Origin of the sequence: Arthrobacter sp. (genome assembly GCF_048266065.1) — a bacterium.
GTDB lineage: Bacteria > Actinomycetota > Actinomycetes > Actinomycetales > Micrococcaceae > Arthrobacter_H.
In genome coordinates this window covers 54,721-168,929 of the sequence record NZ_JBLXAH010000007.1, presented here as the reverse complement: position 1 = coordinate 168,929, position 114,209 = coordinate 54,721, and the positions used below count along the sequence as shown (strand labels likewise).

Annotated in this window: 104 protein-coding genes, 1 tRNA gene and 4 pseudogenes (1 of these 109 running past the window's edge); 50 read left to right on the top strand and 59 right to left on the bottom strand. The window is 64.9% G+C overall.

The features are described 5' to 3' along the window. Positions 1-44, bottom strand: partial view of a helix-turn-helix domain-containing protein gene (locus ACN0TP_RS13095; protein WP_417219646.1) — the 5' end (the start) only. The gene continues 382 nt to the left of window position 1, outside the view; only the first 44 of its 426 coding nucleotides appear in the window; the start codon lies at positions 42-44; its stop codon lies beyond the left edge, outside the window. 107 nt (positions 45-151) lie between these two features. On the opposite strand from ACN0TP_RS13095, the gene ACN0TP_RS13090 reads away from it, so the two are divergent. Continuing rightward, positions 152-239, top strand: a tRNA-Ser gene (locus tag ACN0TP_RS13090). Between the two features lie 660 nt (positions 240-899). On the opposite strand, the gene ACN0TP_RS13085 is transcribed toward ACN0TP_RS13090, so the two are convergent. From ACN0TP_RS13085 to istA, 14 genes and pseudogenes are all read right to left on the bottom strand, one after another. After that, positions 900-1,610, bottom strand: coding sequence for a response regulator (locus ACN0TP_RS13085; RefSeq protein ID WP_417219645.1), 711 nt, complete (start codon positions 1,608-1,610; stop codon positions 900-902). After that, on the bottom strand, positions 1,607-4,129 hold the full coding sequence (locus ACN0TP_RS13080) for an ATP-binding protein (RefSeq protein ID WP_417219644.1): 2,523 nt from the start codon (positions 4,127-4,129) through the stop codon (positions 1,607-1,609). The genes ACN0TP_RS13085 and ACN0TP_RS13080 overlap by 4 nt, the downstream gene beginning before the upstream one ends. A 2-nt stretch (positions 4,130-4,131) precedes the next feature. After that, positions 4,132-4,746, bottom strand: coding sequence for a K(+)-transporting ATPase subunit C (gene kdpC, locus ACN0TP_RS13075; protein WP_417219643.1), 615 nt, complete (start codon positions 4,744-4,746; stop codon positions 4,132-4,134). Between the two features lie 14 nt (positions 4,747-4,760). After that, on the bottom strand, positions 4,761-6,908 hold the full coding sequence (kdpB, locus tag ACN0TP_RS13070; protein WP_417219642.1) for a potassium-transporting ATPase subunit KdpB: 2,148 nt from the start codon (positions 6,906-6,908) through the stop codon (positions 4,761-4,763). After that, positions 6,905-8,578: a potassium-transporting ATPase subunit KdpA gene (kdpA, locus tag ACN0TP_RS13065; RefSeq protein WP_417219641.1), complete on the bottom strand. Its 1,674-nt coding sequence runs from the start codon at positions 8,576-8,578 to the stop codon at positions 6,905-6,907. Before kdpA (ACN0TP_RS13065) ends, kdpB (ACN0TP_RS13070) begins: the two co-directional genes overlap by 4 nt. Continuing rightward, positions 8,578-8,667, bottom strand: a complete 90-nt coding sequence (kdpF, locus tag ACN0TP_RS13060) for a K(+)-transporting ATPase subunit F (protein WP_417219640.1) — start codon at positions 8,665-8,667, stop codon at positions 8,578-8,580. Before kdpF ends, kdpA (ACN0TP_RS13065) begins: the two co-directional genes overlap by 1 nt. A 332-nt stretch (positions 8,668-8,999) precedes the next feature. Then, positions 9,000-9,614 carry a potassium-transporting ATPase subunit KdpC gene (gene kdpC / locus ACN0TP_RS13055; protein WP_417219639.1) on the bottom strand — a complete coding sequence of 205 codons (615 nt, stop codon included), beginning with the start codon at positions 9,612-9,614 and terminating at the stop codon, positions 9,000-9,002. 22 nt (positions 9,615-9,636) lie between these two features. After that, entirely contained in the window at positions 9,637-11,787 is a 2,151-nt protein-coding gene (kdpB, locus tag ACN0TP_RS13050; RefSeq protein ID WP_417219638.1) for a potassium-transporting ATPase subunit KdpB, read from the bottom strand. A 3-nt stretch (positions 11,788-11,790) separates the two neighbouring features. After that, positions 11,791-13,464, bottom strand: a complete 1,674-nt coding sequence (gene kdpA / locus ACN0TP_RS13045) for a potassium-transporting ATPase subunit KdpA (RefSeq protein ID WP_417219637.1) — start codon at positions 13,462-13,464, stop codon at positions 11,791-11,793. An 872-nt stretch (positions 13,465-14,336) separates the two neighbouring features. Next, a complete protein-coding gene (locus tag ACN0TP_RS13040) occupies positions 14,337-14,900 on the bottom strand; it encodes a potassium channel family protein (protein ID WP_417219635.1) in 564 nt (187 codons plus the stop codon). A gap of 28 nt (positions 14,901-14,928) precedes the next feature. Next, positions 14,929-15,156 (bottom strand): annotated as a pseudogene (locus ACN0TP_RS13035) (TrkH family potassium uptake protein); the annotation flags it as partial. 858 nt (positions 15,157-16,014) lie between these two features. After that, positions 16,015-16,131 (bottom strand): ATP-binding protein, encoded by a 117-nt coding sequence (locus ACN0TP_RS13030; RefSeq protein WP_417219717.1) that lies wholly within the window; start codon positions 16,129-16,131, stop codon positions 16,015-16,017. Then, positions 16,127-16,621 (bottom strand): ATP-binding protein, encoded by a 495-nt coding sequence (locus ACN0TP_RS13025; protein WP_417219634.1) that lies wholly within the window; start codon positions 16,619-16,621, stop codon positions 16,127-16,129. The genes ACN0TP_RS13030 and ACN0TP_RS13025 overlap by 5 nt, the downstream gene beginning before the upstream one ends. Further along, positions 16,618-18,076, bottom strand: a pseudogene (gene istA, locus ACN0TP_RS13020) (IS21 family transposase). The gene ACN0TP_RS13025 and the pseudogene istA overlap by 4 nt, the downstream one beginning before the upstream one ends. Before the next feature lie 257 nt (positions 18,077-18,333). Between istA and ACN0TP_RS13015 the strand changes: the two are divergent. The 5 genes and pseudogenes from ACN0TP_RS13015 to ACN0TP_RS12995 form a co-directional block, all read left to right on the top strand. Then, positions 18,334-18,468 (top strand): annotated as a pseudogene (locus ACN0TP_RS13015) (transposase); the annotation flags it as partial. Positions 18,469-18,480: 12 nt separating this feature from the next. Next, the gene (locus tag ACN0TP_RS13010) at positions 18,481-18,771 is read left to right on the top strand and encodes a hypothetical protein (protein WP_417219633.1); all 291 of its coding nucleotides are present in this window, start codon (positions 18,481-18,483) and stop codon (positions 18,769-18,771) included. Between the two features lie 524 nt (positions 18,772-19,295). Further along, positions 19,296-21,797, top strand: coding sequence for an N-6 DNA methylase (locus tag ACN0TP_RS13005; protein ID WP_417219632.1), 2,502 nt, complete (start codon positions 19,296-19,298; stop codon positions 21,795-21,797). A 789-nt stretch (positions 21,798-22,586) separates the two neighbouring features. Then, positions 22,587-24,053 carry an integrase core domain-containing protein gene (locus ACN0TP_RS13000; protein WP_417219630.1) on the top strand — a complete coding sequence of 489 codons (1,467 nt, stop codon included), beginning with the start codon at positions 22,587-22,589 and terminating at the stop codon, positions 24,051-24,053. Positions 24,054-24,214: 161 nt separating this feature from the next. Beyond that, a complete protein-coding gene (locus tag ACN0TP_RS12995; protein ID WP_417219716.1) occupies positions 24,215-24,775 on the top strand; it encodes a maleylpyruvate isomerase family mycothiol-dependent enzyme in 561 nt (186 codons plus the stop codon). Between the two features lie 403 nt (positions 24,776-25,178). Here ACN0TP_RS12995 and ACN0TP_RS12990 read toward each other — a convergent pair whose 3' ends face one another. From ACN0TP_RS12990 to ACN0TP_RS12980, 3 genes are all read right to left on the bottom strand, one after another. Next, on the bottom strand, positions 25,179-25,859 hold the full coding sequence (locus ACN0TP_RS12990) for a hypothetical protein (protein WP_417219629.1): 681 nt from the start codon (positions 25,857-25,859) through the stop codon (positions 25,179-25,181). Between the two features lie 47 nt (positions 25,860-25,906). Further along, positions 25,907-27,874, bottom strand: a complete 1,968-nt coding sequence (locus tag ACN0TP_RS12985; RefSeq protein WP_417219627.1) for an ATP-binding protein — start codon at positions 27,872-27,874, stop codon at positions 25,907-25,909. A gap of 582 nt (positions 27,875-28,456) precedes the next feature. Then, on the bottom strand, positions 28,457-31,105 hold the full coding sequence (locus ACN0TP_RS12980; RefSeq protein ID WP_417219625.1) for a DEAD/DEAH box helicase family protein: 2,649 nt from the start codon (positions 31,103-31,105) through the stop codon (positions 28,457-28,459). Positions 31,106-31,617: 512 nt separating this feature from the next. Between ACN0TP_RS12980 and ACN0TP_RS12975 the strand changes: the two genes are divergently transcribed. The 4 genes from ACN0TP_RS12975 (at position 31,618) to ACN0TP_RS12960 (ending at position 34,365) form a co-directional block, all read left to right on the top strand. After that, positions 31,618-32,217: a hypothetical protein gene (locus tag ACN0TP_RS12975; RefSeq protein WP_417219623.1), complete on the top strand. Its 600-nt coding sequence runs from the start codon at positions 31,618-31,620 to the stop codon at positions 32,215-32,217. 277 nt (positions 32,218-32,494) lie between these two features. Continuing rightward, positions 32,495-32,725 (top strand): DUF2188 domain-containing protein, encoded by a 231-nt coding sequence (locus ACN0TP_RS12970; RefSeq protein ID WP_417219621.1) that lies wholly within the window; start codon positions 32,495-32,497, stop codon positions 32,723-32,725. 14 nt (positions 32,726-32,739) lie between these two features. Then, positions 32,740-33,606 carry a hypothetical protein gene (locus ACN0TP_RS12965; RefSeq protein WP_417219620.1) on the top strand — a complete coding sequence of 289 codons (867 nt, stop codon included), beginning with the start codon at positions 32,740-32,742 and terminating at the stop codon, positions 33,604-33,606. 120 nt (positions 33,607-33,726) lie between these two features. Further along, positions 33,727-34,365 carry a helicase associated domain-containing protein gene (locus tag ACN0TP_RS12960; protein WP_417219618.1) on the top strand — a complete coding sequence of 213 codons (639 nt, stop codon included), beginning with the start codon at positions 33,727-33,729 and terminating at the stop codon, positions 34,363-34,365. A 107-nt stretch (positions 34,366-34,472) separates the two neighbouring features. Here the strand turns inward: ACN0TP_RS12960 and ACN0TP_RS12955 are convergent, their stop codons facing one another. Further along, a complete protein-coding gene (locus ACN0TP_RS12955; RefSeq protein WP_417219616.1) occupies positions 34,473-35,498 on the bottom strand; it encodes a hypothetical protein in 1,026 nt (341 codons plus the stop codon). 54 nt (positions 35,499-35,552) lie between these two features. Here ACN0TP_RS12955 and ACN0TP_RS12950 point away from each other — a divergent pair, with 54 nt between their 5' ends. The 11 genes from ACN0TP_RS12950 (at position 35,553) to ACN0TP_RS12900 (ending at position 43,492) form a co-directional block, all read left to right on the top strand. Further along, a complete protein-coding gene (locus ACN0TP_RS12950) occupies positions 35,553-36,056 on the top strand; it encodes a hypothetical protein (RefSeq protein WP_417219614.1) in 504 nt (167 codons plus the stop codon). Between the two features lie 58 nt (positions 36,057-36,114). Continuing rightward, complete coding sequence (locus ACN0TP_RS12945; protein ID WP_417219613.1) at positions 36,115-36,762, top strand: hypothetical protein; 648 nt, start codon at positions 36,115-36,117, stop codon at positions 36,760-36,762. Positions 36,763-37,312: 550 nt separating this feature from the next. Next, positions 37,313-37,879: a hypothetical protein gene (locus ACN0TP_RS12940; protein ID WP_417219612.1), complete on the top strand. Its 567-nt coding sequence runs from the start codon at positions 37,313-37,315 to the stop codon at positions 37,877-37,879. A 106-nt stretch (positions 37,880-37,985) separates the two neighbouring features. Further along, a complete protein-coding gene (locus ACN0TP_RS12935; protein ID WP_417219610.1) occupies positions 37,986-38,768 on the top strand; it encodes a hypothetical protein in 783 nt (260 codons plus the stop codon). A gap of 123 nt (positions 38,769-38,891) precedes the next feature. Beyond that, the gene (locus ACN0TP_RS12930) at positions 38,892-40,928 is read left to right on the top strand and encodes a hypothetical protein (RefSeq protein ID WP_417219609.1); all 2,037 of its coding nucleotides are present in this window, start codon (positions 38,892-38,894) and stop codon (positions 40,926-40,928) included. A gap of 101 nt (positions 40,929-41,029) precedes the next feature. Next, a complete protein-coding gene (locus ACN0TP_RS12925; protein WP_417219607.1) occupies positions 41,030-41,257 on the top strand; it encodes a hypothetical protein in 228 nt (75 codons plus the stop codon). A gap of 40 nt (positions 41,258-41,297) precedes the next feature. Next, positions 41,298-41,810: an HNH endonuclease gene (locus tag ACN0TP_RS12920; protein WP_417219606.1), complete on the top strand. Its 513-nt coding sequence runs from the start codon at positions 41,298-41,300 to the stop codon at positions 41,808-41,810. Between the two features lie 301 nt (positions 41,811-42,111). After that, positions 42,112-42,348 carry a hypothetical protein gene (locus tag ACN0TP_RS12915; protein WP_417219605.1) on the top strand — a complete coding sequence of 79 codons (237 nt, stop codon included), beginning with the start codon at positions 42,112-42,114 and terminating at the stop codon, positions 42,346-42,348. Positions 42,349-42,452: 104 nt separating this feature from the next. Next, positions 42,453-42,851, top strand: a complete 399-nt coding sequence (locus ACN0TP_RS12910) for a hypothetical protein (protein ID WP_417219604.1) — start codon at positions 42,453-42,455, stop codon at positions 42,849-42,851. Continuing rightward, positions 42,848-43,117, top strand: coding sequence for a hypothetical protein (locus ACN0TP_RS12905; protein ID WP_417219602.1), 270 nt, complete (start codon positions 42,848-42,850; stop codon positions 43,115-43,117). The genes ACN0TP_RS12910 and ACN0TP_RS12905 overlap by 4 nt, the downstream gene beginning before the upstream one ends. Positions 43,118-43,177: 60 nt before the next feature. Further along, positions 43,178-43,492, top strand: coding sequence for a hypothetical protein (locus ACN0TP_RS12900; protein WP_417219600.1), 315 nt, complete (start codon positions 43,178-43,180; stop codon positions 43,490-43,492). Positions 43,493-43,513: 21 nt separating this feature from the next. Here ACN0TP_RS12900 and ACN0TP_RS12895 read toward each other — a convergent pair whose 3' ends face one another. Then, on the bottom strand, positions 43,514-43,810 hold the full coding sequence (locus tag ACN0TP_RS12895; protein ID WP_417219598.1) for a hypothetical protein: 297 nt from the start codon (positions 43,808-43,810) through the stop codon (positions 43,514-43,516). Between the two features lie 118 nt (positions 43,811-43,928). Here ACN0TP_RS12895 and ACN0TP_RS12890 point away from each other — a divergent pair, with 118 nt between their 5' ends. Further along, complete coding sequence (locus ACN0TP_RS12890; RefSeq protein ID WP_417219596.1) at positions 43,929-44,090, top strand: antitoxin VbhA family protein; 162 nt, start codon at positions 43,929-43,931, stop codon at positions 44,088-44,090. A gap of 151 nt (positions 44,091-44,241) precedes the next feature. Continuing rightward, entirely contained in the window at positions 44,242-44,469 is a 228-nt protein-coding gene (locus ACN0TP_RS12885; protein ID WP_417219595.1) for a hypothetical protein, read from the top strand. 20 nt (positions 44,470-44,489) lie between these two features. Here the strand turns inward: ACN0TP_RS12885 and ACN0TP_RS12880 are convergent, their stop codons facing one another. Further along, positions 44,490-44,621: an HNH endonuclease gene (locus ACN0TP_RS12880; RefSeq protein ID WP_417219594.1), complete on the bottom strand. Its 132-nt coding sequence runs from the start codon at positions 44,619-44,621 to the stop codon at positions 44,490-44,492. Between the two features lie 62 nt (positions 44,622-44,683). On the opposite strand from ACN0TP_RS12880, the gene ACN0TP_RS12875 reads away from it, so the two are divergent. Both ACN0TP_RS12875 and ACN0TP_RS12870 read left to right on the top strand, forming a co-directional pair. Then, positions 44,684-45,295: a hypothetical protein gene (locus tag ACN0TP_RS12875; RefSeq protein WP_417219592.1), complete on the top strand. Its 612-nt coding sequence runs from the start codon at positions 44,684-44,686 to the stop codon at positions 45,293-45,295. Positions 45,296-45,351: 56 nt separating this feature from the next. Further along, positions 45,352-45,927 (top strand): RES family NAD+ phosphorylase, encoded by a 576-nt coding sequence (locus ACN0TP_RS12870; RefSeq protein ID WP_417219591.1) that lies wholly within the window; start codon positions 45,352-45,354, stop codon positions 45,925-45,927. A 65-nt stretch (positions 45,928-45,992) separates the two neighbouring features. Here ACN0TP_RS12870 and ACN0TP_RS12865 read toward each other — a convergent pair whose 3' ends face one another. From ACN0TP_RS12865 to ACN0TP_RS12810, 12 genes are all read right to left on the bottom strand, one after another. Next, positions 45,993-46,400 (bottom strand): hypothetical protein, encoded by a 408-nt coding sequence (locus tag ACN0TP_RS12865; protein ID WP_417219590.1) that lies wholly within the window; start codon positions 46,398-46,400, stop codon positions 45,993-45,995. Between the two features lie 9 nt (positions 46,401-46,409). Next, positions 46,410-47,333 (bottom strand): hypothetical protein, encoded by a 924-nt coding sequence (locus tag ACN0TP_RS12860; RefSeq protein WP_417219588.1) that lies wholly within the window; start codon positions 47,331-47,333, stop codon positions 46,410-46,412. 424 nt (positions 47,334-47,757) lie between these two features. Continuing rightward, positions 47,758-48,801 (bottom strand): SHOCT domain-containing protein, encoded by a 1,044-nt coding sequence (locus ACN0TP_RS12855; protein ID WP_417219586.1) that lies wholly within the window; start codon positions 48,799-48,801, stop codon positions 47,758-47,760. Between the two features lie 375 nt (positions 48,802-49,176). After that, positions 49,177-50,025 (bottom strand): hypothetical protein, encoded by an 849-nt coding sequence (locus ACN0TP_RS12850; protein ID WP_417219584.1) that lies wholly within the window; start codon positions 50,023-50,025, stop codon positions 49,177-49,179. Positions 50,026-50,224: 199 nt separating this feature from the next. After that, on the bottom strand, positions 50,225-51,058 hold the full coding sequence (locus ACN0TP_RS12845; protein WP_417219582.1) for a hypothetical protein: 834 nt from the start codon (positions 51,056-51,058) through the stop codon (positions 50,225-50,227). 90 nt (positions 51,059-51,148) lie between these two features. After that, a complete protein-coding gene (locus ACN0TP_RS12840) occupies positions 51,149-51,958 on the bottom strand; it encodes a hypothetical protein (protein ID WP_417219581.1) in 810 nt (269 codons plus the stop codon). Between the two features lie 378 nt (positions 51,959-52,336). Continuing rightward, positions 52,337-53,248 (bottom strand): hypothetical protein, encoded by a 912-nt coding sequence (locus ACN0TP_RS12835; RefSeq protein WP_417219580.1) that lies wholly within the window; start codon positions 53,246-53,248, stop codon positions 52,337-52,339. A gap of 57 nt (positions 53,249-53,305) precedes the next feature. Continuing rightward, positions 53,306-53,746, bottom strand: coding sequence for a hypothetical protein (locus ACN0TP_RS12830; protein ID WP_417219578.1), 441 nt, complete (start codon positions 53,744-53,746; stop codon positions 53,306-53,308). 957 nt (positions 53,747-54,703) lie between these two features. Continuing rightward, on the bottom strand, positions 54,704-56,617 hold the full coding sequence (locus ACN0TP_RS12825; protein ID WP_417219576.1) for a hypothetical protein: 1,914 nt from the start codon (positions 56,615-56,617) through the stop codon (positions 54,704-54,706). Further along, entirely contained in the window at positions 56,617-57,039 is a 423-nt protein-coding gene (gene mobC / locus ACN0TP_RS12820; protein ID WP_417219575.1) for a plasmid mobilization relaxosome protein MobC, read from the bottom strand. The genes ACN0TP_RS12825 and mobC overlap by 1 nt, the downstream gene beginning before the upstream one ends. Positions 57,040-57,499: 460 nt before the next feature. Then, entirely contained in the window at positions 57,500-57,829 is a 330-nt protein-coding gene (locus tag ACN0TP_RS12815; protein ID WP_417219574.1) for a hypothetical protein, read from the bottom strand. Positions 57,830-58,432: 603 nt separating this feature from the next. Continuing rightward, positions 58,433-58,660 carry a helix-turn-helix transcriptional regulator gene (locus ACN0TP_RS12810; RefSeq protein ID WP_417219573.1) on the bottom strand — a complete coding sequence of 76 codons (228 nt, stop codon included), beginning with the start codon at positions 58,658-58,660 and terminating at the stop codon, positions 58,433-58,435. A 197-nt stretch (positions 58,661-58,857) separates the two neighbouring features. Here ACN0TP_RS12810 and ACN0TP_RS12805 point away from each other — a divergent pair, with 197 nt between their 5' ends. Together ACN0TP_RS12805 and ACN0TP_RS12800 are read left to right on the top strand one after the other, a co-directional pair. After that, positions 58,858-59,994, top strand: a complete 1,137-nt coding sequence (locus tag ACN0TP_RS12805) for a tyrosine-type recombinase/integrase (protein WP_417219572.1) — start codon at positions 58,858-58,860, stop codon at positions 59,992-59,994. A 62-nt stretch (positions 59,995-60,056) separates the two neighbouring features. Beyond that, positions 60,057-61,322, top strand: coding sequence for a hypothetical protein (locus tag ACN0TP_RS12800; protein ID WP_417219571.1), 1,266 nt, complete (start codon positions 60,057-60,059; stop codon positions 61,320-61,322). A 381-nt stretch (positions 61,323-61,703) separates the two neighbouring features. Here the strand turns inward: ACN0TP_RS12800 and ACN0TP_RS12795 are convergent, their stop codons facing one another. After that, complete coding sequence (locus tag ACN0TP_RS12795; RefSeq protein WP_417219569.1) at positions 61,704-61,907, bottom strand: hypothetical protein; 204 nt, start codon at positions 61,905-61,907, stop codon at positions 61,704-61,706. A gap of 53 nt (positions 61,908-61,960) precedes the next feature. Between ACN0TP_RS12795 and ACN0TP_RS12790 the strand changes: the two genes are divergently transcribed. Both ACN0TP_RS12790 and ACN0TP_RS12785 read left to right on the top strand, forming a co-directional pair. Beyond that, positions 61,961-62,320 carry a TA system antitoxin ParD family protein gene (locus ACN0TP_RS12790; protein WP_417219568.1) on the top strand — a complete coding sequence of 120 codons (360 nt, stop codon included), beginning with the start codon at positions 61,961-61,963 and terminating at the stop codon, positions 62,318-62,320. Further along, positions 62,320-62,886 (top strand): zeta toxin family protein, encoded by a 567-nt coding sequence (locus tag ACN0TP_RS12785; protein ID WP_417219567.1) that lies wholly within the window; start codon positions 62,320-62,322, stop codon positions 62,884-62,886. Before ACN0TP_RS12790 ends, ACN0TP_RS12785 begins: the two co-directional genes overlap by 1 nt. Before the next feature lie 33 nt (positions 62,887-62,919). Here ACN0TP_RS12785 and ACN0TP_RS12780 read toward each other — a convergent pair whose 3' ends face one another. Then, a complete protein-coding gene (locus ACN0TP_RS12780; RefSeq protein ID WP_417219566.1) occupies positions 62,920-63,327 on the bottom strand; it encodes a hypothetical protein in 408 nt (135 codons plus the stop codon). A 964-nt stretch (positions 63,328-64,291) separates the two neighbouring features. Between ACN0TP_RS12780 and ACN0TP_RS12775 the strand changes: the two genes are divergently transcribed. After that, the gene (locus ACN0TP_RS12775; RefSeq protein ID WP_417219565.1) at positions 64,292-64,573 is read left to right on the top strand and encodes a hypothetical protein; all 282 of its coding nucleotides are present in this window, start codon (positions 64,292-64,294) and stop codon (positions 64,571-64,573) included. A gap of 77 nt (positions 64,574-64,650) precedes the next feature. On the opposite strand, the gene ACN0TP_RS12770 is transcribed toward ACN0TP_RS12775, so the two are convergent. Both ACN0TP_RS12770 and ACN0TP_RS12765 read right to left on the bottom strand, forming a co-directional pair. Next, on the bottom strand, positions 64,651-64,986 hold the full coding sequence (locus ACN0TP_RS12770; protein WP_417219564.1) for a cupin domain-containing protein: 336 nt from the start codon (positions 64,984-64,986) through the stop codon (positions 64,651-64,653). A gap of 57 nt (positions 64,987-65,043) precedes the next feature. Continuing rightward, on the bottom strand, positions 65,044-65,823 hold the full coding sequence (locus ACN0TP_RS12765) for a phosphatase PAP2 family protein (protein WP_417219563.1): 780 nt from the start codon (positions 65,821-65,823) through the stop codon (positions 65,044-65,046). A gap of 17 nt (positions 65,824-65,840) precedes the next feature. Between ACN0TP_RS12765 and rlmH the strand changes: the two genes are divergently transcribed. The 5 genes and pseudogenes from rlmH (at position 65,841) to ACN0TP_RS12740 (ending at position 75,177) form a co-directional block, all read left to right on the top strand. Beyond that, a complete protein-coding gene (gene rlmH / locus ACN0TP_RS12760; RefSeq protein WP_417219562.1) occupies positions 65,841-66,299 on the top strand; it encodes a 23S rRNA (pseudouridine(1915)-N(3))-methyltransferase RlmH in 459 nt (152 codons plus the stop codon). Between the two features lie 53 nt (positions 66,300-66,352). Continuing rightward, positions 66,353-71,266 carry an ATP-dependent helicase gene (locus ACN0TP_RS12755; protein WP_417219561.1) on the top strand — a complete coding sequence of 1,638 codons (4,914 nt, stop codon included), beginning with the start codon at positions 66,353-66,355 and terminating at the stop codon, positions 71,264-71,266. A gap of 72 nt (positions 71,267-71,338) precedes the next feature. After that, entirely contained in the window at positions 71,339-72,265 is a 927-nt protein-coding gene (locus ACN0TP_RS12750; RefSeq protein ID WP_417219560.1) for a DNA-formamidopyrimidine glycosylase family protein, read from the top strand. A 30-nt stretch (positions 72,266-72,295) separates the two neighbouring features. Continuing rightward, a pseudogene (locus tag ACN0TP_RS12745) lies at positions 72,296-73,386 on the top strand (pseudouridine synthase). Between the two features lie 150 nt (positions 73,387-73,536). Next, entirely contained in the window at positions 73,537-75,177 is a 1,641-nt protein-coding gene (locus ACN0TP_RS12740; protein ID WP_417219559.1) for a hypothetical protein, read from the top strand. Between the two features lie 6 nt (positions 75,178-75,183). On the opposite strand, the gene ACN0TP_RS12735 is transcribed toward ACN0TP_RS12740, so the two are convergent. Genes ACN0TP_RS12735 through ACN0TP_RS12725 form a run of 3 tightly spaced genes read right to left on the bottom strand, consistent with a single transcriptional unit; the run spans position 75,184 to position 77,535 of the window. After that, positions 75,184-75,489, bottom strand: coding sequence for a hypothetical protein (locus ACN0TP_RS12735; protein ID WP_417219558.1), 306 nt, complete (start codon positions 75,487-75,489; stop codon positions 75,184-75,186). A 57-nt stretch (positions 75,490-75,546) separates the two neighbouring features. Beyond that, the gene (locus ACN0TP_RS12730; protein WP_417219557.1) at positions 75,547-76,746 is read right to left on the bottom strand and encodes an acyl-CoA dehydrogenase family protein; all 1,200 of its coding nucleotides are present in this window, start codon (positions 76,744-76,746) and stop codon (positions 75,547-75,549) included. Positions 76,747-76,755: 9 nt separating this feature from the next. After that, a complete protein-coding gene (locus ACN0TP_RS12725; protein WP_417219556.1) occupies positions 76,756-77,535 on the bottom strand; it encodes a 3-hydroxyacyl-CoA dehydrogenase in 780 nt (259 codons plus the stop codon). A gap of 112 nt (positions 77,536-77,647) precedes the next feature. Here ACN0TP_RS12725 and ACN0TP_RS12720 point away from each other — a divergent pair, with 112 nt between their 5' ends. Beyond that, entirely contained in the window at positions 77,648-78,400 is a 753-nt protein-coding gene (locus tag ACN0TP_RS12720; RefSeq protein ID WP_417219555.1) for a glutamine amidotransferase, read from the top strand. On the opposite strand, the gene ACN0TP_RS12715 is transcribed toward ACN0TP_RS12720, so the two are convergent. Then, positions 78,397-79,026 (bottom strand): YdeI/OmpD-associated family protein, encoded by a 630-nt coding sequence (locus ACN0TP_RS12715; protein WP_417219554.1) that lies wholly within the window; start codon positions 79,024-79,026, stop codon positions 78,397-78,399. The two genes, ACN0TP_RS12720 and ACN0TP_RS12715, sit on opposite strands and share 4 nt — an antisense overlap. A 69-nt stretch (positions 79,027-79,095) precedes the next feature. Between ACN0TP_RS12715 and ACN0TP_RS12710 the strand changes: the two genes are divergently transcribed. Together ACN0TP_RS12710 and ACN0TP_RS12705 are read left to right on the top strand one after the other, a co-directional pair. Then, complete coding sequence (locus tag ACN0TP_RS12710) at positions 79,096-79,284, top strand: CopG family transcriptional regulator (protein ID WP_417219553.1); 189 nt, start codon at positions 79,096-79,098, stop codon at positions 79,282-79,284. Beyond that, a complete protein-coding gene (locus ACN0TP_RS12705) occupies positions 79,284-80,000 on the top strand; it encodes a VOC family protein (protein ID WP_417219552.1) in 717 nt (238 codons plus the stop codon). The genes ACN0TP_RS12710 and ACN0TP_RS12705 overlap by 1 nt, the downstream gene beginning before the upstream one ends. Positions 80,001-80,091: 91 nt before the next feature. Here the strand turns inward: ACN0TP_RS12705 and ACN0TP_RS12700 are convergent, their stop codons facing one another. The 4 genes from ACN0TP_RS12700 to ACN0TP_RS12685 are packed head-to-tail and all read right to left on the bottom strand — an operon-like array spanning position 80,092 to position 84,256. Then, positions 80,092-80,787 (bottom strand): GntR family transcriptional regulator, encoded by a 696-nt coding sequence (locus ACN0TP_RS12700; RefSeq protein WP_417219551.1) that lies wholly within the window; start codon positions 80,785-80,787, stop codon positions 80,092-80,094. A 9-nt stretch (positions 80,788-80,796) separates the two neighbouring features. After that, positions 80,797-81,531 (bottom strand): SDR family NAD(P)-dependent oxidoreductase, encoded by a 735-nt coding sequence (locus ACN0TP_RS12695; RefSeq protein ID WP_417219550.1) that lies wholly within the window; start codon positions 81,529-81,531, stop codon positions 80,797-80,799. Beyond that, entirely contained in the window at positions 81,528-82,493 is a 966-nt protein-coding gene (locus tag ACN0TP_RS12690) for an NAD(P)-dependent oxidoreductase (protein ID WP_417219549.1), read from the bottom strand. Before ACN0TP_RS12690 ends, ACN0TP_RS12695 begins: the two co-directional genes overlap by 4 nt. Then, complete coding sequence (locus ACN0TP_RS12685) at positions 82,490-84,256, bottom strand: dihydroxy-acid dehydratase (RefSeq protein WP_417219548.1); 1,767 nt, start codon at positions 84,254-84,256, stop codon at positions 82,490-82,492. Before ACN0TP_RS12685 ends, ACN0TP_RS12690 begins: the two co-directional genes overlap by 4 nt. 107 nt (positions 84,257-84,363) lie before the next feature. Between ACN0TP_RS12685 and ACN0TP_RS12680 the strand changes: the two genes are divergently transcribed. Both ACN0TP_RS12680 and ACN0TP_RS12675 read left to right on the top strand, forming a co-directional pair. After that, a complete protein-coding gene (locus ACN0TP_RS12680; protein ID WP_417219547.1) occupies positions 84,364-85,695 on the top strand; it encodes an MFS transporter in 1,332 nt (443 codons plus the stop codon). A 129-nt stretch (positions 85,696-85,824) separates the two neighbouring features. After that, entirely contained in the window at positions 85,825-86,940 is a 1,116-nt protein-coding gene (locus ACN0TP_RS12675; RefSeq protein ID WP_417219546.1) for an NADH:flavin oxidoreductase/NADH oxidase, read from the top strand. Positions 86,941-86,995: 55 nt separating this feature from the next. Here the strand turns inward: ACN0TP_RS12675 and ACN0TP_RS12670 are convergent, their stop codons facing one another. Beyond that, the gene (locus tag ACN0TP_RS12670) at positions 86,996-88,537 is read right to left on the bottom strand and encodes an MDR family MFS transporter (protein WP_417219544.1); all 1,542 of its coding nucleotides are present in this window, start codon (positions 88,535-88,537) and stop codon (positions 86,996-86,998) included. 170 nt (positions 88,538-88,707) lie between these two features. Between ACN0TP_RS12670 and ACN0TP_RS12665 the strand changes: the two genes are divergently transcribed. Both ACN0TP_RS12665 and ACN0TP_RS12660 read left to right on the top strand, forming a co-directional pair. Then, on the top strand, positions 88,708-89,247 hold the full coding sequence (locus ACN0TP_RS12665) for an NUDIX hydrolase family protein (RefSeq protein WP_417219542.1): 540 nt from the start codon (positions 88,708-88,710) through the stop codon (positions 89,245-89,247). Between the two features lie 9 nt (positions 89,248-89,256). Next, entirely contained in the window at positions 89,257-90,168 is a 912-nt protein-coding gene (locus ACN0TP_RS12660; protein ID WP_417219540.1) for a DUF6707 family protein, read from the top strand. Between the two features lie 6 nt (positions 90,169-90,174). Here the strand turns inward: ACN0TP_RS12660 and ACN0TP_RS12655 are convergent, their stop codons facing one another. After that, the gene (locus ACN0TP_RS12655; RefSeq protein ID WP_417219538.1) at positions 90,175-91,242 is read right to left on the bottom strand and encodes an FUSC family protein; all 1,068 of its coding nucleotides are present in this window, start codon (positions 91,240-91,242) and stop codon (positions 90,175-90,177) included. A gap of 147 nt (positions 91,243-91,389) precedes the next feature. On the opposite strand from ACN0TP_RS12655, the gene tgt reads away from it, so the two are divergent. After that, positions 91,390-92,718 carry a tRNA guanosine(34) transglycosylase Tgt gene (gene tgt, locus ACN0TP_RS12650; RefSeq protein WP_417219536.1) on the top strand — a complete coding sequence of 443 codons (1,329 nt, stop codon included), beginning with the start codon at positions 91,390-91,392 and terminating at the stop codon, positions 92,716-92,718. Here the strand turns inward: tgt and ACN0TP_RS12645 are convergent. The 3 genes from ACN0TP_RS12645 to ACN0TP_RS12635 are packed head-to-tail and all read right to left on the bottom strand — an operon-like array spanning position 92,715 to position 95,830. Further along, positions 92,715-94,391 carry a DUF6297 family protein gene (locus tag ACN0TP_RS12645; protein WP_417219534.1) on the bottom strand — a complete coding sequence of 559 codons (1,677 nt, stop codon included), beginning with the start codon at positions 94,389-94,391 and terminating at the stop codon, positions 92,715-92,717. The genes tgt and ACN0TP_RS12645 overlap by 4 nt on opposite strands. Beyond that, positions 94,388-95,077, bottom strand: a complete 690-nt coding sequence (locus ACN0TP_RS12640) for an ABC transporter ATP-binding protein (protein WP_417219532.1) — start codon at positions 95,075-95,077, stop codon at positions 94,388-94,390. The genes ACN0TP_RS12645 and ACN0TP_RS12640 overlap by 4 nt, the downstream gene beginning before the upstream one ends. Positions 95,078-95,101: 24 nt before the next feature. Next, positions 95,102-95,830 carry a queuosine precursor transporter gene (locus ACN0TP_RS12635; protein WP_417219530.1) on the bottom strand — a complete coding sequence of 243 codons (729 nt, stop codon included), beginning with the start codon at positions 95,828-95,830 and terminating at the stop codon, positions 95,102-95,104. A gap of 233 nt (positions 95,831-96,063) precedes the next feature. On the opposite strand from ACN0TP_RS12635, the gene ACN0TP_RS12630 reads away from it, so the two are divergent. From ACN0TP_RS12630 to ACN0TP_RS12620, 3 genes are all read left to right on the top strand, one after another. After that, positions 96,064-96,729 (top strand): TetR family transcriptional regulator, encoded by a 666-nt coding sequence (locus tag ACN0TP_RS12630; protein WP_417219528.1) that lies wholly within the window; start codon positions 96,064-96,066, stop codon positions 96,727-96,729. Next, on the top strand, positions 96,726-97,553 hold the full coding sequence (gene thiD / locus ACN0TP_RS12625; protein WP_417219526.1) for a bifunctional hydroxymethylpyrimidine kinase/phosphomethylpyrimidine kinase: 828 nt from the start codon (positions 96,726-96,728) through the stop codon (positions 97,551-97,553). The genes ACN0TP_RS12630 and thiD overlap by 4 nt, the downstream gene beginning before the upstream one ends. Before the next feature lie 435 nt (positions 97,554-97,988). Next, positions 97,989-101,348, top strand: coding sequence for a S8 family serine peptidase (locus tag ACN0TP_RS12620; protein ID WP_417219524.1), 3,360 nt, complete (start codon positions 97,989-97,991; stop codon positions 101,346-101,348). Between the two features lie 86 nt (positions 101,349-101,434). Here ACN0TP_RS12620 and ACN0TP_RS12615 read toward each other — a convergent pair whose 3' ends face one another. From ACN0TP_RS12615 to mmsB, 3 genes are read right to left on the bottom strand one after another with little or no spacing between them, the layout of a single operon-like run. Then, entirely contained in the window at positions 101,435-102,247 is an 813-nt protein-coding gene (locus ACN0TP_RS12615) for an enoyl-CoA hydratase/isomerase family protein (RefSeq protein WP_417219522.1), read from the bottom strand. After that, positions 102,244-103,830 (bottom strand): aldehyde dehydrogenase family protein, encoded by a 1,587-nt coding sequence (locus ACN0TP_RS12610; protein ID WP_417219520.1) that lies wholly within the window; start codon positions 103,828-103,830, stop codon positions 102,244-102,246. Before ACN0TP_RS12610 ends, ACN0TP_RS12615 begins: the two co-directional genes overlap by 4 nt. Then, a complete protein-coding gene (gene mmsB, locus ACN0TP_RS12605) occupies positions 103,827-104,762 on the bottom strand; it encodes a 3-hydroxyisobutyrate dehydrogenase (RefSeq protein ID WP_417219518.1) in 936 nt (311 codons plus the stop codon). Before mmsB ends, ACN0TP_RS12610 begins: the two co-directional genes overlap by 4 nt. 143 nt (positions 104,763-104,905) lie before the next feature. Between mmsB and ACN0TP_RS12600 the strand changes: the two genes are divergently transcribed. Then, the gene (locus ACN0TP_RS12600; protein ID WP_417219516.1) at positions 104,906-105,805 is read left to right on the top strand and encodes a LysR family transcriptional regulator; all 900 of its coding nucleotides are present in this window, start codon (positions 104,906-104,908) and stop codon (positions 105,803-105,805) included. A gap of 448 nt (positions 105,806-106,253) precedes the next feature. Here the strand turns inward: ACN0TP_RS12600 and ACN0TP_RS12595 are convergent, their stop codons facing one another. The 3 genes from ACN0TP_RS12595 to ACN0TP_RS12585 all read right to left on the bottom strand — a co-directional run bounded on the left by ACN0TP_RS12595 (position 106,254) and on the right by ACN0TP_RS12585 (position 108,747). Next, positions 106,254-106,427, bottom strand: a complete 174-nt coding sequence (locus ACN0TP_RS12595; protein ID WP_417219514.1) for a DUF4956 domain-containing protein — start codon at positions 106,425-106,427, stop codon at positions 106,254-106,256. An 87-nt stretch (positions 106,428-106,514) separates the two neighbouring features. Then, entirely contained in the window at positions 106,515-107,903 is a 1,389-nt protein-coding gene (locus tag ACN0TP_RS12590) for an MFS transporter (protein ID WP_417219512.1), read from the bottom strand. Positions 107,904-108,297: 394 nt separating this feature from the next. Further along, positions 108,298-108,747, bottom strand: a complete 450-nt coding sequence (locus ACN0TP_RS12585) for an Lrp/AsnC family transcriptional regulator (protein WP_417219510.1) — start codon at positions 108,745-108,747, stop codon at positions 108,298-108,300. Between the two features lie 110 nt (positions 108,748-108,857). Here ACN0TP_RS12585 and ACN0TP_RS12580 point away from each other — a divergent pair, with 110 nt between their 5' ends. Together ACN0TP_RS12580 and ACN0TP_RS12575 are read left to right on the top strand one after the other, a co-directional pair. Then, the gene (locus ACN0TP_RS12580; RefSeq protein ID WP_417219508.1) at positions 108,858-109,499 is read left to right on the top strand and encodes a LysE family translocator; all 642 of its coding nucleotides are present in this window, start codon (positions 108,858-108,860) and stop codon (positions 109,497-109,499) included. 41 nt (positions 109,500-109,540) lie between these two features. Then, positions 109,541-109,900 carry a hypothetical protein gene (locus ACN0TP_RS12575; RefSeq protein WP_417219506.1) on the top strand — a complete coding sequence of 120 codons (360 nt, stop codon included), beginning with the start codon at positions 109,541-109,543 and terminating at the stop codon, positions 109,898-109,900. On the opposite strand, the gene ACN0TP_RS12570 is transcribed toward ACN0TP_RS12575, so the two are convergent. Both ACN0TP_RS12570 and ACN0TP_RS12565 read right to left on the bottom strand, forming a co-directional pair. Continuing rightward, the gene (locus ACN0TP_RS12570) at positions 109,897-110,562 is read right to left on the bottom strand and encodes a VC0807 family protein (RefSeq protein WP_417219504.1); all 666 of its coding nucleotides are present in this window, start codon (positions 110,560-110,562) and stop codon (positions 109,897-109,899) included. The genes ACN0TP_RS12575 and ACN0TP_RS12570 overlap by 4 nt on opposite strands. Then, on the bottom strand, positions 110,559-111,665 hold the full coding sequence (locus ACN0TP_RS12565) for a thermonuclease family protein (protein WP_417219503.1): 1,107 nt from the start codon (positions 111,663-111,665) through the stop codon (positions 110,559-110,561). Before ACN0TP_RS12565 ends, ACN0TP_RS12570 begins: the two co-directional genes overlap by 4 nt. 382 nt (positions 111,666-112,047) lie before the next feature. Here ACN0TP_RS12565 and ACN0TP_RS12560 point away from each other — a divergent pair, with 382 nt between their 5' ends. After that, complete coding sequence (locus ACN0TP_RS12560; protein WP_417219714.1) at positions 112,048-113,469, top strand: amino acid permease; 1,422 nt, start codon at positions 112,048-112,050, stop codon at positions 113,467-113,469. Here the strand turns inward: ACN0TP_RS12560 and ACN0TP_RS12555 are convergent. Further along, on the bottom strand, positions 113,444-114,073 hold the full coding sequence (locus ACN0TP_RS12555) for a TetR/AcrR family transcriptional regulator (RefSeq protein WP_417219501.1): 630 nt from the start codon (positions 114,071-114,073) through the stop codon (positions 113,444-113,446). The genes ACN0TP_RS12560 and ACN0TP_RS12555 overlap by 26 nt on opposite strands. Positions 114,074-114,209: the final 136 nt, after the last annotated feature.

Below are 114,209 nucleotides of genomic sequence, written 5' to 3'. Positions count from 1 at the left end.
GTGGGGCGTCCGGTGCGGAGGGTGGCGTCGCGTTGCAGGTCCATGCTTCACCGTAGGCCCGCACTCCCCCGGCCTGTCACCCCATTCTGCTGCAGGCAGAGCGGGTCCGTTTTGGGTCGACCCGGCGTCGTCCGCTACAGTAGTGCAGTCTGGTGACGTGTCCGAGCGGCCGAAGGTGCAACACTCGAAATGTTGTTTGGTGAAAGCCAACGTGGGTTCAAATCCCACCGTCACCGCCAGTGAAAACCCCCGGGAAACCGGGGGTTTTCTTCGTTCCGTGGAACTTCGTGGTGCATCTATGGTGCAGATTTCGGCGGTGCCCGGTCTATGTTCAAGTGCGCATTGTCGGGGTAGCCCTTCCTCGACGCTCCTCCTTCCGGCACCGCCAGGCGGGGAACTTTCGACCCCCAGACCGTAATAGCCCACGCCGAAGCAACAAAAACGAGGCCGGAGGTGCTCTACGCGTAGGAGGTACCGGCGGTGGCAGCTGCCCGTCCGAGCAGCCCCGCTTGCACGGTTGAACTGAACGGTTCGAATGCCGAGGTAGCCGCAAAACGAAGCTCCGACTCCCATAGAAAACACTGGGAATTCCAATACGTCTTCTTCGTTTTCAAGCCTCTCTGGTGACGCAGCGGTCACTGCACTCCAAAGAACGACTGCAAGGACCTGACCTCGACCGGCGTCGATCCGGTGACCTTTCAAGTAAGAGTTCCGCCATATCAGGCGTTTATGCAGGCTGCCATGATCTTCGGCTGTTGCTAGTCAGAGTTCTCATTGTCCTCCAAGGATTTCTGATGGATATCACTGAATCTGCGGGATAGATGCGGGACTTTTGTACACAGTGCTCTTGATCGTCAGGCGGTTTTCGTCCGCTCGCTTGCCGCAGTTCAGAAATTCCATCAATCCATGTTCCTGAGGTTGTCCTGGTCCGTCAGCAGACGGTAGCCCATGCCTGCTTCGGTGATCAGATACCGCGGCGTGCCCGGGTTCGGTTCGAGTTTCTTGCGCAATTGAGCGACGTACAGGCGCAGGTAGCCGGTATCGGTGATGTGCTCGGACCCCCATATCTCGGTGAGAAGAGTCTGCCGGGTGACGAGTTTGCCGGGGTTGCGGATGAGGACTTCGAGTACCTGCCACTCGGTGGGGGTAAGCCGGACTCGCTGCGTCTGGCCCCGGCCGCTCTTCACGACGTTCCGGGACGACAAGTCGATGGTGACATCACCGAGTGTCACAGTCGGGTCCGATTCGTGTTGGGGTACTCGGCGGGTGAGAGCGCGGATGCGGGCGAGGAGTTCCTCGATGGAGAAAGGTTTGGTCACGTAGTCGTCGGCCCCAGCGTCGAGCGCTTCGACTTTGTCGGCCGCACCGGTACGACCGGAGACGACGAGGATCGGGGCGGTGGACCATCCGCGGATGCCCGCGATGACTTCGATGCCGTCGAGTTGGGGCATTCCAAGGTCGAGCATGTAGATATCGGGGTGACGGTCGATGGCGAGAGCGATGGCCTCCGCACCGTTGATGGCGGTGATGATCTCATAGCCTTTCGCAGTCAACGTGATTCGGAGTGCGCGCAGGATTTGCGGGTCATCGTCGGCGATGAGAATCTTCATGAGGGCGTTCCTTCCGCGGTCGGTTCCGCAGGTTGCTGCCGCGTTTCGGGTGTGGGGAGTGTGACGACCATGGTCAGCCCGCCGCCGGGGGTGTCTTCGGGGGTGAGGGTGCCACCCATCCCTTCCACGAAGCCTTTGGAGAGGGCCAGGCCGAGGCCAAGGCCCGTGGTGTTGTCGGTGTCGCCGACACGTTGGAAGGGGACGAACACGTCATCTCGACGCTCGGCGGGGATGCCGGGGCCGCGGTCGATGATTCGGATTTCCACCTGTCCGGCGAAAGCGCTGGTGGCGATGCGGACGTAGCCGCCTGGTGGGGTGTAGCGGGTGGCGTTGACGAGCAGGTTGACGAGCACTCGTTGCAGCAGTGCGGAATCGGCCATGACCGGCGGGATAGTGGGGTCGAGATCAAGTTGCACCTGGTCGGGTCCAAGGTCGAGTTCGTCGAGTGCGGGCACGATAGTGTCCGCGGGATCGACGGGGCTGACCGAGACGGCCAGGACACCGGCCTGGAGACGGCTGACATCCAGAAGGTCGGTGATCAGAGTGGCGAGAGTGGTCAGGCTTTCATCGGCGGTGGCAAGGAGTTCGTCGCGGTCGTTGTCGTTGAGCATGCTGCGGGTGGCTCGGAGGCCGCTGACGGCGGCAGTGGCGGCGGACAGTGGACGCCGCAGGTCGTGGCTCAGCGCTGAGAGCAGGGCGGTTCGAACCCGATCGTTGGCCGCGAGCGGACCGACTTCGCTGGCGGTCTCGGCGAGGTCGCTGTGTTCGAGTGCGGCGTCGAGTTGCGCGACGAGGACGGCCAGGAGCCGTTGTTCGGAGGCTTCCAAGTCGTTGCCGTGCAGTTCCAGGATCGCACGGTCGCCGATGGTCACAGTCGTGTGTCGGTCGTCGGGCAGAGGTTCCCCTGCCGTGGCGAGGACAGTTTCCCCTTTCCGGAGTCGGACGCCGGAGAGACCGAATGCTTCTCGGGCACGATCGATCAGCGCTTGAATGGCTCCTTGGCCGCGCAGAACGCTGCCGGCGACGGTGGCGAGAAGTTCCGACTCCGCTGCGGCGCGTCGTGCGGCCCTGGTCAGCCGTGCGGCCCGGTCGACGACGAGGCTCACCAAGATCGCGATGATGATGTAGAGCGCGAGCGCGACCAGATGGGTTGGCTTGGTCACGGTGACTGTGTACAGCGGTGCGATGAAAAAGAAGTCGAGTGTGAGCCCGGACATCACAGCAGCAAATAGTGCCGGCCAGATGCCCCCCACGAGCGCGACGACGACGACTAGCAGTTGATAGCTCAGGACATCGCTGGTGATGGAGTCCTCGGTACGAAAGGCAGACAGCAGCCAGGTCAGGAGCGGGCCACCGATGAGAGCGAGGGCGAATCCGGTGATGCGGCGCTTCCACGTCAAGGCTCCGCCGATCTTGGGGAGGGAGAGTTTCCCGCCGGCGGCGTCGTGATTGACGATGTGCACGTCGATGTTGCCGGCTTCGCGCACGACGGTCGCGCCGATGCCGGGCCCGGTGAGGGCGGCGGCGAGTCGGCTGCGGCGGCTGACGCCGATGACGAGCTGTGTGGCGTTGACGGATTTGGCGAACTCGACAAGCGCGATGGGGATATCGTCACCGACGACCTGGTGATACGTGCCGCCGAGCTTTTCCACGAGGGCGCGCTGCCGGGCCAGCGATTCCGGGTCGGCGACGCGCAGCCCGTCTTGACTGGTGACGTGCACGGCGAGCAGGTCCCCACCCGCGGATCGCGCAGCGATCCGCGCTCCACGACGCAGTAGGGTCTCGCCTTCCGGACCGCCGGTGAGAGTCACCACCACCCGTTCCCGGGCTTCCCACTTGCTGTCGATGCCGTGTTCGGCGCGATAGGTCTTGAGCGCCTGGTCGACCTCATCGGCCAGCCACAGCAGGGCGAGTTCGCGCAGCGCGGTCAGGTTGCCGAGTCGGAAGTAGTTCGACAGTGCCGCGTCGATCCGCTCCGCCGGGTAGACGAGTCCGCCGGAGAGCCGGTCTTGTAGCGCCTGGGGCGCCAGGTCGACAACTTCGATCTGATAGGCCGCGCGAAGGAAATCGTCCGGTACCGTCTCGCGTTGCGGCACACCGGTGATCTGCTCCACCACATCGTTCAGAGACTCGATGTGCTGAATGTTGACCGTGGAGATCACGTCGATGCCCGCGTCCAGGAGCACCTGGACGTCTTGCCAGCGTTTGTCGTGCTCAGAGCCGGGAGCGTTGGTGTGGGCGAGTTCATCGACGAGGGCGACCTCGGGCGTGCGAGCCAGGGTGGCGTCCAGGTCCATCTCGGTCAGTTGCACGTCCCGGTGCTGGAGAGCGCGACGCGGGAGGACTTCTAGTCCTTCGGTCATCGCCGATGTCGCCGCGCGGCCGTGGGTCTCCACGACAGCGACCACCACGTCCTTGCCTTCGGCGAGGAGTCGTTTGCCTTCCTCCAGCATGGTGTAGGTCTTCCCCACACCGGGCGCAGCGCCTAGCAGCACCCGAAGCCGCCCCCGTGCAGTCATGTTCAGCCCTCCCACTCATCCAATGCCAGATTAAGCTCTAACACGTTCACCCTCGGCTCCCCGACAAAACCGAGGTCGCGACCCTGGGTGTGTGCGGCGACCAGTTCACGCACCGTCGTGGCGGGCAGGTCGCGAGCCTGCGCGATGCGTGTGACCTGGATAGCGGCGTATTCCGGACTGATGTGCGGATCCAGCCCGGAGCCCGAGGCGGTCACCGCGTCGACGGGAACCTCGGCCTCGGGGACACCGTTGAATTCGGCGACCTGTGTCCTGCGCGCAGCGATCGCGGCGATCAGATCCGGGTTTTCGGGGCCGAGGTTGGAGCCGGAGGATGCGCCGGCGTCGTAGCCGTCGCCGGCGGCGGAGGGGCGGAGTTGGAAATACTCCGGCAGCGGGTTCCCATTTGCATCGGTGAACGCCTGGCCGATCAGTGCCGAGCCCACGACTCGGCCGCGCGCGTCGGTCAGCTGGGAACCGTTCGCCTGCCAGGGGAACACCAACTGGCCGATACCGGTGATCGCCAGCGGGTACAACACACCAAGGACCACCGTGAGGATGACCATGATGCGAACGGCCGTCCACACCGACCTACCCGCACTGCGACGAGAGACCTTCATTTCGGGGAGTCCTTTCAGTAACCAGGGATCAGCGCGACGATGAGATCGATGGCCTTGATCCCCACAACGGGTACGAGGATCCCGCCGAGCCCGTAGAAGAGCAGGTTCCGGTTCAATGCTTGGGCGAGGTTGGTCAGACGGTAGGGGACGCCGATGAGGGCGAGCGGGATCAGGATGGCGATCACGACAACACTGAAGATGACGGTCGACAAGATGGCCGAGGCGGGCGAGTGCAGCCCCAGGATGTTCAGCGCCCCCAAGCCTGGGAAGACGCCGACGAACAGGGCGGGGAACAGCGCGACGTATCTGACGAGATCGTTGGCGATGTTGAACGTCGTCAAAGCGCCGCGGGTGGCCATCTGTCGCCGACCGACCTCGATGATCTCCACAAGCTTGGTCGGGTCGTCATCGAGGACGATCATGTTCGCCGCCTCCTTCGCCGCCGCGGTGCCCGTGTTCATCGCGACCCCGACATCGGCTTGTGCGAGCGCGGGGGCGTCGTTGGTGCCGTCGCCGCTCATCGCCACGAAATGCCCGGCCGCCTGTTCCCGTTTGATCAGGTCCAGCTTGTCCTTCGGCGTGGCGTCTCCCAGAAAATCGTCTACCCCTACCTCTTTCGCGATTGCCGCCGCAGTCAATGGATTATCGCCGGTGACCATGACGGTTCTGATCCCCAGCAGCCGCAACTGATTCACGCGGGCCGGCACAGTGTCTTTGACCACATCCTTCAAGTGGATCACCCCGAGAACCCGGCCCGGCCCGTTCCCCGGCTTACTGGCCACAACCAGTGGGGTGCCGCCGGATCGGGCGATCGCTGCGGTCACAGACCTGAGCTCGTCCACGACGGGACGCGACTGTTGGGTGCCCGTGTGCTTGAGCCAGCCGAGGATCGCGGACTCCGCGCCCTTGCGAACACTGGTGCCGTCTTCGTCCAGGTCACGCCCGGACATCCGCGTCAAAGCGCTGAAAGGCACGCTGCGGCCTGCGCGGCTCGCGTCCGTGTCGAGGACGATGCCGTGGCGACGGGTCAGCTCGATCGTGGACGTGCCCTCGGGTGTCGGATCGCTGAGTGAGGACAGTGCGGCAGCACGGAGCAACTCGTCCTCGCTGGTCCCGGCGACCGGCACGAACCGGGTTGCGCGGCGGTCGCCTTGGGTGATCGTTCCGGTCTTGTCCAGCAGCACTGTGGTGATATCTCCCGCCGTTTCCAGAGCGTGCCCTGAATCCAGGAGCACGTTGCGTTGCAGCAGCCGGTACATTCCTGCGATCCCGGTCACCGACAGCAACGCGGCGATCTCGGTGGGTACCAGGCAGGCCACCAACGCGACCAGCACCGGAACCGACACCGGGCCGGCGACCGGGGAAGCAATGGTATTGACCGTGAGTGCGATGAGTACGAACGAGATTGAGAACGACGCGAGCAGTGCGCTTAACGCCAGCTCGTTGGGGGCCTTCTGCCGGCGGGCTCCTTCGGCGAGGTCGATCATCCGATCCACGACCGTGTCACCGATCGGCGCCGTGACACGAACCACGATCCGATCCGAAAGGACCCTGGTGCCACCGGTCACCGCGGAGCGGTCACCGCCGGATTCGCGGATCACCGGGGCCGACTCACCGGTGATGGCCGACTCATCCACTGAGGCGATACCCCAGACCACTTCACCGTCGGCGGGGACCACACTCCCGACCGTCAGCACCACGATATCCCCGGGTTGCAGCTCGGCCGAATTCACATCTCGAACGTCGGCACGGTGCGCACCGGGGTCGTTCGTGTCGTCGTAGCGGCGCACACGATGCGCGGTGGTGCTCTCCCGCATCAACCGAAGGGACGTGGTGTGGCTTCGACCGCGCCCTTCCGCCAGCGCTTCGGCGATATTCGCGGCGAGGAGTGTCAGCCAAAGCCAGACGGCGATCGCCCAACTGAAACCCGGGGGCAGCACAGTGCCGCCGGAGACAGCCGGGCCGCCGATGAAGGGTTCCGCGAACGCGACCACCGTGGTGAGAGCGGCACCACACCACACAACGAACAGCACCGGGTTCCGCCGCTGCACTCGGGGGTCGAGTTTGCGGATCGCGCCGCGAAGCGGCAACCCGAAGGTCCGCAAGAACGATTGGAGCCGCCGTTGACCGGCCCCCCGCTTGAACCGCCGTATGAGCGTCATCCCAACCCTTCCGCCAGTGGGCCAAGTGTCAGGATGGGGAAGAAGGTGGGGACCGAGACGAAGATGATGACCCCGACCAGCAGGCCCACGAACTGCGGACGGTGAAGCGGCAGTTCGGCAGCCTGGGATGCCGTCCGGTCCTGGGAGGCAAATGAGCCGGCCAATGCCAGCACCAGAGCGATCGGCACAAAACGGCCAAGCAGGATGATGATGCCCAGCGTCGTGTTCAGCCAGGGGGTGTTCGCGTTGAACCCGGCGAATGCGGAACCGTTGTTGATCGCGGCCGAGACGAATGCGTACATCATCTCAGAGAGCCCGTGCGATCCAGGGTTGCCCATGGCCGTGCCGACGATCTCATCGTGCACTGCGGGGATGGCGAGGCTAACCGCCATGCCGACTAAGGCAAGGGTGGGCATCACGAGAATGAACAGGCTGGTCAGCTTGAGTTCGCGTACACCGATCCGTTTGCCGAGAAACACAGGTGCGCGGCCCAGGAGCAGGCCGGTGAGGAACACGGCGATGACGGCCATCACGAGGATCGTATACAGTCCCGCGCCGACCCCTCCGGGAGAGACTTCTCCGAGGAGCATGTTCAGGATGGCGATCATCCCGCCCAAGGCGGTGTAGGAGCCATGCATCGAGTTCGCGGCGCCACCGGAGGTTCCGGTGGTCGCCGACGCGAACAGCGTCGATCCCACGACCCCGAATCGTTGCTCCTTTCCCTCCATCGCACCACCGGCCAGCTGGGGAGCTGTCCCATTACCGGAGAGTTCGAAGATCGTCAGGAGTGTGAACACGGCCACGAAGAACACGGCCATCGTCGCGAGAATCGTGTAACCGATCCGGTGGTCGCCGACCATGCGGCCGAATGTGCGCGGCAACGCGAAGGGGATGACCAGAAGCAGGAAGATCTGGACCAGGTTCGTCCACGGCGCAGGGTTCTCGAAGGGGTGCGCGGAGTTCGCGTTGAAGAATCCGCCGCCATTGGTTCCCAGCATCTTGATCGCCTCCTGAGAGGCGACGGGACCGCCAGGGATCGACTGCGTGCCACCGGTGACGGTGGTCACCTCGGTGAACCCGTTGAAGTTCTGGACCACACCGTCGGCGAGCAGGATGACCGCCGCCAGCACTGACAGTGGCAGGAGTATCCGCAAGGTGCCGCGCACCAGATCGACCCAGAAGTTGCCGAGGGTGCCAGTACGCCGTGACGCGAAACCTCGCACCAGCGCGATTGCGACGGCCAATCCCACGGCCGCCGAGACGAAGTTCTGTACCGACAGCCCGGCCATTTGCACGAGGTAACCGACCGTGTGTTCCGGGGAGTATGACTGCCAGTTCGTGTTTCCCACGAACGACGCCGCCGTATTGAACGCCAAGTCCTCCGGCACCGGCGGCAGCCCCAGCGAGTACGGCAGCAGGTGCTGAGTGCGTTGCAGAAGATAGAGACCCACCAACCCCACAGCAGAGAACGTCAGGACCGCGCGCAGGTACGCCTGCCAGGATTGCTCGCTTTTCGAGTCCACCCCCACCAAACGGAACAACCACCGCTCGATCGTCCAATCCTTCGCCGAGGTAAACACCCAAGCCATGTAATCGCCCAGCGGGCGATACAACACACCCAGCAGGACTGCCATCGTCGCCCCAGTCGCGACCGCCAGAAGCCACCCCATCAGAACCGCTCAGGATGAACCAAAGCAACCACGAGATACCCGACAGCTGCGACAGCGAGCACCACCGCGGCACACTCCACGACAATCATGGCCGTGCCAGCGCCCCATAGAGCCCAGCAACCGCAACAAACAGTGCAACGCCACCAAGCACGTAAACCACATCCAGCATCGGCAACTCCTATCCCGTTGAACGCCCCCCTGCGGGGACTGCCCTGCCGATCCAACACCATCACCAGGTGTGCAATCCATGCTCCTAACAGAATCCATACGGAAACCAGCCGAACCCTCGCACTATCCAAACGGTGCCCGTGCCCGGCCCATCCCCCACGACCATGCATTCGCCGGAGACGGGCGGGGGCGATCCGGTATTTGCCGTGCAACGACCCTTCCGAAGAAAAGGAAGTCCCCGCCCGGCGTCTGCTCAGCGTTCCAGCTCGTCTAACGCCAGGTTGAGTTCCAGCACGTTCACGCGCGGTTCTCCGAGGTAGCCGAGCTCGTGACCTTGGGTGTGCGAAGCGAGTAGGTCGCGTACCGTCTCGATGGGCAGATTGCGGGCTGCTGCGACGCGTGCCACCTGGATCGTGGCGTACTCCGGGCTGATGTGCGGGTCCAAGCCGGACGAGGAGGCGGTTACCGCATCCGGCGGAACCTGATCCGCTGGCACGTCGTTGAACTCGGCGACTTGTGCTCGGCGGTCTTCGATTGCGGCGATCAAGTCCGGGTTCTCCGGACCGTAGTTGGAGCCGGAGGATGCGCCAGCGTCATATACATCACCGGCGGCTGAGGGCCGGGGTTGGAAATACTCCGGCAGCGGGACTCCGTCATCGTCGGCGAAGGACTGCCCGATGAGTGCCGATCCCACTACTTGGCTACCCCCGTCACGGATGATGGACCCGTTTGCTTGCGCCGGGAATGCGAGCTGGGCGATGCCGGTGATGGTGATGGTGTAGACGATGCCGAGGAGCACGGTGAAGAGGGCCATGGCCCGTACCGCGACCCAGGTGGTGCGTCCGGTGGAGCGTGTGGATGTGTTCATTGTCTTTTTCTTTCTATACCGGTCAGAATCCGGGGATGAGGCGCACGAGAAGGTCGATGAGCCAGATTCCGATGAACGGGGCGATGATGCCGCCCAGGCCGTAGGCGGCGAGATTGCGGCCGAGGGTCTTCGACGCGTTCATCGGCCGATACTTCACACCGCGCAGTGCGAGCGGGATGAGGATGACGATGATGATGGCGTTAAAGATGATCGCTGACAGCACCGCAGAAGCCGGTGAGTGCAGCCCCATGATGTTCAGCACCCCGAGGCCGGGGAACACTCCCATGAACATCGCCGGGATGATCGCGAAGTACTTGGCGATGTCGTTGGCGATGGAGAAGGTGGTCAGTGCCCCGCGGGTGATCAGCAGTTGCTTGCCGATGCGGACGATATCAATAAGTTTGGTCGGGTCGGAGTCGAGGTCGACCATGTTGCCGGCTTCTTTAGCCGCCGAGGTGCCGGTGTTCATCGCCACCCCGACGTCGGCTTGCGCCAAGGCGGGGGCGTCGTTGGTGCCGTCACCGGTCATGGCGACGAGGTTGCCGCCGTCTTGTTCCCGTCGGATGAGGGCGAGCTTGTCCTCCGGTGTGGCTTCGGCGAGATAGTCGTCCACACCGGCCTCGGCGGCGATCGCCTTCGCCGTCAGCGGGTTGTCTCCCGTGATCATGACGGTGCGGATGCCCATCGCACGCATCTGCGCGAACCGTTCGCGCAGTCCCTCCTTGACGACGTCCTTCAAGTGCACGACGCCCAGGACTCTCCCTTCGGTGCCTAACGATTTGACCGCGACGACCAGCGGGGTGCCGCCAGACTGGGCGACCTGATCGGTGTACTCCTCCAGCTCCGCGACCAGACTGCTCGGCAGCCGAGTGCCGTCTTGCTCCAACCATCCGATGACGGCAGAACCGGCCCCTTTGCGGATCTGGATGCCGTCGGGCTGATCCAGCCCAGACATGCGGGTTTGTGCAGTGAACGGTACGGTCTCGCCCGGCGCGACCTCACCGACCTCGACTCCTTGCGCCCGGGCAAGGTCGACGATGGAGGTGCCCTCCGGTGTCGGGTCGGCGAGCGAGGAAAGCGCTGCCGTACGGATCAGTTCCTGCTCCTGCACATCGGACAGACGCAGGAACTCGCTCGCCCGGCGGTTGCCGTAGGTGATCGTGCCGGTCTTATCCAGCAGCAACGTCGTCACATCCCCGGCGGCCTCGACCGCTCGGCCCGACATCGCCAGCACGTTGCGCTGCACAAGGCGGTCCATCCCGGCGATGCCGATCGCTGACAGCAGGGCGCCGATCGTCGTGGGGATCAGGCACACCAGAAGTGCAACGAGCACCGGGATGCTCACCGGCTCAGCAGCATGGGACGCGATCGGGTTCAGAGTGAGCGCGACGACGACGAAAATGATCGACAGCGAGGCGAGAAGGATGGACAGGGCCACTTCGTTGGGCGTCTTCTGCCTCTGGGCGCCCTCGACTAGCGCGATCATCCGGTCCACGAACGTTTCGCCGGGCTTGGAGGTGATCCGTACAATGATCCGATCCGATAGCACCCGGGTGCCGCCGGTGACCGCAGAGCGGTCGCCACCGGACTCACGGATGACGGGTGCTGACTCGCCGGTGATCGCGGACTCGTCCACTGAGGCGATCCCGCACACAATGTCTCCATCACCCGGGATCAGCTCACCGGCGGCCACCACCACTGTGTCGCCGAGTTGCAGATCGGCCGAGGACACGTCCGACAGGTCCGTGCGCTCCGCGGCGGCGTCGGCGGCCGGGTCGTAGCCGGCGGTGCGATGGGCGGTGGTGCTGGTGCGGGTCTTTCGGAGTGTCTCGGCCTGCGCTTTTCCGCGGCCCTCCGCGACCGCCTCGGACAAGTTGGCGAACAGCACGGTGAGCCACAGCCAGGTCGCGATCGCCCAGGTAAACGAGGGCGGCACTGCCGTGCCCCCGGACTGGGTGGGACCGCCAAGGAACGGTTGGGCGATCGCCAGCACGGTGGTCAGTGCGGCGCCGACCCAGACGAGGAACATGACCGGGTTGCGCCACTGCTGACGTGGGTCGAGTTTGCGGAACGCGCCCGGAAGTGCCGCGCGCAGTTGCGTCCAGGAGAACGCGCTACGCGGGGTCGCGCTGCCCGTTGAGCCCACGCGGTCGGGTGAGGTGAGTGTGGACATGGTTTACAACAACCCTTCCGCCAGGGGACCCAGCGTGAGAACGGGAAAGAAGGTCAAGGCCGTGACCATGACAGTCACGGTGGTGAGCAAGCCGACGAACAGCGGCCGGTGAGTGGGCAGTGTGCCGGCCGTGGACGGCACCTTGTCTTGTGCGGCGAGGGAGCCGGCCAGCGCCAGGACGAACACGATCGGGACGAAACGGCCCAACAGAATCGCCAGCCCCAACGTGGTGTTCAACCACGGGGTATCCGCCGTCAGGCCGGCGAAGCCCGACCCGTTATTGTTGGCCGCGGATGTGAACGCGTACAACACCTCGGACAAGCCGTGCGGGCCAGGATTCAGGATCGACGTGTTCTCCACCTCCTCGCGCACACCAGGGATTGCGAAGCTCAACGCGACACCGGTGAGGACGAGGATGGGCATCACCAGGATGTAGAGACTGGCGAGCTTGATCTCGCGTGGGCCGATCTTCTTGCCCAGATACTCCGGAGTACGCCCGATCAGCAGACCGGCGATGAACACCGCAATCACGGCGATCACCAGGATGCCGTACAAGCCCGACCCGACACCGCCGGGAGCCACCTCGCCGAGCATCATGTTCAGCATCGGGATCATCCCACCCAGCGCCGTATACGAATCGTGCATCGAGTTCACTGCACCGGTGGACGTGCCGGTGCTCGTCGTGGCGAACAGGGTGGAGCCGATGATCCCGAACCGCTGCTCCTTGCCCTCCAACGCGCCGCCGGCAAGCTGCGGTGCGGTGCCCAGCCCGGCAGATTCCAACGCGGTGAGGATCGAGAAGGATGCCACAAATAGCACGCCCATGACGGCGAGGATCGCGTAGCCCTGACGCTTGTCACCGACGATCCGCCCGAATGTGCGCGGCAGCGAGAACGGAATCATCAGCATCAACAGGATCTCTACGATGTTCGTCCACGGGGCAGGGTTCTCAAACGGGTGCGAAGAGTTCGCGTTGAAGAACCCGCCACCGTTTGTGCCCAGCAACTTGATGACCTCCTGCGAGGCGGTCGGACCTCCCGGAATCGACTGCGAACCACCGGTAAGCGTGGTGACCTCGGTGAACCCGTTGAAGTTCTGAATGACGCCACCGGCCAACAACACGATCGCACCGATCACCGCGACCGGCAGCAGGATACGCAGCGTGCCACGGACCAAGTCGACCCAAAAATTCCCGATCGTCCCAGAGCGCCGGTACGCGAAGCCACGTACCAGCGCGATCGCCACCGCGATGCCGACCGCAGCAGAAACAAAGTTCTGCACCGCCAGCCCAGCGAATTGGACTGTGTACCCGAGAGTGGTCTCCGGAGCATACGACTGCCAGTTCGTGTTGCCGACGAACGACGCCGCCGTGTTGAACGACAGTGGCTCGCTCGGCGCGGGCAGACCGAGTGAGTATGGCAACCACTGCTGGAGTCGTTGCAGCCCATAGACCAGCAACAATCCGACCGCGGAGAACGCCAGCACGCCACGTAGATATGCCTGCCAGGTCTGCTCCGTCTTCGGGTCCACACCGATCACCCGGTACAAGCCGAGCTCGACCTTCCAGTCCTTACGCGAGGTGTACACCCACGCCATGTAGTCGCCAAGCGGCCGATACAGCACCGCGAGGATCAGTGCAACGGTTCCCAACGTGAGAATCGCGAACAGCCAAACCATCAGAATCGCTCCGGCTTCACCAAAGCGAACACAAGATACACGATCGCAGCGACCCCCAAAACGGCGGCGATCAGCTGGAAGACGATCACAGCTTCTCCACCGCCTTACCCAGGAGGCCGATCAGGATGAATAGGCCGATTACACCGGCGATGTACACGATGTCTAGCACGAGTGAGCTCCGTTCCTCAGACGGCCACCAGGCGGCGGCCGTACGCCGTGATGGGGCGCAATCACCAATCCAACACCTGACGAACCGCCACAACGAGCGGTCTAACGGAATACATACATGGTTCGGATGAACCCTCGCGATCTCCATACGGCCAGGGCCCGACGGAGTACACCAAAAGGGCTCCGGAGCGCGATTGAATGCCGCGGTCAGGATGCCAAGTCGCCGTCGGCATGGACGCAGTGCAAGGCGCCTAGCGTGTGGACCAGTTGGGCGGCTCGACGCCGCCGAGGGCGATGAGCTGTTCCGCCGACAGATATCCGCCTTTGGGCTACCGCCACAGTGCAGGTTTTCGACTGAGGCGGCTTCGGGGGCTCCGCTGGTCGGATATGGAGAACATTCCCCGCGTCTCACTCCATACCGCCAAGGAGGTCCGCGGCTTGAAAGCCTGGTTAGAAGTCCTCCTCCACTACGATTCCTGCCACCCGTCCCAGTGGAGCATCGAACAACACGGGAACGGAAATCCCCTCCTGGTACTCGGGAGGGGTCCTACCCCTCGTCGGCTCCCTGAGCACTGCGGCCGCTTCATCCTGATGATGCTCTGATACCGGATGATTCCACTAGTCCGCTTGCTGTTCTCCGCCATTTACGCATGGACGATGATCTCGTCCTCGGCATAGAGCACCGTCTGGGCTGTCGTATGTTCCTAGCAAGTGTCCGGATGCCGCACAGCCACCATCGTGACAGCGAACTTGTCTCGAAGGCCCAAGTCTCCTAGTGGCCGGTCCTGTGCCACTTCAAGTGGCCGGGTGCGGACCATGACGAAATCAGCCTCTTTTTCGAGGTAGTCCAGCATTCCTCCCCGCACCAGGTTGGCGGTCCGCCTCCCCATGTCGTGTTCGGGTCGTATGACGTGCTCGATGCCGAGTTGGCCCAGGATCTCCCCATGTGGTTCGCTGATGGCCTTGGCCCAGATTTTCGGGTGGTCGTACTTGAGCAGGCGCGAGGCCGTGAGGATGCTTGCCTCTCTGTTGCTTCCGACACCGACCACCACCACGTCGAACTCATCTACCCCCAATTTCCTGAGCGTTTCCACGCGGGTCGCATCGGCCTTGACCACGTGGGTCAGCAGGCCGTTGTAGGACTGGACGGTGTCCTCGTCGAGGTCGATGCCCGGGACCTCGGTCCGCTGGGCTTCCAGTTCGAGTGCCAGGGCCCCACCGAACCGTCCGAGGCCAATGACGGCGATGCTGCGGGCATCCTTGGGCAAGGGCGCAATGTGTCCGGTTCTCGGTGACCTAGCCAATGAGGGGACTTTCCTTGGGGTATTCATACAGGGGTGCGCGGTTGCGAAGCGCCAGGGCGGATGCCAGGGTCACGGGTCCGAGGCGTCCGATGAACATCAGGGCCATGGTCGAGCCGACCAGCAGAGCGATTGCCAGCAAGACGACGGTGATCGCCTGGCGGTGCACCGCGCGGGAGAGCCGTTTGTCGAACACATTAATCGCGGCCCCGCCGCGGATCTGGCCACGAGCATCAGGGCCGGCGTGTTCAGCCTGTGCCGGCGGACGGGGTTCTTGCGATGCGTGGCCTGGTGGAGCCATTTGGTCAGCGTTGCTACATAGGCAAGCGCGGGCGACAGGGCGCGTGGCAGCCGCCGTTTCCAGCGAAGCCTGAAAATGCATGGATTCAACTTAGCAGCCCCAAGCGGGCGGCTCGGTGTTGCCAGCATGCGTGGGAAGCAGGTGTTGGCACCGCCTGGGCAAGGCAGGTGTTTCCACAGGCGCCTGCTGTCTTCGCCGTTGCGGCCGCCCATGAGATCGGCCATCGGCAAGCAAGCTGCAAGCCACCGTTAGCTTGCTCGGAGCACTGTGACCAAAGATCCGGGATGCCTGAGACCAGACCGGCTCTGCATACCCCAGAGGAAGGCGGGCACAAGCAGGGCCCCAGCCAGGGAGAAAAACTGGGGAACTTGCTGTGCACACTGTGTTGGAACGATGCACCGGCACAAGCAAGTGAAGTGTAGTCCGCTCAACTACAGGAATCGCTTAGCCCGCTAAATAAACTATGCCACGCATATTTCCCGATGCGCGCCCTAAGCGACGACTGACCAGCAGCGATATCGGATCCGGCAAAATTCGTGGCTGTTGTTCACCTGTTTCCGGTCTCCGTGGAGAACGGCATTATACAGGACCTGTGCCCCCTTGCCCTTCCCAGCTGTAGTTCCCATGGTCGTTGTGATCGCGGCTGATGGGAGTTGCGCCGCCGATTCCAAATGGTGTCGATGGTAATTGTCGTAGTGCAGACATTAGGCGCACGCCTCAGACCGTTCGGCGTCGCTGCTGTAGAGCCGGGAGTAGGCCCAGTCCGCAGCACAGGAGCGGCTAAAGCGCGATATTTGTCGTCAGGATCAGGCTCTGCTTTTCGTAGGCGTCCGATATGACCTGGAACAACAGCCGCGCCCCTTCGGTATTGATGGGCAGGTATCCCAGCTCGTCAATTACGAGGACGCGATTGCGGGCCAGGGCGGCCAGTTCGCGGTCCAGGCGTTGCTCGTCCTTGGGCCCGGCGCAACTGCATCACCAGCGCCGAGGTCGTGAAGAACTTCGCGCCGATGCCCTGCCGGCAGGCCGCGGCGGCCAGCGCGATGGCCAGATGGGTTTTGCCGGTACCCACGTCCCCATAGAGGACGAGGTCCTGGGCCTGGTCGATGAAATCCAGCGAGACCAGGGCCTCGCGACCGTAGTCCGTTGGGAACCTCGCCGCCGACCAGTCATAGCCTTCCAACGATTTCAGTGCCGGGAGCCGGGCTGCGCGTAGGAGGCGATGCCGGCGTGATTGCTGCCGCGAGGCGTGCTCGGCTTGCAGCAGCCCGTGGAGGTATTCACGCTGTTTCGGGGTGCCCTTGGCGGCCCACTCCTCAAGGACTGTTCCGGTCAGGGACGCGGCCCGCCCGGCGTCGATGATGTCCTGGACCTCGACGCCGCTCATGCCGGTTCCCCCGTCGTGGCCATGAGGTTGTCATAGACTCCCAGGTCCACCCCGGCCCCTTCGGGTTCGGTGTCGTGGGCGATCCTGCGGGCGAGCATCCCCAACGCGGCGGGCTCCGGGGTTCCGTCGTGGCGGATCAGGGTCTCGGCGGCCTGGATGGCCGAGTCGAACCCGGCAGGACCGGACGCGGCCTCCACCGCGTTCAGCAACCGGCGCCTATCTGCCGTCCCTGCCCGGTCCAGCCAGTCCCGCACCGGGTCCGGGACCACCTCGCGCAGCGGTGAATGCGACCATGCCCCGGGCTTGCGCACCAGCAGCGGCAGCAACGATGCCGGCTCGAACACCGTGGCGGACTGCTTCCCGAAGACCCGCTCGAACGACACGAGGGGTTCGGCGTGCTCGTCGAGGATCTGCACGACGTCGTGGCGCAACCCGACCGTAAGGTTCCGGGAGTGGTACGCCGGGCCGGCGGCGTAGGCGTTGCCCTCGATGAGGACGTTCCCGGTCTTGTCGGCCTTGCGCGACTCGTAGCGCACCGGGTCGAACCCGATCCCGGGCAGGGCCATGCACGCGGCGACATCCCCGGCGAACAGTTCCCCGATCGTGAGGTGCTTGCGCCAGTGCGTCGCGGTGGCCAGGTTCTGGCAGCGGGCGAGCAGGACCTCGTTCAGCCCGGCCAGGGTCGCGGCTCCGGGTTCGGGGACCATCAGGTTCCGGCGCAGGAACCCGACCGCGTTCTCCACGTTGCCCTTCTCGTTGCCCGAGTTCGGATTGCAGTATCGCGCCTGGGTCCGGTAGTGGAGCTTGAAGGCGTTGAAGAGCTTGGACTCCACGATCTTCCGCCCTGTGCGCCTGCCCACGCCGGTGGCGTTGTCGAACACCAGCTCCCTGGGAGCCGCGCCGATGGTCTCGAAGATTGTCCGCAGCCCGTGGCAGACGCATTCGGCCGTCTCGCCGCGGTAGGCCTGCACGAAGCGCATGTTCGAGAACGGGAACGTGATCACCAGTACGTGCAGGAGTTGCCGGATCCCGGCGATGATGGCTTCGGCCTGGCCGAAGTCGACCTGGGCGGTTCCCGCCGGCCAGACCAGTTCCGCGTGCCCCTCCCCGGCCGGGCGGTTGCGGGCATTGAACCGCTTCACGTAGCGCTGGACCGGCGAGTAGGAGCCGGTGAAGCCGTGCTCGTCGACGAGGCGGTCGAAGACGCGTTTGGCGGTATGGCGCTGTTTGCGTCGGCGCTGGTTGTCCTCGGTCAGCCAGGTGTCGATGATCTCCGCGAAACCGGTCATCACCGAGCCACCGGGCCTGGTCGCCGGTGCCTGCGGCGTTGGCGAGTAGTCCTCCAGATCGGCGTATTTGGCCACCGAGTCCTTAGCTGATGTCCAGGGTTCGGGCGATCTGTCGGGCGGGGACTCCGTCGGCGTCAAGGCGCCTGATATCTTCTTGCATGGACATGGGTACCGTCATCTTCTTTCCAGCCCTTCCGGCGCCATAGCTAGTGGAATGGCGGCGCCAGAAGGAACCTATCTGGGGGTGGCGGGCCCATGTCCTTCAACACTCCGGACAAGGGCACCCGGGCCACTGAGTGCGGACATCTTCCGCGATGCCGACCCGCGACTTCGCGCGGCATGGCGTGGCCGGATTCTTTTCGCTCTTTTGGCAGGAAACCTGCCACTAACTAGGCAGGATTTCCCTGCTGAGCTGGCCTATGAATAGTCGATCACACACAGCCGATCCCTGCGTCCTCGGGAAAAACGAGCCGCCACCGGCTCTCCAAGGGCGGTGACCGACAGGCGAACGCCTCGCTCTACCGCATCGTTCTGGTGCGCATGTCCAGGGACCGAAGAACAAGGGAATACGTGATCAAGCGCACCGCCGAGGGCAAAAGCAAGAAAGAGTTGATCCGCTGCCTCAAACGCTATGTTGCCCGAGAAATCTACCGGGTTCTACGAAACCCTCGACAGACTCCGCCTACCAACGACCTGCAGCCGCTGCGCATCGCATTGGGACTCACGATGACCACCGCCGCGATGGAGCTCGGCGTCTGGCCCACAACAATCCAACGAATCGAACGCGGACAAATGCGTGACCACGACGCGATCGAACGCTACCGGGACTGGATCGAACACAAAACCCTGATCGACGCTTGACAACAATAGGAGCATCATGAGGCACTGCGCGTGCCCTGACCGGAGCGCACCCACGACCCTGTACACCAAACAGTCGAACGGGAAGGCGCCGACCGAGACCCCGCACGCACGGACCGGCACTCTCCAACGCCTTATAGGCTGCGGGGTTTCTTGACAGATAGCCGTGCAGTGCCACCACGACAACCATTGCATTCGTCCCCTGCAGCGTTGTCAAGAATCTGCAGAGACGCGTCGGACACGGATACAATTTGTCGCGCTGGGGGGCTAAATTCAGACGGGACGGACGTTTTTATGGGAAAACGTCGGCCATTGGGGGCAAGCTTCGCATCGCAGCGAGTAGGCAATCTTCGGTCGCTCCATCGACGTTGGCTCCCGCGCGCCTACTTCCGCATGATTCGCCCAACCCGATCGCGGCGCTGACCTCAATAGTCTCCCGGCCTGGATAGACTCGGTGTGCGTTCGTTAGGCGGATGCTGTCCCGGCTCATTCTGAGCCGTTGAGTTGCAATTTGGAAGTGGGGAACAGTGGCGAGTATCACCGAAACCGAAACCGTAGTCAAGAGGATTTTGCCCTACCTTGAACGACGTGGCTACGGCATCGGCGACTTGACGTTTGAGCTGGCCACCACCGATCAGCCTACGAAAAAGTTCATTGATATAGCTGTGAATGCTGGTCACAAGAAGCCGCAGTTCCTCGTGGAGGCCAAGCGAAAATCACATCGCCTGGTGCAGGCTGATCGAACCCAGGCGATCAAGTATGGCAAAAGCGTTGGCGTGCCCTTTGTCGTCGTGACCAATGGTGTCGACCTCGAACTCTGGAACACCTCCACATCCGAGCAAATCCAGTTGGTTTCAGCCAAGGGCGGCCAAATGATGGTGCCTCACCGTTCGAAGCTGGCGAAAACGATGAAACGCTTTCGCGACATTCCGAGTACTTCAAACCTGAACGAGCAGGACGAGTCTCTTCCCTTCCGTCCCGGGTTGCCCCTGAAGCAACTCAATGCGTTGTTCGCCAGATGCCACAGCAAGATTCGGACGCTCGAGAAGGATGAGGACAACGCCTTTTCAGATTTCTCAAAGTTGCTCTTCCTTCGGCTCCTCGAGGAAAAATCGGACGCTGCACTCGGTGATGTGACTGAAACTTTCAAGCTCCCATATAGCACCCGCTTCCATGAACTCGCCGCAATGCCTCCGGCAAATAACGACCAGGTACGTTCCCTCGTCGACACTGCCATTGATAACTGCCGGCAACAATACGGCGAGGTCATCACGAGCGGTTTGCATATCAAGCAGCCTGCAACCTACAAGTACCTGGTCACCGAATTGTCGAAGGTGTCGTTTACCGACAGCGGACTGGACACCAAGGGAGCTGCTTTCGAATACTTCGTGCGCGCCACACTGAAGGGGAAGAAACTCGGCCAATACTTCACCCCCCGCCAGCTAGTAGAACTCATGCTGGAAATGGTGGGACGGAGGCTGATTGTCGGAAGCACCATGTCCGGGGAGCCATTGAAAGTCATTGATCCGGCTTGCGGCACCGGTGGGTTCCTCGTGTTCTTGATGAAAGATGCCCTCGCCCAAATTGATGCAGGCGTAGCAGAACGCGACTACTCAGTGGACTCCGGCAAAAAAGCCAAGAAGCTCATCAAAGAAGAGACGTTCTACGGCATCGACGCTAACGCCGGTGTCGCTTCCAGTGCCAAGATGAACATGATCATTTCTGGCGACGGGCATACGAACATTGGACACGCGAATAGCCTGTCCAAAGATGCTCCATTTTGGTCCCTCGACTCGCCCGAATACGACCTCGTGATCAGCAATCCGCCTTTTGGCACGAGTGAATCTGATCTGCCCGCGGACGACCTCGCAGATTTTCCCGTCAAGACTTCAAAGGGGCAGTTACTGTTCCTTCAGAAAATGGTCCGCTCGGCAAAGGTAGGGGGTTACGTCTGCACGGTAATCGACGATGGCGCATTGAATACAGAGTCGGCAGCCCCCGTCCGCGAATGGCTCTTGCGGAACGTGAAGATGAAGGGCATAGTCAGTCTGCCCTCCGTTACCTTCAAGCCGAACAAGATCACCGTGAAGTCCAGTGTTCTGTTCATGGAGCGCATCGACCCGAAGGCCAGCGACCACGAAGAAGATGAATACCAGATACCTTTCGTCCAGCTACAGACTCTAGGGTTTGCCCCGTCTGGCGAAGCTCTACGAGGCTTCAACTTTGAAGACCTCAAGAAGGATTTTCGCTCTTTATTCCGCGCCGGCCTCACCGCGCCAATAGACGGCGTCGGGTGGCGCGCCTTCCCCGTGTCTAGCCAGGAAGTCGCAGCGGACGAGCACTACCGGCTTGATCTCAAATACTGGGATCCAGAAATCATCGTAACCATAGAGGCAATGAAGGCTGCGGGCGGTAAGACAATCAAGGAACTGAACCTCATCGATACGGACCGAGGAAAGAGCCCCTCGGCAGCTCTTTACGTTGACCGAGAAGATGGATACGCAATGGTCCTCAAAGCCGGTTCTTCAGTGTCGTCTTTCGGCGAAATCATCGACAACGGCGACTGGATCGAGAAATCCTTGTTCGATGACATGCCCGCACGTTCCATTGTCCAAAAATCGGACGTATTGCTTTCATCCACCGGTGACGGAACGCTTGGCAAATCAGCTCTATACGGGTTGAAGGACCCAGCAGTAGCAGATGGCCATATCACCATTATCCGCGTGGATAAGAAGAAAGTTGATCCCCAGTTTCTTTCCGACTACCTGCGTGAGGGATTCGGGCGCGTTCAGAGCAACCGGCTCTACACGGGCTCTACGGGTCTAATTGAACTGACGCCCGACGCTGTGCAGACTATTGTCGTCCCCACTTATATGTCGCTTGCTGAACAGAAGCAAGCTTCAAAGAGATTGCGATCTGCCGAATCAAAGGCAAGTGCGCAAATCGAAAAGGGACAATGCACTCTCATGGGTTCCAGGAATGAATTCGCCGGACACAACCTGGGCGACGCAGCGTCAGAAGGTGTCTAGGGCATGAGGTGGCACTAGCTCCGCGGTGGCAGGAAAAGCCGAACCGTGCAAATGCGAAGCGGTCCAGTCCGTCCGTTTTCTTGACGACGCCGGCGTCGTGCGGCCTCTTGAGGCTTCACCGCTCACCCCGGACTGAGCAATAACTGGCGTTGCTCGACAAGTATGGAATTCCCTGGGTCGAGCTTCGGTCACAAAATCCGGGAATCGTCAAACACGAAGACGATGTGCAGATAGTTGTTCAGCCTTTTGAATATCCAACGCATTGGGATGGACTATGGAAGCGGCGAGCAATCGCCTACCTTTGAGGTAACTGACTGCAGTTTGGTGCGGTTTGCTGGCAATCAACTGCGACCCGTAGGGGGAGCCCTCACCCGGGCAGCAACTGTTGGGTTCCAGACACGCACGCGTGGGTCCGTGCTTTTAAGCTGGGTCCATCCGGACAGCGTTAGCTTACGGGCCAAGGTGGGCGGGAGTCAGGTAAGACACAATCACTCTCGGGCGCGGCAGCAGCCGGTCCTGGATGGCCAGATGGACAAGGATGGATGAGTGGGCTCGGCCGTGGCCTGTAAACGAGTGGCCAAGTGAAAGGTTGATGTACCTGTGAATCTTGAAAGCAATCCGGAACGTGCATCCCAACTGGCGAGCACGGCTTTAGGGTACTGATGGTCCGGGTAGGTGGTGTGGAACCTCATCACTTCGTGGACACACGAACTCATGACATCGAAGACACCATGTCTCACAACATCGTGGACATTTGTCCTTGCGTAGCAGGCTGGAAAAGTCGATGGCATGACCAACGTACTTTCGCCCAGCACCCGGGCTGCGATCATCAACTACGACCCGACCCAACCCCACGCCTTGACGGTGAGCGAGTTCTGCAAATCACAGAAGATCTCCCGCAGCGTGTTCTACAAGATCCGCAACCGCGCGAGTACCGAATCCACGGCCGCCCTGCATCCCCGCTCCCGGGCGCCGAAACAGCCGGCACGCCGCTACGGGCCGGAAGTCGTCAACGAGCTGGTCAGGATCCGCAAGCAGCTCAAGGACGACGGATGGGACTACGGCCCGCACACGATCTACTACGAGGCAAATATCCAAGACTCCTTCCCCGGAACGAAGGTCCCCTCCGTGGCCACGATCGGCAGGCTGCTGGCCACCGTCGGTCAAGTCGAACGGGCACCACGCAAGCGTCCGAAGTCCTCCTACATCCCCTTCGTGCGGGCCACGGCGATGGCACTGTGGCAACTTGACGCCTTCGAATTCAGTTTGGCCCACGGCCCCACGGTGACCGTCTACCAGCTACTTGACGACGCAACCCGCTACGACGTGGGCAGCTGGGCATACCAGCGGGAGGAGAACAGCACCGATGCCCAACACGTGCTCGCAACGGCCATCGACACCCACGGCGCTCCGCAAGAGGTCCTGAGCGACAATTCATTGGCATTCAACCAACTGCGCCAAGGCAGGATCGGAGCCGTCGAAATCTTCCTGGCCTCCAAGGGCACCATGCCGATCAGCGGCCTGCCGGGCAAACCAACCACCCAAGGCAAGAACGAACGCTCGCATCAGACCCTGCAGCGATTCCTCGCAGCCGACCGCCCCAGCTCGCTGGAGCAGTTGCGCGCCCGGATCACGCACTATAGACAGCACTACAACCACCGCCGGCCACACCAGTCCCTTGACCAGTCCACCCCTCACATCGCATGGGAACTACTCGCCCATACCCCGGCCACGGAGCCGTTGGCGCTGGCGGTGCTCGAGGCCAAGGCCACCGAGTACCGGCAGAAGCGCAAGCTCCAAGACCTCGAGCTAGGGCGCGCCACGGTGACCGTGTCCAAAACGGGGAAGATCATCGAGGACGACATCCTCGGCTCTCAGACCGTGCCGAAACCGACCAATCAACTGCTCGTGGACGTCACCGCTGACAACCGGCAGGTCTACTATCAGGGATATCAGGTGGGATTGCCGACGACGTTTGCCGGACGCCAGTTCCATCGAACGATCACCGACCACGAATTCCTGCTCTCGGATCCGCACACCAGCGAAATCGTGTTCTCCTTCCCGCTGCCCCTGATCGCATTGAAGATGCGTGGACGGTGGGTGGCCTCATACGCGATCCAGGGAGTGCAGCTAACGCACCCTACGAAGCAATGGGCGCGGAAGGCAGCCGCCTACCGCGAGCAATATGCCCAGCGTGAAGAACAAGTGCCGGAGGTGTTCAAACCCGGCTCAGCTCAAGACCTCCAGGACTCGTAGTGCGCGCTGGTAGCTGTAGACGAAGCCATGAGATTCACTGTCCAGGAAGTAACGAGATCCGGTGTCCACGAAGTGATGAGGTTCCACACCAAGTGCCCGGACCAGCCGTACCATCAACCCGTGCTCGCCACCAACTCTGCATCGAGGCGCAGTTGCGATTGATGCTCCGTGTAGAGCACCTGACAGACAGAGAAGTCCGCTCGCCGAGCCTGCTGCCCGGTTGGACCGTTGGGCATGTCCTGACTCATCTGGCACGCAACGCCGATGCGCACGCCCGTCGCCTATCTGGTGCCCTGAATGGTCAGGACGTTCCGAAATACGCAAGCGGCGAGGATCAGCGACGGCGGGAGATCGAGGACGGTGCTACAAGATCGGCCGATGAGATCCTTGCCGACCTTCGTACCAGCGTCTCGCGACTCGAAGAAGTTTTTGCGCTGTCTACAGCTGCAGGGTGGCCTAATGGCCATTTTCGTGGCGGAGGACATTACGGCGCTTCAGGCTGTCCAGCGCACAGGCTACGTGAAGTGGAAATGCACCATGTCGACTTGGGACTTGGCTACAACCCTTCGGACTGGCCCGAAGAATATGTGGTCTGGGATCTCCCGGTATTGCTGTCCACCGTGCCCGAGCGAATCGGTTCCGCTGCAAACCGACGGTCGCTAATGGCTTGGCTCGCCGGACGAGGACCGTTGGACGTAGAGACAACTTCGGCTACTTGGTGATCCCAAAGATCGGCCTGCTAGCGAGCGAACGATTCTGGCCGCGAGGCCGGTCTCTTCCCCCACCTCGCGCACGACGGCACCGCAGACAACTCGCCCTCGGCGATCGACCCAGCGGGCACCTGCCCACCAGTGACCTCCATCGGGAAATCGCCGGGCGTGAACACGAGCAGCTTTCCTTGGTGGACGACGCACCCGACAGCCTTCTTGACCGAACGTCGACTCATGCTCACGACGATACCGGGGGTTGTACGGCAGGCCACACCGTGCGCGCGAAACCTCCAGAGCCACGCGTTGATGAGAGGCTAAGGACCCAAAGGTTAAAGCGAAAAACGAAATTCCACCGGGTTACGGCACAGAGCAACCTCTGAATAGCTGCCCAATCCGCAGACGGGTGTCCACGCGGCTAGGGCACGAGCTTGAGATCGGGCTTCGGCTCTGCAGCCAGGCCCGAACGTTTCGGCTCAGGCCAACTTGGCAGGTCTACGGCGCGACCTCCGTACGCGAGCACAGTCTGCGACGCGAGGTCGCAGCATGCTTGAATGAATCCCTCTGCCCCCATGAGTCGCATCGTGTTCCTGCCGTCCGCGAGCGGCCACAGCGCGCCAGACATGTTTGAGACCGAACGAGGATCCTGACCGTGGTTTAGAAGGTCTCGGAGCATTTTCATGTCAGCCAGATACGCGTTGAGCTGCTGGGTTCCTGAGTAGACAACCCAGCGAGAACGCCGCCCGGGTCGATCCTGAAGAAGTGCACGGGATCGCACAGCCCAATCATTCGTGAAAAGACGAACGTCTTGCCTTGTGCCGGCGTCACGGAGCTTGCCGGGGTTCAAAGGGACGACGCGAGTGTCGTCATCGCCTCTCAAGATGTCATTGAAAAATGCCTCAATCGCTCCATAGGCCATCGTGAACACCGCCCAACGCAGGGCATGTTGCTTCCTCGACTGTCCAAGTCTATTGCCGTCGTCATCGTGCAGCTGGTCAATATCGCGGTGAAGCGTGACGAGGCGACATGGGTTCTCAAGGCCACCGGCAAGTTGCTGGGCAGCATCAATCACGCGAGGCAACCGTACATGCGCCTCCATAGGCATGCTCCTTCCGCTCGGAAACCAGGCCGTCACCACGATCCGGTCTAGCTCGGGTCGCCCTCCGAGAACAGACCCTCTGGCAGCACGTCTTCATGGTGTTCACGCAAATACCGCTTGACGTCCCTGAGGGAGGCATCGTGTTGAAGCCCGCGCTTGTAGTAGAGCAGGCGCTGGTCCGCGGACTCGAGGATCTCCGACCAGCGGCGCACCCAGACCCTGTAGCGCAAGGGCGAGTTCGGATCGAGCTCGGACTCATCGAGCAGCCCTGACTCACGGCCACGCTGGTTGATGTCGCGCCGCACGTCGCTGTTGTAGTCATTCACGACAAGGACGAAGTCCCAGACAGCGTGGGTACCGGCGAACTGCGGATCCTCTACGATGGCGCGGGCATAGCCCTTGATTTGGCTGGCCTCCTTGTACGATGCAACCACGGATGGGGCCTTCAACTCTACGACCAGATGCCGCTTCGTCTCGTGCTCGGGTGCAGCCAGCGAGAACATCAGGTCCAGGCGGCCCTGGCTGCCGTCGGTTTTGGTGACCTTCGTAGTGGTCTCCCCTTCGCGGCCAAGCATGCTGAGGTGCTGCTCGAGCGCTCGGGTGAGACCGATCTCCGAACTCATCATGTTGAACTGCTCCCCGAACACCCAGCTTTCGCGCTCCAGTATCTTGTGCAGGTGGTCTCGCTCTTTCACGAGCCCCTTGGCTTCGGGATTGAAGACGATCTCGCGAAGAGCGCTCAGGAAGTCGAGGCGGTCGGTCACATCGGTAGTCGCCCGGATGAGCCTTGAGAGCGGGGTGCGCTCGAGCAGCCGATCGAGCTCTTCGCTCTCGCCTTTGGCGAGCCCTACGTACTGGTTCAAGAGCGTCTTCACGCCATCGGGGTTCCGCCGGAGCGTGTCCTTGAGGAGCCCCAACGTCAGCTTCTCCTGGCCGCGGGCCTTGGGGACGTGCCGACGAACAGCGGTCGCGACGACATCGAAAGTCGCTCGCTCGACCACTTCCTCCTCCGAGGCGGGATCGCCTTCGTAGGGATAGGTCTTGGCCTCTTTCCAGCGGTCAACGAGCTCGCGACGCTGCTCAGCACGGCGAGCCTCGAAATGGTCCTCGAGCGTGGAGTCCACGACCTGCATGAGGGAACCCAGCAGTGAGGTCTCCGGCTCCATATCGACGAGCAGCACCTCGTTAGCATGCTCCGCCATGTCCTCCCACAGGACGTACGCAGCGAAGTTGAAGTCCGCGAAGCGCCTGATCGGCGTCTCATCGACGGGAACGCCCTTCTCGTCGCACAGATAGAGGGTCCGGCCCTTCACATCTCGCCATTCGACGACCTTCAGCGCGGCTTGGCGCTCGACGCCGTCGTAGGACCACTTCAGCTCGTGCTTCGTCTGGCGATCGATGCTTGCGGCGGGGTCGATCTTGACTCCGTCGTACCGGACTTCGAGCGTCGGGAAAGTCAGCAGATGCAAAGCAAGGGCAGCACCGACGCGCGGCCGCGCAAAGTCACCCTCAAGCCTGCCAAGCGAGTCACGACCTTCAGCTCGGAACTCCGTGTAGGTCGGCCCCTGGGCATCGACAGGATCGGGGCCGGAGAAGTCGTTGCGATGGTCAATGTTTGACGACACGCGAGTCTTCTTGAAGGCGCCCGTTGCATCTTGGCCGACAGTCTCCCACGTTATGCGGGTTCCCAGTGCGAAGGCGCGTAGACGCCCTTGTCCCAACCTGCCGTGCAGAGGTCGCTTCTCACGCTCGGTGACGCGCGCCCCAAGCTTCCAGGAGTTCCCCACCCACTTGAAGTCCTGCTCCACGCGTTCCGGGCTCATGCCGAGGCCGTCGTCGCGGACGGTTACGCCGACAATGCCATCGGCGATATTTCGATCGAGGGCCACTGACACCTCATTGGCGTCAGCATCAAAGCTGTTCCAGATGAGTTCGATGATCGCTCGTACCGGATCCGTCTCGCCAGCGAGACGCTGGACCAAGTCATTTCCGGCGGTGAGGGTAATTCGAGGCATGGACTCATTGTGCCAGTAGACGGCGACACTCTTCGTGACCGTGGTCGGGCATGCAGGCAGAAGCCCGAAGCATCCACGATCCCAGCTTGTTGTCGCACCAGTTCGTACCAATCGTGACTGAGCGGCGGCACAGAAGTTCCGAAACGGCAACTGTCTAAAGACCATCCTCGATGCAAAAACCGACCGCAGCGGTCAGGGAGCCTCAGCACTGGCGCGTGAGCACCCTGGTCACACCGAGAATGCCTGACCGCACAGAGCCCGTCCGGGGCGAAAATGGCGGAAAGGCAAGCCTTGAGTGTCCCGTCTGAGCGTTGCCAAAGGTTCAGTTCGAAAAACGAAATTCCACCACGTTCCGTAACCGAATATCGTTCCGATCAGAGCATCTCTGACGACAAGCGTTCGGGCTGACGCAACCCCATCAGAAATCATATGAAAAAATGGATCCCCACCGACTTCCGGTTTAGGCAAATCTCTGGATAGGTTCCCCCTCGCCCTCCGGCCCAGGGCGTGAGTGAGAGACGCGAATCTACTCCTTGTACATTCCCACTCGGGTAAACCGCTCATCTCTTCGCTATGGCAGGCTCATACCCCTCGAATTGGGTCGGCCGACAAGCGTTCCGCCACCTGCGTGGGCAGAACGCGGTGTTCCCAGAAGATACGGGCGCACTCGATGTGCAGTATTTCCCTAGAAACGCCCGTGCCGACGCTTCTCAGTTCAGTGCAGGCTCGGATTACATCATGGGCGACATCCTGCAGTTGTTTTGGCATACTCCGGAAGAGGTGACCTCCCGCAATCGGTACCGCATCAGGATCGACCACGCTGCGCGGTGTCACGATGACTGAGATACTGGCCTCGGGAGGACGCTCTACCTCGCGGTCGGCGGCTACAGACGCGAGCTGACTGTTGGCTTGCCGAACATAGTCCATGCTCAACATACCCTCGGCTGTCTGTTCACTCTTCGCCTCGACTGTCATCCAAAGGGAAGGCCAAATCCAAACGGCGTCTGCCCTACCCTGCCCCGAGGGCTTGAAAGATTCTGCACCGAGGAGCTTGCCGAGTTCCACCAGCCCTTGTTCATACTGGGTGGCCCCTCGTTGATGGAGGTTGGCCAGCATGATGGAGGACTGCCGCTCGAACCGGGTTGCAGATCTTAGGGGACCTTGGAAAAGAGTCAAAACGCCATCAACACCTTCTTGATCGACCGGTTCTATGTCGTGAGCTGCGCTCGGCAGCGGCTGAATTTCCTTTAGCCATGACGTGCCAGTTGCATCTCTGTGAGCTTCGCGAAGTAGCCGGAAACTTCGTTCAGAAGCGGCTGACGAGGGATCAGCGGAGGCGAGGGCGGACCAAGCGCTCCCGAAGTACGCCCACAGGGCACGGTACGGGCGAACACCAGGTGAGGTCAGGTGCTCGAAAACTTCAACGGCGGCACTCGCCGCTGCATCCCACTCCTGTTGCCAGGCGTGCGTCCATGCCTTTACTTCTCGCGCAGTGCTCGCCGACAGTTCAGCCGCATGCGGCTGTGACTCTCGCTTGGCTGCACGGCGCAACTTAACCAATTCAGGTTCGGCATCTTGTTGCCAAATTTCATCTTGGTGAAGTGCGCTCTCGGCGAGATAGACAAGATCATCTGCGCCTACCTGGCTTTGTTCGAGTCCAAACGTGATTTCGGCCTGCAGCTCGACCGGCAGCGATTTGCGGACTTCGGTCCGTGAGAGGAACCGAAGGATGTCTTCGCCGATGACAACGACAACTGCCCAGTCCTTTGGCCCGCGTGTGCACCGTCCAACCCCCTGGAGGACGCGAGTGCGGATGCGCTCCTGGAGTATCTCCACAGCACGCAGTTTGGTTCCCAAGAAGCGATCCTGAAGGTGGGAAGCGGTCGGCAGCTCGGACATCATCATCATTCGGCACGCATCGTCGGCCAGGTCCATGCCGTCGTAGCGGTTAGGTGCAATTAACGTGCCGTTGACGGCCTCTATGAATGGCTCGATGCCCGATTCGGCGTCTTTGGCGGTGTATCTATCTTCCTCTGGCACGTCGAATAGGTCCGCCATGGCTTTCGCGGATTCACTATCAGGGGTGAGTATTAGGCGCTTCTTGGCCAGATTGAGGAGTTCACCCGCGAGACCCGCGTCTGGTTTCGCGTCGTCGTCGCTCGCTTCCATCAGACTGTTTCTGTTTTCCTTGGTGGCAATCCGTTGGGAGGAAGATGCCAGCTGGGGAAAGACGAAAAACCGGCGTCCGCTGCCCGTGCGGTCCCAGGCCTCTGGAACGGGCACTCGTTTGATGCCGGTCCGTCCGAAGGCACGTTCTAGCTCACCAGCGTCTCCGAGCGTCGCTGACAGGTAGATTCTCTGGGTTGGGGTGGTGAAGGGGTGATGCTGGAAGGTCGGCGGAATCATGGGGCGAATGTAAATCTCGCGGCGGGAGACATAGAACAGACAAGAACTGAGACTTTCGCGCAGCATCCTGAAGCGGTAGGAGGGGTCATTTTCCAGGGTCGCCAAAACGCGATCGATGTCTGCCGCATGGCGCGCTATCGCTCCGATGGGAAGGAGTCTGACCTCGCTGGCATCAGCGGCCGGGCTGGCTGGGGCCACCATCCGCGCGACGAAGGTCGGCTCGATCCAGTCGGCTAGTGCGTCGAGAAACTGCTGGTATTGGTCCAGTTTGCAATCGACCGTCAGCGCCCATGCCTCTGCGACATATCCTTCGGCAGCATGGGCGTCATCAAACATCAGCGTCTGAGCGTCGGCCAGGTGTGAATTGAGGTTGAAGATGGCGCTATAGGTGGTGATAGCAATAGCTTCGCCACGCGTATATCGGCCGAGTTCCGCCTGGTCCCAACAACGATTCGATCCGATCAAAAGGGTCGCTTCGATGCCCTGCGCCTTCGCTTTCGCCAATACCTGGCGAGCTAGTTGTTTGGTGGGGCATGCATAGACCACCCGTTGCTGAAGCGTCCGACGCCGCCATTCGCAGATTAGAAGCCCGACGAGTGTCTTGCCTGATCCGGTAGGCAACTCCAGGGCTACATCCGGCGTCTCTCGATGGTCATTGGAGTATGTACGCAATTGGTCGGCCTGATGAGACCACAATGCGCCTACACCGGTCGGTGTCCGGGGCAGCTCCCCGAACATTGCTTCAGGATCGATGGAAGTAGTCGCGGGTTCGCCGACCGGTCTGAAGCGAGGACGGGCTCTGTCTTCCCTGCCAATTGGGGTCATTCCTACAGTTTGCCCCACTGACGCCTTCTTATGCCCCAACGAGCACGAGGTTCCGACATGCCTTGACCTAACGCCCGGACCGCTCGCGACCATTCGTCGACGGGAAGATGAGATCCGGAACATCGATGCGGAGGTGGCCCCGAATTTCCGGCCTCACCGGGCACCAACTCCAGATTCCGGAGGCCTCCAAGCAACGCGGACCTCTGTCTTAACGACAAGCTGCGGGTCCAGTCATTCATCGTGAAGGTCGGCCGGCACGATGGCAGATGTGCGGTCGTGGTCATGCCCTAAGAAGTGACAGCCGGACGGTTGAGAATTGTGTCCGCTATCAACCGCTCCCCCAGCTCACGGTCTTGCACCTCCGCATTACGCCAGACGCGTGATCATCGCTTGTACATGTCTGGCGTTCCAATCACAGTAAGGGAAAACGCTAGGCTACAAGCTCCAGGCGATCGAGAACGCAAGGCATGGAGTGCTGTGCTAAGTCATCTGTCGGGGTGGAGGAAGGGCGCGTGGGAGTGGATCAAAGTTGGGACGAAGTCTTTGGTGACCTGGATGTACGAACACTTGATCCCGATCAACGCCTTGACCTAGTGGACAAGTGGATTTCCGAGGCCCTCACGGGTAAGTCCTGGGCCGCGCTCAGCGGTGGGGACGAAGCCCAGCTCGTTTGGGACGCCGCTGTACGGTCGTTCCTGGATGGAAACTGGGTTGCGGCGATCCTGTGCGCCCACGCGGTGGCAGAGCGAGAATTAGCCGGTATGGTCCCAGCACTAAGCACCTCGGCCCTCAATCAATTCCAAAGTCCTCCCAAGCGTTGGGAGAGGATGGGCCTGGGTGAGCTTCTGACAGCGGTCGAGAAGTTCGGGGTTCTGGACCCCGAACTCCTATCGGACCTGAGGCGCCTGGCTGATGTGCGCAAGCCCTACGGCCATTGGCGACCGTACCTAGACGAACAATCAATCAATCAGCGAGTCATGGCCGAACATCGTGCTACTGGAAACCTAGACTACGACAACTTGGTTCAGCGACTCATCGTTCGAGACGCCACCCATTCCATGCGTACGACGGCCCACTTGTACTTCGGCAGCTATGGTTTCGGCGGACCGTAGTACTAACTCTTCCTTAGAACATCGGTCTACAAGCGATCAGCCATGCATTAGCAAGATCTCAATGGCCACCACGAAGCACTGCTCACGCTCTACGACCCCGCTATTGAGTATTTGGGGCCGGCGAATGCCTGCTAACAAACCCCAAGACAGCGGTCTATTGGGTTGCGTAGCGGTCGTTACGGTACAGGTGCCCATAAGCAGGGTCGCTCCAACGGGTCGGACGCGCCGCGTAGCGTTCGGCGCATCAGGCATGGTGATTCGAACAAAGGAGAGGACCATGGCAAAGCCCGGAATCGAAACCTATAACGAGGACGGCACTTGGAAGAGCAGGCGTCAGGGGAACAGCCGCGCCTTCTCTGCAGGTGGGACAAAGGCGGAACAACAGGCACAGGGGCGTGCGGCCGCAAAGCGTGATCAGGTCGAACACACCGTCAAGAACCTCGACGGAACCATCGGCGCCAAGAATTCCTACGGGAACGACCCCCATCCTCCGCGCGACAAGAACTAGGAGTGAGGACCAAAATGATTCTGACTTTTGAGGCACTCAGCGTTCTTCACTGGTTTTCCGAGCAGCCAGAAGGAGATCATCACATACCGGACGACGTCTGCCCGGAGAAATATCATGCAGGCATCTACCACGAGCTCGTTGACAATCAACTGATCATCTCGGAGGAACGCCTGGGTGGCGGCTACTCGTTCCAAATTTCACCACGTTCCTACGCTGCGGTCGATCGGCTGGCTCGACGTTACCGGCAAGGGGCCATACAGCTGTGGATTCTGCAGCGCGTTGCCGCAGCCCCCGACCAGGGAGCCGCCAGCGAGCACTTCCCTCCCGAGGGCGTTCAAGGTGAGCCCGTCTCGGCCGGCGAGTATGAACAAGCCGTAGAACGCCTCGTGTCCGAAAAACTCATTTCCGGTTTCCAGACCTTGGGCGGCGAACTGGTGCGTCCCGAAGTGACAACAACGGGCCAGGACGTGCTCGAATCGGGACTCACTCCTGCAGACTGGAAATCACGGCAGTCAGGAACCTCGTCGACAACGACGTACGGTGATAGCAACACGATGACCATCTCCGGAGGGAACGTCGGCGCCGCACAGCAGGGCTACGCGAACACCGCCAACGTGACCCAAACCATCAGCATGGATTTGGAAGCATACAACGCTGCCATGGGCCACCTTCGCGACATTCTCGCCAGCGCGCTGCTGTCGGGAGAAACCCGGCAGGCGGCGATGGACCAGCTGGATCTGGTAGACGAGACCGCCAAGACTGGCGGATCCCGTCAACGAATCCAAGGCCTGCTCCACATGTTCACTGCTGCACTGCCAGCAGCGCTGGCGACCGACGCCTCCGGGCTGGTATTTGACCTCCTCGCGGCCATCCCGCAATAGTCGCGAGCACCTCCTGCGCGCTGTAATCGCGGGCTACAGCTCACCCGCAAAGATCCAGCTAGCGGCCCAACCTGCGGCCCTTGAAAGGAGCCATGCCACAAGGTGCGGTAGGTTGCTGGAATGGCGCGTGATCCAGCTTCCAGGGTCGAGTGGCTGCTTCTCTACCAGCGCGGCCTCGAACCGAACGACATCGCCCGGATCTGCCATACCCTCCCCCGGACCGCCGAGGCCTTCATCCGGGGTCAACTCGAACAAGACCCCAACCTATTCGATACGCGGCTTTGCCGGTGCCTGGAGCCCTCGCTCCCGGTTTTCCGTGCCGAGGACAGCAAGCGGGGGTGGCACGGCAACCGGCTCTCGCTCGCCCGCTTCGTCCAAGCCCATGGGCGGTTCCCCCGGAGCGCTGCGGACACAACAACGGTCTCCGGCGCGTTGGAGGTGTCCCTGTACCACTGGATGCGTGCCCAACGCAGTGCATCCGCTGCCGGCCACCTCACGGCCCGGCAGGAACGCCAGCTTGAGTCCATATCCCGGTGGACCGTTCTCGGACGCGACCAAATGAACGACCGGCATTGGGTTGAGCGAATTACAACCTGCAGGGCGTTCATCGACAATGAAGGCCGGCTGCCGGCCTACCGGGGCGGATCGACCGACCATGAGCGCAGCCTCGGTGCGTGGCTGAGCCGACAACGATCACGAGCACGCCGCGGGGCACTCCCCATGGCCCGGGTCAGGGTGTGTGTGATCGACTATTCATAGGCCAGCTCAGCAGGGAAATCCTGCCCTCGACGGCCTTCTGGCCTTGGCGAACCGGTCGCCGATCCGTTCCTAGCACTTCCAGACCCGCACGGCTGCTCCTGGTCGTTTCAGGGTTCCCGTCCTACGGCGTCATCAACAAGATGCTTGCCGCGCCTGATTGGCGCCAGCCTCATCCTCGACAGGCGCCTGAGTTCCGGCGCTGTGTCACGGCCCCGGAGCTCATCGAGAGACACCTTCATCCGTGCCACAAGGACTTCGCGTCGAGTTGTGCCGGGATCAGGTTCTTCATTCAGCGAATCGCACGTCCGACGATTCTCGGCGTTTTCGCGCCGGCGCGGCACCCGGACGATCGGCGGCAGATCCAGCGCCGCCAGTTTCTTCTCCCTCTCTGGGGTTGTGCGGCCCAACTGCTCGTCGAGGGTGACCCTCAGCTGAGCTTTGAGGATTTTCATCCGCAACGCATTGGAGAGTGAAGCGCGGTCTGATGGACTGCGGGTGGGCCCGTCGTTCTCCGAGTCGGAGGTCCGGCGATCCGCCGCGTTTTCATCCTGGCGCGGCACCCTGAAGAGTGGCGGCAGAGGCAACGCCGCCAGTTTCTTCGCACTCTCGGGAGTCGTGCGGCCCAACTGTTCATCCAGGGTGACCCTCAACTGCGCTTTCCGGATTTTCATGCGCAGCTCATTGGAGAGCAGCGCGCGGTCGAATGTGCTGCTGGCCGGTGCGTCGTTCTGCGGGTCGGGGGTCCGGCGTTCAGCAGCTCTTCCGTCCTGGCGCGGCACCCTGACGAAGGGTGGCAGATCCAACGCCGCCAGCTTCTTCGCACTCTCGGGAGTTGTGCGACCCAGCTGCTCGTCAAGGGTGACTCGCAACCGTGCTTTGAGGATTTTCGTGCGCAACGCGTTCGAGAGTGTCTGCCAGCCGTCCCGGCGACGGTCCGCCGTGCCTTCGTCCTGGGGCCGCTCCCTGACGATCGGCGGCAGCTCGAACGCCGCCAGTTTCTTCACCGCGTCGGGGGTAGTGCGACCAAGCTCCTCGTCGAGGGTGACCCTCAAACGTGCTTTCCTGATCTCGCGGCGCAATACATTGGACAGTGGCTGCCCGTCGTATTGGCGGTACTTCGTGGCGTCGGCCATGTGGACCTCCTCGCTGTTCCCATTGTCGCCGGATCAGGGAGGCTGGTCCATAGAGTGGCAACCGTTTACGAGACCCTGGCCTGCCACTGTCACGCCCATGCCTTCCGCGAGGGGAACACGCGCAGCCAGACCGTGTTTTTCGAGCAACTCGCCCGCGATGCGGGCTGGAGCCTGGACGTCGCCCGCCTCTCGCCACACCACCCGCAATCGGTCTACGACGCGTTCGTGGCCGCCCGGTTCGAGCACCAACGCCTGCGGGGCTCCGCTGGCAACGGCCCGGCAGAGGCCGCCAGCAGCCCGCAGGCGTCGTGGCAGCTCGCCGACGTGCTCCACGGCCTCGTCGAGCCCGTGGGCTCGTCTGAGGGCCGCCAGAGGCGCGGCGAAGCCGAGCCCGGGGTGGAGACAGGACATGTGGCAGTGCAGGATGCCAGGGAAGTGCAGGTTGCGGGCCCGAAGGCCCGCCACGCACGGCATCCCGAACTGCGGGGCATGAAGCTGGACCCCTATGGTCTGGCGGATGAACCCGTTACCAGTGCCGGCGGCGACTACCAGCCCTGATATACGCCATGTGAACCAATGACCCGACCCGGGGTCCAATGCCGAAGGGAGAACCACCATGAAGCCCGTGCAACCGATCGTCGTCCGGCCCTCGACACACCTGGAGACCATCGCGGCCGCCGCGCTGGCCTCAGGTCTCGCCCTGGCCGCTGCGGATCCCGCCAGCGAGCCCTGGGCCAGCTGGCTCGGTGGGAGCTTCACCAAGAGCGTGCGCCGGGCCAAGCGCCCCGTCGAGCTCGACAAGGTGCGGCTGCTGGATCTTCCATGGGCCGAGATCAGCGTCGGCGGCGCCACCGCCATCGGCTTCGCGCCGCTGGACGCAGCCGGGTTCCCGCCGGCCATCAAGCGCCTGCAGGTCACCGGGCTGGACCTGCCCGTTGAGGGCACGGTGCCTGCGGGAGGATGTTTCGGCCATCCGGGTGCGCTCGTGCCGCTCGTCGAGCTCAACGCAGACGTGGCCATGAGCACCGGCAAGGCAGCCGCACAGGCGGCGCATGCCCCCGGAGCCTGGCTGCTCACGCTCGGGCCCTCCGCACGCCGCACCTGGGCCGATGAGCCGGGCCTGCACCTGGGCACGGCCAGCTTCGCCCAGGACGCCGAAAAGCCCGCGTCGATCGTCATCACCGACAACGGGCTGACCGAGATCGCACCTGGTACCCGGACGGCCCGCGTGGCACACCTCGGCCCCGCCGCCGGGGGACGCTGAGCACGTGGCCGGAAGGCCGACGGAGGGGCGTACCACTTGGGGTGGTACGCCCCTTGGCCCACCTCGACAGCGATAAATCGCCCAATAGGCGCGGTTCGCTGTTGCTCGGGGAGGAATTGCAGGCGAGTGGCGTACCCGCGAGGTACCAGCGCAAATGCAACCAATTCCTTACCTGACAAGGGCAAACGCCAGTTTGTACCCGGAGTACCACTTTTTTCCGTGAAACCCCTTATGTGTGCGCGCATGTGTGTACTTTCCCGATCTGGGTGGTACATCGGGTACATATACCACCCAATTCATTGAGATATAGGGGTAAAAGAGCCCAAACGGCGTACCCGATAGGTCCGACCGGCCCGAATTTCGTGGTACGCACCATTTTCTTCCGAGCATCCCAAATTTCCTATCTGACTAGGCAGAACGTTCCTGCGAGCAGGAATTCGAGCGGAAAACCGAGTGGTACATCCGCGGTACTTTTGCCCCTTTTCGGCCCCCACAAGCCCCGAAAGCGCCCCGAGACCACCGAAACCAACCCACAGAAGGAGGCCACAACATGCTGGACACCGGCCGCAATCTCGTCACCGCCCTCGCCGAGCTCGACAAGGTGGCGACCGACCGCCGCGCCTCCCTGGAGGACCTGATCGCGCTGAGCACTGCCCGCTCGTGCGTCGACGAGCTCTTCCGCTCGTGCACCGACGAGCTGCGTGCCGACCCCGCCGTCGCCCCGATGTGGGAGGCCATCTCCTCGGCCATCAGGCTGCAGCCGAACCGGACGGCCTCGAAGGCGAAGAACGTCCTCAGCCAGCCCGACGAGCAGGTCCTGGAGTTTTGGGATGCCTTCGCCCCGCGCTTCGCATGGAACTTCCTCCCAATGGACTTCCTCCACGCCCTGTACGAGCACTGGATGGCCGAGCGGCACCCCCAGGACGTCGCGTTCTCGCGCAAGGCGCTGAGCCGCCGGCTGATGAGTGCCGCCGCCCGGTCCGGGGACTGGTTCCACACCCGTGCCCGCCCTGGCACCCTGATGAACGCCACCGAGCCGCTGGCGTCACGGGTACCCCACTGGCGCCACGACGGCTCCGACGCGGCCATCTACGGCCTGCGCCGCAGCGGCGCCTAGGCACGACCTGTCGACGCCGGCACTGCTCCCCTGGCCAGTGCCGCACCGCCTTGCACCCTGTTCCAACACCCCATGACCCCCACGACCGATCCCGGAGAACCCAGCCATGACAGCAACCAACAAGACCACCGCACCCCGCCCGGCAGCCCTGGACGGCTGGCCCGTCGAGCTCCCCGAACCCTCGATCGGCGTGCACTACGACGAGGAACACACGCTCATCTCCACGGTGACCGTGCCCGGGGACCAAGGCGGGACGATGACTGTCTGGACCGACGAGGACGGCCCCGGCTGCCACGAGCTGGGCGAACTGTATGCCGACGACTTCGTCGGCGTCGGGCAGGACGTCATCGAGCAGGCTGGGGAATGGGCGGGCCGGCAACACGGCGTGCTCACCCGGATGCTGGATGCCGAGCTGCGGCACGGCCTGGCAACGGCCCGGATCCTGGCCGTCGCCGCCGGGGGATCCGAGGACCTCTCCGATGACAGGCTGCACGGGATGGTCGAGCACGGTCGCGCGGCCCTCGCCCGGGCGCGCGAGGACTACGAGATGGCCACCGCCTCACTCATCGCCCGGGCCGTGCTGAAGGACCACCCCGGGGCCGACCACCTCGGACTGGTGGTCGACGGCGGCGACCACGCCGACTTCGTCTCCGGCGCCATCGCCTACGACGCCGCCGGCAATCGGCTCGGCGGCTACCGGGCCGACGCCCAGTACTTCGCGGAGGACGACTCCTACGAAGGCGAAGGCGTGGTCGAACACCTGCCCGAGCTCACCGCAGATCCCGGATGCGCCCACTGGGCGGTGCTGAACAAGGCCGGCGCCGCCAACCCCGAGTACACGATCGACCTTGAGAAGGCCGCAGCCTGGAAGCCCCGGGCGGACCTGTAGACCGCCCCACCAGGGCGTAGTCCACGGCGGGTCGCCACCCGCACTACTTCCGAACACAGCCCCGAGGCCGCCCGCCACCGAGCCGGCGGCCTTTCTGCTGCCCGATACCCACTGGAGAACGCCATGACCACCAACACGCTCGAACGACCCCTCGACACCGAGGGGTTCACTCTCTCCCGGATCAAGGAGGGCGACATGGCCCACGCCATGATCACGCTCTCGCGCCAGTACAGCCGGCCCAAGGAGGCCGTCATCCGCGAGCTGTCCACCAACGCGCTGGAATCACACCAGGCGGCCGGCCATACCGGCCCAGTGGAGGTCAAGGTCCCCAGCGACGCGGATCCCTTCCTCACGGTCACCGATCACGGGCTCGGCCTGGGGTTGGAGGACATCGCGGACGTGGTCGGCAACTATGCCGACTCCACCAAGCGCCACGACGGCCAGGCCACGCCCAACTACGGCATCGGGTCCAAGTCGCCCTTCGCCGTGAGCGACCACTACACCGTCATCGCCATCAAGGACGGGGTCCGCCGGGAGGTCCTGTTCGCCCGGCTCCCCGACGGCAACCCCGGCTACAAGATCGTCTCCACCGAGGACACCGGCGAGGCCAACGGCGTCACCGTGCGGGTTCCCGTGGTGGGTGACTGGCGCGAGCACGGCGAGTGGCTCGATGCAGCCCGGGATGTCTTCTATTGGTGGGAACGGGGAACGTACCGGGTGGACGCCGATACCCTGGTGTCCGAGACCTGCCTCGTCAAACCATCCATGCGGAACTACCGCGAGCAGGCCGACAACCAGGTCTCCACGGACATCGTCCGGGTCCTCCCCGCCACGATGGCCATCGGCCGCCTGGTCACCGTCCGCACCGGCACCACCGGCCACAGCGTGCCCGCGCGCTTCCTGGGCCAACTGGACATGCCGCTACACGGCCTGCACCACCTGGTCGTGGAACTGCCGAAGGACTCGGTCAAGATCTCCCCGAACCGCGAGAGCATCGAGGACACCGAGGGCAACCGCGAACTGGTCCATGGTGCCTTGCGCGAATGGGCCGAGATCGTCACGGGCCCCTACCTGGCCAAGCTGGAGGCGGCGACCAGCAGCTACAACCTGTACCGCGCCTGGGACGAGGCATCCGATACCGAACGGGTGCTCACAGGCACCCGCTGGTTCGACCGTGTCGGAAAGCGCTACGACAAGACGGTCGAGATCGCCCTGAAGCACATCCGGTACCCCAAGGGCGGGCGCCGCACGCGGGAGACCACCCTGGGTGTGTCGGATCTGGCCGAGGGGATGAGCGGTCGTTGCCTGGTGCTGGAGGATCTGGACACCAGGTCCTCGGGGATCATCACCGATTGGCGCAGGGCCAACGGATACGCCCCGGTCTACGTGTTCAAGTCCCCCGAGGACGTACGGCCCTTCATCGACCCGGACGAGGTCGAGTGGGCCACCCTGGAGGACCTGAAGACCGAGACGCCATCCAGGAAGGCGAAGCCGTTGCCCCCGCTGACGGATGCCGACAGGCTCCAGAAGATCGGACGATCACAAGGCTACGGCCAACCCCTGTCCAGATTCGCCGTCACCGTCGGCTTGATCAAGGAAAAGCTGGCGGACGGCCTGCCGCTGGTCATCGGCGTGACCAGGGACTTCGAGGGACTGGACATCGACTACGCAAAGGCGGTGGCCATAACCCGGGGCCCCCGGACCGTCGAGGCCATCGAGGCCGCCCTGGAACAGAAGTCCGTGACACCGCACGAGCATGTGCGTGCCACGCATCTGGCTGCCGTGGCGGGCCTGGACGACGACCAGAAGCAGATCTTCGTCGAGCGCGCGACGGTGTCCCACAGGGCCATCCAGCGCGCGTATTTCCTGGCCTCGACGGGTGCCCGGGACGAGGAGGAATTCGTGTGCCGGTACTCCGAGGCCGTGCTGGAGGCCGTCAAGCCCCTGGCGGAGCTCGAAAGCAGCCTCGACCCGGCCTACGCCTCGCTTCCCGGAATGCCCGAGCCCCGGCTGAACCTCGAGTTCAGGCACACCATCACGTTGCTCGACGAGATCTCCTCCCCGAGCGAGCTGCTGCTGAAGATGGCGCTGCGTGCGGACAAGATGGCAGCGGGTGACCGCAAGCGCCGGGGCAAGCGCACGGGGTCCGGCACCAAGTAGCACCTGCAACACCCCAACCTGCAGGGTCTGGGCACCAGCGACGGATCAACCTCCGCGCCGGTGCCCGGGCCCTGCCATCCCACCAGGCAAAGGAATCGACCATGGGCCACAGGATCACCGCGTTGTTCGCGAACCAGACCAAGGAAGGGGGCTACGGGGACATCTATGACAGCGCCGGGGACTGCCTCGCGGACCATCCGGACGACGTGGTCATCCCCGGGTTCGGGGTCGTGGATGAAGCCACCGGATCCCTCGTTTCCGGGTCCGCCGACTTCTACGACACCGAGGCGGATGCCCGGCTGTTCATCAACACAACTACCATTCCGTAGGGCAGCCACGTTCCGCGGATGAGAAAGAGGAGGTGCCGTCATGGCGAACAGACCCCCCGCCGCTTCCCGCGTGGTCCCCACGCAGGAGGATCTCCGGCGGGCACGCCTGGCACACCTTGAACGCGTGGCCGCATCCCGGGCACGGATGGAGGCCTTCAACCGCAAGGCCGAGAAGAACCGGGCCCGCGGCACCGACAGGGCGCTCCAGGAGGCCGCAGGGAGGTTCCTGGAGCCCGGATCAGGGCTTGCCACCCCCGCGATGCTGGATCTCGTGCGCTGGCCCTACGCGGGCGCCCGGAAGGCCGGGAACGACGTCGCCCCGGCGCTGCGGGAGTCCATCCTCGCCGAGGACGAGGTGTGCGTGTGGTGCCGCACGGCGCCCTCCACGACCATCGACCATGTCCACCCCCTGGACCGCGGGGGCAGCAACCACCCGCTGAACCTGGTCGGTGCCTGCGATCCCTGCAACACGGCCAAGGCCAACTTCCTGCCCAGGGAGCTCGGCTGGGTGCTGCACCTGCCCCTGCGGGCCTTCGCGATGGCGGGCCGGTGATGGCCACCCGAAACGCACCCGCCTGCCCCGCCTGTGGCGTCTGGGAATGCCTGGACTGCGGAATCCGTGCCAGCGGCCGCAACAGGTACTACCCCGGCCAGCACCGCTGCCGCACCTGCAGGAGCCCCCATGGACGGATGCTGCCGGTCCGGCACCGACCCCTGATCCACGAGGACCACGTCTCCTCGATCGGACCCGGGGAAACCTGCCGCTACCCACTGGAATAGCGCCGGCCCGGGTCGGCACACCAGCCATCCGGTACTCCGTGCCCTACAAGTACCCAGACCAGGAGCCTTCATTCATGCTGCGCACCAATAAGCCAACGACGCCGAGCGTCATCAATTCCGAGGTCGTCCCGACCGAGTACGACGTGGGCCGCGACGGCCGGCGGTTCGTCCTCGTCGACGACCGGGGCCGCCGCTTCGCGGGACTCACCCTGCAGCGTGCCTTCCGGCATGCCGAGCGTGCCCAGGACCCCCGTGACCCCATCCACCACGAGCCCTTCCCGCATCCGGGCGACGTACCGGGCTGGGGCTGAAGGGAACCAACCGACGCATGTTTCAGGACATCAGCACTTTGTAATGCGTTTCTGGGTGCTTTACCACCATGGATTTGCCCGGCATTCCATCGTAGAATCGAACCATGACTACCGCAATGGCATCCGGCCAACGGCCCGGCCTGCACGCCCACGAGGACTCGGTCCGGCTCGCCTTCCCGGACCTCGTCTCGCAACTGCGCGAGATGCTTGGAGTGCGGCTGGTCGCCTATATCGGCGGCGTGAAGGCTGCGCGATCCGTGTCCAGCTGGGCAGAAGGGACAAGCACCCCCGGCGAGGTCGACCAGGAGCGGCTGCGCCACGCCTTCCATGCCGCATCGCTGCTGCGGGACCGCTACGACACGACGACGGTGCAATCATGGTTCAAGGGAATGAACCCGGCGCTGGATGACGACGCGCCGGCGCACGTCCTGCGCGAGGCCGACCCCATGGACGGTGCCCGGGGTGTGATCGCCGTGGCGAAGTCGTTCGCGTACGTCGGATGAGCACCCCCGAACCAGAAACCAGCCCCGGGCTGGCGATCGAGGATCCCGAGGAGACCCAACACGTCTGGCGCGTCGGGCATGCCCCCGACCCCTGGGCGTGGACACCTTGGGGCCATGCCGACGACGAAGGCCGTTTCGGCGGCCGCTGGGATGACCAGCAGGGTCCGCGCATCCATCCGTCGAGCGAGCCGGACCGGGTCCACCCGGACCTGCCCGAGCTGCGGGAGGCATTCACCAGGTTCGGCCTGCAGTGGCACGAAGACTGAAAGCCACCATCTCTGCAAGGACCCCTGGTGCCATGACACCCTCGGGTGCAGGATGTGTCCATGGAGCACATGGAGACCGTTTGGCAGTTGGATCCCGGCCGTGCGCCGGGCACTTCGCAGGAAGTCGTCGTGCTCACCTCCATCGAAACCGCTTCCCGATTCGAGGCCGAGGCGGTCCGCACCTGGGTCAGCGACCTCGAGGGCACCGGCCTGGAAGCCGACATCACCGACCCGGTGGAGATCCTGTCCGAGGTGGCGACCGGCAACCTCGCCGGCTTCCATTCCCGCGCGACCGCCGAGGTGATGCACCGGATGGAATCCGACTACGAAGTTGCCGATCTCTTCTGCAGCGACGAGGCCCTCGGTCTCGGATAGGAGTCCGGGATGGCCAGGACCTCAGACCGGTTCGCCGTTCTCCGATCGCAGCCAGCACCTGCCCGTACCCGGCTCGCAGACGATCTCCCACGTCACGAGGTCAGAGGTGGTGCTGACACCGAGACGCACCTGCAGGCGCCAGACCTTGACCTCGATGCGGGTCCCGGACTCCCGTGCCATACGCATCTCGGCGCGCCACCACGGCACCCGTTCGAACCATCTAATCGGCTCCGCGCCGACCTTCCAGACCCGGCCCTCGTGGACGACGCGCAAGGGCACACCTGCGGCAGAGAGCTGGAGCTCGACGGATTTCGGCACCCAAGGAGTCTAGACCCCTGGTTCCGCCACGCGGCCGGGACACGATCCCGCCAAGGAGACACCCATGGGTCAACCCCATCCACCGCTAGAATTGATACCAGAGAGGGAGGGGGCCGAAATGCTCAACAGCCAACAGAAACGCGAGTTGACCATCGACACCATGGCCAGCTGGGCCCTGGAGGGCATGAAGCCTGACCGTGAGACGGTCGAGGACATCAACTCATACCTCGATGGCCGTCTGACCCTTCACGAATTCATCGAGAAGTCGAAGACACCCTGATGCCTGCGGGCAGGGACGAGCGGTTCGTCGATCCGTACGGCTACCCGGGTACGAACGTTCCTGGCCCAGAATCAGAACTCTAGGACGAGACCGCCAGGTACCGCGGGTCGGCCGCGCCACCCCTCCCCAACCGATCGCCCTGGAGGCACACATGGACACGGCCCCGCCCGACGAACCCACCTCCACGGAGAGCGCCCTGGCGACCCTGTGGCTGCACATCGGCTGCTTCGAGATCCTCAGGCTCTCCTCCGAGGAGCGCGAAGCCCTCGGCGACGCGGTCGACAAGGTCAGCCAGCACGACTCCCCGGACGACTACACCCCGCTGCGTCGTTGGTGGCGTGAGGATTCCCCGCTGCATTGGGATCCGAAGTACGCCTGAGACCAACCATCCACCGGCCCCTACGAGACCAGCTTCGCGCCCTTGGTGCGGTTGCAACGCCAGCACGGCGTCCGGAGGTTATCCGGCGTGCTGAGGCCGCCCCTGGGCCTACGCGCCGGAATGCGCGGCCCAGGCCCAGGCGTTGCCGACACAAGCCACGCCGACGAAACCACCGAAGTGCTAAACTGTGGGAAACGTAGTACAGGAGGTCACCATGGCGACACTTGCAAAGCGTCCACGGCACGAGGCAAGCACCGCTTACGCGCGGGTTCGCGAGGTGCTGAGCCAAGAGGTCGGGGTCGATCTGACCGAATCCGAGGTCAACCACTTCATCGTGCTCGTACGCGAGAAGAACACCCTCGACGAGCTGTCTGGGGCCATGGCCCGGATACAGGATCCGCTCCCGCCGGCCACGGCCCGCGCCGCCCAGGCGACGGAGAATGCAGTGAAGTCCATCGAGGATGAGTTCGGCCTCCTCACCAGCACGGAGGTCGCACAGCTGCTCGGCTCTGGGTCTGGGAAAGCCTCGGTACGTTCGCTGGCCAACGACATGCGCGCCCGGGGCGAACTGCTCCATCTCCGCCGGCTGAACAGGTACCTCTACCCAGACTTCCAGTTCGACACCTCGCTCGGCCGCGTCAAGCCAGGCGTGAAGGATCTGCTGCAACTGGCCGAGGCGAACAGCTGGGAGCCCGAGGACGTGGTGTTGTGGCTGTGCTCGCCCACGACCTACTTCGAGGACGGGTCACGGCCCGTGGACCACCTCGACGCTGAACCCGAACTGGTCATCGACGTGGCCCGACGCGCCTGGTCCGTCGATTGGTGACGGCCGCGGGGACGCCAGCTGTTCCCGACCCGCCACACCCCTTCGACCCCGACGTCGTGACGCTGCCCGTCGGCGAGACGCTCTTCCGCGTGCACTCCACAAGCCGGGAAGGGCACGGGTTCAACCCCGGCAAGGGCGCTCCCACGCGGTTCGCCTTCTTCGGCGATCCCGTCGTTCCGTCGCTCTATGCAGCCGAGACGGAACAGGCAGCCATTGCCGAGAGCCTGCTGCACGATGTGCCGCTGGCCGGCGGACGGCTCGTGCCCTCCGCCTACCGCGACAAGTGCATGTCCCGGCTGGGCACCAGCCGCGAGCTGCGGCTTGCGTCCTTCATGGGGCTCGGGCTGCGCCGCCTGGGCGTCAGTGCAAACCAGGTCACCACCACCGCCGCCGCACACTACAACCAGACCGTCCTGTGGGCGCAGGCCGCGCACGAGGCTGGGTTCGACGGCGTGGCCTACATGAGCCGGCAGTGCAACTCGGATCGGGCCTACGCCTTCTTCGGCGACCGGGCGGCCGATGCATTCCTCGTGGATCCCACTTACCGATGGGACTTCGGCGACCCCCTCGACGGGCTGCCAAGACTCATCACCTTCTGCAGTACGTTCGGCGTCGACGTCCTGGTTCGCTGAGCCGGAACGCGGCATGCCCCCGCTGCGCTAGGGGGTCTGCTCTACCCCGATGATCGCCCTATCAGCTAGGCGGGGAGGTTCCTTCGGGGCCGGACGAGCCGGGTGACATCGACGCCAGCTGTCCAGAGCAGGGCAAGGGTCTCCATGAAGGCAAGACCCCATGCTCCCAGAATCATCAAGAGGATCCCCCCGATGTCCGCCCCGCCGGAGCCGGCAGAATAGTCCATCGCGGTTCCGGCGAGGAGGGTTAGCCCGGACAGTGCCACGAGGCTTGTCAACCACCAGTAGGCGGCCCTATGGGCGCGGATACGGAGCAATCCAGCGAGGGAAGAGACTGCTGAGACGGTTCCCAAGACGGCCAGGATCAGCATGAATTGTCCGAATCCCATGCCTGGATTGTCTGGTCGCGTCTCGAACATCCACACCCAGAGCGCGATTGATGCCAATGCGATCACGTGGAACAAGTAGCCCATGAGGTCAGCCTACTTCCCGTTCCAGGAGTTGGTCTTCTGGGAGACCACTGAATAGTACAGCGACGCCCGGGCGTAGCATGCCGCTCGGGCCGAGGATGACCTGGATTCGTAGAACGTGTAGGAGCAGTTCTGTTCCAGGCGGGCCCTGAAGATGGTGTCGCAATACCGTCGCTGGCTGCGCTTACTGGTCAGGGTTCCACCGTCAAAGATGATCCTTTCGATGCACATGTCATGCCGGGCGCAGGGGCCCTTGAAGTCGGCGCGAAGCGTCACGTAATTTCGCCCCGTCCCCTTGACGGCTTGCCCGTATGAGTCCGGTGACCAGGTGCAGTAGTCGTGCAGGGCCCTGCGGACCGTCGTCCTGGGGTTGTACACGTAGTTGCTCGGGACCGTGATTTTTGATGGCCGGGCTATGGCACCCATGATCCCGACGCTGCTGGTGGCCGCGTTCACCAACATGGATTCCATGGAATCGGTGGCATCCTCCAGCTGGTCCTGGTTGGATTCGGCGGCAATGAAGGGCGCGATGACGACCCCGTCGGCAGCCGTGGCTTCGGAGGCAAGCTGCACCGTGATTCCGGTTTCGGCAACGCCGATCTTCGTCGCGACGGACTCGCCATTCTTGTCGACGGCTGCCACGGAGACCTCCGATGCGCGGCCATCGCACTTGAGGGATTGCGTTGATAGTTCAGCGGTGCACCCGTCCGGAAGGTCGAAGACCACCTCCGCTGTCCCTGGAGTGCCATCCGCGTCGGATTGCCGGGGCGCAAGCCCGTACAGCAGGTCCTCACCCTCACCCACCGAGGCGGGATCGTCTTCCTGGACTTTGGCGGGTGCCTGCCCCGTCGGTCCTTGGGCCAAGGCGGGCTGCGTGGTGGCCACCATCATCACTGCCGTCAGTGCGAAAACCAGTCGTGCGGATCGTGTTTTCATGTCTCCCCATCACCTTTGACCATCAGGATGAAAAAATAGTGCTCGACGTTGGCGCACAAGTCAACGGGTTGGAGTGGAGAAGTCCTAAGGGCCCTCGCGGACGACCGCCCCATACACGGCGCATCGCCTCTCACGGTCGACTTCACTAACCGACCGTGCCCTACACCAACGTCATCGCCACCATTCCGTTTGCACGCCGCGGTGCCCCCCCGAGTCGCGCCCCGCTTCCCCGCCGTTCCGCGCCCAATCGCGATCAGGCGCCCGTTTTCACGACACACCCCCTTCTCACTTCAAGGGGTGTGTTTTTTACCCACGATAATCAGAGTTATCCGTACTATTTGAGCGCTGGATCTGCGTCTGGTTTTGATCAGTCTGCCCATTCCGGGCCACGCCTATATTTCCTGCCAGGAGTCGGACATATCCATCACTGAGCGAGTAGGCGCGCTTTCGCGGCAGCGAACTCATCGTCGGAGAGCACCCCCGAATCCCGAAGACCCGCAAGCTTTTCCAGCTGCTCGACCAGGCCGCCGCCTACTGGCGTCGGGTCGGCGATCACCTGTACGTTCAATTGCTTGGACTTGCTAATGCGAGCCTTCAACTCGTTGATGTCTTTCAGATAGTCCGTGTATTCGGACTTATCGAGAGGAAGGCAGTTGCTGAGCGTCCAGGGATCGTTACTGTCCGCATTGCGTGACTGGGTGGAGCCACGCCAGAAGTCGCGGTTGGCCGACCCGCTATAGCTGGGAGTCAGTACTTCCAGGACACCATTAATAAAGCCTGAGTTGTATTCGATTCCGGTGATGTCGGTGAAGTTGAAGGTGGCGGACCGTTCGCCTCCAAGGGAACCCGCCATGAAACTGGCCCAAGCCCCCGTCTTAATGATGGCCATTCGATCATCAAAGGCAACGAGACTTCCGGCACCCGCAGAAGAAGTCAGAATGAGCCAGGGGTATTCATCGCCGTGACATTGACGTTGGATGGCCAGACTGGCCTTCTTAGAGAGTGGGCCGCGGACCGTCGAGCGAGGCCAGCTCGACGATTCGGCGGCTGCGACACGGTTAGCCATCGCGGTCTCTTCTGCCGTGGCCGCGGTTGCTGTGTCAAGCAGATCCGGAGCGGGCCGCGTGCTCCGCCCGTAGTTAAAGTAGTGGCCAATTGCACCGTGGTCCTGTTTCGGAACCATCTTCAGGGTCGTGATGTTGCCGTCCAGAAGGACGATCTCCACGGTCTCCTTCTTTTCGTTAGTCGTCAGCGATGCGATGTCTTGATATCGAGCCTGGAACTTGATTTCTGAGCCGTCGAGGGCGACAAGCCTCAATGGGGTCAAGGCGAATTCACTGGCGAATGGCTTGAAGTTGTTGCAGATGCCGAGGAACCAAATGTCCTCATTCACGAAGAGCGCCGTCTTTGCAGCCGCCTTCTTCTTCTCGGCCTTCTCAGGCTTCCACTTGGCGGTGTACTGGGTCATGCGACGTCCTTCTTCGTGGCGCTTCCCGGGGCTTCGCCTGCCAGGGATGACCAGTGCTTGTTTTGGCGTGCTGAATCGAATTCTGGCCGGCACGTTCTTCCGAGATAATAGTGGATCGGACCTATCCGGGCTTCGCGGGCCCCGACGTCGTAGCACGCCTCGGCTTCCTCGACCCGTTGATCGACTTCGACCCCCGAGACCTCACGGCCATGCATTTGCCTTCGTCCCATACCAGCAATCGTATTTCGAATGTCGGTTCTTGGCCGGACCCGTTGCAGCGCCGCACCTAGGACCATGGACCAGCTCAGGGCCCAAGGCGGGGCCAAATTCCGGCGCTGCCAAACCACAGAAGTTTTGCCACTACACCTAAGGCATTCACACGCGGCCGGCAGCTTCGCTGATCTCCTCAGCCAGTTGCGTGGGGAGCCGATACCCGTCGGCCTTTTCAGTTAGGAAGGTCATCGCTGCAGCTGTCCGCTTGCCTTTTGTATGTTCCCGCATCCATTCCGGGTACTCTCGCAGCTCCTTCGCCAGCTCGGAGATCCGGCCGGTGAAATTCTGTTCGTACTCGTAGGCCTTGGCCCTGACGATCTTGTTTGCTTCGGGCAAAATCCGATGGCTCATAGTGACAACGTCCGGCTCTTCCACCCCCGCCTCGACCAAAACTAGCGGCGCAACTGAACTGCGCTTTCCTACGGGCGAACCACGGAATTTCGGCGAATCCACCAAAGCCGAAACTGCAGTTCGGGACGCAACGCGGTATTCCTGCATGGAATTCTCACGCTCTGCGTCGGCCTCATCCACAGCATTTTCGATTGCCCGATCAATCTCCGACAAAAGCGGGCCGATCCAATCTGATGGTGCCATCCACTGGTAGGAGAGGCCTTCGGCTACCCAAGACACAGTTACAGACATCAAAGAGCCGTTCCGCTCCTCAGCGGACTTGAGCAGGCGTTCTGCTGCCGCCGGTAGTTCAGAATATTCACGACTCTGCCGCACGATGTCAACCGAGAATGAACTTTCTTCAACGCTTATGAAAGGCGCCTTCACCAACACCGCTACTTGGAGAGCACCAAGAATGTCAGCTATTTCGCTGTCTATCTGGACGTCTACCTCCTTTTCAATTTCGACGCCATGAACGATAACCAGACCGGCCTCGCTGGCGCGGCTCGGGATGCTTTCCGCGATCTCCGAAAGGGAAGTGGAGGAGTAGATAAGTGTCATGATCTCGATACTAGGCGTGTCTTGAAACGAAGTTCTGCTGCGGGGCTACCTGGAGGCCAAGCGGGTAGTGCCGGCGGAAACTGGCCTATCCAGCGGTCAAGCCGGAAAGGGGACTCCAACGTGCGCCCAGAGTCCGGCCGGACGAGAAGGACTTAGAATCGAGCGGTGATACGGTCCGCGTCATCTACCGGTGTCGGTCTCAGGCTTGCTCCGGTCCGTTGATGCCCCAGCCGCTGCCGCCGGCCCGCGCTGTGCGCACCGCGGATGCCCACGCCTGTGCGTCCACGAGCATCTGCTGGGCGGTGAGATTGCCCGGCATCCGCGGGACTGACGGCCGCTCGGCATTTCTTGCGTCTCGATCATTTCGATCCTCGAACAACTGGTGTGCGCGTATGGCGTTCCCGCGGCTGGCGTACGGTTCGGTTCGGAACACCGCGCGGTAGTGGGCATCGGTCGCGTTCGCGGTGGTGGATTCGAGGAGCCGTGCCGCCTGGATCTCCCGTGTCTCACTGATAGTCATCGGCCAGCACTCAATGCGCTCCAGATCGGCGAGCAGCGCTTCATCGTTGGTGTATTCCCGTGGCGTGTCAGGCTTCTTGGCGGTGGCCTCGCCATACTCCAGCGTCCATACGGATTCGGTCCTGGTAACCCGTGTCGGCCACATCCAAGGCGTCTGCCGTGGCCCGAACATCCCTGGGCGAAGCCGCATGATGTCGTCGCTCCAGTCCGGCAGGCCGCCGTACCCGACCGGTGCCGTTGGCGGCCAGAACCACTCCAACGTCTCGCCATCACTGACGAACAAATCAGTCACAGCCCACCCTCGCGTCCACAGCCTGGACGCAACATCCGCTTCGATCCAGCGCGACGCATTCAGGAAGAAGCGAAGCTCATCGTCAGGAGAGGGAGCCATTTCTTCATCCTCCGTCTCATCACTGACATCGACCACGACGAATACGAGTTGATTGGCTCGTGTTCGGCTATAGCCCGGCATTCCATTGGAATTGATCACGATCTGCGGCGCCCCGTCGTCCATACAGCCAAGAGGCTCGAAAATGCATCACCTGGTCCCCCGGACACGGATGGCGCTGGCCACCTGGCGCGGCCTACTCCGACTCTTGCCCGATCAGCTGCCCAGCGGTCGTCCAGTGCGAAAGCTGCCACCGTTCGGCGGGAAAGGTTCGCCGTTGTTGAACTCGGCTTCAAGGCGAGTGAGCTCCTGCTCCAGAGCTCCTTCTATGAGCGTGACCTGAGAACGGTATCCTCCGGGAAGGTGGGCCGTCCGAAGCACAGCGGTCTCCGCGCGAAGTTTCAGAGCCTTGCGCATTTTGATATTGACCTGCTGCATCATGTTCGGCGGGATCGAGAACTCAGGGGTGGCCGCAGCGTCGGGGGTGGACGCTGGCGCCGACTTGGCCTCTGTCTCGGAATGGGAAGCCTCCGAACCGTGGGCATCGTCTAGGTTGGCTGACAGGATTCCGGACATCAGGATGCAATTCGAGATGGATTGCAGAGATCGGTCGGCTTGCAACCGCCATGTGAGCAACAAGGAGGCGGCTCCGAGAGCCACAGCGCAGACAGAGTACTTCCTCCCACGTATCCGCGCGAGGTCCGTGACAAACTCCACCGCTTCATTGTTCCAACTAGAGACCACCACGCCGTGCGCTGCCGACCTGAGCCCGCGAACGGTAGGGTGCGAGACACGAGGGATATCGATGCCTTCCAAGGTCGACAACTGAGGTGGAAGGTTCGGAATTTCATTGGCCATCGCGCGGTCCAACAGCATGATGCACATGTTGAGCAGCTCGCCCTGCTGCTGCTCGCTGAGATTGCCGAGGATGGCAAGACCAAAGGAAAGTTCACCGACTTGCACGGCTTCGGCGAAATCGGCAAGTACCACGTAGGTCCCAGTAAGCATCTCGTCGGTTGACGTCACTAGGCGTTCCTTCGCTAATCTCTGTGGGTTTGAATTGGGGAACGCGCTGCTTCACGTCTTGATTCTGTTTATTGCAACCGATGTCTAGGTTCGATCCGCCTACTTGTACCCGCAGGCTGCAAACTGAAAATCAGTGGGGAGTGGTTCATTGCTAACGAGACTACCGGCACCCGGGGTGCAGCCGGACCAACCGATTTGGCCTTCAAACGGCTGAGCCTGGTATACGAGGAAGAAACAATATGCGCTTGTTGCGGCGTGTCGATCGTGGTGGCGACCCTTCACGCCACGCGGTTGCATCCGGTGAGAAACCCCCCGAGCCACACACCACCCCTTGCGTGAAGAAGTGCGGCTTGCGTGATTAGCCCCAGGAGCAAGAACTTAGTGACGGAGTCGGTTGGGTAGATATAGTCCACCTGAGGGGAATCGGAGGGAAGCTTTGTCCTTTTGGAAGGCTGCCCCCGAATGCCCCACGGCGCCGGCTCGAATTCCTTGAACCTTGAAAAGCCTGCGGACCAATTCGGACGCGGCACTTAGGGCCAAGACTATGGCCTTCTCGTCTGAAGTGAGCCGACCACTGATAATTTTCGAGACGCCATCATCCTGGGCCTCCATCATCGTCAAGAACCCACGGACCCAATTGCGACCATGAGTGGCCCCTGAACACATTTGCCACATCAGAACAGGACTCGTGCCAAAACCGTAGGCTTCACAGACCGCTTGTATGATTTTCAGCGACCCCACTGGGTTGGCCTTGATGCCCTCACGCCCCAGCTTGTTCTTCGCCAGCACTGCATCAAAAACTTCTAAGCGTGGTGCCATGTCCTCTTCCGGCGCCCGGATCGTTGTATGCGCCTTACCCAAGTCGCGAAGGTTCGCCCACTCAAGGGACAACGACCTCACGGCAATTGAGCGGGGATCTGGTCTCAAGAGGATCCACAAGCCAGCAGCGGCACTTTCCAGACTCGCTCGCAGCAGCGAATAGGGAGCGAAGATGTGCTGGGCCCGGGCTTCCTTCATCAGCGTCCGCAAGGCGTGCAGATGATCAACGGCAGTAAGCTTCAGGTAGCTCACAGCGTGGGATGCCTGGAACGGCTCGGACATCAAGTCGGCGGTGCCAAGTGGCGAATGTGGATGAACGCTCGGCGTTTCTACCGTGTCCTGATGCCAGCCCTCCACCTCGGCAAAACGGATCGCCAAGATCCGCCGAAGCTCCCGGGCTTCTTCAGATTCTTCCGCGCTTCTCGTCCGGAGAATAGACCCTGCTTTCCTGCTCAGCCGTTCCCCGCCCATGTCCAGCTCCTTCTTCTCGTATTTGCCGCACCAGTTCCCTCAATCATCGAATGTGGCCTAACCCGCGTAGCTTCCGGCGAACCCATACATATCGATGGTCTTGGCCAAAGGGATTGGCCGTCCGATGAACTCCCCGGTCGTGAAGTCCAGGGTGCGGAAGGAGTCGGAAAGCCGGGAGATTTCCTCACGGTTCATGTCGTAAAACTCACCGAGCAGCACGAGTGATGCGTGTCCGATTGACTGGAACGCCCCACGCTCAAGCTTCGACTCAGCCAGCCCTCGGAAGGTCTTGACGAAATATGTGTCAAAAGAGGGCAGCACGCCCCAAACACCCATGGCCACTTTGCTGACTAGAGTCAGTGACCGGCCCCCTTCCGGCAGTAGCGCCTTGCCCAGGTCACTGCAGGCTTCGATGATCGCATTGCGGGTGTCCGCATTGCCGTATTGGTCGGCGTCGGCTCCCTTTAGTAGCGGGTTGTGGCGTTCAATGACTTCCACGGCATCCATGTAGTGGCGGAGGTTTGTGCGGCGGAAGAGGTAGGAACTGCCCCTCAGCATCCCCCAGCTCGCCAGGTAGTAGCCCAGCTGCAGGCAACTGCTCTCCATGTCTTGCGTTGGCTCGGGATGGGACTGGAAGTAATCGAAGCAGAAGTCCCAGCTACGTGCTCGCCCAGTGGGGTCGGGTATGCCCCCTTCTGACCTTTGCATGAATCGATTCACGGATCGGCTGATGGCGTTCGGCGGAGGCTGTCGCATTGTGTCAGCTTATGATGTGGATTTCGTCGGATCTGCACCTTCCCCATCTCTCTTGAAGTCCGCACTCTTGGCAGGCAATTGATTCCCGCAATCAGCGCTAAAGATTGGCCAGGCGAATCGGCTCGTAAACGAGTCTCTGCGACCAGTCGATGTCAAGATGCCGAGGAAACGTCCGGACAGTGCATGGCCGAAATGTAGTCCGTTCCCGCCCACACCGCGGCCGGCCCTTGGCCCGGGACTGCTGGCTCGTGATTTGTGGACGTATTTCGGCCTCCTCGGGCCCAATGACTGGACCATGTACGCCCACAACAGTCAGAGCAACTCAGGAGGCAACGGAGGCCGCGTACCGACCGGGTGCTGCCCAGCACTCGGACAGTGGACGCCCACGTGGGGGCCCCATGGTGGCCATGCTCAAGCGACCGGGATCAGCTCCCGGGGTACCCGAACAGTCGGAGGCCTACCACGGATTCCAGGCGTGGTGCAGTTGTGCAGTTCCCAACGACGACGCTCCCTACACGCATACGGAAGAGAACTTGGGTTCCTGAACTGCACAACTGCATAGACTGCCTGAGCCACCGCCAGCAGGTCACCGAATGCGTCGATAGCTTCCGCGCTGAGCTCGCTTGTGCCAACCTGTCGCGCGGTGATCCGCTCTGCGGTTCCCCTATAGGGGAAGTCGCTCGCCTCTTGCGCACGCCACTACGCGCCGAACTCGCGATCTTCCTCGCTGTGCAATGATTCGTCATCAGAATCAAACACCGGACGGCGCAAGGAACCGCGATGCGTGCCTCGCAGGTGCGCCGCCAGGGCCAGCTTGTTTTCACCGTCCAGCGGTTGGCGAGCGCCAGCAGCTTGGCCGTGCCTCCCAGCGCTCTGTGAAGAGCGTTCCTCGATGGGTGGCCCCGCCGTCATGCCTCGAGCCGGTCTCTGGGCCGTCTGGGGCGGGTTTTGGCCTTCGGCTGTATGCGCGCCTCCGCTGGTCTGCGGTGGGAGCTGTAGGGAACGTTTGAGCTGGTATTGGTTCCCCTGTTCCTCGGCGGAGAGCGCCTCCCAGAAGGCTCTAGCGTCGGTAATCCTGCTTGGTTCGATTCCGGCCCTGTACATTGCCGTGCTGTCGACCCTGTAGATGCCGTACTGGACCAGGCCCTCGTCGAGGATCACCAGATCGATCAGGTCGGAATCAAGGACCCCGGGCACCGGTCCTCTGGCCGCAGGATCGGGCTGCTGCGGCTGCGACTCGACCCCGCTTGACGGCCAGTCAGGCGTTTCCAATCTGTGCTCTTCCTGGTAGCCGGCCGGACTGCCCAGCTGGACCTCATGTGCTTTGGCCAACCGGTTCCACAGTTGCATCACCCGCCTCCGGGCCTCATGGGATTCCGGGAGCCGATTGAGGATGTCACCGACCGCGATCCCCTCGTCGTTGCCCCGTGCCGCAACCCAGTCGTACAGCTCATCCTCTTCGATGCGCACGCATCGCTCTTCGCGGGCGATGCGAGCCACTGCATCTTGTGCGTCAGCGAGCTCCTGCGCCGTCGGCCGGGCAGCCGGCCGCGGAACCCCGGCCTGCAGATATTCAGGGCGGCGAGTCCGAGGACGGCCCTGCGCGTTCGCATGGAGCTGTTCGAGGGCACTGGCGTGGTCGTAATGCTCGCCGAGCGTCTTCGCCCGCACCGGCGTCGCAACACCAGTCAACTGGTAGCTCAGCCGTGGCACCTTCGGCGGCATGCCGCGCCTCCAGCCCGGCTCGGTGACGGCGACATCGTGCTCGGCCATGATCGCCTTCCAGGTCCCAAGATCCATCGCACGTGGGTCGGCCATCGAAGCTTCGAAAGCCTTACGGATCCTATCGTGGTTCGAGAGCGTTCCCTCCGCGGCCATCCTGCGATCGCGCTGGCTGCGCCTTTCCTTTTTCCGCTCAGACATGGACGGCAGACGCTGCGGAAGGAGACCGTATTCATGGCCATGCTCGGCGAGAAACCGGTCAGCCCGCTCGCGCATCTTGTCGATATCCGTGATATCACCAGCAAGTTTCCGGCCGGCTTTGTAGTGCTTGCCGTCGACTTCCATGTCCCCGTACAGGGTGGCATTCCTGGTGACGTGGACATGGAAATTGCCCCCTTTGCCTTCCGCCTGCCCCACGAAAGTCGCCTGCTCCCCCGGGTATAGGGCAGCGTGTCGGGCGACGACGTAGTCAAACGCCTTGGCCGTCTGTTCGGGATCCACGGGATTGACCTCGTCGAAGCCGAAAGATGTGATCAGATGTCTTGCCTCAGCCTGCCGCACGATGAAACCTTCGTGGCGGAGGTGCGTCGGTTCCTCCCCGCGTTTGGCCACGGCCCAATATCGGCGCCCGCCCGGGTACGTGCGGCGCACGTGCGTGGCGACCTCGCCCGGCTCGGGCAATGCGTACGTTGCAGGTGCCTTGCGCGTCGCCCGCTGCGTGCCATGCCTCCGCCGCGTCGCGGCGAACTCGCGCTCCGCTGTCGCGGGACGGCAATTCTGGCCAGCGATGTGCAGCACCCGCTCCTTGATGGTTTGGCCGGGTTTGGGCTTCACGGTGTAGCGAAGCAGACGTGAAGCCACTGCGGTCGTCCCCGCGTATTCGACCGGCATCAGAGCATCTCCAGCAGCTTCGTGGCGAGCATCGCATCGCGTTGGGCGTCGCGGTCCATGACCCGGGCAACAAGCTCGAGCGCACGCTCAACACCTCGCATCGCATCCGCATCCACCTGCGCACCGGAGTTTGCGACCTTGGCGATCTGGTTCCAGTTGTTCCCGATCTTCTGCAACAGAAACGCCTGCCGCGTGTACCGTTCGGCGACCTCACGCAGTGTGTTGCGAACATCAGCAAGCACGCCCTCGTCGACTTCGACAATGACCGGGCCGCGTACGGCAAGTAGCTTCGGCAACGATCTGGCAGCAACATCAATCGATGCTGCATCTGAAAGGGCCTCGGCGACGATCACCACTGACTGTCGCAGTACGTCGGACTTGCTGCCACCAAGGTGCCGCTGCACGACGTTGATGGCTGCCATGCCACCCCGGTGCATGCGCACGGAAACGACCTGGCCTGGGCCAGAGATCGACGTGCTTCGCACGTCTTGACCTTCGCCGCCGTCCCCGCGGCGGCTCACCGGGGAAAGCGAGGCGCCCTCCGCTAGCGCTACGGACGCCTCACTGGTCGGGCACCCGTTGTTCACTCGTACCTCGCTCACTGGGCCCTCCAAGTCCGCTGATTCCTGGGCACCTGAGCGATGGAACCATGCCCAAAATCCATAGGTACCAGCCGACCGGCAAGCAACCCGACCGTATACGTTTCTCGCTTCGCTCGAACGTACGGTCCGGGCGGGCAGGAATCGTCGCTGGCGCTCCTCATCCTGTCCTTTGCTTGCGAGGAGAGGGCTGCGCCCCCTCCTTCGATCCACCCCCGGTCAAGAAGTTCTCGCGCCTCACTGGCTACTCGGATCGATGTTCCCAGAAGAGCGAACCGCTGCATCAGCGCACCCCCTTCGAGCTATAGCCCAGGCGCGCGTTGAGCATCGAGCGCAGCGCGATCAACCGATCGGCTTCGTCCAGGTCTCCATCGATCGCCTCTACCTCAAATACGCCGTACAGGTCTTCGATCAGATGATCGCGGTTCTTCGCCCGCCGTGCCAGAAGCTTCTCCTTAAGCGACTTGGCACGCTCCGCCGCCTCTGCGTAAAGCTCCTTCTCCGTCTTCGGCCGACGGCGTTTCGTTCGCGGGGCCGAAGCACCCGGAGCAGCATCGGCTACTGCCTCCAAGCGCTCGGGCGTCATGTCCATGCTGTTGTACTTCTCATTCATTGTGCGATCCTTACCTTCGTTTCGTAGTTGGTTGTGTCGTGCTTGCGGAGGCGTTCTGGCCGAATAGCAGTGGAGACGGATCTCGTCCTCTCCACTCATCCAAGAGCCAGGAGTTTTTCCGGAGGAGGCCAGCGAGACCGATTTTCGTCCGCCTGGAAGACGGCGAGTGGGCAACCAGCACGCGACCGGATTCGCTCATACTCACGGGTGGCCTGACTAGTCCCCGGAGGCGCTCATCACGTAGCTTCAGTTCTCTTGAACACACCCGTGAACGGTTCCCAACCGTCCATGGATGTGCGGTTCAAGGTGATCTCGGACCATCCAGATGGTTCAGTCCTTGACGTCGTTCCACAAGAACCCGCAGATCGGCTTGTGCCCCATTGGCTCCCCGCTGGGATTGAGGTCAGAGAGCTACTACTCGAACCACTAATGCACGAAGGAGCAGGCAGTAAGTCCCACTCGATTTGTTGGCGTGATACCAGCTCGCCTCGCCCGTAGGAGGTCTGTTCATAGGGACTGCTGGGCATAGAGCCGATGTAGGGTCAGCCGTGGCCGGCGTTTCAGTAGCGTGCTTGTGTGTGATGGATGTGATCGTGGCGCGCATTAGCGCACCTCCTCAGAGGTGCTCGCGTACTCCTGGCTGAGCAGCCATTCGTCCACGGCCTCGGGGCGATAGCGCACGCTGCGGCCCACGCGAATGAACTTGGGGCCACGACCCTTGATGCGCCACTCGCTCAAGCTGCGCTCGGTGGTCCCGAGACGCTCGGCCAAAGTGGCAGGAGCGACGAGCGAGTCGAGCAGTGGGGCGCTGACGGCGATGGATGCCGACATAGAAATATCCTCTCGAAAGCTTTGCTTTCAAGAGGACCTGGTAGCCGAACCCATTAGCGGTTGCTTGGCGTATCCACTCGACGTCGGACCGGACGGTCCTGGTCCCTTTTCAATAATTGAGGACGTAAATCCAATATACACAACCTCGGCACATATACTCACATTTGATCACGGGAAGCCATACCCACGGGGGCGACATGGGCACAGTCAAGGCGTACAGCACGAAGACGAAGGGCCGGCTGTACGAGGTCTGGTACACCAAGCCCGACGGCGCTCGTGGGCACGATCGTGGATTCAAGCTGAAGCGTGACGCGGAGGCCCATCTGGCAACCGTCGAGGTCTCGAAACTCAAGGGTGCTTATGTCAATCGGACCGATGCGAAAGCCACTATTTCGGAGTTGGGAATCCAGTGGCTCGAACAGCACAAGCCGAAGATCACGGCATCGAGCTACCATTCGGTCGAAAGCGCCTGGCGCATTCACGTCAAGCCAAAGTGGGGCAGCTACTCGGTCGGGGCCATCACCAAGCGGGATGTGCAGGCTTGGTTGAACGAGCTGGGCGAGGCGCGTTCCCACACGACCGTTGCCCGTGCACGCGACCTCTTGGCCGGCATACTCGACCACGCCGTTGAAGACAACAGAATCACCAAGAACCCCGCGCGAGACCTGACGATCAAAAGGAAGCCTCTCCCTGACGAGGTTTTCCTGTCGCATGGCCAGGTCGAGGCGCTGGCCCTGACATCGCGACACCCTGATCTCGTGCGGTTCCTTGCCTACACCGGCCTGCGGTGGGGAGAGGCCACGGCGTTGCGCGTGCGAAACGTGGACCCCGAAGCACGTCGAATCCACATCCGGGAAGCGGTGGCAGAGGTGAACGGCAAAGCTGTCCTCGGGAGCGTCAAGAGCCACGAGAAGCGAACTGTGGCCTTCCCGGACTTCCTCACCCACACGGTCATAGCTGCTTGCAAAGACAAGGGCCAGGAAGACCGCCTGTGGAACTCAGACGAGGGCGGCTATCTACGGCCAGGCAACGCGGCATCTGGCTGGTTCGCCGCCGCCGTGAAACGCGCCCAGGCGGACGATAGAACATTTCGGCGGGTAACGCCCCACGATCTCCGACACACCGCTGCATCGCTTGCGATCAGCGCTGGCGCCAACGTGAAAGTTGTCCAAAGGATGCTCGGGCACAAATCGGCCAAGGTCACGCTCGACACATACGCAGCTCTCTTCCCCGACGATCTGGACGACGTCGTCGACGCCCTCAATCGACAACGTCTTGAGAAAATACAGCCCAAAGGGGCACCTGATGTCGCCGACGGACTACACCGACAATGAGTGATCGATGGTGGTTGCACCGCGGTGCAAGAGAGATCCAAATGGGGCGGAACGAAGAACCGTTGACGCTGCTCACTGTCTTTACCGAAAAGAACAAGTATGCCGACGCAGCATGGGTAGAGGCCATCGACCGGCTCGAGGGCTCCTTCAAGGTCAATGGCGAGGAGCAGCAGGTCCGCGACGAAACCCTCGTGGAGGAGTCGATTGGAAAGGAGGTCCTCGGGTACCGGGCACCGTCCGGGCAAATCCGAGACCGTCTTGCACTGATGGGTTTCACTGCAGAAGAGTGCCGACGCGAATTGTCATCGGCCGTTCACGAACTTTTAGCAGGTGACGGGCCCGGCGACATACTTGAGGTTTTGGGCACGAGCGGCGAGGTGGTCGCAAGCATGCCTCGTGTTGAAGTCCTCGACCGGGGACTGGCAGCGTGGGAGAACGAGAAGGGGTACAGAGGTCTCGGCCTTTTGGATTGTGAATGCGCAAAGTACATCGATATTCTCTTTGAATCCGGAATCGATCGGCGCACGTTCCTGGCGCTTCAACTGGAGAACGCACCTGCGGACGAGGAACTCCGGCTCGATCTCCACGATCTTTACAGTGCCGGCTATTTTCACGGCGTCGAAGACATAACCAAGTTGGCGGCCGACGAGCTAGCGATCAGCGTCAGTTCGGGCGGGCCGATAATCGTCGTGACCGAGGGCGTAACGGATGCGCGCTTCCTGCAACGCGCGCTTGAACTGGTCGTTCCACACGTGAGCCACATGTTCCGATTCTTCGATAAGGACTCGGGAGTCGAAATGGGAGCCGCACAAGTACTCCGCACTCTGCGCAGCTTCGCGGCCGCAGGCGTAACCAACCGCGTCGTCGGTGTCCTTGATAACGACGCGGCCGGACGGGCGGTGGCCAAGAAACTCGATGCCAAACCTCGACCAACCAACAACCGCTATTTCCTTTTGCCTGATGTTCCGTATGGCGCCAGTTATCCGACGTATGGCCCGAGCGGAGGTGCGAATTTGGACATAAACGGACGAGCAGTCGCTATTGAGTTTCAATTCGGACTTGAGCAGCTCCGTCTCGGCAATGGAGAACTTGCGCGGGTCGAATGGTCAGGCCGGGAGGCTTCAATCGACGTCTACCAAGGCAATCTCTCGTCAAGGGATAAGAACGAGGTGCAGGGAAACATCGGCACGTTCTTGGATAGCGCATCCCCCAACCACGACCCGGGAACCGAGCCATGGCCGGCAGTCCATGGTCTAGTAAACCGGTTGCTAGAAGCCGCCACGCCCGCGTCTTTCCCCGGTCAGCTCTCCACCCTGGAGCATCCATGATGCCGCACCAACCTACTGACCGTAGACCACTGCCCATGGTGCATTTTGGTGCAGGAATAGTTGCGAGAGGACGTGAGCACCTGTGAGCAAGGGTGGCATAATTCCCGCATTTGCAGGGTATTTTTCGCAGACACTTGAATTCTCTGACCACGGGTAATGGGTTCAAATCCCACCGTCACCGCCAGTGAAAACCCCCGGGAAACCGGGGGTTTTCTGCGTTTCGGACAGGGCACACCCCACGAGTGGATCAGCTCTACTGTGGGTAATCGTCGGTGGTGAAGCCGAACCTGGGGTCTGTTGAGCAGCGCGTTGCCGCACACAGCGGCCGTGAATCGGATGATGTGATTTCATTTTCGGCCTCTCGCCGACCTACGGGATACCTCAGAACACCGCAACCCGATGGCGCAACGGGTCGCTCAGCGTCTCCGGCAGCCCCCCACAAGAGGTCATCGTCCCCATCTCCTCGAAGAACGCCCACTTGTTCAAGGCCGCTGTGGCCCGCAGGTAGGTCGGCGACCTCGACGGCACCAACAGGCCGCCGATCCCTTCCGCAGCGGTGAGGCAACTGAGCTCGGGTAATTGCATCCGAGCCCGAAAACGGCAAACAGCGCAAGGTAGCACGGTGCTACAATGGAAGCATGTCCAGGACCAGCCAGCCGACCCGCCTCCCCGCGGATGTGTACGATTCCGCCGCTGCGGCGGTAGCAGTCACCTCGCGTACCGTGCCGCAGCAGATCGCCCACTGGGCGCGGATCGGCCGCGAGCTGGAGATGGACCCGCAGCTGAACCAGCGGGCCATTGCCCGGGTGCTGGCCGGTACTGGAAACTACGATTCCATCGATGAGCAGGAACAAGCGATCGTTCGTGAGGAATGGGGCAATCGCGCGATGGCCCTGCGTGAAGGGCTGGACTACGCGGCTGGGTTCGATGCTGCCGGGGAGTCCTACTCGGAGCTGGACGAGGACGGCAACGTCGTCGTGCGCCAAGCCCGCGCCTGATGCCCCTTTTTCATCTGCTCGCGGGGCCCAACGGTGCCGGGAAGTCCCAATACGTACACGATGTCCTGGCACCAGCCACGCACCTTCCGTTCATCAATGCGGACGTGATCGCGGCCGAAACGTGGCCGGATTCGCAGTCAGAACATGCATACGAAGCCGCACGGATGGCGGAGGCACAGCGCCGCGAGCGGATGGCCGCAGGCGCGTCCTTCATCTCCGAAACCGTGTTCTCGCACCCGAGCAAGATCCAGCTGGTCTCCGATGCCGCGGATGCCGGCTACCTCGTGCATCTGCACGTGATCATGGTTCCCGTCGAGCTCAGCGTCCGGCGTGTCCTCGAACGGGTGCGCCGCGGTGGACATGCTGTGCCAGAGCAGAAGATCCGCGACCGTTACCGGCGGCTGTGGGGGCACGTCGCCTCGGCGATCCAGCTTGCCGACGTCGCCGAGGTGTTCGACAACGGCAGCGCAACCGATCCGTTCCGGCTGTGCGCGGCCTACAGGCACGGCGCCGCCGTCGGCGCCCCCAGCTGGCCGAGGTGGACGCCAGAGGAGCTGGGAACCTAACCGTCAGGGAGCGCGCTCGAACCGCCGAATCGGCTATACGGCGAGGTTCTTTCGCGGTCGGATCAGCCGGGTGATGCCGACCCCGGCTGTCCAGAGCAGGGCCAGTACCTCCATGGAGACAAGGCCCCATGCCCCCAGGATCATGAAGAGCAGGCCGCCGATGTCCGCTCCGCTGGAACCCGTCGAGTAATCCATGGCAGTTCCCGCGAGAAAGGTCAATCCAGCCAGCACCACGAGGCTTGTCAACCACCAGTAGGCGGCTTTGTGGACGCGGATACGAAGTAGGGCAGCGAGAGAAGAGGCAACGGAGACGGTCCCCAAGGCGGCCAGGATCGCCATGAATTGCCCGAATCCCATGCCTGCATGGTCTGCTCGCGTCTCGAAGATCCAGGCCCAGAGGGCAATGGACACTAGTGCGATCACGTGGAACAGGTAGCCCATGGGGGAATCCTACTTCTCGCCCCGGGAGTTGGTCTCGCGGGAAACCACCGAAAATACAGCGACGCCCGGCTGTGGCTTTCCACTCGGGCCGATGACTGGCACCGCTGGTTGGCCACTGTTCCGCCGTCGAAAGTGACCAACATTCGGGCGTCGTCGACATCGTTCCGTTCCGGCACCGACCAGGACCCGCCACCAACCGCCGCACCAAGAGGTCACCCGGCGCTTCGACGACGCTCTGGGCGATCCGCGCTTCGAGTGGATGAGACGGGGTACTTCCCCCATGTACCGGCCGCGACGCCTCGCCTGGCGCGGCCGGTACAACCATTGGCTCAAGTTGCAACGGGGCCAGCCACGTCTACTCCACGTTCCACGCATCGACGAACAGCTTCTGCATCAAGAAGACTTCGAGCAAGGCGTATCGGGCCCCGTGCACTTCCCGAACGATGTGAGGGTATCGGCGAACGTGCCCAACCATTGGGCTTGCATCCGTCTCACCGACCGCAACTTCGGCGAAGGGAACCCGGCATAGTTCGTGCTCTCCAAGACGCGGTACTCCCACAAAATCTACAAGTCATCGACAGGCTACGCGCACCTCTGGCCCTCGCGGCCACGGGGTAGAAGGCAATAGCCGAAAGTTGAGCCGCCCGCGGGACTAGGCTCAGATCGGGGTCCGAACGGGCCCCGGTCCCTTCTGTCTGGCGAGGCGATTCCCCTGGATCCATTAAGCAGCATCAGTGCCGACGGGTTGCGGCTGGCTCCCTGGATTCTTGCTGCCAGTTTCGCAGTGGTTGCAGGCATCTGGCGCCCCCGACGTATCCACTGGACCGCACTGGGTTCAGTCCTGCTTTTCGCCGCTCTGAACGCCGGGGTCGGGATTTACGTCCTGGAACATTTTCACGACGCCCGCTGGGCAGCGGGTGGACAACCGCCGCTGACGGCGCCCCCACTGACCGATGCTCCCGTAGTGGGCCAGTTCCTCGGCGGCCTGGACTCCGCGCTGACCGGCGTGGTCGGCGGTGTCAACGACTTCCTGGCCTTCAAGCAGACACTTCCCGTCGCGCTGGATTTCCTGGCTGCCGCCGGATGGGCCCTGTTGGTGGCGTTCCCCTTGGCCCTTGTGGCCGTCGGCACCAGTTATCGATCCGCCCGGCGCAGACGGGCCGACTTCAAGAGATACCAGTCCGAACTTGAGCTGCTCCGGGCCGAACTGGACGAGGTGAAACGCCAGATCGCTTCCGCCTCCTGACGGGCTGGGCCCACCCGTCCGACATGCCGTCGCGCCGGCCCGCATGCCACGGCGACGAACGCTACGGGGTGTCCTCGCTACCGGTCGAGCTTGGCAACCGTCAGCAGGATGACCGAATCCTCGATGGCCTCGACGGAGTTCATACCCGGCGGAACGACCAACAGGTCCAGATCCCGCCCCTCCCATTTCTGCTTTTCCGCGACCAGGCAGATCCGTCCTTTCAAGACCAGCAGCGTGGCCTCCCCCGGGTTCACGTGGTCGTCCAGTTCCTGGCCGGCGGCCAGCGCGATCACCGTTTGCCGAAGGACTTGCTCATGCCCGCCGAAGACGGTGCTGGCACTGCGGCCACTGGCGACACGTCGTGCGGTCTCCAGGTGCTCGCGTCCCAGCGCGGTAAGCGATAACTTCTTCATCGATGGCCTCCTGGTGCCATCCTACCGACCAGGACGAACACCCCGTGATGTACACCACTAGGCAGTGGGTGCGTTGCCTGCCTGCCGGTCCCGGCGGACGCGCCTGACCGTGTGGAAGACACGATGTGCCAACACGACCAGGGCCGCCCACATCAACCCCAACATCCATGCGGCGGCGACGTCGGTGAGCCAATGGTGGCCGAGGTAGACGCGGCTGAGGCCGATGAGCACCACATAGGCCGCGCTGCCGGCGATCATCCAGGCCCGGGCCATCCGCTTTTCCAGTTCCAGGAACCACAGGTAGGCAATGACCGCGATGATCGCTGTGGCATTGAGGGTATGGCCGCTGGGGAAGGAGGGGGAGGTTTCATAGGGCGGAATGGCATCGGCCCGGTCGGGGCGGGCCCGGCCGAAGAGGTTCTTCCCCGCGATCGTCATGGCCAGCGACCCCAGGGCCGACGAGGCAATCAGCAGGAATGGGCGCCACGACCGGGACCGGTAGGTCAGCGTGATGATGGCCAGGATGGCGATGATCGGCATGCCGATGGTGCCCCCGGTGTGCGTAAACCAGGTGATCGCCGTGTTCAGCGCCCCGGAACGCCAGGACATGACCCACGCCAGCAGTGGATGGTCCAGTCCCGCCAGGCCGTCGTCTTCGGTCACGCCCTCGTAGACCTCCGAGGCGAGGTACGTCATCACCACGACGAAGACGCCCCCGAGAACCAGCGTGATCCACATGGCCCCGTAAGGCCCAAGGCGGGAGGCCGCCTTTTCCGCCGTCGTCCTCAGGGCACTGCGGAAGCCAGCGGGATGCCGGGTGGGTGGTGTCCGATCCATGCTGACAGACTAGTGCCATGTCATTACGCGTTCTGGCCATCGGGAAGAAGCACGAGGCGTGGGTGGCCGACGGGATCGACCGGTATGCGAAGCGGATGAAGAAGCCGTTCGACGTCTCCTGGCAGCTGCTACCCCACTCGTCACGCGAAGGCGATGCCGCCCGGACCGAGGAGTCGGCGCGCATCCTCGCCAAGGTGGGTGCGCAGGACCATTTGGTGCTGCTGGACGAACGCGGCAAGAACATCGACTCCCCCACCCTGGCGCGAACGCTGCAGCAACCGCTGGATACCTCCCGCACCGTGGTGCTGGTGATCGGCGGCGCCTACGGGGTGGATGCCTCGGTGCACCAGCGGGCCGACTTCGTCTGGAGCCTGTCGAAACTGGTGTTCCCGCACCAGCTGGTCCGGCTGGTCCTGTCCGAACAGCTCTACCGGGCCCAGGAGATCGCCGGCGGGCGGCCGTACCACCACTCCTAGGGCGGGGTCCGCCGCGATCCAACGCGTCGGGGCTTCGGCGTAGGCTTTCACCGATGGCAACCCAGCCCCACGCAGCCCAGGTGCTCGAGAGGTTCACGCCCGCCACCCGCGAGTGGTTCACGGGCGCCTTTGCCGCGCCGACGACCGCCCAGCTGGGGGCCTGGGATGCCGTCTCCAGCGGCGGCAACGCCCTGGTGGTCGCGCCCACCGGCTCCGGCAAGACACTCTCCGCCTTCCTCTGGGCACTGGACGGCTTCATCCGGCACGCCAGCGGCCAGGCGGAGCTGCCGCTGGACTCCGCCCCCGCCGCGACGGGGACCGGCAAGAAGGCCAAGACCCCGAAACGGCCCACACGGGTCCTGTACATCTCGCCGTTGAAGGCGTTGGGCGTGGACGTGGAGCGCAACCTGCGGGCCCCGCTGATCGGCATCACGCAGATGGCGAAGCGGATCGGGCTGCCCGCCCCGGAGATCACCGTGGGCGTCCGGTCCGGGGACACCCCGCAGAACGAGCGGCGCAAGCTGCTCTCCACCCCGCCGGACATCCTGATCACGACGCCGGAATCGCTGTTCCTCATGCTCACCTCGCGGGCCCGGGAGACGCTGGCCTCCGTGGACACGGTGATCCTCGACGAGGTGCATGCCGTGGCGGGAACGAAGCGCGGGGCGCACCTGGCCGTGTCGCTGGAGCGCCTGGATGCCCTGCTGGAGAAGCCCGCCCAGCGCATCGGGCTGTCGGCGACCGTGGAACCGCGGGCCGAGGTGGCCCGGTTCCTGGGCGGGAACCGGCCCGTGGAGATCGTCGCCCCGCCGTCGGAGAAGACGTGGGACCTCACGGTCACCGTCCCGGTGGAGGACATGACCGATTTGCCGGCCGCGGCGGCGGCCCACGACCTGGGACCGGCGACCGGGCTGCAACCCCAGGCGAGCATCTGGCCGCATGTGGAGGAGAAGATCGTCGACCTCATCGAGGCGAACCGCTCCACGATCGTCTTCGCGAATTCGCGGCGGCTGGCCGAACGGCTGACGGCGAACCTCAACGAGATCCACGAGGGGCGCCGCCAGCTCGAGGGCACCGATCCCTGGGCGACCCCCGTGGAAGGCGACGGGAGCGGCTTCGGGGGCACCGGCGTCGTACAGGACAAGGTGGAGGCCCCGGCACCGAGGCAAGCGCCGGCGCAGATCATGGCACAGGCCGGCGCGACGACGGGGGCGGATCCGGTGCTGGCGCGGGCCCACCACGGGTCGGTATCCAAAGACCAGCGGGCGGTGATCGAGGATGACCTGAAGTCCGGTCGGCTGCGGTGCGTGGTGGCGACGTCGTCGCTGGAACTGGGCATCGACATGGGGCTGGTGGACCTGGTGGTCCAGGTCGAGTCCCCGCACTCCGTGGCATCCGGCTTGCAGCGCGTGGGCCGGGCCGGGCACCAGGTCGGCGAGGTGTCCACCGGGGTGTTCTTCCCCAAGCACCGGTCCGACCTGGTGAACACGGCCATCACCGTGGAGCGGATGCGCGCCGGGGAAATCGAGGCGCTGTCCATCCCGGCGAACCCGTTGGACATCCTGGCGCAGCAGACCGTGGCGGCCGCCGCGCTGGGCGAGGTGGATGTGGAGGAATGGTTCGACGTGGTGCGCCGGTCGGCGCCCTTCGCCGCGTTGCCGCGCTCCGCGTTCGACGCGACCCTGGACCTGCTGGCCGGCAAGTACCCCTCCGACGAGTTCGCCGAGCTGCGCCCGCGGATCGTCTGGGACCGCGATGCCGGGACGCTTACCGGCCGTCCCGGCGCCCAGCGGCTGGCCGTGACGTCCGGCGGGACCATTCCCGACCGCGGGCTGTTCGGGGTCTTCCTCATCGGCACCGAGGAGCAGGCCAATGGCGGGCGGCGCGTGGGCGAGCTCGATGAGGAGATGGTCTACGAGTCCCGGGTCGGGGACGTCTTCGCGCTCGGGGCGACCAGCTGGAAGATCGAGGACATCACCCATGACCGGGTACTGGTCTCCCCCGCGTTCGGCCAGCCCGGCAAGCTGCCGTTCTGGAAGGGCGATTCCCTGGGCCGCCCCGTGGAGCTCGGACGCGCGCTGGGTCGCTTCCGCCGTGAGGTCGCCGGGGCGTCGGAGGAGACGGCCCGGGGGCGCCTGGGGGCGATCGGCCTGGACGGGTGGGCGGCGGCCAACCTGTCCGGCTACCTGCACGAGCAGCAGGAGGCCACCGGCGTCATCCCCAGCGACACGACGCTGGTGGTCGAGCGGTTCCAGGACGAGCTCGGCGACTGGCGGGTGGTGCTGCACTCCCCGTTCGGGTTGCCCGTGCACGCCCCGTGGGCGCTGGCCGTCGGGGCGCGGCTGCACGAACGATACGGGATGGACGGCTCGGCGATGGCCGCCGACGACGGGATCGTGCTGCGCGTGCCGCTGATGGACGACGAGCCGCCCGGGGCCGAGCTGTTCCTGTTCGATCCCGACGAGCTGGAGCGGATCGTGACGAACGAGGTCGGCGGGTCGGCCCTGTTCGCCTCGCGGTTCCGCGAATGCGCCGCCCGGGCCCTGCTGCTGCCACGCCAGAATCCTGCCAAGCGCACCCCGTTGTGGCAGCAACGCCAACGCTCGGCCCAGTTGTTGGACGTGGCCCGGAAATACCCCTCGTTCCCTGTCATCCTGGAAACGGTCCGCGAATGCCTGCAGGACGTCTACGACCTGCCCGCCCTGCGCGGGATCGCCGCGGACCTGGCGGGGCGCGGACTGCGGATCGTGGAGACGACGACCCGCCAGCCCTCTCCGTTCTCCCAGACGCTGCTGTTCGGCTACGTCGCCCAGTTCCTCTATGAGGGCGACTCGCCGTTGGCCGAGCGGCGGGCCGCCGCCCTGTCGATCGACCCCTCGCTGCTGGGTGACCTGCTGGGGCGCACCGAACTGCGTGAACTGCTGGACCCCGACGTCATCGCCGCGACCGAGGCCGAATTGCAGCGCCTGGCCCCGTCCCGCCGGCTGCGCGGCGTCGAGGGGGCCGCCGACCTGCTGCGGCTGCTCGGCCCCTTGGCCGTGGAGGGGCTGGCCGCGCGGTTGCGCCCCGATGGCGCAACAGAGGCCGGGAGCCTCGATGACGACGGCGAGTCAGCGTCCGGGGGCGCGTCGCTGGCGGTGGCCGAGGCGCAGGCGTTCGCCGAGACGCTGGTCCGCAGCAACCGGGCCCTGCGGCTGAACGTGGGCGGGAAACCGGTGCTGGCTGCGATCGAGGACGCCGCCCGGCTGCGCGACGGGCTCGGGGTGCCGCTGCCGATGGGCGTCCCGCTGGCGTTCATCGAACCGGTCGCCGACCCGCTCGGTGACCTGATCGGCCGGTACGCACGCACCCACGGCCCATTCACCGTCGCCGAGGCGGCGGCCGCGCTGGGTCTGGGCACCGCCGTCGTGCTGGGTGTCCTGAAACGGCTGGCCACCGAATCCCGGGTCGTGGAGGGCGAGTTCCGTCCCGCCGACGGCGGATCCGCAGCCGGTGTCCCCGCGGCGAGCGAGTGGTGCGATGCCGAGGTGCTGCGGCGGATCCGGCGGCGGTCGCTGGCGGCGCTGCGGGCCGAGGTCGAGCCGGTGGACGATGCCACGTTCGGGCGGTTCCTGCCGGCATGGCAGTTCGTGGGTGAGGACCTGCGCGGGATCGACGGGGTGGCCACGGTCATCGACCAGTTGGCCGGGGTTCCCGTGCCGGCGAGCGCCTGGGAGTCGTTCGTGCTGCCGGCGCGGGTGCGGGACTACCAGCCCGGGATGCTCGATCAGCTCATGGCCACCGGCGAGGTCCTCTGGTCCGGTGCCGGGTCGCTGGCCGGCAACGACGGGTGGATCAGCCTGCACCCTGCGGCCGACGCCGAGTTGACGCTGACCCCGGCTGCTGACTTCGAGCCGACCGGTGTGCAGGAACGGATCCTGGAGGTGCTCGCCGGCGGCGGGGGCTACTTCTTCCGCCAGGTGACCGAGGGCCTGGGGGTGACCGGGCAGGACGAGTCGGTGCTGGCTGCTTTGTGGGAGCTGGTGTGGGCCGGGCGGATCGGCAACGACACGTTCTCCCCGGTCCGCGGGCTGCTCGGCGGAGGCAAGACCGCCCACAAGCCGCGCGGTGCCGCCCCGCGGGCCCGCTCCCCCCGGTTGGGCAGGATGCGTTCCCCGCGGGGTCCCGGGATGCACGATGCGGCGCTGGGGCCCGGTGGCCTGCGCCCGGTCGGGCCCGGGGCCACGGCCGCAGCGGCGTCCGCCCCTCCGCGCGCCGCTGGACGCTGGTCCCTGCTGCCCGCCGCGGAGTCCGACCCGACCATCCGCGCCCATGCCAGCGCCGAGTTCCTGCTGGACCGCTACGGGGTCCTCACCCGCGGTTCGGTCATGGCCGAGGACATTCCCGGCGGGTTCGGCATGCTCTACCGGGTGCTGGCCCGGCTGGAGGAGGCCGGACGGGCCCGGCGCGGCTACTTCATCGAACACCTCGGAGCCGCCCAGTTCTCCGTTCCGGCCACTGTCGACCGGCTGCGCGGCCACACCCGGGACACCGACCTGGAGGCCGCGGGGCTGGGCGCCGGCGGTGGCACGCGGGTTCCGGCTGCCGTGGCCCTGGCGGCGACCGACCCGGCGAACCCCTACGGCGCGGCCCTGCAGTGGCCGGCGCTCCCGCCCACCGAAGGCACCGGGGCCTCCCCCACCGGGCAGCGTCCCGGGCGCAAGGCCGGAGCCGTCGTCGTGCTCCTGGACGGGCGGCTGGGACTGTACCTGGAACGTGGGGGCAAAACGGCGCTGGCCTTCACCGAGGACCCGGCGGAACTGGACGCCGCGGCCCGTGCCCTGGTGGCAGTGCTGCGGACCGCCCGGGTGGAGCGCATCGCCCTGGACAAGGTCAACGGCCACCCCGTTCCCGACACCCCGGTGGCCACGGCCCTGCTGGCAGCCGGATTCCACTCCTCCCCCAACGGCCTGCGCTTCCGCCCGTGAGTCGCCGGGCGGGGACCGGTATAGTGTGACCCACTCCACCAGGCGATGAGGCGACAGAGGATGTGACCGGACATGCCAGAGGGTGACAGTGTCTATCGCGCGGCGCGCCGGCTTGATGCGGCGCTGAGCAACCGGCCCCTGCAGTCCTGCGATTTCCGCGTCCCCGCCTTCGCCACCCTGAACCTGTCCGGCCACATGGTCTCCTCGGTCGTTTCCCGGGGCAAGCACCTGCTGATCCGCGTGGCCGATGTCAGCATCCATTCGCACCTGTCCATGGACGGGCACTGGGATGTGTACGCGCCCGGCGAGCGGTGGCGTGCCCCGGCCTTCAAGGCCCGCTGCGTGCTCAAGAACGAGGATTTCCAGGCGGTGGGCTTCGACCTGGGGTTCCTGCGTGTCATCCGCACCTCCGAGGAGCCCGAGGCGGTCGGGCACCTGGGACCGGATCCGCTGGGCATGTCCTGGGACCCGGAGGAGGTCCGCCGCCGGCTGGAGACCATGCCGGAGCGGCCCATCGCCCTGACCCTGCTGGACCAACGCGTCATCGCCGGGCTGGGGAACATCTACCGTTCGGAGCTGATGTTCCTGCTGGGCCTGCACCCGCGCACCCCCACCGGGCAGGTCCCGGACGCCGGGCACCTGATCGATTTGACCCACCAGCTGCTGCACGCCAACAAGGACCGGTCCCGCCGGGTCACCACCACCCCGCCGATGCGGGACCAGTATTGGGTCTACGGCCGGGCCGGACGGGCCTGCCTGCGCTGCGGGGAAACCGTGGAACACCGCACGCTGGGCCAGCCGCGGCCGGCGGCGGGGTTGGGACGGGCCGTGGCGCCCGGGCTCGCCGGCCGGGGTGCCCGCCACGACGCGGAACCGGGCCACCTCCAGCTCAAGCCGCGCCCCCAACCGGCAGTCGCCGACTCCCCCGACCGGGGCATGGAGCTGAACGAACGCGACGTGTATTTCTGCCCGCGCTGCCAGCCGGACCCGCGTCCCTGAGCGCCGGCGTGGGAAACTGGTCCGATGGCCATGCAATCCCCGCTTCCCGTGCGCGACGGCGTCAACGCGACCCGCCTGCGCATTCCGCGGGAGGGACCCTGGGCTACGGTCCTGGACTACATGCTCGAACGCTTCGGCCATGTCAACCCCGAGGGCATCATCCGCCGGTTCCGGGACGGGGAGGTCGTCGGCCTCGGCGCCGAACCGCTGACCCCCACCACACCCCTGGGCGTGCACGACTTCCTCTGGTACTACCGCAACCTGCCCCACGAACCGCGCCTGCCGGTCACCGAAACCATCCTGTTCCAGGACGAGAACCTGCTGGTGGTGGACAAACCGCACTTCCTGCCCACCACCCCGGGCGGACGCTTCGTGCAGGAATCGGCACTGGTGCGCCTGCGCAACCGGCTGGGCCTGCCGGAGCTGATCCCCATGCACCGCCTGGACCGTGCCACCGCCGGCGTCATCCTCTTCTCCACCAACCCCGCCACCCGCGGCGCCTACCAGACACTGTTCGAACGCCGCCGGATCGAGAAGGAATACCGCTGCGTCTCGGCACTGCCCACCGGCTGGGACACACCAGTGCACGACGCCGATGCCCCCACCGCGGGCGGCTCCCGGGCCCCGGCCGCCACGGGCAACACGTCCGCCAGCTCACCGGCGCGCACCACGCCACCGCCGCCGACTTCCCGCTGGAGTACCGCAACCGCATGGCCAAGGAGAAGGGCCATCTGCTGGCCCTGACCCAGCCCGGGGAGCCGAACGCCGAGACACGGATCGACCTGCTCGCCACCGGGACCAGCACCGGGGCCCACGCGGGCACCGCCGTCGGGCTGTTCAGGTTGCGCCCGCATTCGGGCAAGACGCACCAGCTGCGCGTGCACATGGCGGCCCTGGGCCTGGGCATCGTCAACGACCCGTTCTACCCCGTCCTGCTGGACAAGGCCCCGGATGACTTCACCCGGCCGCTGCAGCTGCTCGCCCACTCGATCTCCTTCACCGACCCGCTGACCGGGGCCCCGGCAACGTTCACCTCGGCGCGCACCCTGGACGAATTCCCGGGCCCCCTGGACCCGGAACCCGATCGTGTCGACGGTGTTACCTCCATTCGCCAGAGGTAAACGGCCCTGTGGGGATCACAATCCGGCCACAGCCTGCCCCCCGGTGCGTCGGCGTCCCTCACCTGCCCCATGGCATTGGGTACGCTTGACGTGGTGGTGTTGGGAGGAATCATTGCCAAGGCAATCAGCGGTTAAAGGGGATTCCACGTCATGACAGAAACACGCCAGGATACTTCGGCTGCCTCCGCGGCGCTGGAGCGACTGCGTGCCTCCCAGCCGTCTTCGCCCGTTCCCGCCTCCGAGGGACCCGACTCCGAGGGGCCCATCTCCGGCACCACGGCCAGCCCGGCTCCGGCCTCCGGCTCCGGCTCCGCCGCGGCCCGGCCCGCCGTGAAGCTTCCCCCCAAGCCACTGCGTGACCCGGAGGGCGTCCCCGAGGATCCGGCGGCGCCGTCACGGCATTTTGCGGCACCGGGCACCCGTGGTGGGGCGGACGACGAAAACGCCACGACACGCTTGAACACCTGGCTCGACGGGCTGGAATCGCCCGATTGGCGGGAGCTGGGGACCAAGGCCAAGACCACCACGGCGCAGGCCATCGCCACGCAGCGGGCCAACGCCCGGAAGCGGGCGGCGGCACGCGAGCAGGCCCGGGCGGAGAAAGCCAAACAGCGCGCCGAACGCGAGGCCGCGGAACGTGCCGAGGCCGAGGCCGCCGCGGAACGCGAGGCCGCGGAACGTGCCGAGGCCGAGGCCGCCGCGGAACGCCAGCGCGCGGCCGACGAGGCGGCCCGCGTGGCCACCGAGAAGGCCGCCGCCCAGCAGGCAGCCGAAGAGGCCGCAGCCCGCGCCGCCACCTCCAGCGAGGACCTCGAGTCGCTGGTCGAAAGCGCGCGGGAGGCCATCGTCGATGCGGCGGCCCACCCGATTCCCCGCACGGCGGAGGAACTGCGCAACACCAGCTCGTTCTGGGTCGACGACGAGGGACCCATCTACGTCCCGCCCTACAACCTGCCCTCCCGCGACCCCGATCCGGAGGAAACCCAGGCGGATCTGGTGCGCCGGATCATCGTCTCGGTGGCCGCGGCGCTCTCCTTGGCGCTGGGCTTCCTGGGCCTGGGCTGGTTCGGCGGTGCCACAGCGCATTCCGCCGACGACTCCCCGTTCCGCCCCCGGACCGCACTGCTGGCCCCGGGCATCGATTCCTTCATGATCTGGGGGGTGCTGTTCATCTGGATCGTGCTCTATGCGATCTACCAATGGCACCCCAGCCAACGCTCCTCCTACCGGCAGCGGGAGATCGGCTACCTCACGGCGGGCGCTGGCCTGCTGGGTGCCCTGTGGCTGTTGTGCGCCCGGGCCTCGCTGGTGTTCCTGTCGGTGGTCATCGCCCTGGCCCTGACCACCGTCCTGGTCTACGCCGTCCGGCGCATGAACCAGCGCACCGCCCGTTCAACGATGGAGCGCGTGTTCGTCGACGGTCCCGGCGCCCTCTACATGGGCTGGGCGCTGGTCCTGCTGCCGGCGACCCTGAGCATCGCGCTCACGCGCACCGGTTTCAGCCTGCTGCTGCCGGCCTCGTGGTGGGGCTTGCTGGTCATCGTGGGGGCCACCTGGGCCGCCGTGACGATGTCGATGTCCGAGCGCGGCAGGATCGTGCTGGCGCTGGGCTTCGCCTGGGGGCTGTTCTGGATCATGCTCGACCGGTTGATCGGCCCGCTGTTCTCCACCCCGGTGGCCATCATCTGCGGTCTCTGCGCGTTCATCGTGCTGCTGGCCACGGAGAACCGGCGCTACCAGATCGGCCATGCCGAACGCCGGGCGGCCCGCGGCCAGCGCACGGAATTCTAGCGGTTCCTAGACCGGGGACCAGCGGCCGCGCGCCCGGCGCAACACCACCAGGTCCCGGGTCCGGGCCACCTGCTCCACCTCGGCCCGCATCAGGGCCGCGGCCGAGCGCGCGACCCGGGCATCGGCGTCGTACTCCTCCTCCTCGACGGTGAAACGCAGGGTGATCCGCGGGACGCCGCCGACGATGTCCAGCTGGTTCGCCTCCACATGGTGGCGCGTGCCCAGGGCGGCGACGGCGGCATCCATCACCGCCTCGGGGCGGTGGCCCGGGCGCAGGGCGAGGATGTTCAGCTGGACGCGGAAGGAAGGCACCGGCCCAGCCTATGCTCGCCGGTGCCGTGCGCGGAAAACCCGGTGGCGATCCGCGGTTCAGGCGATGGCCGAGATGCCGGTGACGGCGCGGCCGACGATGAGCTGGTTGACGTCCTGGGTGCCCTCGTAGGTGTAGATGGCCTCCGCGTCGGCGAAGATCCTGGCCATTCGGTGGTCGGTGACGATCCCGTTGCCGCCCAGCGCCGCACGGCCCAGGGCGACGGATTCGCGCATCCGCTCCGTGGTGAAAGCCTTGGCCAGTGCCGCCTGGTCCATCCGTTCGGTGCCGCCCGCCTGGGCGTGGGCGATCTGGACCATGAGCGCCATCGAGGCGGTGGCGTTGCCCAGCATGGTGGCCAGCTTCTGCTGGATCAGCTGGAAGGAGGCCAGCGGGCGGCCGAACTGTTCGCGCGCCCGGACGTAGTCCCGGGTGACGTCGAAGGCCGCCAGTTGCTGTCCAACCGCCAGCCAGCCGACCATGATCCGGCTGGAGCGCAACAGCTGGTTGGTGTCGGCGAAGGATTCGATGCCGGGGAACCTGTCGGCCTCGGGGACCCTGACATCGTGCAGGAGCACGTCGGCGTTCTGCACGGTGCGCAGCGAGATCTTGTGTTCGATCCGCGAGGTGGACACCCCGGGCAGCGAGGTGTCCAGGATGAATCCGCGGACCGTTCCGGTGTCCTCGTCCAGGGCCCAGAGCAGCATGTGCTCGCAGAATGTGCCGTTGCCGATCCAGCGTTTGGCCCCGTTGATGATCCAGTCGTCCCCGTCGCGGCGGGCCCGGGTGTCCATGCCCTTGGCGACGTCGGAGCCGTGGTCCGGTTCGGTCAGGGCGAAGGCCCCGGTGGTGCGCAGCGCCGCGGCATCGGCCAGGTAGCGTTCGCGCTGGCCCTGGGTGCCGAAGTCGTGCAGGGATTCGACGAAGAGGTCGTGGTGGATCATGAAGAACGTGGCCAGTGACGCATCGGCCCGGGCCAGTTCGGCGATGAGCAGCCCGTGGAACAGATGCGAGTAGCCGTGCCGGGTGGGCGTGCTGATGCCCAGCGCCCCGAGTTGGGGCAGCAGGTGGAAGGGGAACTGCTCGTCGGTCCACCACTGGCCGGCGAACGGGACCATGTGCTCGGCCACGAAGGCCCTGACCTCGGCGAGCTTGGCGCGCTCCCGCTCGTCGAGTTGGGATTCGATGTCCAGGAAGTCGGCCCCGGGCAGGGGGCGGGGCGGGCGGATGGGGGTTCCGCCGTCGTCCTGTTCAGCCATGGTCCGCGCCTACTTCGGTGCCATGCGGATGGCGCCGTCGAGCCGGATGGTCTCGCCGTTGAGCATCTGGTTGGCGATGATGTGTTCCACCAGGGCCGCGTATTCGGCGGGTTTGCCCAGCCGGGAGGGGTGGGGGACCTGGGCGCCGAGCGAATCCTGGGCCTCCTGCGGCAGGCCCGCGAGCATGGGGGTCTCGAAGATGCCGGGGGCAATGGTCATCACGCGGATGTGCTGGCGGGCGAATTCGCGGGCCAGCGGCAGCGTCATCGCCGCGACGCCGCCCTTGGAGGCGGCGTAGGCGGGCTGGCCGATCTGCCCGTCGAAGGCGGCGACGGAGGCGGTGTTGACGATGACGCCGCGTTCTTCGGTGGCGGTTTCCCCGTTGAGGATCGGCTCCGTGGCCGCGATGGCCTCGGCGGCGAGGCGGATGACGTTGAAGGTGCCGATGAGGTTGATGGCGACGACCTTCTGGAAGGCCGCCAGCGGCAGGACGCCCTCGCGCCCCAGGACCTTGCCGGGGGTGCCGACGCCGGCGCAATTGACCACGATGCGCAGCGGGGCCAGGTCGGAGGCCACCTGCACCGCGGAGGCGACCTGGTCCTCGTCGGTGACGTCCGCGGCCACGAAGCGGGCGCGTTCGCCCAGTGCGGCGGCGGTGTCCTCGCCGGCGGAGGAGGGCAGGTCCAGCAGGACCACGTGGGCCCCGGCGTCGTAGAGCTTCTTGGCGGTGGCGGCGCCCAGTCCGGACGCGCCGCCGGTGACGAGGGCCGAGGCCCCGGCGATCTCCATGGTTTCTCCCAACACGCGGCACATACCGCTCGGTTAATGGTTGCTAACTCAAATGACACTCTAGTGCGTGGATGCCGCGTACTCCACCCCCTTTGCGCCGTAGGATGCGGAGATGAGTTCCGCATCCGGCACCCGCCCCTTCCTGTTGATCTCCACGCGCGATGACCCGACGGCGGCCGAGGACGAGGTCCGCGGCTTCCTCTCCGCGGGCCGGCTCTCCCCCGCCGATCTAGTGGTGCACGCCCTGGATGCCTCCCCCCTGCCCGCGGAGCTGGACCTGGAGGACTATGCCGGGATCCTGCTCGGCGGTGGGCCCTTCAACTCCTCGGATGACCCGGCGCGCAAGTCCACCACGCAGCTGCGGGTCGAGTCCGAGCTTTCCGCGCTGCTGGACCGGATCGTGGAGGCCGACTTCCCGTTCCTGGGTGCCTGCTACGGCGTCGGGACCCTGGGGGTGCACCAGGGCGGGATGGTGGACCGCACCCATGGCGAACCCGTCGGCACCGCCCGGATCGAACTGACCGACGCGGGCGCCGCCGACCCGCTGGCCGCCGGATTGCCCCGCACCTTCGATGCGTTCGTGGGGCACAAGGAGGCGATCTCGCAGCTGCCCGGCCGCGCGGTGCTGCTGGCGACCTCGGCCACCTGCCCGGTGCAGATGTTCCGCATCGGGGCCAATCTCTATGCCACCCAGTTCCACCCGGAGCTCGATGGGGACGGCCTGGCCACCCGCATCGCCGTGTACCGCGACGCCGGGTATTTTCCACCCGAGGCCGCCGGCGAGCTCACCGATCTGGCGCACGCCGCCGATGTGTCCCATGCGGCGACGGTCCTGCGGAACTTCGTGGCCCGCTACCGGCGCTAGGATCCCGCAGCCGGCGTGCGGGCGCGCTTCGGCGCCTCCGCAAACCCCTGCTGGGCGTAGGGGGCCTGCCCCGCCTCGAGCATCGCGACGTATTCGGCCGCCTTGCGGACCTTCGATTCGGCCCGCTTGAGCGTGTGGATCCGGTAGTAGAGCGCAAAGCGGTTGGTTCCGTTGAGCCGGTCGTACGCTTCCCGGGCCACCGGGTGGCCGGCGAACGCCTCGACCAGTTCCGGAGGCAGTTGCGCGCTGGCTGCTCCGGCATAGGCGGCATCCCAGCGGCCGTCGGCCCGCGCGGCGTCCACCTCGGCGATCCCCGCGGCCTCCATCCGCCCCTCGGCGGCCAACCGGTCGACCAGCCCGACGTTGATGGCCGACCAGGCGCTGCCGCGGCGGCGCCGGGTGAAGCGCAGCAGGTAGCTGCCGGCATCCCGGCTTCCAGCCTGCCCGTCGATCCAGCCGAAGCACAGCGCCTCGTCCAGGGCGGCCGCCCGGGTCAGCGAGGTCACCGCCCCGCCCTTCTTGTGCACGACCAGGCGGACACCGGCATGGGTTGCATGGTGCTCCCGGAGCCAGTCGCGCCAGCTGGCGGCATCGGGGAGCAGCAGTTCGGGCAGTGGGGTGGCCATGGGCCCATTCCAGCAGAAGCCGGTCCCGGGGTCTAGACGGAGCATTGCTAAATTGCTAGCATTCTAACCATGTCCACCGATACGACCCCCGATCCGGACCGCAAGGTCCAGTTCAACGTCTACCTGCCCGCCGGGCTGGCCCGCGACGTCAAGCACGCTGCCATCGACGCCGAGACCTCGCTGTCGGCCTTCGTCGCCGACGTCCTGGCCGCCCACCTGCAGACCCACCCCCAGTCCCCCGCGAAGGAGAAGCCCTGATGCTGCGCGTCACCCCGATCATCTTCACCGACCACGCCCACGCCTGGGCCGAACTGCTCGAGGCGGTCGGCCTGCAACGCGCCGTCCACGCCGAGGGCTGGCAGGAATTCGATGCGGCCTCCGGCCGGTACCGCCTCCACGCGCCCGACGCCGAACACCCCTCCGGCACCATGCGGCTGGCCTTCGAGGTCGGCGACCTGGACGAGTTCACCCGGCGCACCCGTGAAGCGGGCACCGGCGTCGTCCTCACCGAGGAAGGCCATGGACGCACCGCCACCATCACCGGACCCGATGGGCTGTCCTTGGTCGCCACCGTGGAGGCGACACGCCCGGAACCCCCGGCGGCGGATCCCGCCCTGCGCGTGCTCGCCCTGTGGATGACACCTGACCCCGAGGGCTCCGCTACGACCCTGCGGAACATCGGCGCCCGCCCGGAGGTCGCCAGCGACACCGGTGGATGGGTCCAGTTCCGCGCCAAGAACGGCGGGCTCGTGGCCACCCACTCCTCCACCACGCCACACGCGGTGCCCAGCTTCCAGTACGACGGCGACATCGAGCAGTTGCGGGCCCGGCTGCTGGAATCGGGGCTGGCCGCCGAGCTGATCGACGAGTCCTATGGGCGCACCGTGCGCCTGCGCCACCCGGACGGCGGCGAGGACCTCTGGATCAACGAGACGCCGCGGGACCTCTACGGCTACCACCGCGTGGACGCCTGAGACCACGCCTGGCATTTTTCAGTTGCGGAGGGCGCCTCGCCATTCAAGGCCGCGCGGGCGTCGAAGACCCGAGATCTGCCCCACCAGGGCTTCAGGCGGGACCGTACTCGTAGAATCCCCGCAGTAGCGCCTCATTGGATTCGACGAGATGGGCGCGCATCTCGGACTCGGCGTCCGTCGCGTTGCCGCTGGCCACTGCCTCGAAAATAGCCTGGTGGGCAGCCCGCTCGATTTCCGAGGCAACATGGCCCTCAACGACGGGCATGAGGTAGTGCAACCGGCTCACCTCATCGGTCAGGGCCCTGACGACGGAAGCCGCACGATGGTTCCTGGATGCCGCGACGCAGGAAAGATGGAATTCCCGTGCAGCCACCAGACGCTGATCCAGAGAGGCGCTCTCGCTGAATTGGTTGTTCATATGCCGCTGCAAGGTGAACACCAGCTCCTCGGTGACGTTGCGGGCAGCAGCAGCCAGCAGTGGTGGCTCAAGAATGAGTCGGAGGTCCATGACCTCGCGCACATCATGGAAGCTCAAACTGCTGACCATGTAACCCTTGCGGGGCAAGACGGTGACCAAAGATTCGACGGCAAGCATTTGCAGCGCCTCGCGAACGGGCGTCTTTGAAACGCCGTAGGCCAACGCCAGCTCAGGTTCCAAGACGATCTCGCCGGGCCTGAGTTCCGCATGGAGGATCTGTTCGCGGATCAGGTCCCTGACGCGCTCTGCTTGGGATTGGCGCGGCTTCTGCGGTCCGACATGGGCAACGTCGGGGGCGCTACCTGGCATTGCGCCTCCTTAGCTCAGTTGAAGCCCTCCGGCAACGGGGATGACCGTTCCCGTCACATACTCCATGGTCAGAAGGCCCGAGACAACTTCGGCCACGTCCTCGGGCCTCCCCAGCCGGCGCGCGGGAGCATTTTCGAGAACCGAGTCCCGCAACTTCTGCCAGTCATGGGTCAACGGCGTATCAATATACCCGGGTGCCACGGCATTGACCCGGATCGCAGGGCCAAGCGCCTTGGCAAGAAGCTTGGTCAAGTGGACGACGCCAGCTTTGCTGACCGCATACGGTATGGAACTGCCGGCAGCTGAAATGCCCGCCAGGGAAGCCGTATTGACAATTTGCCCGCCGACGGTCGCCAAGTATGGCCGTGCGGCACGCGAGACGTTCCACGGTCCTTTGAGATTGACCGCCATCACTGCGTCCCAAAATTCGTCATCCACTGCGTCCAGGTCTGCATGCGGAATCTGCCGGGCAATTCCGGCATTGTTGATTACCGCGTCCAAGCGGCCGAACTCGTCAATGGCGGACGAAACGAGCCGGCCGGCATCCACGGCCGAACTGACATCTGCCTCCACGTAGATCGAACCGTCGAGCGCCTCTGCGAGACGCAAGCCTGCGTCAGCCGTCCCATAGCCGTTGAGGACAACTGACCAGCCGTCCGCGTGCATTCGGGTGGCAATGGCAGCGCCAATTCCGCTGGAGGATCCCGTCACCAAGCCCACTCGTTTAGCTGGCTGACCGCTCATGGGTTCACCATCACTGCGCCCGCAGCGGGGTTGTTGGCTGCATAGTTGGTGACGAGTGCGGCCAGTGAATGCCCGCCGTGCCCCGCATCAACTGCGGTGTCGAAGGCCCTCCTGGTCGGGTCAAGCAAGGCTGAATCGACGTCTGCTTCAGCCATAAGTGCCGCAACCAGACGCTGGACCTCGATGAGTCCTCCGATGGAAGCGCCGCCTCCGTCAAATTCTCGGGCACACGCTGCCGGCAACTGCATATCCAGCATGGTGCTGGCAGCCCACCCACCCATCAGTGCGTTGTGGGCTACTTCAGGATCAATTCCACTGGCATGGACCAAGGCAGCAGCTTCTGCCGCTGCCAGGGCATGCGTGGAGACCAGAAGTTGATTGATGAGTTTGACCTTGAGCCCGCTGCCGATGCCGCCGATATGGACCAAGCGACTGCAGTAACTATCCAGGATCGGCGTCAGGGCTTCCATTGCGGGCGCGTCGGCCCCAATCATGCTGACGAGCGTTCCCTCCCGTGCCCCACGGGGACCACCGGAAACGGGGGCATCGGCGAAGTTTGCCCCACGCTCGCCGAGGGCATGCAGGATTTCCCTGGCAAGGTCGGGGTCGAAGGTCGCGTGCTCCGCGAAGAGCTGGCCGGGACGAGCCGACTCGACGATTCCACCGGGACCAAGATAGGTCTCACGGATAACTGCAGTATCCAGCAGGCATCCGAGGACGATGTCCGAAGATCCGACTACATCCTCCAGGGTGGTTCCAATGGTTGCCCCGGCGTCCGTGAAGGGCTTCAATTTCTGGGGGTTCCTGGCCCATACGCGCACTTGGTAACCGGCCTCCAAGAGACGAAAGACCATGCCGGATCCCATGGCTCCAGGGCCGAGGAACCCGACGTCGGGTAATGCTGAATTTGTCGCTGGTTGGCTCAATTTCGTCTCTTCCTGTTGTCGATTTCGAATCCTCATACCCGAGCCACCGGCACATCGGGACTAGAAGTGGCCAGGGGCGTCGGTTCCCTGTCGTTGTCGTCCTCGAGGCTGGCATGCCGAAGGAAGTCAAAGTCGCAACCTTCATCGGCCTGCAGCACATGCTGTTGGTGCAGCCGTGCGAAACCCCGGACGGGTCGTTGTCGGTTCACATAGGCCGGGCGCGACGCCAACTCGTTCTCGGTGAGAAAATGCCGAATCGTCCCGGCGGCCACGTCAAGTTCGATTTCATCGCCACTGCGAAGCATGCCCAAAGGTCCTCCGGCAGCAGCCTCCGGCGCAATGTGCAGGACGACGGTTCCGGTGGACGTTCCTGACATCCGGGCGTCGGAAAGCCTGACCATGTCCCGAACCCCGGCCCTATGTAGTTTTGCCGGAATCGGGATGTGGCCGACTTCCGGCATGCCGGGGGCACCGAGGGTGCCCATCCCGCGAAGGACCAGCACGCTGTCGGCGTCCACCTCCAAATCAGGGTCGTCTATCCGGGCATTGAGGTCCGCGATGCCGTCAAAAACGACCGCGCGCCCCCTGTGTTGTTGCAATGCCGGATTATGAGTACCTGCAGCCTTCAGAACCGCCCCGCGTGGGGCCAGGTTCCCACCCAACATGACCAACGCACCACGCGGCGACAATGGTTCTCCAAGAGCCGCGATGGCGGGATGTTCTTCATAAGCGTCAGCCGTCAGGATCTCTTGCCAGCTGGTTCCACTGGCCGTCGTCGTCGAGGTATGGATCCTATCCCGGATTCGGTTGACGATGGCTGGGATGCCGCCAGCTTGCTCCAGATCGGAGAGCAAGTGTTCCCCACCCGGACGGACATTGGCGACGTACTCAGTGGTGGACGACCAGCGTTCGAAGTTCTCGACACCGATCCGCAAACCGGCACGACCAGCTATGGCCTCCATATGGATGACGGCGTTGGTGGATCCGCCCAGGGCGCAGACGACGCGGAAAGCGTTCTCCAACGATTTCTCCGTCACCAATTGTTGTGGACGGACTTTGGCTCGAGCCGCCTGGACCGCTCTGCGCCCGGTTGCCCGGGCCAGTTCCCGACGAGCGGAACTGTTGGCGGGAGGGAGCGCCGAGCCAGGTAGGGCAAAACCCAGCATTTCCGCAACGGCTGCCATGGTTGTCGCCGTTCCCATGACATTGCAGGTCCCCACCCCGGTGTTGACGCTTCCTTCCAAGGACAACCAGTCCGCGTCGTTAACATCTCCAACTCGGCGCGACTCGCAGAGAGGCCAAACATCGTCCACAGTGAAATCGTGGTTGCCCTTGAAACACGACACGGGACGGGGGCCCGCAGTCAGCATCACCGCGGGTTTGTCCGCGCTGATGGCACCCATCAATTGCGCCGGGACGGTTTTGTCGCACCCCCCCAAAAGGACAACTCCATCTATGGGTGAACTGGAAATCATCTCCTCAACGTCCATCGACATGAGATTGCGCAGATACAAGCTGGTGGGCCGCGTAAAAGGTTCCGAGATGGAAATCGTCGGGAATTCCAGGGGCAACCCGCCTTCCTCGCGTATTCCCGCCTTGACTGCGCTCGCTAGCGAGGCCAACCCTGCATTGCAGGGATTCAACTCACTCGCGCTATTGGCAATGCCGATGACCGGGGACTTCCTGACATCCTCCGCCGAGAAGCCCTCGCCCCGCAGAAATATCCGATGCATGAGTCCGTCCTGGCCCTCATCTGCGAACAACGCGCCACCGGCTTGAACTAGATCCCGTTGTGACATCGACTCTCCTCGGGTAGTGTGACCTGCGTTACCAGAATGCTACAGATATATCTCTGTAATACAAATCGAGTCACGGACTTGGAACGTGGTCCTTCGAAAGGAAAGCCATGCAGGATAGCAACTTCGCGCAGAAGCGAAAGGTCTTCGCCGCCAGTGCGATCGGCACCACCATCGAGTGGTATGACTTCTTCATCTACTCCACCTCAGCTGCGCTGGTGTTCAGCAGCCAGTTCTTTTCTGCGATGGACCCCTCAACTGCCCTGTTGACGTCCATGGCCACGATCGGCGTGACATTCCTTGCCCGCCCCCTCGGAAGTGCGCTCATCGGACACTTCGGCGACAAGCTGGGACGCAAGAAGATGCTCGTCCTCACCTTGGGCATCATGGGCGGAGCGACGTTTCTGGTCGGCGCACTTCCGACATACGCCCAAGTCGGCGTTTGGGCCCCGGTACTGCTGGTGCTCCTGCGCTTTGCCCAAGGATTCAGTGCCGGTGGCGAATGGGCTGGCGCTGCATTGATGGCCGTCGAGCACGCTCCCGCCAAGAAGCGCGGTTTATGGGGGTCGGCCTCGCAGATCGGCACACCCATTGGCCTGATCCTCGCCACCGCCGTGTTCCTGCTCATGGTCTCGGTGACAACCGAAGCACAGTTCCTGGCCTGGGGCTGGCGTATCCCGTTCTTCATCAGCATCCTCATGGTCGTCGTCGGCTACTACATCCGTTCCAAGATCGACGAAAGCCCCGCGTTTGCCGAAATGAAGGAGACGAACCACCAGGACCGCACGCCGTTGGGCGATGTGGTCCGTCACCACAAGAGGCCCCTCATCATCGCCGCCGCTACATTCCTCGGCAACAATATGGCCGGATACATCTTCCTCTCGTTCCTGCTCTCCTACGCCACCAATTCGCTGGGCATGCACAGCGACACGATGTTGGGGGTGCAAATCACCGGATCGGTGGTGTGGCTGATCTCCATCGCAGCTTCCGGCTACCTAACGGACCTGGTAGGGGCCCGTCGCCTTTACCTCATCGGATTTTCCCTGCAGGTGGTGTGGGCGGTCCCCTTCATGCTGCTGGTCGGTACGTCCAATCTGGTTTTCATCTATCTGGCCGCTATCATCCTCACCGCAAGCCTCGGATTGTCCTACGGGGGCCAGTCGGCACTCTTCGTCAGCCTGTTCCCCACCCGCGTGCGGTATTCGGGCGCTTCCATCGCCTACGCCCTCGGAGCAATCTTGGGTGGCGGTCCGGCTCCGTTCGTAGCTACCTGGTTGATCCAGAGCACTGGATCAGCACTTTCAGTCGGTATTTACCTGCTTTTCGCCGGACTGATTTCGTTGATAGCCACCCTGGCCATCCGCAAGACCGACCTCGTCGGCCTGCCCCACGGCCCCAAGGCCGAGGTATCTGCCCAAGAGCTGGCGGGGGCCGGACACTAGGCACTTGCGTCAGCCAAGGCAGGAGTGAGCACGAGATGGGGCTCGGGGCGATCGACGCCGCGGGCCCCATCTTCGTAGGTCGGACGGGTGACGGGAATAGGCCCGGGCGGTGCACCGTTGCCCCTGAACGTGACCCGACTCTTCGAACCCGTGACCCTGCCCGCTCCCGCCGGCCCCGGACTGGCCCTGCGCAATCGTGCGACGCTGGCACCGATGTGCCAGTACTCGGTGACCGCCCGTGACGGGGTGCCCCACGCCTGGCACCTGACCCACCTGGGCTCCCGCGCGGTGGGCGGCTTCGGCCTGGTCTACACGGAGGCGACCGCCATCTCCCCGGAGGGGCGGATCTCCGACCAGGACACCGGATTGTGGAACGACGCCCAGCGCGACGCGTGGGCACCGATCGTGGACTTCATCCATTCCCAGGGCGCCGCCGCCGGGATCCAGTTGGCGCACGCCGGCGCCAAGGCCTCCACCTATCCCTGGCTGCCCGACGCTGCGGCCTCCGGCGCCCGCGGCACCATGCCGCCGGAGGAAGGCGGCTGGCGGACTCTCGCCCCGTCGGTCACCAATGTCCACGGGTTGGACGCCCCGGCCGAGATGACGGTGGAGCAGATCCGGGCGTCGATCCGGGACTGGGCCGACGCGGCGCGGCGCGCCGACGAGGCAGGGTTCGATGTGATCCAGCTCCACGCGGCCCACGGCTACCTGATCCACCAGTTCCTCTCCCCGCTGGCCAACCACCGCACCGACGCCTACGGCGGCAGCTACGAAAACCGCACCCGGTACGCCCGCGAGGTCATCACCGCGGTCCGGGCCGTCTGGCCGGAACACAAAGTGCTGGGCATCCGCTTCTCCGGTGAGGACTGGGTCGAGGGCGGGTGGCGGATCGCCGACACCGCCCGCTTCGCCGCCGAGGCCCGCGACCTGGGCGTGGGCGCCTTCGACCTGTCCAGTGCCGGCATCGGCGCCTTCCACGGGCCCACCGGCCCGGGCTACCAGGTCGCGTTGGCCACCGCCGTGAAGGAGGCGCTGGCCGGCAGCGGCGCCTTCGTCACCGCCGTCGGGATGATCACCGATCCCGCGCAGGCCGAGCACATCCTGGTCACCGGCCAGGCCGACGGGGTCAGCATCGGACGGGCGGCCCTGCTCGAGCCCTACTGGGCGGCCCTGGCCGCCCGGGACCTGGGCGTGGACCGGGATGAGAACCCGCGGGCGCCGCAGTACTGGCGTGCCGGCTGGTAGGACGCGGTCACCGGGACACCGGCGCCCCGCCCGCCAGGGCCCGGACGTCCGGCGGTCAGGCCGCCGGTTCGGTGCTCCGGCGGCGCAGGAACAGGCTGAGCACGATCAGTGACAGGCTCACGATGGCCGCGGTGAGGAATCCGTGCCGGAATCCCTGGACCTGGGCCTCGACGGCCGTGGAGCCGGCCAACGCCGCAGCTGCGGTGGAGGAGGCCATGATGCCGACCAGCAGGGCGGTACCGGCGGCGCCACCAAGCTGCTGCAGGGTGCTCAACACGGCGGCACCGTGGGAGTGCAGCCGGTGCGGCAGCGGGTTCAGGCCCGTGGTGAACGCCGGGGTGAAGATGAAGGCGAAGCTGACCGACATGGCCAGGTGCAGCACCAGCAGCCACCAGATGGGGGTGTCGGAGGCCAGCCGCGAGTAGGAGAACATCACCGCTGCCAACAGCACCGCACCGGGGACCATCAGCGGCCGCGGCCCGACCTTGTCGTACATGCGCCCCACGAACGGTGCCAGCAGGCCCATCAGCAGGCCTCCGGGCAGCAGCAGCAATCCGGTGCCCAGGGTGTCGAGCCCGCGCACGTTCTGCAAGTAGATCGGCAGCAGGATGATCACGCCGAACAGCGAGACCATGGCCAGGACCATCAGCACCAGCGAGATCGTGAAGTCGCGGTAGGTGAAGGGCCGCAGGTCCAGCAGCGCCTTGTCCTTCTTCTGCAGGCGCAGCTGCAGCAGGGTGAAGGCGGCCAGGGCAACCACTGCCACGGCCAGCGCGACCAGGGCACCGGCGTCGGGCCCCTGCCCGCCGCCCTCGTGGCCGCCGCCGATCTTGCTCAGCCCGTAGACCAGCCCGCCGAAGCCAGGGATGGCCAGCAGGATCGAGGGGATGGACAACGGCATGGTTCCGGCCTCGGCGACCCGGGAGAGCCGGCGGGCGCCGGCAAAGAGCGCGATCAGGGCGATCGGCAGCACGATCAGGAACATGAACCGCCAGGGCAGGAACTGCAGGATCAGCCCGGAGATGGTCGGGCCGATGGCCGGGGCCACGGAGATCACGATCGACACGTTGCCCATCACGGATCCGCGGCGGGACGGCGGCACCAGGTCCAACACGGTGGTCATCAGCAACGGCATCATGATCGCGGTGCCGCTGGCCTGGATCACCCTGGCCCCCAACAGGACCTCGAAACCGGGGGCAATGCCGGCCAGCAGGGTTCCCGTGGAGAACAGGCCCATCGCGAGCATGAACACGGTGCGCATCGAGAAGCGCTGCAACAGGTAGCCGGTGGCCGGGATGACCACTGCCATGGTCAGCATGAAGGCCGTCGCCAGCCACTGCACGGCGTCGGCGCTCACGTCGAAGGCGACCATCAACCGCGGCAGTGCCACGTTCATGATGGTCTCGTTGAGGATCACGACGAAGGCGGAGACCAGCAGCACGCCGATGGTCATCTTGGCCGCGGGATCCAGGCGCCCATCGGGGACGACGGCGGTGGCTGCCGTGGCAGGGGTTCCCGGGCTCACGGGGTGGTCTTCGGAAAGCACAGGGGGTCCTCTGGTAGATCGACCGACGGCGGGGCCGCGGCGGATGGTCATCGACGGGAAGGAAGGGGCCGAAGGAGTGATCGGGTCTTCCAAACCACTATAAGCAGGGATCCCCGCCACATATTCCCAACGTGGTGCATCGCACAGGTCATTTCGGCCAATCCGCACCTCTGCGGAATGGGGCCGTGAAGTGTCGGTGCGGATGCGATAAACATGAGGGTATGAACGTGCGCACCCCGGACCCGTATCCCGGCTGGCTATCCGACGAGGACCTCCACGAGGCCCGTCAACGCCTGCCCATCCTCTACGTGGAGGCCATCCCGGTCCGCCTGGACCCGCTGGGGTACGTCAACGAGGTCGGCCTGCTCTACACGGCCGACGCCGACGGGCAGTTCACCCGCACGTTCGTCTCCGGCCGCGTCATGTACCGCGAGACCATCCGGGCCGCACTGGTGAGGCACATGGAGAAGGACCTCGGTCCCCTGGCCATGCCGCAGCTGCCCCTGAGCCCGGTGCCGTTCACCGTCGCCGAGTATTTCCCCTCCCCCTCGGAGACCGGACTGACCGACGAGCGCCAGCATGCCGTGGCACTGGCCTATGTGGTCCCGGTCCGGGGTGAGTGCAACCCCCGCCAGGATGCCCTCGAACTGACCTGGCTGACCCCGAGCGAGGCCCTGAGCCCGTCGATCCGCGACGAGTTCGCCGGCGGCCGCGCGAACATCCTTCGACAGGCGCTGGCCCACGCGGGCTGGTGCGAGTAGGAAGTGACAGTGCAGCACGATTACATCCGTGCCGTGCGCGCCGAGAAGGTGGCGCGCGGCGACCGCTTCATCACCCGGACCGGCACCCCCAGCCTTCCGGTCTCCAGCGTGAAATCGGTCCCCGACAGCTTCGGCACCCCTGCCTACATCGAGGCCACCCTCGACAGCGGCCAGAAGGTGACGATCGCCCACGGTTCGACCATCCGCGTGCATACGACGGCGCCGCCGCCGGAGGCGACGCTGGACGAGCTGACCGTGATCCCGGTGGAGGACGGCTCCCCGGAGGCCGAACTGATCGCCATCGCCCGCGAATACCCGTGGGACCAGCGGGTGCTCGGCCCCATCGCCAAGCTCAGCCGCGGCTTCAATCCCAAATCGGGTGCGCAGCTGGAGGACGTGCGCGATCTGGCCCATCTGCTCTTCGTGGAGCTCGACGACCGGCCCAATGTCTGGCGTGCCCTGGCCATCCTGACCGAACTGCCCTTCGACGGGAACTTCGGGCGGTGGAAGTCCATCCAGTCGGCGCTGGCCATTGCCGCGTACCTCGCCGCCTCGGACGGCGACCACGACGCCGCCCGCAGGTTCTCCGAGTCGTTGCGGGTCACCGACCACATCGAAGAGGACCCGCTCAAGGCCAAGCTGACCGCCGAGCTGCGCCAACGCCAGCTCGACGAGCCGAACCTGTTCGACCGCGAGATCCACAAGGCCACGGCGGCCCAGGACGCGACGGCCATCCGGTCCTGGCGGATCGAGCGCCTCGATGCCCTGTTGTACCTGCTGGCCCACGGCGGCTCGCGCACCCTCGGCCGCGAGGAGCTGCAGCGGATGATCGACCACGAACTGGCGACCCTGCGCACCCTGGACTCCCCGGACGCCCCGGAATCGCAGACACCGGGCGACGACCCGGCGCAGGGAGCCTGAGCGGGATCAGCCGGCCGTGTCGCCGGCCTGCATCCGGCGGCGCAGCGCCGAACCGGCCAGGGCCACGGCGACGCCGATGACCGAACCGATGACCGTCTCCAGCATCCGGTCGTAGAGCAGCTGCGTGCTCATGCCGGCCATCAGTGCGGTGCCGACCAGCGCCAGCGGGGTGACGCAGACCTGCGCCCAGAAGTAGTTGCGGGTGATCAGCATCTCCGCGCCGAACTGGGCGAAACCGAGGAAGAGGATGATCGCCCACGGGTTCGGGTTCACGACGATGATCAACGCCATGACGCCCAACCCGGCGATCGTGCCCAGCACACGGTGCAGGCCCCGGGCGATCCGGTGGCGGGTGGTGTGCCCCACCAGCGGGACGACGGCGGCGACCATCGCCCAGTAGGGGTGCCCGGTGCTGAGCACCCCCGAGGCCAGCAGGGCCACGCTGCCGGCCAGACCGGCGGCCAGCAGGTAGCCGACCGATTCGATCCGGATGGCTGTACGCACGGCGGGGGTCAGCGGGCGCTGTGACGACCCGCTCCAGCCGGTGCGCCGGGAGGGCGCGATCTGGCCGAGCTGCCCGATGCCGATGCCCAGCACGATCGTGCCCACTGCCGCCAGCATGGAGACCCCGAAGCCGGGGACCGTGGGGATGGAGGCAATGGCAGCGAAACAGAAGATGTGGAACAGCGACCCCGCAGGCCGCAGCTGCAGGAAACCGGTCGCCAGCGAGCACGCCCAGGCCACCACCGTGGTCAGCAGGACCACCATCCACCCGCCTGCCGCCGTGTCGTGGTCGATGAGGAAATGGTTGGCGGTCCAGGAGGCCGTCATGACCGCCAGGAACAGCGCGCCGGCCCGCGATTGCGCACGCAGCCGGGCACGGTGGGCGGGAACCCTCCCGAAGATGTTCGTGAAGGCCCCGAAGATCGCGAAGATCGCCAGATCCAACCGGTCGGTGGCCAACAGCACCGCCAACGGCAGGAACACCCCGAGCCCGCAGCGCACCCCGATCCACGGGTCCTTGTCGCCGGGCCCCAGCGTCAACAGCTGGCGCAGCGTCAACGGGTTGTCCACGGGGCCTCCTGTGGTGGTCTGGGCGGGATGCTGTGTGAGCGGGCGCACGCACGACGACGGCGCCTCACCTTGCCCTCCCACCCTATGGCCCGCGGGGCACGCCAGACGCGGTTTCGCGCGGTTCGTTCGTCACAGTCAGCTGCCCGGATGGGGCAAAATGGTGGGGTGCCTGCCTCCGATCCCACCGCCGCCGTGACCACCGACTCCCCCGTGCCCGCCGCGCACCCCCGCCAGGAGGGGTTCTCCTTTGAGGTCGGGACCCGCATGGTGAACCCGGATGGCTCCACCGGGCTCGGCCGCACCGGCGTCATCCACACCCCGCACGGTGACATCAGGACCCCGGCCTTCATCGCCGTGGGCACCAAGGCCACCGTCAAGGCGGTGCTCCCCGAATCGGTCGCCGAGCTCGGCGCGCAGGCCGTGCTGGCCAACGCCTACCACCTCTACCTGCAGCCCGGCTCGGACATCCTCGACGCCGCCGGCGGCCTCGGCGCGTTCATGAACTGGCCCGGCCCCACGTTCACCGATTCGGGCGGGTTCCAGGTCATGTCCCTGGGCTCGGGGTTCAAGAAGGTCATCGACATGCAGGTCTCCACGGCCGACGGCGGGGATGACACCGTCGCCCCGGGCAAGGAGCGCCTGGCGAATGTGGATGAGGACGGCGTCTGGTTCAAGTCGCACATCAACGGTGACCGGCACCGCTTCTCCCCCGAGATCTCCATGGGCGTCCAGCACCGCATCGGGGCGGACATCATGTTCGCCTTCGACGAGCTGACCACGCTGCACAATTCACGCGGCTACCAGGTCGAATCGCTCGAGCGCACCCGCCGGTGGGCCGAACGCTGCATCGTCGAGCATTTCCGGCTCACCGACGAACGCGCCACCAAGCCCTACCAGGCGCTCTTCGGCGTCATCCAGGGCGCCCAGTACGAGGACCTGCGCCGCAAGGCCTGCACCGACCTGGGGGCCATGCCCTTCGACGGGTTCGGCATCGGCGGCGCCCTGGAGAAGGAGAACCTGGGCACGATCGTCGGCTGGTGCTCCGAGGAGCTGCCCGAGGACAAGCCACGCCACCTGCTGGGGATCTCCGAACCGGATGACATCTTCACCGCCATCGAGAACGGCGCCGACACCTTCGACTGCGTCTCCCCCACCCGGGTCGCCCGCAACTCGGCGTTCTACACACCCCACGGACGCTTCAACCTCTCGGGCACCCGCTACCGCACGGACTTCACCCCCCTGCAGGACGGGTGCGACTGCTACGCCTGCACGCACTACACGCGCGCCTACATCCACCACCTGTTCAAGGCCAAGGAACTGCTCAGCCACACGCTGATCTCCATCCACAACGAGCGGTTCACCGTCTCGCTGGTGGACCGGGCCCGCGAGGCCATCGAGGACGGCACGTTCGCCCAGCTCAAGGCGGCGACCCTGGCGGCCTACTACGCCGGGCAGCCCGACCCGCAGGGGCTCTAAAGCGGTTCGCTCCGGTGCGTGCCGGCGAACCAACCGGCCGCGCCGACGCCGGCGGCAACGGCCACCAGCACCACCGGCACGGGGGCCAGCACCAGCGCCACCCCGAGCGGCACCAGCGCGATCAGCATCAGCTCCATGCCGTGCACCGCATGTCCGATCAGGGGCTGGGCCGCCTTGCCCAGGACCTGGCGCTGCAACACCGATTCCCAGTCCACCTCGGGCCGGTACGCCAGGCGCAGCGACCCGCCGGCCAAGCCGATCCCGCACAGGGCGCCGATGGCCACCAGCAGGGCCCAGTCCCCCGGTGAGCCCGGCCCGGCCACTGCCCACCCCAGGATCGCCCCGGCGGCCGCGCCCCACGGCACCAGCACCAGCACCGGCAGCACGCCGTGCGCCCGCCGGGCGGTCGCCGCGTCCAGGGGCAGCAAGGCGTCCAGCCCGGGAACACGAGCCGCCTCCGCGGCTGCTGCCCCGGCGGCCTGCGCGGCCAGGATCCCCGCGAGGGCCGTCGCCACACACAGTACGACGGCGGTGCCTCCTCCGTGGGCTGTGACCGTTCCGGCCAGCAGGGCCAGGCCCACCAGCAACCGGGCCCACACAGTACCGGTCCGCAGCAGGACCAGTGCCTCGGCCCGCAGCAAGGCCGCCACCGGCGAGCGCCCGAAGCGAGGGGGCAGCAGCCGCGCCCAGACATCACGCAGGTGCGAGCTGCGCCGCGGTCCCCGGGCGAAGGAACGCGCCAACGCACCGACGTCGAGCAGCGCCACCGAATTCCCCGCCTGGCCGCTGATGCCACCGGCGTCCAGCAGATCCGAGGCGGGGATCCGGCCCAACCGCGGTCGCACCAGCAGCCAACCGAGCAGCACGACCGGGAGCAGGAGCGCGGGGATCAGCCAGCTGCCCGTGGATGGCCAGGCGGACGGCAGCACCTGCCAGGCAGCGGCCAACGGCGACACCACGGCACCGGCCGCACGGCAGAGGGCGTCGATGGCATAGGCCAGCGCCAGCACGACCCCGGCCACCCCGAGCAGCCGGGAGAATCCGCGGCGGACCCCGGCGGTCTGCGCGCCCGCCGCCAGCAGCGCCAGCACCACGAACTCCAGGCCCACCGTCAGGCATCCCGCGAGGAGCCCTCCGGGCGGCGGCCCCTCATAGCCGAACGGTCCGGCGGTGCCGGCGGAGAGCCCCAGCGGCAACCACGCCACCACACCCGCGGCGAACACCCACACCAGCCGATGACGCAGCTGGCGGGACAACATCGGTCCGCGGTCCACCGGCAGCGAAAGCCACCACAGGCCCTGGGCCCGGTCCACCGCGACCGGTCCCAGGCTGGTCAGGAGCCCGCCGACACCCAGCAGCGCGAACGCCAACACCGCGGATCCGGCATCGGCACCCGGCACCACGGCGACATCCGGCCTGACCAGTCCCGTCAACCCGGAATCCCGCAGCCCCTGGGCCAGGAACTGGACGAGGCCCAGGACGTAGGCCAGCAGGATCGCCACCCCGAGCACGCCGACGTAGATATCGCCCCAGCGTTCGAAGCGTTCACCGCGCCGCCGGTCCCGGCGCAGCCGCCGTGTGGTGGCTACCGGATCAAACGCGGTGGGCGGCCCGGCGGGCGCCCAGGCCGGCAGGGCGGCACCCCGGCCGGACGCGGCGGGCGAAGCGCTCATGCGCCGCCGATCGCTGCGGCACCTTCGTCGGCGCTGGCGAAGCGCAGCCCATCCCCGACGATCAGGCACCGGTCCACCACGGTGGTCAACAGCACGGCGTCGTGGGTGACCAGCAGGACGGCACCGCCATCGTCGATCCGGGCCCGCAGGCGCACCGCCAGTTCGGCCCTCATGGGCGGGTCCAGCCGTTGTTCGGGTTCATCGAGCACCAGCAGTTCGGCCGGGCGGATCAACCCGGCGGCGAGCAGCAGTCGACGGCGCTGCCCGGAGGAGAGCGCTCCGGGCAGGGCGTCGCGGGCGGCGGTGAGGTCGAAGAAGGAGAGTTCGCGTTCGACGGCTTCCTGCCCGTCGGGTACTCCGTGCCCGGAGACGATGAGCTGCAGGTGCTCCTCGACGGTCAGCGAGTCGAAGAAGGCGTCCTCGTCGAAGACCGCGGAGACCAGGCGGCGGTGGATGTGGGAGGTGTCGTCGGTGAAGACCCCCAGGACGGCTGCGCGGCCGGAGACCGGCGGCTGGCGGCCGATCAGGGTGCGCAACAGCGTCGATTTGCCGGCGGCGTTCAGTCCCACGATGCCCAGCGCGTCGCCCCGGTCGAACACCAGATCCAGCGGACCGCAGACCTCGAAGTCGCCGTATCCGGCCACCAGTCCGCGTGCGGTCAACAAGGGGGCGTCCTGCGGGTTCATGCTGCCCAGCCTACCGGCGCCGGTTCAGGCGGAGGCGACCCCGTAGGTGGGTTCGCGGCGCTTGAACCAGCGGATGACCAGGGTGGTGATCGGCACGAAGAGGAATTCGACGGCCGTCTTGTAGACGAAGCCCACCAGGACGTAGTTCACGAAGTCCGGAACCGTCGAAATGCCGATCACCGAGGCCGCGATCGAGCAGAAGATCAACGTGTCGGCGAATTCGCCCACGCCCGTTGATCCCATGAGCCGGCCCACCAGGCCCTTTTCCCCGAACCGCTCCTTCATGCGCACCAGCACATAGGAGTTCAGCGTCTGTCCGACGAGGAACCCGCACAGTGAGGCGGCAACGATCTGCCAGACCGGGCCGAGCGTCTGCTCCAGTGCCGCCTGGCCGTTGTACCAGTCGGCGGCGGGCAGTTCGATGATGACCCAGAAGCAGAAGGAGGCGAAGGCGGCCAGCAGGAACGTGATGATGATCGAGCGCCGCGCGGCCTTGAATCCGTAGACCTCGCTGACGACATCGCCGAGGATGTAGGCCAGCGGAAACAAGAAGAACCCGCCGTCGGTGATGATCGGCCCGAACGTCACCCCCTTGGTGGCGCCGATGTTGGAGAGGATGACCACCACGGCCATCAGGGCCAGCACGGCCGAGAAGTACGGGCTTCCGGCGGAGGCGTAGACCGCCTGGCGGGCGCGCTGTTCCCGTGGTTTCGCGGGCAGGGTGTTGACGGGGTCGCCGGAGGAGGCATGCATGAAGTTGTTCCCATTCTGGAAGTGGTTCGCCAGGCGCGGCTCCCCGGGTCCCCCCAGTGCCGCCGCCCGCTGTATTAGCACTTGACGTCTCCCATTCTCCCATGGAGCACGACGACGTCGTCCCCGGCCGGGATGTCCCGCCCGGTGCCATTTCCCGACGTCGGCCCGATACTGTTTTGAACACGTTCAAAACTGGATAGACTGGCACGGATCACCACCGCTGCAAGGAAGTCATGGAACCCAGGACGAGGAAGTCGGCACAGACCCGGGCCCGACTGCAAAGTGCCGCCGTGAAGCTCTTCGCCCGCGACGGCTACCGCTCCACCACCATGCGTGCCATCGCGGCCGAATCCGGGCTCTCGATCGGCAACGCCTACTACTATTTCCCCTCCAAGGACGCCCTGGTCCATGAGCTGGCGCGTGGGCTCGTCGACGAACAGCTTCAGGCCGCGCGGCCGCGCCTGCGCTCGGGCAACAACCTGCGGGACAACATCCAGGTCGTCCTGGATGCGGCTCTCGACGCCTTGGCCCCGTTCCACGATTGCGGCACCGTGCTGTTGCAGGCCGGAACGGGCGAGGACGAGGCCTTCGACATCTCGCGGGCCAAGGAATTCGCGCTCTGGCGCCAAGCGGTCGCTGCATCGTTGCCCCTGCCTCCGGCAGCCATCCGCGATGACCTGCCCGAACTGCTGTGGCTCGTCCAACGTGGCCTGGTCATCTTCTGGGCCTATGACCGCTCGCCCGATACCGAACGCAGTCGCCGCCTGGCCGCAAATGCCGCGACCCTGATGGCCCGGCTCGCGGTCCTCTCCCGCCTCCCGGTGGTTCGGCACATCGTCGACGACGTCATCGGGGTCGTGCGCAACGTGGAACGCGACCGGCCTAAAATGGGGTCATGACTTCCACGCAACAGCAATCCTCCCCGGCCATCACGCTGACCATCGCCGGTTCCGAGGCCACCGGTGGAGCCGGTGCCCAGGCGGACCTGAAGACCTTCCAGCAGCTGGGCGTCTTCGGGATCACGGCGCTGACCTGCATCGTCGCCTTCGACCCGAAGCAGAACTGGGACCACCGCTTCACCCCCGTGGACCCGCAGGTCATCACCGACCAGCTCGAGGCCATCCAATCCTGCTACGCCGGCCAACTCGACACCGTGAAACTGGGCATGATGGGAAGCCCGGCAACCATTGACGCCGTTGCCGCCGCCGTGCGGTCCCAGGACTGGAAAAACGTCGTCCTGGATCCGGTGCTCATCTGCAAGGGGCAGGAGCCCGGCCACGCCCTGGATACCGACCAGGCGTTGAAGGCCACGCTGCTGCCGCTGGCCACGTTCGTCACCCCGAACCACTTCGAGGCCGAATCCCTCTCCGGGATCAGCATCTCCACCGTCGAGGACCTCGAGCGCGCGGCCCGCATCATCCACGATGCCAGTGGAGCCGCGGTGCTCGCCAAGGGCGGTGTGCGGCTGGCCGGCTCCGAGGCAGTCGACGTCTTCCACGACGGAACCACCACGGAAATCCTGTCAGCACCCAAGATCGGCGAAGTCGCCGTCTCGGGGGCCGGTTGCTCGCTGGCCGCGGCGATCACCGCCGAACTCGCCAAGGGTGCCACGGCACTGGAGGCAGCGCGAACGGCGAAGGCCTTTGTCACCACGGGCATCGAGCACCGTGTCGCCTCGCACGCACCGTTCGACGCGCTCTGGCAGGGCGGGGTCACCGCCTGATCCCCGGCAGCATCCCCGGCGGGAGCGGCACCGATGCGGTGCCGCTCCCCTTTTTTGTGCCCCGGCGGGCCGCCCGGGGAAGAGGCAGCCAAAGATTTTCCGGAGCGGTCCACTGCTTCAGTCGCGGGTTGACACATCATCTTCCGTGCTTTGCAGACGGCGGGCCATTGCCGCCCGTGCCCCTCGACGCCGGGGGCTCGCCTTCACAGCCATCCATCGCTCGTCCGTGTGCACCGCGTCACCCCTACGCGGGAAGGGTGCCGAGACGCGGATTTGACCTCTAATTCTTGTCAACAAGCCGATGCGACAAGTCGTGAATAATGTAAAGCAACTACTTGACTTGTGACTGGAGTCACTTAGGCTATGGCGTGGGGCGCACCGGGGTAATCGCCCCGATGGTGCCCCAAAACCGCCCACTCGGTTACAAGGAGCATCATGAATCACTCGCATCGGCCCCGGCTTGCCCGGGCCGTCGTGGCGGCGGCCTCGGGAATTGTCCTGGCCGCCACCATGTCGGTACCGGCCAACGCCGCACCGAAGGACATCAACAGCACCCCCGGAAGCCAAGCACAGGCCTTCGGGGGTTCTGCGTTGAAGAAGCAGGACCTCAAGACCTTGCAGAATCTGAAGGTCGCCGGCCCCATGGTCAGCAAGAAGGGCGAGGTTACCGCCTACGTCCAGTTCAGCGGTGAGGGAGCCTTCGCCGCAACCCAGCCCTCCAGTGTCGCCCGCGGCATGGCCAAGCCGGTCAAGAACACGGCCAAGGTCAAGCAGATTCGCAAGAACATCAAGGCCCAGGGTGCCGCTGCGGCGAAGGCCTCGAAGTCCGAGGTCGTCTACACCACCACCAACTCGCTGCCCGGCGTGGCCCTCCGAGGTGATGCGGACGCCCTGCGGGCACTGGCAAAGCGCCCCGACGTCGTGAAGATTACGGCCGTCGTACCGAAGTCACCGTCCAACAAGGTCTCGGTCGTCGACACCAAGGCACTCGACGCGTGGACCGCCATGGAGGAGACCGGCAAGGACGTCACCATTGCCGTCCTCGACACCGGTGTCGACTACACGCACGCGGACTTCGGCGGACCCGGCACCGTGGCCGCCTACAAGAAGGCCCAGGCCTCGGATACCCTGCCGGCAGCCAACTCCGGCCTGCTCGACCCGGCCAAGTTCATCGGCGGTTGGGATCTGGTCGGCGACGACTACAACGCCGACCCCGATGCCGATTCGTACCAGCCGGTGCCCAAACCCGACGCCAACCCGTTGGATTGCACCACGGCCGGCCACGGAACCCACGTCTCCGGCACCGCCGCCGGATACGGCGTGGACGCCGACGGGAAGACCTTCTCGGGCGACTACACCAAGCTCTCCGCCAAGGAAGTCTCGAGCATGAGGATCGGCCCCGGCTCGGCGCCGGAGGCCCAGCTCGTGGGCATCCGCGTCTTCGGCTGTGAAGGATCCTCCAGCGTCGTGGGCCAGGCATTGGACTACGTGCTGGATCCGAACAACGACGGAGACTTCAGCGACCGCGCCCAGATCGTGAACATGTCCCTGGGCTCGGACCACTCCCCCGTGGAGGACCCCGAGAACGACATCGTGGACGCCTTGGCCGACCAGGGCATTCTCTCCGTCGTCGCTTCCGGCAACGCCGGCGACGTGACCGACGTTGGAGGCTCCCCCGGCAACGCCCGGTCATCGCTGACCGTCGCGAATACCGTCGGCTCGAAGATCACCCTCGACGGCGCCAAGATCCTGGCCCCGGCCGATGTTGCCGGCTCGGCCTCCGGGCAGTACTCGGTGAACTTCGACTACGCTGCCGCCACGGAGGAAGAACTCACCGGCGAGGTCGTCATGGCCGATGCCTCGAACAAGTTCGGTTGCGACGCCTTCCCGGCCGGAACCGACTTCAAGGGCAAGTGGGTCTGGATCCAGTGGGAAGAGAACGGTGCGTTCCCCTGCGGTTCGGGCCAGCGCTTCAACAACGTCGAGGCCGCCGGCGGTGCCGGTGTCATCCTCGACTCCCCGCGCAGCGTCTTCGACGCCGGTATTGCCGGCAACGCCACGATTCCCGGCATCCAGTTCAACAAGGACTACTCCGAGAAACTGCGTCCTGCCGCCGAGGCCGGCACCCTGAAGGTGCAGCTCGACCAGGACCTCATCGGCACCGCGTCCGGTGAATCCGGAGCCCTGGACACGCTGAACTCCAGTTCATCGCGCGGCGTCCACGGTTCAAACGGCATCGTCAAGCCCGACGTTGCCGCACCGGGCACGCTCATCGGTTCCGCCGGAGTGGGCACGGGCAACGGACCGGCCGTCATGACCGGTACCTCGATGGCCACCCCGTTGACCGCTGGCATCGCCGCGTTGGTTGCCGGTTCCGGTGACTACACGGCCTACCAGGTCAAGTCCATCGTGATGAACACGGCCACGGCCGATGTCACGGCAGCCAACGGCGAGACCTACGGGCCGAACCGCGTCGGCTCCGGACGCGTCATCGCAGATGCAGCGATCAAGACGCCCGTCTACGCCTACGCAACCGACGCACCCGACCTGACCTCGCTCTCGTTCGGCGTCATCGAAATGGGCAAGAAGAAGGTCAAGAAGACCAGCTCGATCACGGTGCAGAACAAGTCGAAGTGGACCCAGCACTACCGCCTCGACTACATCCCCTCCACCACGATCCCCGGTGCCAGCTACTCGCTGAGCACCGACAAGGTCAGCATCCAGCCGGGCAAGTCCAAGAAGGTCAAGGTCACCCTGACCATCGACCCGAAGAAGTTCGCCAAGACCATGGATCCCACCATGGACAAGCAGCAGCTGGGCTTGAACCGCCAGTACCTGGCCGACGCCACCGGTCGCATCGAACTGACCGCCAAGGGCCAGCCGGCCCTGCGCGTGCCGGTCCAGGCCGCCCCCAAGGCGTCCAGCAACATGGCGGTGTCCAAGAAGAACATCAAGACCAAGAAGGGCGCGGTCACGGCCGACGTCAAGCTCAAGGGCAAGGGCCTGCTGCTGGGCAACGGCGACGAGCGCGTCCTGTCCCTGGTCTCGGCCTTCGAGCTCGGAGCCACCAGCTCCAAGCTCCCGAAGTCCGCCGATGAGATCCCCGGTGCCCGCGCCATGGATCTGCAGTATGTCGGTGCCGCTTCCGATGCCCCGAGCAACGGGGTCACCGACGGGCTGCTGAACTTCGGTATCAGCACGTTCGGCAACTGGGCCCACCTGGCCGGCGGTACGGAGATCGACATCGAGATCGACACCAACGGAGACAACAAGGCCGATTTCGTCACGTTCAACACGAATGTCGATGAGCTCGATCTGGATCTGGCTGCCACCTACAACCTGAAGACCGGCCAGCAGGTCGATCTCTGGCCGACCAACGGGATGACCGGCGAGACGGACTCCAACACGTTCGACACGAACACGGTGAGCCTTCCGGTTTCGCTGGCGTCGCTGGGCGTGACGGAGCAGTCCTCCGGCCAGATCCAGTACCGTGTCTCCACCTGGAGCCAGTACAACTCGGATGAGTCCGGCGCCCAGGTGCCGGTCGATTCCACGGACTGGGTCGCCTACAACGCGGTGGACCCGGACCTGTGGTTCGAGGGTGCCGGAACGGGGACGGCCTTTGCCGACCTGCCCGGTCAGCACCTGACGGCACACGTCCAGGACTATTCCAATGCCTTCCCGAAGAAGATGGCGATGGCCAAGAAGAAGGCCAACCAGGAACAGGGACTCTTCCTGCACCTGCACAACCAGACGGGCGACAAGGCCCAGGTCGTGACCTTCACCAAGAAGTAGCAGCACCATGAAGAAGGTGCCGGCGGTCCATGACCGCCGGCACCTTCTTTCGTATTCCCGTCTTCACGTCCTCAGGGAGGCGTTCCTCACGGCTTCCAGGGGAAGACCGGGTTCCTGCGTTCCAGGAAGGCGGCCACCCCCTCATCGATGTCCGGCCCGGCCGCCATGCCGGCCCATGCCGCATCCCAGGAACCAGCGAGTGCGGATGCCTCGACGTCCGGGTCACCGGACTGGTCAATGAGCCGCTTGGTGGTGTGCATCGAATAGCGCGAGCGGGCCTTGAGCTCGTCGAGCAGTTCGCCCACCCCGGCTTCGAACCGGTCCGCGGGCAGCACTTCGGCCACCAGTCCCATGGCCTGGGCCCGGGTCGCCGAAAAGGTCCGCGCCGACATCAGCACGTACTTCGCCGTCGCCGGACCCAACAGGCGGACCAGCCGGTCGACCCCGGAACGCGGGTAGATGATGCCCAGCTTCGCCGGGGTGATGCCAAAGGAGGCGTCGTCGCTGGCGACGATGAAGTCGCAGGCCGAGGCCAGCTGCCACCCCCCGCCCATGCAGTGGCCCTGGACGACGGCGATGGTCGGCTTGGCAACGCCTGCCAGTGCCCGGTCCGCGGCGGTGAGGTGATCGGTGTCGCCGCCGTCGTCCAGGATGACATCGCGAAGTTCCCCGATGGACACACCGGCACTGAACGTGCCGCCGTCCCCGCGGACGGTAATGACCTCGACGTCGGCCCGCGCATCGAGGTCATCGGCCGCCTCGACCAGGGAGCGGCACATCATCCGCGTCAGGGCATTGCGCTGGGCCCGGTGGCGCAGCAGGATCGTGCCGACCCCGGCATCGACCGTCACGGTGATGCCGGGGCCGGTGCCGGGGGCTCCTGCCTCGGAGGCGGTCATGATCCGTTGCGGGACGGGCGGAGCTTGACGTTGATCTGCTTGGTCTGGGTGAAGCCCTCGAGCATTCCCTCCAGGGAGACCTCGCGGCCGATGCCTGACTGCTTGTATCCGCCGTAGGCCTGGCCGACGACCTGGCCGCCTCCCTGGTTGACCTGGACCCAGCCGGCCTGCAGGGCGTGCGCGGTGTCCAGGGCACGGTCCAGGTCGTGGCTGAAGACATAGGCGGCGAGGCCGAAGTGGGTGTCGTTGGCCATGCGGACGACTTCCTCGGTGCTGGAGAACGGGATCGCCATCAGCACCGGCCCGAAGATCTCCTCCCGGGCCAGCCGGAAGTCGTTGCGTCCACCGCCGAAGACCGTCGGCACATGGTAGTAGCCGCGGGTGAGTTCCCCCTCGGTCGGGGCGCTGCCGCCCAGCAGGGTCTCCAAACCGGCCACCGTGCGGCCCTCATCCAGGTATCCGGTGATGCCGTCGAACTGCTTGGCGTTGATGACCGCGCCCATGTCGCTGGACTCCTCCAACGGGTCCCCGACCTTCATGGCCCCCAAACGGGGCACCAGCCGCGCGAGCACGTCGTCATAGACGTCCTGGTGGATGAACAGCCGGGAGCCTGCGGTGCAACTCTGGCCCTGGCGGGCGAAGCGCGACGCCAGCAACAACTGGTCCACCAGGTCGTCGTCGACCGCATCCGGGTAGACGATCGAGGGGTTCTTGCCGCCCAGCTCCAGGGACATGTGGGCCAGGCGTTCCCCGGCCTGCGCCGCGACGCCGCGTCCCACCTCGGTGGAACCGGTGAAGGAGACCTTGTCGACCCCGGGGTGCTCGGCCAGTGCCTGTCCGATGACCGATCCGCGGCCGGTCAGTGCATTCAGGACGCCGCCGGGCAGGTGCCGGTTGCAGACCTCTGCCAGCTTCAGGATGGTCAGCGGCGCGTCGTCGGCTGCCTTGAGGATGACGGTGTTCCCGGCGGCGAGGGCCGCGGGGATCTTGAACCCGGCAATCATCAGAGGCGAGTTCCAGGGCAGGATCGCGGCAACCACCCCGAGCGGCTCACGGCGCGTGTATTGCAGCTGGTCATCGCCCGCCGGCAGCGTCGTTCCCTTGACTTCCCCCGCGACGCCGGAGAAGTAGCGGAACAAGGCAACCAGGGTGGCCACTTCGGGCCGGGCCTGGGTGCGGATGGCATTGCCCGTGTCGAGGGCGGTCAAGCGGGCGAACTCCTCGGCCTCCGCCTCGATGTCGTCGGCAATCAGCGCCAGGGGGCGGGCGCGTTGGGTGAAGTGCCGTGAGGCCCACTCGGGGAAGGCCCGGCGTGCCGCCTCGACGGCCCGTTCGACGTCCTTCGTGTCGGAGGCGGGGACCCGGGCGATGACCGAGCCGCGCAGGGCCGGGCTGGCCACCTCACGCCACTGGCCCGCCGCGGCGTCGGTGCGCTCCCCGCCGATCCATTGCGGCCAGTCCAGGACGTCGGACCCCGTGGAGCCGCCGGCGGCCACGGATCGGCCGGCCGACGCGTTCACCGCGGCGCGCGATGCCGTTTGCCGTTCGGTTTCGACGGGATCGCTGGTGGGGTTCTGGCTCATGCTGCGCCTCCGGTGGTCGTTGCGGGCGTTGCGGCACCCGGTTGGTGGGTGCCGTCAACGAGTTGGACGATGGCCGAGCAATCCAGGCCCTTCTTCCCATCCTGCACCAGTGTCTCGAACATTGACGAGACCTGCTCCGCCAATACCAGTGGAGTGCCGGTCTGCCGGGCGGCCGACAGGGCCAGGTTGATGTCCTTGTGGGCCAGCTCGGTCGTGAAGGTCGGCGCGAATTCATTGTTCGACGCCGCGGTGGGCACGACACCCGGCAACGGGTACCAGGTGCGCAGCGCCCAGCTGTCGCCGGAGGAGACACTGGCGATGTCCCAGAAGACCTTGCGGTCCAGCCCGAGCCGATCGGCCAGGACGGCGCCCTCGGACGTTGAGGCCAGGTTGATGAAGAGCATGAGGTTGTTGCAGATCTTGGCTGCCTGGCCGGTGGTGGCTGCCCCGGTGGGGATGATGTTCCCGGCCATGGGTTCGATGTAGGCGCTGGCGTCACGGACCGCATCGTCGTGGCCTCCGACCATGAAGGTCAGCGTTCCGGCCTCCGCGCCGGAGATCCCGCCGGAGACGGGGGCGTCGACGAAGCGGTTGCCGTGGGCGGCGGCCGCATCGTGCAATGCCTGGGCCGATTCGATGTCGATCGTGGAGGAATCCACGAGCAGGACGTCGGTGCCGACCGTTTCGAGGATGCCCCCCTCCCCGAGATAGACGGCCTTGGCATGCTCGCCCTTGGGAAGCATCGTGAAGACCACCTCGGCTCCCTCGATCGCCTGCGCGATGCTGCCGGCTGCCGTGACGCCATGCCCGACCGCGGCTGCCAGGGCCTCCTCGCTGAGGTCGAAGCCCCGTACCGTGTGCCCCGCCGCGACGAGGTTCGCCGTCATGGGGCCGCCCATGTGCCCGAGTCCGATCCAACCAATGCTCGCCATTTCCGGCCCGCCCTTCAACGTGGTGTCCGGCGGTTTTCCCCGCCGCTCTATGACCACCATCACATGCTGTTATGGTGCATTCAAGCACTAAATAGGCATAAGTGCTGTGCACAGATGCACAGCAAGAACGGGCGTCGACCACCATGAACAGATTTCCGAACCCTGATGACCTGCTGGTCCTGCTCACCGTGGCCCGGCTCGGGCGCTTCACCGCGGTCGCCGAGGCCCTGGAGACCACACACACCACGGTCTCCCGGAGGATCTCCGCCCTGGACCGTCAGCTGGGAGGCCGCACCCTGGCACGGACCCCGGCCGGCTGGGAGCTGACGGATCTGGGTCGGCATGCCCTCCGGGCCGCCGAGTCGATCGAATCGAGCCTGGCGACCTTGAAATCCGAGGTGAGCCACCGCGGGGAGGTCGTGTCCGGCGTCGTGCGGGTGCACGTCAGCGACGCCTTCGGCGCCTACATCGCGGGGCCGGCCATCGTGGACCTGCAGCGTGACCACCCGCGGCTGAAGGTCGAGCTGCTCAGTGCGACCCGTCGGGCCAGCCGGAACCGCTCTGGTGTCGACCTGGAGGTCGTGGCCGGGCGGGTGGAGGATTCCCGGTCGGAGGTCATGGTGCTCTGTGAATACACCTTGCGCCTCTTCGCTAGCCCGGGCTACCTGCAGGAGCAGGGCAGGCCCACGTCGCTGTCGGACCTGGACCGCCATCGCTTCGTGTCCTACGTGGATTCGGAGCTGCAGGTCGCCGAGCTGGACTACCGCTCCACCGGGCTGCCGGTGCCGTCTGCGGCGTTCCAGGCCACCAGCATCTTCGCCCAGCTCCAGGCAGTGCGGGCCGGCGGCGGGATCGGCATGCTCCCCTCCTACGTCGTCCACGGAGACCCGGACTTCACCCCGGTCCTGGTGGATTCCTTCGAGCGCAGCGTCAACTACTCCGCGCTCGCCCGCCCGGAATCGCTGCGCGCCCCCGGGGTGCAGGCGGTGATCGGCGCGTTCCTGGCCGAGACCCGCCGACAACGCGTGGCCCTGGGGTCCTGACCACGCTCAACTTTCTCATCTTCGTCTCATCTTGAGGGGTGAGAATGGATGGATGCTGAGCAAAAACTGGCGTCGGATCTGCGGTGCCGCCCTCGTCCTGGTGGTTCTGGGCATCGGCGTCGTCGGGCTGGCCCGCGTTCTCGCCAGCCCACCGAGCCGTGACCTGGGACCCGGCATTCTCCTCGATGGGGAAGACGGCGACGATGACCAGGCCTGGTCGACGCGTGTGTGCAGCACCGCCTCCTGCATGACCTCGTCCAATCCGATCGGTCGTCTGGTGCCCGCGGCTTCCTGCAAGGCGGCGTGGCCAATGCCCCGCGTTGCCTCGGCGCTCAAGAGCAGGTCTCCTGCGGGATGCGCCCCCGCCCCGCCACCCGGTAGGTGCCGGCATTTTCGTGGGGCGCAAGCACCGCCGGAGGCGACGGCAGAAGGTTTGCGGAATCGAACATCACCAAGACCAGTCCGATGGCCAGGGACACGAAGAGTAGGCGATTTCCTCCGGCGTCAGGGCATCGGAGCGCAAGCGGATGATGGACAGGATGCCGAAGAGCCCCCAGCCAAGCCCCATCCCGGCGACACTGCCCGAGAGCAGCAGCGTCACCGCGAAGATCCCGTCGCTCAAGGCGGGGGAGGAAAAATGAGGGAAAAGGAAGGGGAAGATGAGAAGGTTCTCATCTTCCCCGTCCAGTTCGAGGCATCCGCGACCGGATTACCGCGTTTCGGCTTCCTTCTTGGCAGTGGTGGCCTGCAGGGCGGCGGTGCCGTCGGCATCGGCCTGGTCGACCGCCTGCAGCGAAATGCCGCGCGTTTCCTTGAGGACCAGCACCGAGACAGCGGTGATGGCGCAGGCGATGAGCAGGTAGATCGCCACCGGCACCGAGGACTGGTACTTCTCCACCAGGGAGGTGGCGATGATCGGTGCCAGGGAACCGGCGACGATGGAGGTCACCTGGTATCCCAGGGAGACCCCGGAATACCGCATGCGGGTCGGGAACATCTCGGCCATAATGGCGGGCTGGCCGGCATACATCAGCGCGTGGAAGCACAGGCCGATGGTGACCGAGGCCAGGATGATCCAGTCATTTCCGGTGTCCATCATCGGGAAGGCAAAGAATCCCCAGGTCGCACCGGTGATGGCGCCCAGAAGGTAGGTGGGCTTGCGTCCGATCCGGTCCGACAGCCGACCCACTTGCGGGACCACGAAGAAGTGGATGACGTGGGCGAGCAGGAGCATCGAGAGGATGTGAGAGGTCTCGATGCCCACGATGATCTTCAGGTAGGTGATGGAGAACGTGACCACGAGGTAGTAGAGGATGTTCTCGGCGAAACGCAGGCCCATGGCGGTGAAGACGCCACGCGGGTAGCGCTTGAAGACCTCGACGATGCCGTAGCCGACGTCCTTGTTCCGCTCGATCTTCTTCTGTTCCTCCAGGAAGATGGGGGCATCGGAGATCTTGGTGCGGATGTAGTAGCCGATCAGCACGATCACTGCCGAGAGCCAGAAGCCCACACGCCAACCCCACCCGAGGAACGCCTCCTCGCTCAGGGCGAAGGAGAGGAACAGCAGGACGCCGGTGGCGAGCAGGTTGCCCATCGGCACTGCGGCCTGAGGCCAGCTGGCCCAGAAACCACGGCGGTCGTTCGGGCTGTGCTCGGCGACCAGGAGGACGGCGCCGCCCCATTCCCCGCCGACGGCAAAGCCCTGGATGAAGCGGAGGGCCACCAAGAGCACCGGGGCCCCGTAGCCGATGGCATCGAATCCGGGCAGGCAGCCCATGAGGAAGGTGGATGCCCCGACCAGGATGATGGAGAACTGCAGCAGCTTCTTGCGGCCGAACTTGTCACCGAAATGTCCGAACACGATGCCGCCGATGGGCCGGGCAATGAAGCCGACAGCATAGGTCAGGAAGGCCTTCATGATGCCGTCGAGGTCGCTGTTGGAGTTCGGGAAGAACAAGTGGCCGAAGACCAGCGTGGAGGCTGCGGCGTACAGGAAGAATTCGTACCATTCGACGACGGTCCCCGCCATCGAAGCGACCACCACCTTCTTCAGGCCTGCGCCCAGCCCCTGTTGACCAGTTGGCGATGTTGCCGCCATGTTTTTGCTCCTCAAATAGACACAGTGTGTGAATGACCACCGGCCCGACGCGCATGTGACGCGCGACACAGCCGGATCGCTCACCGCAGTATTACAGCCAATTCGAGACCTTTCAACGCACATTAGCGTTCATCGCATGTGCATTGCTGTGCGCTGGATGCGGACCCGCCGCAGCTGGGCCCTGCTGTTGCACACTGGCCACCGGGGGTGGAATTGGACCGGGAATCCGCCCTTCTGGGGCAGGGCCAGGCGGCACCGCCGAAGTCGGAGATCCCATCCGGCGACGCAGGAGGCATCCCCGGGACCGGGTCGATGCGGTCCGGCGCGGAGGCGCCGGCCCCTGGAGGCCCTGCGCGACACGACTGGCCAGCCGGCCGCACGCCCGCACGCGCAACTACAAGGGAAGTTCCCCCGCCCCCTTGAGGCTCTTCATCACGATCGTCGAGGTCAGCTTCTCGACCCCAGCCAGACCGATGAGCACCTCGTCGTAGAACTTCTGGTAACCCGGCAGGTCCGCAGCCATTACCTTCAGGAGGAAATCGGGCTCCCCGAAAAGACGAGACGCCTCCGTGATCTCGGGGATCGCTTCGACCTCATCTTCGAAGGCCCTCATGTTCTGCCGGTCCTTCAAGGTCACGAAGACCAGGGCCTGGAATCCCAGCCCAATCCGTGGCGCGTCCACCAGTGCGCGGTAGCCGGTGATGACGCCGTCTGCCTCAAGGTCCTTGAGGCGCCGGTGGCAGGGAGCGACGGTCAGTCCGACGGCAGAGGCCAACGCCGTGACCGTCATCCGTCCATCTTTCTGCAGCAGAAACAAAATCCTTCTGTCAATATCATCAATCACGCAAGAATCTTATCGTCGGTGAGGCGATTCTCCGCCTAATAGGGAAGCACTTTGGGGTCCTATTTTCCTAAACTTTTCCCCAAGACAACCATCCACCACAGGAAGCCGCCATGGACCCGCAACTCATCCTCGGATTCGCCACCGTCTCCGTGGCCTTGGCCCTGACTCCGGGCGCCGATTGGGCCTACGCGATTTCCTCCGGATTGGGGGGACGCAGGATCGCCCCCGCCGTCGGAGGACTACTGGGCGGGTACCTGCTGCACACCATCCTGATCGTCGCGGGGCTGGCCGCCCTGGTCATCGCCATGCCCCAGCTCCTGGCTGGATTGACGCTCGCCGGTGCGGCGTACCTGCTGTGGCTCGGCATCTCGACCACCCGTTCCTGGCGGACGGCGGGATACACGACGACGGACGGGTCCGCGTCCCCGCCGTCAGGCAATGCCGGGACCTTCTTGCGCGGCCTGGGAACGAGCGGGACGAACCCCAAGGCGCTCTTGCTGTACCTGGCGCTGATCCCGCAATTCATCGATCTCCACGCCGGCCTCCCGGCCCCGGTCCAGACCGGCATCCTGGGGATCTCGCACCTGCTGATCTCGGCAGTGGTCTACACGGGCGTGGCCTTCGGGGCGCGGCGACTGCTCGCCAGCCGGCCTTCGGCGGCCCGCATCGTGACCCTGTGCAGCGGGATCATCATGTTGGGCTTGGGAACCGTGTTGCTGGGCGAACAGATCGCTGCCTTCTCCGCAGCCTAGTCGCCCTCGCTGGCTCCGAGGCGCTCTGGCAGACTTAGCCCATGAGCGAACCGTCGCGCAGCGCCTCCAGCTCCGACGCGGAGTCCGAAGCGGCGGCTGCGGGCCCATCCCCCGCCCGAAAACCCCGCAGGTGGTGGCACGCTGCACTGGTGCTCCTCGTCGGCTACGCGCTGGCCGCAGTCCCGGCATTCTTCCTGCTGCTGATCGCGTCGATTGGCTTTTCGGGGTGTTTCATCGAGTGCTCCAAGCCGGACCCCGTCCAGGGGTGGGTGGGCGTCGGCGGGATCGTCGTCGTCCTGATCGCACCGATTGTCGCCTGTGTGGCGTTCATGAAGCGCAGCCGCCTGATCTGGGTCCCTGTCGTACTCCTCCTGGCTGGCACGCTGTTGATCCTGTTTTAGCCCGATGCAGGATCCCGTTCATAGAGTTTCGATCGGCGATTGAAGACACCACAGGCAATGTAGTAGACGTTCACGCCCACATTCAGCACGACGAGGGTCACCACGTAGAGCACAGTGGCCAGCGCCGGCACCACGTCCGGGGACAGCGTGAAGGCCATGACCACCCGGCCCGCGGCATCCCCCAAGAGCCCGGCCGCCCACATCACGGTCGTGACGCGCCACATCCTGCGGAAGCGCCGTGATTCCTCGAAGATCCGGTCCCAGTCCGACGGCCAGTTCCAGCGCCCCTCCAGCAGCGGCCGGGTCAGGGAGAAAACCAGGGGCCGTCGCGATCGCAGACTGACGAGAAAGACTCCGGCGGTGGCTGCCGTCAGCACGGCCCCCTTGGCCAGCAGGAAGCGCTCATCACCGGGAACCAGCGAGACGAGCAGCGCCCCAATGGACATGAACGAGAAATACAGGGCAATCCTGCCGACGGTCCTGCCCCGGACCAGCTGGTAGGCCGACGGGACGGCGGAGAGCACCCCCGTCACGAGCAGTGCAGCATAGACCCCGACTCCCGCGGCGCGCAGGACGTAGTACAGCAGCACCGGCAGGGCGAGGGAAACCAGGAATCCGGCCGTGGCACGGACCCTGTTTCGCCGTGCCCGGCCGGGTGTCATGGCTTCTTGTGGTCGTCCTTGCCGGGCTTGCCCTTCTTGGACTCCTCAGCCTTCTTCGATTCCTCGGCCTTCTTGGACTCCTCAGCCTTCTTCGATTCCTCAGCCTTCTTCGATTCCTCGGCCTTCTTGGACTCCTCGGCCTTTTTCGATGCCTCGGCCTTGTCCTTCGCTTCCTGCCTCTTGGCGGCTTCTTCGGCGCGTTGAGCGGCCGCGGCACGCTCGGCGGCTTCCCGCTCGGCAGCCGCCTTGGCCAGTTCGGCCTTGCGCTTCTCCTCGGCCTTCTTTTCGGCCACCAGCTTCTTCTGCTCGCCCTTCACGGCGACCAGCCGCTTTTGCGCGGCTGCGACCGTCTGGTCGATCTGCTTTTCCCAGGGCGCGCGTTCCGAGGCGTAGACGACGGCCTGCGCCGTGCCTTCGGTAACTTGCATGTTGGCCAGGGTCTGCTTGGCCTTGGCCCCGTCGGAAACGATGGATTCCAGGTCCGAGACCATGCTGTTGGCCGATTCCACGCTCACCGGCGGCGCCTTGGAGACGTCCTTCATGCGCTTGATGGCCGGCTCCACGGTGGCCGCTACAGTGCAGCTCCGCGACCCGTCAAAGAGACCCTTGCCATCGGTGCGGGCCGCGTTCTGGGCCGCCAGGATGCGGTCATAGTACGGGTTGTTCGGGCTGTCTTTCTCGGCGACGGCAAAGCCGGCCTTGGCGACTTCCTCGTTGACGAAGACACCTGCGGAGAAGGCAGCGGCCCTGTTCTCCCGGCGCTTGGGCGGCAGGTCGTCGTCGTACTCGAGGCGGACCTTGTCACCCTCCTTGAGCACGGAGGCCAGGTTTTTGGTGGCCTCGGGGGCCAGGCATTCAGGGGTCTCGCCGTCGGCCGGCGCCAGGACATTGAGCAGGTCGACCGTCTTTTCCTTGCCGTCGACGTCGACGACGAAGGTATCCCCATCGACCACGCGCACGACGATGCCGGCCACCTCGGGGACGTGCTGGTCTGAGAAGTTCATCCGGCAACCCGACAGGGACGTCGTGATCAGGAAGGCCCCCAGCATCACTGCCGCGGTCTTCTTCAACGCCGGGTTGTTCAAGGTCGATGGTTCGACCATGCGCTAGCCTCCAGTGGGTTGCGAGGGTGTGCCCGCGGAACAATTGGCTATCCAACGTAGCCCCGCCCCGATGGTTCCGACAAGCCGCCCACGTCAAATGCGTCGGCAGCCCGCCTGGATCGGGTCCGCGTCCGGCGCCATTCCCATGACATGCCACCACGCGGGATACCCGGGGGCGGATCCGCAGTCCAAGACGTGCAGGCGTGGGCACGGGGCACCACCTGAATGTCTGGCTGCACCGATTTTAGCGCGAAATATTGTGCGAACCCACATTGGCCTCCCGGCGCCCGCGGGAATACGTTATACCGCGCACCGGTTCGATGGGCGAAAAAGTCGCCCACCTCACGCCGGGGCCACCAACATCCGCAACGGAAAGGGCCCCCTGGGAACGCCGCCACAGCTGCAGAAGACCTTGAAACCGCGCCATCTGTCCATGATCGCCATCGTGGGCGTCATCGGCGCCGGCCTATTCGTCGGCTCCGGCGCGGCGATCCAGCAATCCGGTCCCGGCATCCTGGTGGCCTACGCCGCGGCGGGCGTCGTGGTCATCCTGGTGATGCGCATGCTCGGCGAAATGGCGGCCGCCAACCCGGAGACCGGTTCGTTCTCCGCCTATGCCGACAAGGCGCTGGGCCGGTGGGCCGGATTCAGCATCGGCTGGCTCTACGCGTGGTTCTGGATCATCGTGCTGGGCATCGAGGCCACCGCGGGTGCCGCCATCATGCACCGCTGGGTGCCTGGCATCGACCAGTGGGTCTGGGCACTGGCGCTGATGGTGCTGCTGACGCTGACCAACGTCTGGAGCGTGAAATCCTACGGCGAATTCGAGTTCTGGTTCGCCTCGATCAAGATCACCGCCATCATCCTGTTCCTCATCGCCGGCATCGCTGCCATCTGCGGCCTGATTCCCGGGGTGCAGGCCCCGGGCATGTCCAACCTCACCGGCCACGGCGGGTTCTTCCCCAACGGCGGGACCGCGGTGTTGGCAGGCATCCTGGTCGTCGTCTTCTCCTTCTTCGGTGCCGAGATCGCGACCATCGCGGCCGGTGAATCAGAAAACCCCGTCGACGCCGTGAAGAAGGCAGTCAACTCGGTGGTCTGGCGCATCCTGATCTTCTACATCGGCTCGGTGGCCATCGTGGTGACCCTGCTTCCGTGGGATTCGGCCTCCGTGGCCAAGAGCCCGTACGTGGCGGTCATCGAAAGCTTCGGCGTCCCGGCGGCCGGCACGATCATGGACATCGTCGTGCTGACCTCGGTCCTGTCCTACCTGAACTCCGGGCTGTATACGGCCAGCCGCATGATCTTCTCGCTGGCCACCCGCGGCGACGCCCCGGCGTCCTGGCAGAAGACCTCGCGTCGCGGCGTCCCCATCTCGGCGGTGCTGGCCTCGACAGTGGTCGGGTTCATTACAGTGGGCCTGAACTTCCTGTGGCCGGACACGGTGTTCCTGTTCCTGGTCAACACGTCCGGGGCGATCGCCCTGTTCGTCTGGCTGGTCATCGCCTGCTCGCAGCTGATCCTGCGTCGCCGCATGGGCGCCGAAGCGCGGAACCTGCCCCTTCGGATGTGGATGTTCCCGTACCTGACGTGGCTGTCCATCGGTGCGATCGTGGCGCTGCTGATCGGCATGGTGGTCCTGCCGGACACCCGTGAGTCGCTGTTCCTCTCACTGGCGTTGGCGGTCATCGTGGTCGCCCTGGGAGTGTTCCGCTACCGGAGGCGGCCCGCCCCCGCCAGTGCACCGGCGGACAGCGGCCAGGCCCGGGAGGCCGAGGTCACCGGAGCGCCAACGGACCGGTGAACCCTGCGGCCTGGCGCAGTGTCGCCACGGCCTCGCGTGTATTGATCCGGGCCAGCGTCATGCCGGCCGTCAACAGGGCGAACAGCAGCCGGGCCCTGTCGGCAACCCGGGCCTCCGGGCCAGTGGCGGCGCAGTCCTGCGGGGCGGCGCCGTCGCTGCGTTCCGGATCCAGGTCGCGTTGCAGGGCCGCGGCAAAGGCAGAGGTGACCTCCTCGCGGTAGGCCTCCACGGCAGCCCTCACCTCGCCATCCTGGCCGCTGCGGCCGGTGGAGGCCGTGAGCAGCAGGCACCCGCGCTGGCGTTCGGCTCCCCCGTCGGCGATAGCCTCGGCGATCGACTCGAAATAACCGCGGAGCCCGTCCGCCCCGCAGGATGCCGCGGCCACGTCGGCCAACCGGGGACGGACGACCTCATCAAGGTAGCTCTGCACCGCAACGTCGAAGAGCCCGCGTTTGGAGCCGAAGGCGTTGTAGAGGCTCGAGCGTCCCAGCCCGGTGGCCCGCTCCAGATCCGGCATGGATGCGGCGTCGTACCCCAGGGTCCAGAAGACGTCGCGCGCCGCCTGGACGACGTCGTCCGTATCGAATGCCCTGGTCCGTGCCATCTGCCGTGCCGCCTGTTTCCGGCACCGTCCCCCCGGTTGCGCCGGGGGTGAGGTTCGCCTCAAAAGTCCATTGTGTACTGATCGTTCTAATATTGTAGTGTCATCGCAGACCGCGACACCACCCCGGACGAGGGAG

Coding starts and splice junctions, on each gene's coding strand:
- ACN0TP_RS12885 (WP_417219595.1), top strand. CDS start 44,242: ATGGACACGGCCCCGCCCGACGAACCCACCTCCACGGAGAGCGCCCTG.
- ACN0TP_RS12825 (WP_417219576.1), bottom strand. CDS start 56,617: ATGCCGGTCGAATACGCGGGGACGACCGCAGTGGCTTCACGTCTGCTT.
- mobC (WP_417219575.1), bottom strand. CDS start 57,039: ATGGCAGCCATCAACGTCGTGCAGCGGCACCTTGGTGGCAGCAAGTCC.
- ACN0TP_RS12700 (WP_417219551.1), bottom strand. CDS start 80,787: ATGCCAGGTAGCGCCCCCGACGTTGCCCATGTCGGACCGCAGAAGCCG.
- ACN0TP_RS13000 (WP_417219630.1), top strand. CDS start 22,587: ATGACCAACGTACTTTCGCCCAGCACCCGGGCTGCGATCATCAACTAC.
- ACN0TP_RS13025 (WP_417219634.1), bottom strand. CDS start 16,621: ATGAGCGGCGTCGAGGTCCAGGACATCATCGACGCCGGGCGGGCCGCG.
- ACN0TP_RS12990 (WP_417219629.1), bottom strand. CDS start 25,859: ATGGAGGCGCATGTACGGTTGCCTCGCGTGATTGATGCTGCCCAGCAA.
- ACN0TP_RS12690 (WP_417219549.1), bottom strand. CDS start 82,493: ATGAGGATTCGAAATCGACAACAGGAAGAGACGAAATTGAGCCAACCA.
- ACN0TP_RS12765 (WP_417219563.1), bottom strand. CDS start 65,823: ATGGATCGGACACCACCCACCCGGCATCCCGCTGGCTTCCGCAGTGCC.
- ACN0TP_RS12785 (WP_417219567.1), top strand. CDS start 62,320: ATGCCCCTTTTTCATCTGCTCGCGGGGCCCAACGGTGCCGGGAAGTCC.
- ACN0TP_RS12575 (WP_417219506.1), top strand. CDS start 109,541: ATGAGCGAACCGTCGCGCAGCGCCTCCAGCTCCGACGCGGAGTCCGAA.
- ACN0TP_RS12615 (WP_417219522.1), bottom strand. CDS start 102,247: ATGACCGCCTCCGAGGCAGGAGCCCCCGGCACCGGCCCCGGCATCACC.
- thiD (WP_417219526.1), top strand. CDS start 96,726: ATGACTTCCACGCAACAGCAATCCTCCCCGGCCATCACGCTGACCATC.
- ACN0TP_RS12570 (WP_417219504.1), bottom strand. CDS start 110,562: ATGACACCCGGCCGGGCACGGCGAAACAGGGTCCGTGCCACGGCCGGA.
- ACN0TP_RS12590 (WP_417219512.1), bottom strand. CDS start 107,903: ATGGCGGCAACATCGCCAACTGGTCAACAGGGGCTGGGCGCAGGCCTG.
- ACN0TP_RS12780 (WP_417219566.1), bottom strand. CDS start 63,327: ATGGGCTACCTGTTCCACGTGATCGCACTAGTGTCCATTGCCCTCTGG.
- ACN0TP_RS12845 (WP_417219582.1), bottom strand. CDS start 51,058: ATGGACGACGGGGCGCCGCAGATCGTGATCAATTCCAATGGAATGCCG.
- ACN0TP_RS12740 (WP_417219559.1), top strand. CDS start 73,537: ATGACAGAAACACGCCAGGATACTTCGGCTGCCTCCGCGGCGCTGGAG.
- ACN0TP_RS12790 (WP_417219568.1), top strand. CDS start 61,961: ATGTCCAGGACCAGCCAGCCGACCCGCCTCCCCGCGGATGTGTACGAT.
- ACN0TP_RS12805 (WP_417219572.1), top strand. CDS start 58,858: ATGGGCACAGTCAAGGCGTACAGCACGAAGACGAAGGGCCGGCTGTAC.
- ACN0TP_RS12715 (WP_417219554.1), bottom strand. CDS start 79,026: ATGGCCACCCCACTGCCCGAACTGCTGCTCCCCGATGCCGCCAGCTGG.
- ACN0TP_RS12960 (WP_417219618.1), top strand. CDS start 33,727: ATGGCGCGTGATCCAGCTTCCAGGGTCGAGTGGCTGCTTCTCTACCAG.
- ACN0TP_RS12930 (WP_417219609.1), top strand. CDS start 38,892: ATGACCACCAACACGCTCGAACGACCCCTCGACACCGAGGGGTTCACT.
- kdpA (WP_417219637.1), bottom strand. CDS start 13,464: ATGGTTTGGCTGTTCGCGATTCTCACGTTGGGAACCGTTGCACTGATC.
- ACN0TP_RS12725 (WP_417219556.1), bottom strand. CDS start 77,535: ATGGAGATCGCCGGGGCCTCGGCCCTCGTCACCGGCGGCGCGTCCGGA.
- ACN0TP_RS12835 (WP_417219580.1), bottom strand. CDS start 53,248: ATGGGCGGGGAACGGCTGAGCAGGAAAGCAGGGTCTATTCTCCGGACG.
- ACN0TP_RS12580 (WP_417219508.1), top strand. CDS start 108,858: ATGGACCCGCAACTCATCCTCGGATTCGCCACCGTCTCCGTGGCCTTG.
- ACN0TP_RS13085 (WP_417219645.1), bottom strand. CDS start 1,610: ATGAAGATTCTCATCGCCGACGATGACCCGCAAATCCTGCGCGCACTC.
- ACN0TP_RS12705 (WP_417219552.1), top strand. CDS start 79,284: ATGCTGCGCGTCACCCCGATCATCTTCACCGACCACGCCCACGCCTGG.
- ACN0TP_RS12750 (WP_417219560.1), top strand. CDS start 71,339: ATGCCAGAGGGTGACAGTGTCTATCGCGCGGCGCGCCGGCTTGATGCG.
- ACN0TP_RS12680 (WP_417219547.1), top strand. CDS start 84,364: ATGCAGGATAGCAACTTCGCGCAGAAGCGAAAGGTCTTCGCCGCCAGT.
- ACN0TP_RS12925 (WP_417219607.1), top strand. CDS start 41,030: ATGGGCCACAGGATCACCGCGTTGTTCGCGAACCAGACCAAGGAAGGG.
- ACN0TP_RS12685 (WP_417219548.1), bottom strand. CDS start 84,256: ATGTCACAACGGGATCTAGTTCAAGCCGGTGGCGCGTTGTTCGCAGAT.
- kdpC (WP_417219643.1), bottom strand. CDS start 4,746: ATGAAGGTCTCTCGTCGCAGTGCGGGTAGGTCGGTGTGGACGGCCGTT.
- ACN0TP_RS12600 (WP_417219516.1), top strand. CDS start 104,906: ATGAACAGATTTCCGAACCCTGATGACCTGCTGGTCCTGCTCACCGTG.
- ACN0TP_RS12810 (WP_417219573.1), bottom strand. CDS start 58,660: ATGTCGGCATCCATCGCCGTCAGCGCCCCACTGCTCGACTCGCTCGTC.
- ACN0TP_RS12965 (WP_417219620.1), top strand. CDS start 32,740: ATGATTCTGACTTTTGAGGCACTCAGCGTTCTTCACTGGTTTTCCGAG.
- kdpF (WP_417219640.1), bottom strand. CDS start 8,667: ATGATTGTCGTGGAGTGTGCCGCGGTGGTGCTCGCTGTCGCAGCTGTC.
- ACN0TP_RS12935 (WP_417219610.1), top strand. CDS start 37,986: ATGACAGCAACCAACAAGACCACCGCACCCCGCCCGGCAGCCCTGGAC.
- ACN0TP_RS12620 (WP_417219524.1), top strand. CDS start 97,989: ATGAATCACTCGCATCGGCCCCGGCTTGCCCGGGCCGTCGTGGCGGCG.
- ACN0TP_RS12670 (WP_417219544.1), bottom strand. CDS start 88,537: ATGACCATCCGCCGCGGCCCCGCCGTCGGTCGATCTACCAGAGGACCC.
- ACN0TP_RS12985 (WP_417219627.1), bottom strand. CDS start 27,874: ATGCCTCGAATTACCCTCACCGCCGGAAATGACTTGGTCCAGCGTCTC.
- ACN0TP_RS12970 (WP_417219621.1), top strand. CDS start 32,495: ATGGCAAAGCCCGGAATCGAAACCTATAACGAGGACGGCACTTGGAAG.
- ACN0TP_RS12910 (WP_417219604.1), top strand. CDS start 42,453: ATGACTACCGCAATGGCATCCGGCCAACGGCCCGGCCTGCACGCCCAC.
- ACN0TP_RS12860 (WP_417219588.1), bottom strand. CDS start 47,333: ATGAAAACACGATCCGCACGACTGGTTTTCGCACTGACGGCAGTGATG.
- ACN0TP_RS12640 (WP_417219532.1), bottom strand. CDS start 95,077: ATGAACCCGCAGGACGCCCCCTTGTTGACCGCACGCGGACTGGTGGCC.
- ACN0TP_RS12915 (WP_417219605.1), top strand. CDS start 42,112: ATGCTGCGCACCAATAAGCCAACGACGCCGAGCGTCATCAATTCCGAG.
- ACN0TP_RS12565 (WP_417219503.1), bottom strand. CDS start 111,665: ATGGTCGAACCATCGACCTTGAACAACCCGGCGTTGAAGAAGACCGCG.
- ACN0TP_RS12730 (WP_417219557.1), bottom strand. CDS start 76,746: ATGGCTGAACAGGACGACGGCGGAACCCCCATCCGCCCGCCCCGCCCC.
- ACN0TP_RS12665 (WP_417219542.1), top strand. CDS start 88,708: ATGAACGTGCGCACCCCGGACCCGTATCCCGGCTGGCTATCCGACGAG.
- kdpB (WP_417219638.1), bottom strand. CDS start 11,787: ATGTCCACACTCACCTCACCCGACCGCGTGGGCTCAACGGGCAGCGCG.
- kdpC (WP_417219639.1), bottom strand. CDS start 9,614: ATGAACACATCCACACGCTCCACCGGACGCACCACCTGGGTCGCGGTA.
- kdpA (WP_417219641.1), bottom strand. CDS start 8,578: ATGGGGTGGCTTCTGGCGGTCGCGACTGGGGCGACGATGGCAGTCCTG.
- ACN0TP_RS12720 (WP_417219555.1), top strand. CDS start 77,648: ATGAGTTCCGCATCCGGCACCCGCCCCTTCCTGTTGATCTCCACGCGC.
- ACN0TP_RS12920 (WP_417219606.1), top strand. CDS start 41,298: ATGGCGAACAGACCCCCCGCCGCTTCCCGCGTGGTCCCCACGCAGGAG.
- ACN0TP_RS12555 (WP_417219501.1), bottom strand. CDS start 114,073: ATGGCACGGACCAGGGCATTCGATACGGACGACGTCGTCCAGGCGGCG.
- ACN0TP_RS12645 (WP_417219534.1), bottom strand. CDS start 94,391: ATGAGCGCTTCGCCCGCCGCGTCCGGCCGGGGTGCCGCCCTGCCGGCC.
- ACN0TP_RS12710 (WP_417219553.1), top strand. CDS start 79,096: ATGTCCACCGATACGACCCCCGATCCGGACCGCAAGGTCCAGTTCAAC.
- ACN0TP_RS12980 (WP_417219625.1), bottom strand. CDS start 31,105: ATGACCCCAATTGGCAGGGAAGACAGAGCCCGTCCTCGCTTCAGACCG.
- ACN0TP_RS12855 (WP_417219586.1), bottom strand. CDS start 48,801: ATGACCCAGTACACCGCCAAGTGGAAGCCTGAGAAGGCCGAGAAGAAG.
- ACN0TP_RS12890 (WP_417219596.1), top strand. CDS start 43,929: ATGCTCAACAGCCAACAGAAACGCGAGTTGACCATCGACACCATGGCC.
- ACN0TP_RS12905 (WP_417219602.1), top strand. CDS start 42,848: ATGAGCACCCCCGAACCAGAAACCAGCCCCGGGCTGGCGATCGAGGAT.
- tgt (WP_417219536.1), top strand. CDS start 91,390: ATGGGGCAAAATGGTGGGGTGCCTGCCTCCGATCCCACCGCCGCCGTG.
- mmsB (WP_417219518.1), bottom strand. CDS start 104,762: ATGGCGAGCATTGGTTGGATCGGACTCGGGCACATGGGCGGCCCCATG.
- ACN0TP_RS12900 (WP_417219600.1), top strand. CDS start 43,178: ATGGAGCACATGGAGACCGTTTGGCAGTTGGATCCCGGCCGTGCGCCG.
- ACN0TP_RS12630 (WP_417219528.1), top strand. CDS start 96,064: ATGGAACCCAGGACGAGGAAGTCGGCACAGACCCGGGCCCGACTGCAA.
- ACN0TP_RS12755 (WP_417219561.1), top strand. CDS start 66,353: ATGGCAACCCAGCCCCACGCAGCCCAGGTGCTCGAGAGGTTCACGCCC.
- ACN0TP_RS12815 (WP_417219574.1), bottom strand. CDS start 57,829: ATGAATGAGAAGTACAACAGCATGGACATGACGCCCGAGCGCTTGGAG.
- kdpB (WP_417219642.1), bottom strand. CDS start 6,908: ATGACGCTCATACGGCGGTTCAAGCGGGGGGCCGGTCAACGGCGGCTC.
- ACN0TP_RS12635 (WP_417219530.1), bottom strand. CDS start 95,830: ATGCATGCCTCCTCCGGCGACCCCGTCAACACCCTGCCCGCGAAACCA.
- ACN0TP_RS12610 (WP_417219520.1), bottom strand. CDS start 103,830: ATGAGCCAGAACCCCACCAGCGATCCCGTCGAAACCGAACGGCAAACG.
- ACN0TP_RS12770 (WP_417219564.1), bottom strand. CDS start 64,986: ATGAAGAAGTTATCGCTTACCGCGCTGGGACGCGAGCACCTGGAGACC.
- ACN0TP_RS12955 (WP_417219616.1), bottom strand. CDS start 35,498: ATGGCCGACGCCACGAAGTACCGCCAATACGACGGGCAGCCACTGTCC.
- ACN0TP_RS12695 (WP_417219550.1), bottom strand. CDS start 81,531: ATGAGCGGTCAGCCAGCTAAACGAGTGGGCTTGGTGACGGGATCCTCC.
- ACN0TP_RS12850 (WP_417219584.1), bottom strand. CDS start 50,025: ATGACACTTATCTACTCCTCCACTTCCCTTTCGGAGATCGCGGAAAGC.
- rlmH (WP_417219562.1), top strand. CDS start 65,841: ATGTCATTACGCGTTCTGGCCATCGGGAAGAAGCACGAGGCGTGGGTG.
- ACN0TP_RS12795 (WP_417219569.1), bottom strand. CDS start 61,907: ATGCAATTACCCGAGCTCAGTTGCCTCACCGCTGCGGAAGGGATCGGC.
- ACN0TP_RS12945 (WP_417219613.1), top strand. CDS start 36,115: ATGAAGCCCGTGCAACCGATCGTCGTCCGGCCCTCGACACACCTGGAG.
- ACN0TP_RS13080 (WP_417219644.1), bottom strand. CDS start 4,129: ATGACTGCACGGGGGCGGCTTCGGGTGCTGCTAGGCGCTGCGCCCGGT.
- ACN0TP_RS12940 (WP_417219612.1), top strand. CDS start 37,313: ATGCTGGACACCGGCCGCAATCTCGTCACCGCCCTCGCCGAGCTCGAC.
- ACN0TP_RS12865 (WP_417219590.1), bottom strand. CDS start 46,400: ATGGGCTACTTGTTCCACGTGATCGCATTGGCATCAATCGCGCTCTGG.
- ACN0TP_RS12995 (WP_417219716.1), top strand. CDS start 24,215: ATGCTCCGTGTAGAGCACCTGACAGACAGAGAAGTCCGCTCGCCGAGC.
- ACN0TP_RS12875 (WP_417219592.1), top strand. CDS start 44,684: ATGGCGACACTTGCAAAGCGTCCACGGCACGAGGCAAGCACCGCTTAC.